The 100,790-nt window shown below is 49.0% G+C and carries 88 protein-coding genes, 1 pseudogene and 1 riboswitch; of the genes and pseudogenes, 64 read left to right on the forward strand and 25 right to left on the reverse strand.

Going from position 1 to position 100,790, the window contains the following annotated elements; genetic code table 11:
• Positions 1-402: 402 nt before the first annotated feature.
• The 3 genes from M988_RS06585 to yfcG form a co-directional block, all read right to left on the reverse strand.
• Complete coding sequence (locus tag M988_RS06585) at positions 403-1,308, reverse strand: TIGR01777 family oxidoreductase (protein WP_008814036.1); 906 nt, start codon at positions 1,306-1,308, stop codon at positions 403-405.
• A 98-nt stretch (positions 1,309-1,406) separates the two neighbouring features.
• Positions 1,407-1,784, reverse strand: a complete 378-nt coding sequence (gene folX, locus M988_RS06590) for a dihydroneopterin triphosphate 2'-epimerase (RefSeq protein ID WP_004092674.1) — start codon at positions 1,782-1,784, stop codon at positions 1,407-1,409.
• A 107-nt stretch (positions 1,785-1,891) separates the two neighbouring features.
• Entirely contained in the window at positions 1,892-2,518 is a 627-nt protein-coding gene (gene yfcG / locus M988_RS06595; RefSeq protein WP_008814035.1) for a GSH-dependent disulfide bond oxidoreductase, read from the reverse strand.
• A 211-nt stretch (positions 2,519-2,729) separates the two neighbouring features.
• On the opposite strand from yfcG, the gene yfcF reads away from it, so the two are divergent.
• From yfcF to yfcD, 3 genes are all read left to right on the forward strand, one after another.
• Positions 2,730-3,374, forward strand: a complete 645-nt coding sequence (gene yfcF, locus M988_RS06600) for a glutathione transferase (RefSeq protein WP_008814034.1) — start codon at positions 2,730-2,732, stop codon at positions 3,372-3,374.
• A gap of 137 nt (positions 3,375-3,511) precedes the next feature.
• Entirely contained in the window at positions 3,512-4,060 is a 549-nt protein-coding gene (gene yfcE / locus M988_RS06605; protein WP_020303664.1) for a phosphodiesterase, read from the forward strand.
• A 112-nt stretch (positions 4,061-4,172) separates the two neighbouring features.
• Entirely contained in the window at positions 4,173-4,787 is a 615-nt protein-coding gene (gene yfcD, locus M988_RS06610) for an NUDIX hydrolase YfcD (protein WP_008814032.1), read from the forward strand.
• Between the two features lie 20 nt (positions 4,788-4,807).
• Here the strand turns inward: yfcD and M988_RS06615 are convergent, their stop codons facing one another.
• On the reverse strand, positions 4,808-5,827 hold the full coding sequence (locus M988_RS06615; RefSeq protein WP_008814031.1) for a LacI family DNA-binding transcriptional regulator: 1,020 nt from the start codon (positions 5,825-5,827) through the stop codon (positions 4,808-4,810).
• Positions 5,828-6,136: 309 nt separating this feature from the next.
• Here M988_RS06615 and M988_RS06620 point away from each other — a divergent pair, with 309 nt between their 5' ends.
• The 5 genes from M988_RS06620 (at position 6,137) to M988_RS06640 (ending at position 10,165) form a co-directional block, all read left to right on the forward strand.
• Positions 6,137-6,580, forward strand: coding sequence for a PTS sugar transporter subunit IIA (locus tag M988_RS06620; protein WP_008814030.1), 444 nt, complete (start codon positions 6,137-6,139; stop codon positions 6,578-6,580).
• An 89-nt stretch (positions 6,581-6,669) separates the two neighbouring features.
• Positions 6,670-6,939, forward strand: coding sequence for a PTS sugar transporter subunit IIB (locus M988_RS06625; protein WP_008814029.1), 270 nt, complete (start codon positions 6,670-6,672; stop codon positions 6,937-6,939).
• 38 nt (positions 6,940-6,977) lie between these two features.
• A complete protein-coding gene (locus tag M988_RS06630; protein WP_008814028.1) occupies positions 6,978-8,363 on the forward strand; it encodes a PTS ascorbate transporter subunit IIC in 1,386 nt (461 codons plus the stop codon).
• Between the two features lie 9 nt (positions 8,364-8,372).
• On the forward strand, positions 8,373-9,203 hold the full coding sequence (locus tag M988_RS06635) for a transketolase (RefSeq protein ID WP_008814027.1): 831 nt from the start codon (positions 8,373-8,375) through the stop codon (positions 9,201-9,203).
• Positions 9,200-10,165 carry a transketolase family protein gene (locus M988_RS06640; RefSeq protein ID WP_008814026.1) on the forward strand — a complete coding sequence of 322 codons (966 nt, stop codon included), beginning with the start codon at positions 9,200-9,202 and terminating at the stop codon, positions 10,163-10,165. The genes M988_RS06635 and M988_RS06640 overlap by 4 nt, the downstream gene beginning before the upstream one ends.
• Before the next feature lie 81 nt (positions 10,166-10,246).
• Here M988_RS06640 and pta read toward each other — a convergent pair whose 3' ends face one another.
• Together pta and ackA are read right to left on the reverse strand one after the other, a co-directional pair.
• The gene (gene pta, locus M988_RS06645) at positions 10,247-12,403 is read right to left on the reverse strand and encodes a phosphate acetyltransferase (RefSeq protein WP_020303665.1); all 2,157 of its coding nucleotides are present in this window, start codon (positions 12,401-12,403) and stop codon (positions 10,247-10,249) included.
• Positions 12,404-12,557: 154 nt separating this feature from the next.
• Positions 12,558-13,757 (reverse strand): acetate kinase, encoded by a 1,200-nt coding sequence (ackA, locus tag M988_RS06650; RefSeq protein WP_004092645.1) that lies wholly within the window; start codon positions 13,755-13,757, stop codon positions 12,558-12,560.
• 405 nt (positions 13,758-14,162) lie between these two features.
• On the opposite strand from ackA, the gene yfbV reads away from it, so the two are divergent.
• The 4 genes from yfbV to M988_RS06670 all read left to right on the forward strand — a co-directional run bounded on the left by yfbV (position 14,163) and on the right by M988_RS06670 (position 18,028).
• The gene (gene yfbV / locus M988_RS06655) at positions 14,163-14,618 is read left to right on the forward strand and encodes a terminus macrodomain insulation protein YfbV (RefSeq protein ID WP_004092641.1); all 456 of its coding nucleotides are present in this window, start codon (positions 14,163-14,165) and stop codon (positions 14,616-14,618) included.
• Between the two features lie 256 nt (positions 14,619-14,874).
• A complete protein-coding gene (locus tag M988_RS06660) occupies positions 14,875-15,369 on the forward strand; it encodes a YfbU family protein (RefSeq protein WP_008814025.1) in 495 nt (164 codons plus the stop codon).
• A 15-nt stretch (positions 15,370-15,384) separates the two neighbouring features.
• The gene (locus M988_RS06665; protein WP_008814024.1) at positions 15,385-16,038 is read left to right on the forward strand and encodes a sugar phosphatase; all 654 of its coding nucleotides are present in this window, start codon (positions 15,385-15,387) and stop codon (positions 16,036-16,038) included.
• 157 nt (positions 16,039-16,195) lie between these two features.
• A complete protein-coding gene (locus M988_RS06670) occupies positions 16,196-18,028 on the forward strand; it encodes an SLC13 family permease (RefSeq protein ID WP_064573432.1) in 1,833 nt (610 codons plus the stop codon).
• Between the two features lie 225 nt (positions 18,029-18,253).
• Here the strand turns inward: M988_RS06670 and yfbR are convergent, their stop codons facing one another.
• Positions 18,254-18,859: a 5'-deoxynucleotidase gene (yfbR, locus tag M988_RS06675; RefSeq protein WP_035503353.1), complete on the reverse strand. Its 606-nt coding sequence runs from the start codon at positions 18,857-18,859 to the stop codon at positions 18,254-18,256.
• A gap of 116 nt (positions 18,860-18,975) precedes the next feature.
• Entirely contained in the window at positions 18,976-20,196 is a 1,221-nt protein-coding gene (locus M988_RS06680; protein ID WP_004092623.1) for a pyridoxal phosphate-dependent aminotransferase, read from the reverse strand.
• A gap of 299 nt (positions 20,197-20,495) precedes the next feature.
• On the opposite strand from M988_RS06680, the gene M988_RS06685 reads away from it, so the two are divergent.
• Entirely contained in the window at positions 20,496-21,086 is a 591-nt protein-coding gene (locus tag M988_RS06685; RefSeq protein WP_064573370.1) for a carboxymuconolactone decarboxylase family protein, read from the forward strand.
• Positions 21,079-21,708 carry a CDP-alcohol phosphatidyltransferase family protein gene (locus M988_RS06690; protein WP_061059796.1) on the forward strand — a complete coding sequence of 210 codons (630 nt, stop codon included), beginning with the start codon at positions 21,079-21,081 and terminating at the stop codon, positions 21,706-21,708. Before M988_RS06685 ends, M988_RS06690 begins: the two co-directional genes overlap by 8 nt.
• Before the next feature lie 336 nt (positions 21,709-22,044).
• On the opposite strand, the gene M988_RS06695 is transcribed toward M988_RS06690, so the two are convergent.
• Complete coding sequence (locus M988_RS06695) at positions 22,045-23,358, reverse strand: rhodanese-like domain-containing protein (RefSeq protein ID WP_064573371.1); 1,314 nt, start codon at positions 23,356-23,358, stop codon at positions 22,045-22,047.
• Positions 23,359-23,517: 159 nt separating this feature from the next.
• Here M988_RS06695 and M988_RS06700 point away from each other — a divergent pair, with 159 nt between their 5' ends.
• The 16 genes from M988_RS06700 (at position 23,518) to M988_RS06775 (ending at position 42,047) form a co-directional block, all read left to right on the forward strand.
• The gene (locus M988_RS06700; protein ID WP_008814018.1) at positions 23,518-24,201 is read left to right on the forward strand and encodes a TVP38/TMEM64 family protein; all 684 of its coding nucleotides are present in this window, start codon (positions 23,518-23,520) and stop codon (positions 24,199-24,201) included.
• 361 nt (positions 24,202-24,562) lie between these two features.
• Positions 24,563-25,522 (forward strand): LysR family transcriptional regulator, encoded by a 960-nt coding sequence (locus tag M988_RS06705; protein WP_008814017.1) that lies wholly within the window; start codon positions 24,563-24,565, stop codon positions 25,520-25,522.
• Positions 25,523-26,204: 682 nt separating this feature from the next.
• Positions 26,205-26,645 carry an NADH-quinone oxidoreductase subunit A gene (locus M988_RS06710; RefSeq protein WP_008814016.1) on the forward strand — a complete coding sequence of 147 codons (441 nt, stop codon included), beginning with the start codon at positions 26,205-26,207 and terminating at the stop codon, positions 26,643-26,645.
• A 48-nt stretch (positions 26,646-26,693) separates the two neighbouring features.
• Positions 26,694-27,368, forward strand: a complete 675-nt coding sequence (locus tag M988_RS06715; protein ID WP_004092613.1) for a NuoB/complex I 20 kDa subunit family protein — start codon at positions 26,694-26,696, stop codon at positions 27,366-27,368.
• 97 nt (positions 27,369-27,465) lie between these two features.
• Positions 27,466-29,289 carry an NADH-quinone oxidoreductase subunit C/D gene (gene nuoC / locus M988_RS06720; RefSeq protein ID WP_371272857.1) on the forward strand — a complete coding sequence of 608 codons (1,824 nt, stop codon included), beginning with the start codon at positions 27,466-27,468 and terminating at the stop codon, positions 29,287-29,289.
• Between the two features lie 2 nt (positions 29,290-29,291).
• Entirely contained in the window at positions 29,292-29,792 is a 501-nt protein-coding gene (gene nuoE, locus M988_RS06725) for an NADH-quinone oxidoreductase subunit NuoE (RefSeq protein WP_004092610.1), read from the forward strand.
• Complete coding sequence (gene nuoF / locus M988_RS06730) at positions 29,789-31,150, forward strand: NADH-quinone oxidoreductase subunit NuoF (RefSeq protein ID WP_004092607.1); 1,362 nt, start codon at positions 29,789-29,791, stop codon at positions 31,148-31,150. Before nuoE ends, nuoF begins: the two co-directional genes overlap by 4 nt.
• Before the next feature lie 33 nt (positions 31,151-31,183).
• The gene (gene nuoG, locus M988_RS06735) at positions 31,184-33,934 is read left to right on the forward strand and encodes an NADH-quinone oxidoreductase subunit NuoG (protein ID WP_008814015.1); all 2,751 of its coding nucleotides are present in this window, start codon (positions 31,184-31,186) and stop codon (positions 33,932-33,934) included.
• Complete coding sequence (gene nuoH / locus M988_RS06740; RefSeq protein WP_004092604.1) at positions 33,931-34,908, forward strand: NADH-quinone oxidoreductase subunit NuoH; 978 nt, start codon at positions 33,931-33,933, stop codon at positions 34,906-34,908. Before nuoG ends, nuoH begins: the two co-directional genes overlap by 4 nt.
• Before the next feature lie 14 nt (positions 34,909-34,922).
• Positions 34,923-35,465 carry an NADH-quinone oxidoreductase subunit NuoI gene (gene nuoI / locus M988_RS06745; protein WP_004092603.1) on the forward strand — a complete coding sequence of 181 codons (543 nt, stop codon included), beginning with the start codon at positions 34,923-34,925 and terminating at the stop codon, positions 35,463-35,465.
• A 10-nt stretch (positions 35,466-35,475) separates the two neighbouring features.
• Positions 35,476-36,054: an NADH-quinone oxidoreductase subunit J gene (gene nuoJ / locus M988_RS06750; protein ID WP_004092602.1), complete on the forward strand. Its 579-nt coding sequence runs from the start codon at positions 35,476-35,478 to the stop codon at positions 36,052-36,054.
• Positions 36,051-36,353 (forward strand): NADH-quinone oxidoreductase subunit NuoK, encoded by a 303-nt coding sequence (nuoK, locus tag M988_RS06755; RefSeq protein ID WP_004092601.1) that lies wholly within the window; start codon positions 36,051-36,053, stop codon positions 36,351-36,353. The genes nuoJ and nuoK overlap by 4 nt, the downstream gene beginning before the upstream one ends.
• Positions 36,350-38,197, forward strand: a complete 1,848-nt coding sequence (gene nuoL / locus M988_RS06760) for an NADH-quinone oxidoreductase subunit L (RefSeq protein WP_008814014.1) — start codon at positions 36,350-36,352, stop codon at positions 38,195-38,197. Before nuoK ends, nuoL begins: the two co-directional genes overlap by 4 nt.
• A gap of 88 nt (positions 38,198-38,285) precedes the next feature.
• Positions 38,286-39,824 carry an NADH-quinone oxidoreductase subunit M gene (gene nuoM / locus M988_RS06765; RefSeq protein WP_064573373.1) on the forward strand — a complete coding sequence of 513 codons (1,539 nt, stop codon included), beginning with the start codon at positions 38,286-38,288 and terminating at the stop codon, positions 39,822-39,824.
• A gap of 6 nt (positions 39,825-39,830) precedes the next feature.
• Positions 39,831-41,303 (forward strand): NADH-quinone oxidoreductase subunit NuoN, encoded by a 1,473-nt coding sequence (gene nuoN, locus M988_RS06770; protein ID WP_008814013.1) that lies wholly within the window; start codon positions 39,831-39,833, stop codon positions 41,301-41,303.
• Between the two features lie 189 nt (positions 41,304-41,492).
• Positions 41,493-42,047: a sugar O-acetyltransferase gene (locus M988_RS06775; protein WP_064573375.1), complete on the forward strand. Its 555-nt coding sequence runs from the start codon at positions 41,493-41,495 to the stop codon at positions 42,045-42,047.
• Positions 42,048-42,123: 76 nt separating this feature from the next.
• Here M988_RS06775 and M988_RS06780 read toward each other — a convergent pair whose 3' ends face one another.
• Genes M988_RS06780 through M988_RS06790 form a run of 3 tightly spaced genes read right to left on the reverse strand, consistent with a single transcriptional unit; the run spans position 42,124 to position 43,834 of the window.
• On the reverse strand, positions 42,124-42,780 hold the full coding sequence (locus tag M988_RS06780; protein WP_008814011.1) for a DUF799 domain-containing protein: 657 nt from the start codon (positions 42,778-42,780) through the stop codon (positions 42,124-42,126).
• Positions 42,777-43,136 carry a DUF4810 domain-containing protein gene (locus M988_RS06785; RefSeq protein ID WP_064573378.1) on the reverse strand — a complete coding sequence of 120 codons (360 nt, stop codon included), beginning with the start codon at positions 43,134-43,136 and terminating at the stop codon, positions 42,777-42,779. Before M988_RS06785 ends, M988_RS06780 begins: the two co-directional genes overlap by 4 nt.
• Before the next feature lie 26 nt (positions 43,137-43,162).
• Complete coding sequence (locus tag M988_RS06790; RefSeq protein ID WP_008814009.1) at positions 43,163-43,834, reverse strand: CsgG/HfaB family protein; 672 nt, start codon at positions 43,832-43,834, stop codon at positions 43,163-43,165.
• 398 nt (positions 43,835-44,232) lie between these two features.
• Here M988_RS06790 and M988_RS06795 point away from each other — a divergent pair, with 398 nt between their 5' ends.
• The 4 genes from M988_RS06795 to M988_RS06810 all read left to right on the forward strand — a co-directional run bounded on the left by M988_RS06795 (position 44,233) and on the right by M988_RS06810 (position 48,772).
• The gene (locus tag M988_RS06795; protein WP_004092586.1) at positions 44,233-44,652 is read left to right on the forward strand and encodes a MarR family winged helix-turn-helix transcriptional regulator; all 420 of its coding nucleotides are present in this window, start codon (positions 44,233-44,235) and stop codon (positions 44,650-44,652) included.
• Positions 44,653-44,694: 42 nt separating this feature from the next.
• A complete protein-coding gene (locus M988_RS06800; RefSeq protein ID WP_064573381.1) occupies positions 44,695-46,044 on the forward strand; it encodes an MATE family efflux transporter in 1,350 nt (449 codons plus the stop codon).
• Positions 46,045-46,204: 160 nt separating this feature from the next.
• On the forward strand, positions 46,205-47,812 hold the full coding sequence (locus M988_RS06805) for an ABC transporter substrate-binding protein (RefSeq protein ID WP_064573386.1): 1,608 nt from the start codon (positions 46,205-46,207) through the stop codon (positions 47,810-47,812).
• A 102-nt stretch (positions 47,813-47,914) separates the two neighbouring features.
• On the forward strand, positions 47,915-48,772 hold the full coding sequence (locus M988_RS06810; RefSeq protein WP_064573388.1) for a hypothetical protein: 858 nt from the start codon (positions 47,915-47,917) through the stop codon (positions 48,770-48,772).
• A gap of 349 nt (positions 48,773-49,121) precedes the next feature.
• On the opposite strand, the gene bglX is transcribed toward M988_RS06810, so the two are convergent.
• Both bglX and M988_RS06820 read right to left on the reverse strand, forming a co-directional pair.
• Positions 49,122-51,440 (reverse strand): beta-glucosidase BglX, encoded by a 2,319-nt coding sequence (gene bglX / locus M988_RS06815; protein WP_040012454.1) that lies wholly within the window; start codon positions 51,438-51,440, stop codon positions 49,122-49,124.
• Between the two features lie 106 nt (positions 51,441-51,546).
• A complete protein-coding gene (locus tag M988_RS06820; RefSeq protein WP_064573433.1) occupies positions 51,547-52,617 on the reverse strand; it encodes a LacI family DNA-binding transcriptional regulator in 1,071 nt (356 codons plus the stop codon).
• A gap of 330 nt (positions 52,618-52,947) precedes the next feature.
• Between M988_RS06820 and M988_RS06825 the strand changes: the two genes are divergently transcribed.
• The 8 genes and pseudogenes from M988_RS06825 (at position 52,948) to hybE (ending at position 63,876) form a co-directional block, all read left to right on the forward strand.
• Positions 52,948-54,255: an MFS transporter gene (locus M988_RS06825; RefSeq protein WP_039185461.1), complete on the forward strand. Its 1,308-nt coding sequence runs from the start codon at positions 52,948-52,950 to the stop codon at positions 54,253-54,255.
• Positions 54,256-54,287: 32 nt separating this feature from the next.
• Entirely contained in the window at positions 54,288-56,657 is a 2,370-nt protein-coding gene (locus tag M988_RS06830) for a glycoside hydrolase family 31 protein (RefSeq protein WP_064573389.1), read from the forward strand.
• 1,214 nt (positions 56,658-57,871) lie between these two features.
• The gene (gene hybO / locus M988_RS06835) at positions 57,872-59,026 is read left to right on the forward strand and encodes a hydrogenase 2 small subunit (protein ID WP_064573391.1); all 1,155 of its coding nucleotides are present in this window, start codon (positions 57,872-57,874) and stop codon (positions 59,024-59,026) included.
• A gap of 2 nt (positions 59,027-59,028) precedes the next feature.
• Positions 59,029-60,009, forward strand: a complete 981-nt coding sequence (gene hybA / locus M988_RS06840; RefSeq protein ID WP_064573394.1) for a hydrogenase 2 operon protein HybA — start codon at positions 59,029-59,031, stop codon at positions 60,007-60,009.
• Positions 60,002-61,244 (forward strand): annotated as a pseudogene (gene hybB, locus M988_RS06845) (Ni/Fe-hydrogenase cytochrome b subunit). Before hybA ends, hybB begins: the two are co-directional and overlap by 8 nt.
• Entirely contained in the window at positions 61,186-62,889 is a 1,704-nt protein-coding gene (hybC, locus tag M988_RS06850; protein WP_008813998.1) for a hydrogenase 2 large subunit, read from the forward strand. The pseudogene hybB and the gene hybC overlap by 59 nt, the downstream one beginning before the upstream one ends.
• Positions 62,889-63,383, forward strand: a complete 495-nt coding sequence (locus M988_RS06855) for a HyaD/HybD family hydrogenase maturation endopeptidase (RefSeq protein ID WP_064573395.1) — start codon at positions 62,889-62,891, stop codon at positions 63,381-63,383. Before hybC ends, M988_RS06855 begins: the two co-directional genes overlap by 1 nt.
• Positions 63,373-63,876: a hydrogenase-2 assembly chaperone gene (gene hybE, locus M988_RS06860; RefSeq protein WP_008813996.1), complete on the forward strand. Its 504-nt coding sequence runs from the start codon at positions 63,373-63,375 to the stop codon at positions 63,874-63,876. The genes M988_RS06855 and hybE overlap by 11 nt, the downstream gene beginning before the upstream one ends.
• Positions 63,877-63,936: 60 nt before the next feature.
• Here hybE and M988_RS06865 read toward each other — a convergent pair whose 3' ends face one another.
• Genes M988_RS06865 through M988_RS06875 form a run of 3 tightly spaced genes read right to left on the reverse strand, consistent with a single transcriptional unit; the run spans position 63,937 to position 66,786 of the window.
• A complete protein-coding gene (locus tag M988_RS06865; RefSeq protein ID WP_064573396.1) occupies positions 63,937-64,653 on the reverse strand; it encodes a DUF554 domain-containing protein in 717 nt (238 codons plus the stop codon).
• A gap of 36 nt (positions 64,654-64,689) precedes the next feature.
• Positions 64,690-65,277, reverse strand: coding sequence for a UbiX family flavin prenyltransferase (locus M988_RS06870; protein ID WP_064573401.1), 588 nt, complete (start codon positions 65,275-65,277; stop codon positions 64,690-64,692).
• A 9-nt stretch (positions 65,278-65,286) separates the two neighbouring features.
• Positions 65,287-66,786, reverse strand: coding sequence for a UbiD family decarboxylase (locus M988_RS06875; RefSeq protein WP_008813985.1), 1,500 nt, complete (start codon positions 66,784-66,786; stop codon positions 65,287-65,289).
• Between the two features lie 222 nt (positions 66,787-67,008).
• Between M988_RS06875 and M988_RS06880 the strand changes: the two genes are divergently transcribed.
• Entirely contained in the window at positions 67,009-67,914 is a 906-nt protein-coding gene (locus M988_RS06880; protein WP_008813984.1) for a LysR family transcriptional regulator, read from the forward strand.
• A 90-nt stretch (positions 67,915-68,004) separates the two neighbouring features.
• On the opposite strand, the gene M988_RS06885 is transcribed toward M988_RS06880, so the two are convergent.
• Positions 68,005-69,471: a C69 family dipeptidase gene (locus M988_RS06885; protein WP_064573404.1), complete on the reverse strand. Its 1,467-nt coding sequence runs from the start codon at positions 69,469-69,471 to the stop codon at positions 68,005-68,007.
• Positions 69,472-69,783: 312 nt separating this feature from the next.
• On the opposite strand from M988_RS06885, the gene M988_RS06890 reads away from it, so the two are divergent.
• The 12 genes from M988_RS06890 to M988_RS06945 all read left to right on the forward strand — a co-directional run bounded on the left by M988_RS06890 (position 69,784) and on the right by M988_RS06945 (position 83,957).
• On the forward strand, positions 69,784-70,287 hold the full coding sequence (locus M988_RS06890; protein WP_064573406.1) for a DUF1097 domain-containing protein: 504 nt from the start codon (positions 69,784-69,786) through the stop codon (positions 70,285-70,287).
• A gap of 141 nt (positions 70,288-70,428) precedes the next feature.
• Positions 70,429-70,767 (forward strand): hypothetical protein, encoded by a 339-nt coding sequence (locus M988_RS06895; RefSeq protein ID WP_064573408.1) that lies wholly within the window; start codon positions 70,429-70,431, stop codon positions 70,765-70,767.
• Positions 70,768-71,153: 386 nt separating this feature from the next.
• Positions 71,154-72,476: an isochorismate synthase MenF gene (menF, locus tag M988_RS06900; protein ID WP_064573410.1), complete on the forward strand. Its 1,323-nt coding sequence runs from the start codon at positions 71,154-71,156 to the stop codon at positions 72,474-72,476.
• 259 nt (positions 72,477-72,735) lie between these two features.
• Positions 72,736-74,415: a 2-succinyl-5-enolpyruvyl-6-hydroxy-3-cyclohexene-1-carboxylic-acid synthase gene (menD, locus tag M988_RS06905; protein WP_064573414.1), complete on the forward strand. Its 1,680-nt coding sequence runs from the start codon at positions 72,736-72,738 to the stop codon at positions 74,413-74,415.
• Complete coding sequence (menH, locus tag M988_RS06910) at positions 74,412-75,185, forward strand: 2-succinyl-6-hydroxy-2,4-cyclohexadiene-1-carboxylate synthase (protein WP_064573415.1); 774 nt, start codon at positions 74,412-74,414, stop codon at positions 75,183-75,185. Before menD ends, menH begins: the two co-directional genes overlap by 4 nt.
• Before the next feature lie 13 nt (positions 75,186-75,198).
• Complete coding sequence (gene menB / locus M988_RS06915) at positions 75,199-76,056, forward strand: 1,4-dihydroxy-2-naphthoyl-CoA synthase (RefSeq protein WP_008813977.1); 858 nt, start codon at positions 75,199-75,201, stop codon at positions 76,054-76,056.
• Positions 76,056-77,027, forward strand: coding sequence for an o-succinylbenzoate synthase (gene menC / locus M988_RS06920; RefSeq protein ID WP_008813976.1), 972 nt, complete (start codon positions 76,056-76,058; stop codon positions 77,025-77,027). Before menB ends, menC begins: the two co-directional genes overlap by 1 nt.
• A complete protein-coding gene (menE, locus tag M988_RS06925) occupies positions 77,008-78,426 on the forward strand; it encodes an o-succinylbenzoate--CoA ligase (protein WP_064573417.1) in 1,419 nt (472 codons plus the stop codon). Before menC ends, menE begins: the two co-directional genes overlap by 20 nt.
• A 474-nt stretch (positions 78,427-78,900) precedes the next feature.
• Positions 78,901-79,443, forward strand: a complete 543-nt coding sequence (locus M988_RS06930; protein ID WP_008813974.1) for a fimbrial protein — start codon at positions 78,901-78,903, stop codon at positions 79,441-79,443.
• An 83-nt stretch (positions 79,444-79,526) separates the two neighbouring features.
• The gene (locus tag M988_RS06935) at positions 79,527-82,028 is read left to right on the forward strand and encodes a fimbria/pilus outer membrane usher protein (protein WP_064573419.1); all 2,502 of its coding nucleotides are present in this window, start codon (positions 79,527-79,529) and stop codon (positions 82,026-82,028) included.
• A gap of 11 nt (positions 82,029-82,039) precedes the next feature.
• On the forward strand, positions 82,040-82,765 hold the full coding sequence (locus M988_RS06940; RefSeq protein WP_008813972.1) for a fimbrial biogenesis chaperone: 726 nt from the start codon (positions 82,040-82,042) through the stop codon (positions 82,763-82,765).
• Positions 82,766-82,790: 25 nt separating this feature from the next.
• Entirely contained in the window at positions 82,791-83,957 is a 1,167-nt protein-coding gene (locus tag M988_RS06945; protein ID WP_064573421.1) for a fimbrial protein, read from the forward strand.
• 72 nt (positions 83,958-84,029) lie between these two features.
• Here M988_RS06945 and M988_RS06950 read toward each other — a convergent pair whose 3' ends face one another.
• Complete coding sequence (locus tag M988_RS06950; protein ID WP_004092263.1) at positions 84,030-85,463, reverse strand: catalase; 1,434 nt, start codon at positions 85,461-85,463, stop codon at positions 84,030-84,032.
• Between the two features lie 397 nt (positions 85,464-85,860).
• Here M988_RS06950 and M988_RS06955 point away from each other — a divergent pair, with 397 nt between their 5' ends.
• Positions 85,861-86,406, forward strand: coding sequence for a YfaZ family outer membrane protein (locus M988_RS06955; protein ID WP_008813970.1), 546 nt, complete (start codon positions 85,861-85,863; stop codon positions 86,404-86,406).
• 58 nt (positions 86,407-86,464) lie between these two features.
• Here M988_RS06955 and trpS read toward each other — a convergent pair whose 3' ends face one another.
• The gene (gene trpS / locus M988_RS06960; RefSeq protein ID WP_008813969.1) at positions 86,465-87,481 is read right to left on the reverse strand and encodes a tryptophan--tRNA ligase; all 1,017 of its coding nucleotides are present in this window, start codon (positions 87,479-87,481) and stop codon (positions 86,465-86,467) included.
• Positions 87,482-87,661: 180 nt separating this feature from the next.
• On the reverse strand, positions 87,662-88,873 hold the full coding sequence (gene tyrP, locus M988_RS06965) for a tyrosine transporter TyrP (protein ID WP_008813968.1): 1,212 nt from the start codon (positions 88,871-88,873) through the stop codon (positions 87,662-87,664).
• A 210-nt stretch (positions 88,874-89,083) separates the two neighbouring features.
• Here tyrP and M988_RS06970 point away from each other — a divergent pair, with 210 nt between their 5' ends.
• On the forward strand, positions 89,084-90,277 hold the full coding sequence (locus M988_RS06970; protein ID WP_039187534.1) for a nicotinamide mononucleotide deamidase-related protein YfaY: 1,194 nt from the start codon (positions 89,084-89,086) through the stop codon (positions 90,275-90,277).
• Positions 90,278-90,343: 66 nt separating this feature from the next.
• Here M988_RS06970 and yvcK read toward each other — a convergent pair whose 3' ends face one another.
• Positions 90,344-91,252, reverse strand: a complete 909-nt coding sequence (yvcK, locus tag M988_RS06975; RefSeq protein ID WP_064573423.1) for a uridine diphosphate-N-acetylglucosamine-binding protein YvcK — start codon at positions 91,250-91,252, stop codon at positions 90,344-90,346.
• Positions 91,253-91,513: 261 nt separating this feature from the next.
• Positions 91,514-91,667: riboswitch (molybdenum cofactor riboswitch) on the forward strand.
• Between yvcK and moaA the strand changes: the two genes are divergently transcribed.
• From moaA to M988_RS07005, 7 genes are all read left to right on the forward strand, one after another.
• Positions 91,658-92,644: a GTP 3',8-cyclase MoaA gene (gene moaA, locus M988_RS06980; RefSeq protein ID WP_064573425.1), complete on the forward strand. Its 987-nt coding sequence runs from the start codon at positions 91,658-91,660 to the stop codon at positions 92,642-92,644. (Overlaps the previous riboswitch by 10 nt.)
• 43 nt (positions 92,645-92,687) lie before the next feature.
• The gene (gene moaC, locus M988_RS06985; protein ID WP_004092279.1) at positions 92,688-93,170 is read left to right on the forward strand and encodes a cyclic pyranopterin monophosphate synthase MoaC; all 483 of its coding nucleotides are present in this window, start codon (positions 92,688-92,690) and stop codon (positions 93,168-93,170) included.
• On the forward strand, positions 93,167-93,409 hold the full coding sequence (gene moaD, locus M988_RS06990) for a molybdopterin synthase sulfur carrier subunit (protein WP_008813962.1): 243 nt from the start codon (positions 93,167-93,169) through the stop codon (positions 93,407-93,409). Before moaC ends, moaD begins: the two co-directional genes overlap by 4 nt.
• A gap of 2 nt (positions 93,410-93,411) precedes the next feature.
• The gene (gene moaE / locus M988_RS06995) at positions 93,412-93,864 is read left to right on the forward strand and encodes a molybdopterin synthase catalytic subunit MoaE (protein ID WP_061059815.1); all 453 of its coding nucleotides are present in this window, start codon (positions 93,412-93,414) and stop codon (positions 93,862-93,864) included.
• Between the two features lie 248 nt (positions 93,865-94,112).
• Positions 94,113-94,370: a hypothetical protein gene (locus M988_RS23115; protein WP_071603095.1), complete on the forward strand. Its 258-nt coding sequence runs from the start codon at positions 94,113-94,115 to the stop codon at positions 94,368-94,370.
• 129 nt (positions 94,371-94,499) lie between these two features.
• The gene (locus M988_RS07000) at positions 94,500-95,078 is read left to right on the forward strand and encodes a flavodoxin family protein (RefSeq protein ID WP_061059816.1); all 579 of its coding nucleotides are present in this window, start codon (positions 94,500-94,502) and stop codon (positions 95,076-95,078) included.
• 209 nt (positions 95,079-95,287) lie between these two features.
• Positions 95,288-95,998: a Bax inhibitor-1/YccA family protein gene (locus M988_RS07005; protein WP_064573427.1), complete on the forward strand. Its 711-nt coding sequence runs from the start codon at positions 95,288-95,290 to the stop codon at positions 95,996-95,998.
• A 209-nt stretch (positions 95,999-96,207) separates the two neighbouring features.
• Here the strand turns inward: M988_RS07005 and yfaE are convergent, their stop codons facing one another.
• From yfaE to nrdA, 3 genes are all read right to left on the reverse strand, one after another.
• Positions 96,208-96,522: a class I ribonucleotide reductase maintenance protein YfaE gene (yfaE, locus tag M988_RS07010; protein WP_064573431.1), complete on the reverse strand. Its 315-nt coding sequence runs from the start codon at positions 96,520-96,522 to the stop codon at positions 96,208-96,210.
• A gap of 32 nt (positions 96,523-96,554) precedes the next feature.
• On the reverse strand, positions 96,555-97,685 hold the full coding sequence (gene nrdB / locus M988_RS07015) for a class Ia ribonucleoside-diphosphate reductase subunit beta (protein WP_008813957.1): 1,131 nt from the start codon (positions 97,683-97,685) through the stop codon (positions 96,555-96,557).
• 124 nt (positions 97,686-97,809) lie between these two features.
• Positions 97,810-100,095: a class 1a ribonucleoside-diphosphate reductase subunit alpha gene (nrdA, locus tag M988_RS07020; RefSeq protein ID WP_008813956.1), complete on the reverse strand. Its 2,286-nt coding sequence runs from the start codon at positions 100,093-100,095 to the stop codon at positions 97,810-97,812.
• Between the last annotated feature and the right edge of the window lie 695 nt (positions 100,096-100,790).

Below are 100,790 nucleotides of genomic sequence, written 5' to 3' on the forward strand. Positions count from 1 at the left end.
ACGATATCAATCGGCGAATCCTAACCTTCATGATTCACTCGGCTGTCCGGTAATGTGCCGGAAAAGGTCAACGTCAAAACCAAAAGATAAAATCAAAACCTTCTTTGGGTTTTAGTTTAAGTCTTGGTAGGTAGAGCCGGCACGACAGGGATGTCGTGACGGAGTTTGGGGCGCCCTGGATGGGCGATACCAAACCGGAGCGGAGATGGCGTCTCGGATAAAAGCGCGCGAGTGCAGAGACCACGCGCTGGTGGTCTCTGCCCGTACGCCTTCACCTAGGTAACAATGGAGCTCGGTATGGACAGGCGGGCGGAATCTTACACAGTAGCTCCATAAACAACCGGCGGGTGGCGTTTGACACAACAGTGGTCTCAACAACCGGTGAACTAAACCTCTGCCTACTTAAAATTCCTTCCCCAATACATTCCTCAATGCATCTTCCAACTCAAAATACCTAAACCCAAACCCCGCTTCTTCTAAGCGTTTTGGCACGGCGCGCTGTCCTGTAAGTACCAGTACGCTGGCTTCGCCCATCAGGGTTTTGATTGCAAATGCTGGAGTACGTACTACCGTTGGGCGTCCTAAGATTTCACCTAACGTTGCGATAAACTGTTCGTTATGAACCGGATAGGGCGCGGTCATGTTGAACGGGCCATTTAATGTTGGGCATTCCAGCAGATAGAGAATGGCGTTGACCATATCATCGATATGGATCCACGGCATGTACTGCCTGCCGCTACCCATTTCGCCCCCTAAGCCTAAACGGAACAGTGGCAGCATTTTGCTTAATGCGCCGCCGTTGGGTGAAAGCACGATCCCTGTTCGCATTAAACAAACACGCGTTTTATCACTGGCAGCTTGCAGAGCAAGCCCTTCCCAGCGAGCGCAAAGATCGTGGGTAAATTCGTGATGCGGCGGATCTTCTTCTGTGACGAGCGCTTCATCCTGATCGCCGTAATAACCGACCGCAGAACCCGAAAGTAGCACAGAGGGCGGTTTGGCACTGTTGTGGATCAGTTCGACGATGCGCTGGGTAATATCCCAGCGGCTGTGACACAAGCGCTGCTTTTGCTCTTCGCTCCAGCGCTTATCGGCAATAGGCTCGCCCGCTAAATTGATAACGGCATCATAGCCATCAAGGTTTGACAGCGCATCTAACGAGGTGACGTAGCTAACGTTATCCCCTAGTCTTTCTCGTCCTTTTTGCGGATCTCGGGTTAAAACCGTTAGCTCGTGGTGTAGCGTCTGAAGACGTTGGCAAAGAGGTTTGCCGATAAGCCCCGTTCCGCCGGTAATAAAAATACGCATAAGCCTTCTCCAAGATCAGGGATATGTATACCCGATATACCTTAGGCTGCATTAGCCATTGTTGCTGGCCGCATCTCCAGTTGTTCGGGTATATGTCGTTATTTATCAGCCTTACGGTAGCGCATAGTCATCGAGACGGAATCCGCGTAGCGTAGCGCGTAAAGCTTATCGACCTCTACTTCAGCATAGGTGACCCAGTGGTGTTCACAAGCGATGTCGAGAACATCTTGGGTTAATTTTTCCAGCAGCGCGAAACGATGTTCCTCTACGTGAGCAATGATGCGTTTCGTGATGGTACGGTAGTTAAGCGCATCGGCGATATTTTCGCTTCTCCGTGCTTGTTCTGCTGGGTAGTGGATCACAACGTTGATAACAACGTCTTGTTTATTATTGATTTCTTCTTCTTTTATCCCGATGAAAGTACGCAGCCGCAGGTTTTTAATCCGAATGATGGCATCAGGCTGTAAAAAGCTCATAGGGTATCCTTATCAAATGCGATGTCGCATTCAGCATACAGGGAAAATTGGCGATTGATAATAGAAGGGGGATTGCGACCAGCACCGTGAGTGCTGGCCTGAAACCATTATTCTTGTGGCAGGTTGTACGCTTTTTTAGTGGCGGGGCGCGCAGAGATACGTTCAAACCAGTTACGTACCGCAGGGAAGTCTTCTAAATCGATGCGCTGGCGCGCATGCGGCACCACCCAAGGATAAATCGCCATATCGGCAATGCTGTATTCATCGCCAGAAACATAGGCATGTTTCTGGAGCTGTTTGTCTAAAACGGTATACAGGCGTTTGGTTTCAACCTGATAGCGTTCGATAGCATAGGGAACAGGCTGGGGAGCATAGTGATTGAAGTGGTGGTTTTGTCCCAACATTGGACCAAAGCCGCCTACCTGCCAAAAGAGCCACTGGAGGGTGGAAGCGCGTGAACGCAGCTCCTGACTGATGAAACGTCCGGTTTTTTCTGCCAGATATAGCAGTATTTCGCCTGACTCGAACAGGCTTAATGGTGCGCCGCCGTCAACAGGCTGACGATCGACGATGGCTGGAATTTTGTTATTCGGCGAGATGGCTAAAAATTCGGGTTTGAACTGTTCACCAGCGCCGATATCGACGTGATGGATGCGGTATGACAGGCCAGATTCTTCGAGAAAAAGCGTTATTTTATGGCCGTTTGGCGTCGGGGCGTAATACAGGTCGATCATGATGTCTCCCAGAAAAATCAAGCGGTAAGAGGAAGCGTATCCTTCTGACTATAGTCCAAAAGCCACAGCGGTGAAAGCGATGGTGTTGCAAAAATGTATAATTAAGATTGAATGAAATATCTACTCTGTTACATGATTTCATCGCTGCAAAAGTACGTAGGCATGTAATACTGACACTCCTAATGTTTTGTCCTATTCCTCAGGAGGCACCATGAGTCATCCGGATATTACGCTGTATTCTGACAGTCATTTTTTTAGTCCTTATGTGATGTCGGTCTACGTGGCTCTGAAAGAAAAAGGGCTGAGATTCGAACTGGAACCCGTTGACTTGGCAGAGCATGAAAATCAGCAGGAGGCGTACGCCGAGCTATCCCTGACGCGTAGGGTACCAACGTTGTTGCATGAAAACTTTTCTCTCTCTGAATCTTCGGCGATTACGGAATATCTGGATGAGGTGTTTACCGCACCGGATTTTGCGTCGCTCTACCCACATGACAAACAAAAGAGAGCCAAGGCTCGCGAGATTCAGGCATGGTTGCGCAGCGATCTCATGCCGATTCGCCAAGAGCGCTCTACGGAGGTTGTCTTTGCTGGACTAAAGCCACCTGCGCTAAGTGAAGAGGGGGTGTATGCCGCGGCTAAGCTTATCGCCGGAGTTGAACGTCTGTTGTTGGAAGGACACCAAAACTTATTTGGCGAATGGTGTATCGCAGATACTGATTTAGCGCTCATGCTCAATCGATTGATTATGGCGGGAGATGCTGTGCCTGAACGGTTGGTCGAGTATGCACATTTCCAATGGCAACGCGCGTCCGTGTGCCAGTGGCTGGCTTTATCGGCCGCTAAACGACGCTAAAGCGATTAAGTGTTGTTAAAACAAGCAACTGATGAATCAATCTGGTTAAAAGTGGGCAAACAAGGCTTTGTAGGCTGGCGGGCAATGATAGCCATCGTTACACTATGGGCATTACTCCTATTCAACGAGAACCGCATATGAAGCTGATGTTTGCCTCGGATATTCATGGCTCTCTCAGCGCGACGCAGCGCGTGCTTGAGTTGTTTGAACAAAATGAAAGCCAATGGCTGATTATTCTGGGAGATGTGCTCAATCACGGGCCGCGCAATCCACTGCCCGAAGGCTATAATCCGCCTCAGGTCGCAGAGCTATTAAATAAGTTTGCTGACAAGATCATCGCTGTTCGTGGCAATTGCGATAGTGAAGTCGATCAGATGCTGTTGAAATTCCCGATGATGGCGCCTTGGCAACAAATCTTGCTCAACAATCAAAGATTGTTTTTAACCCACGGTCACCTTTATCATCCCGCTGAGCTACCGCCATTGAGCCAAAAAGATGTGCTGGTCTACGGACACACACACTTGCCGGTAGCAGAGCAACGTGGTGATATTTATTGTTTCAATCCTGGCTCGGTTAGCTTACCTAAAGGTGGAAATGTCCCTAGCTTTGGGATGCTTGAACACGGAGTCTTAAAAGTCTGCGCCCTGAACGGTACAGAGATACTGGCAGAAGTCGCAATCGACTGATTTTTTATTTTATGGCATTTTCGGTAGGATCTGCGTGCGCTGATGTTGCACATAAAGCAGATGCGATGAACAAACTGCGTGCGTCAGTACGCTAAGAAAAAGGTTTCAGAGGATGGTGGAACAAACGCTCAACACCGGGTTGGAGTGGGTCGATATCGTTGACGAAAACAATGATGTCATTGCTCAATCGACTCGTGCGCAAATGCGCGCTCAATGTCTGCGTCACCGTGCAACCTATATCGTGGTTCACAATGGAATGGGGCAGATCCTGGTTCAAAAACGTACCGATAACAAAGATTTTTACCCCGGTTGGCTAGATGCAACCGCAGGGGGCGTTGTTCAAAGCGGTGAGAACATGTTGGATTCAGCACGCCGTGAAGCGGAAGAGGAACTGGGTATTGCCGGTGTTCCCTTTGCCGATCACGGTATGTTCTATTTTGAACAAGACAATTGCCGTGTTTGGGGCGCTCTTTTCAGCTGTGTGTCTCACGGGCCTTTCGCTTTGCAGGAGGAAGAGGTTGAATCTGTTCGCTGGATGACACCAGAAGAGATTACGGCTGAATGCGACAGCTTTACGCCGGATTCTCTCAAAGCCCTCTCGTTGTGGATGACGCGCAATAGCGACAAACACTATCAGCCGATGTGTATTCAAAAAAGTACTCCATCGGCAAAAGTCTCTAGCGAAACCGAAGCGGAAGACGTACCGCAGAACGAAAGCGAAGAGTAGCGATTCCACTTTTTGTCGGCTTAGCAACTGCTCCGTTTGCATAATACTGAGCTGACAGGAATAGTGGCTTGGGTTGCTTGCTGATTCAGGCGCGCCAGCAGTGCGTTGGCAGCCTGAATTCCTATCTCTTTAAACGGTACCGCGGTGGTTGTTAGCGGTGGCTGACATACCTGACTGACATCACGATTGCCGAATCCCGCCACCGCCAACTGGCTTGGTACGCGAATATGCCGTCGTTGACACTCATATAAGACGCCGCAGGCAAGTTCGTCAGAGGCACAAATCAACGCATCTATTTCAGGCCAAGCCAGAATAAATTCCGGTAGTAGATTCGCGCCGGTAGAAAAATTAGCCGGCTCGGCGGCGTTAATTACGCGGTGTGGCGAGAAATGGCTGCGTAACAACGCTTGATGCCAACCGTGCAGATGCTGTTGAAATACCCACGGCTCTTGGTTAGCGCACAGCAAACCAATGTTTTCATACCCGCGCTCGATAACGTGACGGGTGAGATTGAACATGGCATCGGCATAATCTATCCCGATGTTGATATCGATAGGATCCTCACGGATTGCACCAATTTCAACCACGGGGATCTCTGCATTCTTCAGCCACTGCCGCGTATTATCGCTTTGTTCAGTACTCAACAAAACAACCGCGGCCAGACTGGCCGACAGAAGATTTTCCAACATGTTTGTTTCACGTTCTTCATCACGTTGAGACTCAGATAGCGTGAGTTGAAACCCTGCAGGTTGCAGCACGCTTTGTAGGCCGGCAAGCATCTGGGCACAGCCAGCCTCAGTAAATGAGGGAACGACCACAGAAATGGTGCGACCGGCTCCTGACGCCAACGCGCTTGCGGCAAGGTTTGGCACATAGCCCAGTTCGCTAACGGCAGACTCGATTTTTTCTCTTAGCTTATCCGAAACCTGATCGGGCGTGCGAAGCGCGCGTGACACGGTCATAGAACCCACACCGGCGAGTCTGGCTACATCGGCCAATGTCACTCTGCCGGTACTACGTCGTTTTTTAATGATAGGCATGCTTGTTCCTAACGGAGCCTAGGCTGCAGTGACGCTATTTTAGCTAAAAAAATAGATTAATCATCAAACTACTTACTGACCTAGCGTGAGATATTGTCATATCGGCTGCTTTAAAGTTATGCATCCTCGTTGTTCATAGAATAAACATCTATTTTTGATAGCGCTATCACAAATCCAATAGATAGCGTTTTTGGTAGCGCTATCTTTAAAGGTATCGTCTTCTTACACCACTCAATCATGTGATGACCGCGGGTTTAAATGACCCACAGTTAAAGGTTATCGACTGAGGTCATCCGCTTAGGAGAGACAATGCTAAACACTTGGTTAACTGATGACACGATACAAATTCGTGAGCGTGTGGATTCTTGGCAGGAGGCGGTAAAACTCAGCGCTCAGCCGTTGTTGCAAAAAGGCATTATTACTCCTGACTATCTTGCTGCGATTTATCAGCAACATGAAAAACTGGGTCCCTACTATGTTTTGGCTCCGGGAATAGCGATGCCACACGCTAGACCAGAAGAGGGGGCTAAATCTCTGGGGCTTTCACTGCTAAGCGTCAAGCAAGACGTTTTGTTTTATTCTGCCGACAACGATCCTGTTAATTTAATCGTTATGCTCTCGGCACCGGATAGTCACAGCCACATTGAATTAATCTCTCATCTGGCTGAATTTTTCTCAGATGATGATGCGGTAAAAAAAATTCATCAGGCTACTACCATAGAGGAAATTAAAACCATCATCGAAAAATATTAATTTCTACTTAATTTAATAACCCAATGATCAAAACATCAGGATTACCTGCGGGATTCCTGCATTCAAAATAAATCACCGAGGAACAAATAATGAAAATTATGGCGATATGTGGTTCAGGGTTAGGCAGTAGCTTTATGGTTGAAATGAATATCAAGAAAGTACTCAAAAAAATGGGCGTTGACGCCGAGGTAGAGCATTCCGATCTCTCCTCGGCTATTCCCGGTGAAGCAGACCTGTTTGTTATGGCAAAGGATATTGCTGCGAGTGCTAGTATTCCCGATAACCAATTGATTGTGATTACTAATATTATCGATATAAATGAGTTAGAAACTAAACTACGCGCTTATTTCAATAAATAAAATAATCGACAGACTCCCAGATAATTAGCGAGGTGGATATGTTTATCCAAGAAACGCTTAAGTTCATCGTTGATATATTAAAGGTTCCCGCCGTATTGGTCGGTTTGATTGCGTTGATTGGTTTGCTCGCGCAAAAAAAATCGTTCAGTGATGTGGTAAAAGGTACGGTAAAAACTATTTTAGGTTTTATCGTATTAGGCGGCGGTGCGGGTGTATTAGTGGGTTCTCTGAATCCATTAGGTGGAATGTTTGAACATGCATTCAATATTCAAGGCATTATCCCTAACAACGAGGCCATTGTATCTATAGCACTCGAAAAATACGGTGCAGCAACTGCGCTAATCATGGCATTCGGCATGGTGGCTAATATCGTCGTTGCTCGTTTTACCAAGTTGAAATACATCTTCCTGACGGGTCATCATACGTTTTATATGGCGTGTATGATCGGGATTATTTTAACCGTAGCGGGTTTTGAGGGCGTGCAATTAGTCTTTACGGGAGCGTTGACGTTGGGCTTAGTCATGGCTTTTTTCCCTGCACTGGCGCAACGCTATATGCGGAAAATTACCGGCAATGACGATATTGCTTTCGGTCACTTTGGTACGCTTGGCTACATTCTTTCTGGCTGGATTGGTGGACGCGTAGGTAAAGGTTCTCGTTCGACCGAAGAGATGAATCTGCCTAAAAATCTGAGTTTCTTGCGCGATAGTTCAATTTCAATCTCTCTGACCATGATGGTGATTTACCTGATTATGGCGGTGAGTGCGGGTTCCACCTTCGTTGAGGCAACCTATAGCGCCGGTCAAAACTATCTGGTTTACGCCATTATTATGGCGATCACTTTTGCCGCCGGTGTATTCATCATCTTGCAGGGCGTGCGCCTGATTCTGGCAGAAATTGTGCCTGCATTTACCGGTTTCTCAGAGCGCTTAGTGCCGAATGCACGTCCGGCACTCGACTGCCCAGTGGTTTATCCCTATGCACCAAACGCGGTGTTGGTCGGTTTTCTGTTTAGTTTTCTCGGCGGACTGGTGGGATTATTCTTACTGGGCCAATTCAATCTGGTGCTGATTTTGCCAGGTGTTGTGCCGCACTTCTTTACTGGTGCTACCGCCGGCGTGTTTGGTAATGCAACCGGCGGGCGTCGTGGTGCGATGCTTGGCGCTTTTGCCAACGGTTTGTTGATTACGTTCTTACCCGTTCTATTACTCCCTGTTCTTGGCGCTTTGGGTTTTGCTAACACGACCTTCTCGGACGCTGATTTTGGCGCCATCGGTATTGTGTTGGGCAACATGGCGCGCTTCATGAACAAGGACATGATTATGGTAGTTATTATTGCGATCTTTGCGGCACTTGTGGCGCATAACTACTTCTTCTCTCGTAAGAGCTCACCCTCCACGTCCTCCGACGGTGTGAATAAATAAGGGGTCATTATGCTTAACCTAAATGAGGTTCAACGCTACGCGACAGAAATTCGCGTGGAAACGTTGAAAGCGCTAACCAACCTAGGATTTGGCCATTATGGCGGTTCGATGTCGGTAGTCGAAACGCTGGCCGTGCTGTATGGCGCGGTGATGAATATTGACCCGTCGGATCCTGAGTGGGAGGCGCGCGACAATTTCGTCTTATCCAAAGGCCATGCGGGACCAGCGCTCTACAGTGCGTTAGCACTCAAAGGCTATTTTCCGCGTGAGGACCTAGCGACGCTAAACCAAAATGGCACCCATTTTCCGAGTCATCCCGATCGCTTACTAACCCGTGGCGTGGATGCCACAACGGGGTCGTTAGGGCAAGGGGTATCCATAGCGACAGGAATGGCATTGGCACATCGCTTGGCCGGGCGTAAAAACCGTGTGTTCTGCATTTTGGGGGACGGTGAGCTCAACGAAGGGCAGTGTTGGGAGGCATTCCAATTTATTGCCCATCATAATCTGAATAACTTGACGTTGTTTATTGATTATAACAAGCAGCAGTTGGATGGAACCTTGGATGAAGTGATTAAACCGTTTGATCTTAAGGCGAAATTCAGTGCATTTGGTTTCGATGTTGTCAGCGTGAAAGGTGACGATATTGCTGCAATCTATGATGTTGTTGCCCCAGTTCGCACCAGTGAGCAGCGGCCTCGCGTCGTGATACTCGACAGCATAAAAGGCCAAGGGGTTCCTTACATCGAGCAGCTGTCTAATTCGCATCATCTGCGTTTAACTGCCGAAATAAAAGCTGAAATGCTGAAGTCAATTGAGACACTGGAGGCTTCGCTATGAGCCATGAATTCTTGCCGTTACAGAAAGATAAAATTGAAATGCGTAAGGTCTATGCTCAGGCGATGCGCGAGCAGTTCATGGAAAATACGCCGGTTATTGCCTTAGAAGCTGATTTGATGAGTTCAATGGCGATGGATGCCGTTCATCGCGATTTTCCACAGCAGGTGATTAACTGCGGAATTATGGAAGCAAACGTGATTGGTACTGCCGCGGGGCTTTCATTGGCTGGCCGAATTCCTTTTGTGCATACCTTTACTGCTTTTGCTAGTCGCCGTTGTTTTGATCAGCTTTTCATGTCTGTTGATTATCAGAAAAACAACGTCAAGGTGATTGCGTCAGACGCGGGCGTGAGTGCCTGTCACAATGGCGGAACCCATATGTCATTTGAAGATATGGGGATCGTGCGTGGTTTGGCGCATTCGGTGGTCATGGAAATGACGGATGCCGCGATGTTCCGTGACATTCTGCGCCAACTCGTCGATTTGAAAGGCTTCCATTGGGTAAGGACTATCCGCAAGCAGGCCTATACCATTTATCCTGAAGGCACTGAATTTACCATCGGTAAGGGAAAGGTTTTACAGGATGGTAAAGATATTACGCTGATCGCCAATGGCATCATGGTGGCAGAGGCTTTACAAGCCGCAGAGATACTGAAACAGCAGGGATACAGCGTGGCGGTTATTGATATGTTCACTTTGAAGCCTATCGATAAAGACCTGATTATTGAATACGCAACAAAAACAGGGCGAATCGTCACCTGTGAAAACCATAGTATCCATAATGGGCTAGGTTCAGCAGTGGCAGAAGTGCTGGTTGAAAATTATCCGGTACTAATGCGACGCGTTGGAATTAAAGAGCGCTACGGGCAGGTGGGAACGCAGGATTTCTTGATGAAGGAGTATGAACTGACGGCGGAAGATATTGTGAAACAGGCGGAAACGTTGTTAAACGATAACATGTAATCCCCATGGGCGCTGTAGTCTATTGATACCTATGAAAAAGGCTCCCATTGGGAGCCTTTAAAGCACATAGGTAATCAGAGATTACTTAGCAGCTGCCGCCGCAGCCTGTGCAGCCTGAATCGCAGTCAGAGCAACGGTGTAGACGATATCGTCAACCAGTGCGCCACGAGACAAGTCATTTACCGGCTTACGCATGCCTTGCAGCATTGGCCCGATAGAAACCAGGTCAGCAGAACGCTGTACCGCTTTGTAAGTGGTGTTACCGGTGTTCAGGTCTGGGAAGATGAACACGGTTGCTTTACCCGCCACTGGAGAGTTAGGCGCTTTAGACTTCGCAACGTCAGCCATGATTGCCGCATCATATTGCAGAGGGCCATCGATGATCAGATCAGGACGTTTTTCCTGAGCCAGACGAGTTGCTTCGCGTACTTTCTCAACGTCGCTGCCTGCACCAGAGTTGCCGGTAGAGTAGGAGATCATGGCAACGCGTGGTTCGATACCGAATGCAGCCGCAGAATCAGCAGACTGAATCGCGATTTCAGACAGCTGTTCAGCCGTTGGATCTGGGTTGATCGCGCAGTCACCATAAACCAGAACCTGATCAGGCAGCAGCATGAAGAACACAGAAGAAACCAAAGAGCTACCTGGCGCTGTTTTAATCAACTGCAACGGTGGGCGAATAGTGTTTGCTGTGGTGTGGACTGCGCCAGATACCAAACCGTCGACTTGGTTTTGTTCCAACATCAGCGTACCCAGAACCACGTTGTCTTCCAGTTGTTCGCGGGCAACAACTTCGGTCATGCCTTTGTTCTTACGCAGCTCAACCAGACGTGGAACGTACTGTTCACGAACGACATTTGGATCGACGATTTCGATGCCTTTACCCAGAACAACGCCCTGAGCCGCTGCTACGCGCTGGATTTCTTCTGGGTTACCCAGAAGAACACATTCAGCGATACCGCGTTCAGCACAGATAGCGGCTGCTTTAACGGTACGTGGTTCGTCGCCTTCTGGCAGAACAACGCGTTTGCAAGCTTTACGCGCCAGTTCGGTCAGTTCATAACGGAATGCCGGAGGAGACAGACGACGTGAACGCTCAGAGGCGGCAGTCAGAGAGTCGATCCACTTGCTATCGATATGGCTAGCGACGTAGTTTTGCAGTTTCTCTACACGCTGATGATCGTCAGCAGGAACTTCGAGGTTGAAGCTCTGCAGGCTCAGAGATGTCTGCCAAGTGTTAGTGTCCACCATGAATACTGGCAGACCCGTCTGGAATGCACGTTCGCACAGCTTAGCAATGCGCTCGTCCATATCGTAACCACCGGTCAGCAGGATCGCACCGATTTCCACGCCGTTCATCGCAGCCAGACATGCGGCAACCAGTACGTCTGGACGGTCGGCAGAAGTGACCAGCAGAGAGCCTGGACGGAAGTGCTCCAGCATGTGAGGAATGCTGCGAGCACAGAAAGTCACAGACTTGATACGACGAGTTTTGATGTCGCCTTCGTTCACGATGCGTGCTTTCAGGTGATTCGCCATGTCGATAGCGCGAGTCGCGATCAGCTCAAAGCTCCAAGGCACACAGCCCAGAACTGGCAGCGGGCTATTTGCCACGAGCTGTGCAGTGTCTAGGTTTGCAACGCTGGCTTTGTTAGAGTCATCAAAGATTTCAGACAGATCTGGGCGAGTACGACCCTGATCGTCAACCGGTGCATTCAGCTTGTTGATGATCACGCCGGTGATGTTTTTGTTTTTGCTGCCGCCGAAGCTAGAACGAGCCAGTTCGATACGCTCTTTAACCTGAGACGCAGTGTCATTACCCAGCGCCATAACGAAGACGATTTCAGCATTCAGGGTTTTGGCGATTTCATAGTTCAGCGCGTTAGCAAACTGGTGCTTACGTGTTGGAACCAAGCCTTCAACCAGAACAACTTCTGCGTCTTTGGTATTTTCGTGGTAACGAGCAACGATTTCTTCCATCAACACGTCCTGCTGGTTAGAGCTCAGCAGCGTTTCAACGTGAGACATGCGCAGTGGTTCTGCAGCAGGGATTGAAGAGTTAGCGCGGATGATAGTGGTAGTTTGATCAAGAGAATCGCCGCCGGTGCGTGGCTGGGCGATGGGCTTGAACACGCTAAGGCGAACACCTTTTTGCTCCATGGAGCGGATGACACCCAAGCTAACGCTGGTCAGGCCAACGCTGGTGCTGGTGGGGATCAGCATAATTGTACGTGACACGATAAAACCTCTTTACGGTTGTTCAACTGGCTGAACGGATGTTGGTGTGCTCAGTGCGTTGAACTTGGTCGGATAGGTTAGAATTTCTACGCTTGATTTAAACTTTGGAGCTTAAATACCCCGCAGGCCTTGGCCTGCGGGGTTGAGATGCGTCTTATGCAGTCAGACGAGAGGCGTCTTGTGCAATCACCAACTCTTCGTTGGTTGGGATAACGACGGCCAGACGGCTGCCATCTTTAGTGATGGTGCCTGATTTGCCGAAGCGTGCAGCCAGGTTGCGTTCGTGATCGATTTCGAAGCCCAGCAGACCCAGTTTGTCCAGAGTCAGTTCACGTACCATTGCTGCGTTTTCGCCGATACCGCCGGTGAATACAACGGCGTCTAGACGACCATCCATCAGCGCAGTGTAAGCGCCGATGTATTTAGCCAGACGGTGGCAGAATACGTCCATAGCGCGCTTAGCGTCAGCTTTGGTTTCGTAGTTGTCTTCAACATAACGGCAGTCGCTGGTGACTTCGGTCAGACCCAGCAGACCAGATTCTTTGGTCAGCAGTTTGTTGATCTGTTCAACGCTCATGCCCAGTGAATCATGCAGGTGGAAGATGATAGCAGGGTCGATGTCGCCAGAGCGAGTCCCCATAACCAGACCTTCCAGCGGGGTCAGACCCATAGAGGTATCAACACATTTACCGTTGCGAACTGCGGTTACAGAACCACCATTGCCCAGATGGCAAGTGATTACGTTCAGCTCGTCAATCGGCTTGTTCAGCATTTTTGCAGCTTCTTGGCTTACGAAGAAGTGGCTGGTGCCGTGTGCGCCGTAACGACGAACGCCGTGGTCTTTGTACAGGCTGTATGGCAGGGCATACAGATAAGACTCTTCTGGCATGGTGGTGTGGAACGCGGTGTCAAATACGGCAACGTTTTTATCTTTCAGGCTAGGGAAAGATTTGAACGCTTCAGCGATACCGATCAGGTGCGCAGGGTTGTGCAGAGGCGCAAACGGGATCGCATCTTTAATACCTTGCAGAACATCATCAGTGATCAACGCTGATTCAGTGAACTTCTCGCCGCCGTGAACGATACGGTGACCGATAGCGGTCAGTGATGCGGAGAGTTCAGGCTTCTGAGCCAGGATAGTATTAACGATGAAGTTCAGCGCTTCGCTATGAGCCGCGCCAGCACCTAACGCTTCTTCGTGTTTAGCGCCGTCCATTTTCCATTTAATACGGGCTTCAGGCAGGCTGAAACATTCAGCTAAACCAGACAGGTGTTCTTCACCGTTGGCTGCGTTGATGATAGCGAATTTCAGTGATGAACTGCCGCAGTTAAGAACCAGTACCAGCTTCGACATGGAAGTACCTACTTGTTATGCGTGGTTAGAAATTGAGTCAATCAGACATTAAGCGTAGCGTAATATGTCGTCGACATTTATGATTAACATCATGCGTAATGTGATTTCGTCATGATGAAGAACATCGCATTGAAAAACTGCGGTGCCCAAAAATGCATTGCTTTGCCGGCAAGGATTCAGCTGAACACTGACAGAGTGTACAGAGCTCAATCGTTGAAAACTTAGCTTTAAGAAGCAGTCGTTAATGAAACACTTTATTAACGCTGTTTTTTGCTTCTACCGGCCCCAAGGCCGCGCTAGGATACCGATTGCGGATGCCAAAAACAAAATAAATTTAAGGCCGCTAAGTATCCGTTGTGATTTTACACTATTTTTTGAATTTTTATAAATGAAGTTGAGGTTCCTATGACATCTAAGCCAACTGGCCACGTAGGGTGGTTTCAGATTTTTCAGCGCGGACAGACATATATGAAGACCTGGCCGAGTGATAAACGCTTGGCCCCGGTGTTTCCAGAAAATCGTATTGCTAAAGTGACGCGCTTTGCCGTGCGCTTTATGCCACCAATCGCTATTTTTACATTGACGTGGCAGATTGCACTGGGAGGCCAGTTAGGGCCTGCGATTGCCACGGCGTTGTTTGCCTGTAGTCTGCCAATGCAAGGGCTATGGTGGTTGGGTAAACGCTCAGTCACCCCGTTGCCGCCAACATTATTACAGTGGTTTCACGAGCTCCGCGCGAAGTTAGTCGAGGCCGGTAAAGCACAGGCGCCTGTTGAGGGGACGCCAACCTATCAAGCCTTAGCAGATGTTTTGCAGCGCGCATTTAAGCAGTTGGATAAGACCTTTTTGGATGATATTTAATCGATTTGGCGTGTGTTTTTTGTCCGTCAATGTTGCGGGTTTGTTGTGTAAATACACACCTATTGATAAAAAAATGCTCAGAGTGGAATTTAACGCAGTTTCTCTTTCTCGAAACCCCGTTCCAAATCAAAAAAGTGATGTTAAGCACTATTTAGAATGACAGGCTTATGCCATGCTCCGGACATAGAGTTCACATTTTTACATGACTTGACCCCGGCCTAGCATCGACTTTGGCCGCTCGATGAGGAAATCAAAGATGGAAATGACCAACGCACAACGCCTGATTCTTTCTAACCAATACAAGATGATGACCATGATGGATCCGGATAACGCCGAGCGTTACCGTCGTTTGCAAACCATCATTGAGCGTGGCTTTGGCCTGCAAATGCGCGAACTCGATCGCGACTTTGGCGAGCTGAGCGAAGATACCTGTCGCACTATTATCAATATTATGGAAATGCACCATGCGTTGCAGGTGTCTTACAATAATCTCAAAGAAAAACAAGATATTGATCCTCGCCGATTAGAGTTTTTAGGCTTTGATGCGGCAACAGAAGCTCGCTATTTAAGTTATGTGCGCTTTATGGTTGGTACTGAAGGGCGTTACACTCACTTCGATTCAGGTACGCATGGTTTCAATGCCCAGACTAAAATGTGGGAAAAATACCAGCGTATGCTGTCAATCTGGCAGTCATGCCCGCGTCAGTATCATTTGAGCGCGGTGGAGATTGCACAAATTATTAACGCGTAAAACAGAGGAATGCCTGTGAAGTGCAAAGGTTTTTTGTTTGATCTGGATGGAACATTGGTAGATTCACTGCCGGTAGTAGAACGCTCATGGATCAACTGGGCGAAACGTCAGGGAGTGAATCCACAGGAGGTTCTGGATTTTATCCACGGCAAACAGGCCATCACCTCGCTGCGGCATTTTATGTCTGGTGAGAGCGAAGAGCGTATTCAACAAGAATATGACTGGTTGGAAGAGATTGAATCAAGAGATACCGAGGGTGTAACGGCGTTACCAGGGGCGGTTGCTCTGCTGGAGCGTCTGAATGAGTTAGACATTCCATGGGCGATTGTCACTTCAGGTTCTATTCCGGTGGCTTACGCGCGTCGAGCGGCGGGGCAATTACCAAAGCCTGATGTATTCATCACCGCGGAACAGGTGTCTCGTGGCAAGCCAGAGCCTGACGCTTACCTGTTGGGTGCGCAGAAGCTGGGGCTGGCCGTCAGTGACTGTGTGGTGGTGGAGGACGCCGCGGCGGGTATTCTTTCTGGATTGTCGGCAGGCTGTCAGGTGATCGCAGTGAATGCCCCTCAAGATGCGCCAAAGCTGGAGTTGGTCGATCTCAACTTGACTTCGCTAGTGCAGATGCGCGTAGATAAAGAAGGCGAGTACGCGGTTATTCACGCCCTGTAAGTAGTAATTGAGTGAAATATGATTAAGCCCCGTCATCACGGGGCTTTTTTTATGGCATTCTTATAACGATTTTTTTGGAATAGTCACGATGCTGGCTGAAAATCCAGCTAATTTAGATATAGGTTTCTATCGGAGTAAATTCACAAAGGGAGATGTCGTGAACGGCGAATTATTGTGGGTTTTAACGTTATTACTGATTGCTATTGTCCTTTTTGCTACCAACAAGCTACGCATGGATGTCGTAGCGCTGCTTATCATCATTGCATTTGTTCTGAGTGGCACGCTTTCACTCAGCGAAGCAACCGCGGGGTTTAGTGACCCTAACGTTATTTTAATTGCGGCTTTGTTTGTTATCGGTGACGGATTGGTACGCACTGGTGTTGCTTATCAGGTTGGCGATTGGTTAGTCAAAGTGGCCGGGGATAGCGAGGCCAAAATGTTGGTTTTGCTCATGATTACGGTTGCTTCACTGGGCGCCGTCATGAGTTCAACGGGCGTAGTAGCGATTTTTATCCCCGTCGTACTCAGCGTTGCTGCGCGGATGAAAATATCACCTGCACGTCTGTTGATGCCGCTGAGTTTTGCTGGGCTGATAAGCGGTATGATGACGCTGGTTGCAACGCCGCCCAATATGATTGTGAGCAGTGAGTTAGTGCGTGAGGGATTTCGCGGCCTCAGCTTTTTCAGCGTGACACCAGTCGGTATCATCGTATTGCTGATGGGGGTCGGCTATATGCTGGTGGCGCGTAACTGGCTCGCAAGCAGTAAAGAAGATAGTAACAAGGACGGCTGGACACGCCGGACTTTCCGCGATTTGATCCGCGATTACAAGTTGACCGGAAGAGCGCGTCGATTGGCACTTCGCTCCGGTTCTCCCTTGATCGGCCATACCTTGGATGAACTTCATCTCCGTGCTCGCTATGGCGCTAACGTGGTGGGGATTGAACGCTGGCGCAAGTTTCGCCGAGTCATGGTTAACGCTGTCGGAAACACTGAACTTAAAGAGCGCGATGTATTGTTGATCGACATGTCGGATTCTGAAGTCGATCTGCGTGAGTTTTGTGTCGAACAGATGCTTGAGCCGATGGTACTGCGTGGTGAGTATTTTTCTGAACAGGCTCGCGATGTGGGGATGGCTGAGGTCACTATCGTTCCTGATTCCGACCTGATTGGCAAAACACTGCGTGAAATGACTTTCCGTACTCGCTATGGGCTAAACGTTGTGGGTATTCGCCGTGATGGTGCGCCGATAGAAGGTAAGCTGGTGAATGAACCGCTTCATCTAGGTGACATTCTGTTGGTCATCGGCAACTGGAAGCAGATCCGCCAGCTTCAGTTACAACCACGTGATTTTATTGTGTTACACCTCCCCTCTGAAGTGGACGATGTCGCTCCGGCTATCAGCCAAGCACCACACGCGCTGTTCTGTTTGGCATTGATGATTGCCATGATGCTGACAGATGAAGTCCCCAACGCCATTGCGGCGCTGATCGCCTGTATGCTGATGGGGAAATTCCGCTGTATTGATATGGAGAGTGCCTATAAATCGATTCACTGGCCGAGCCTAATTTTAATCGTGGGAATGCTACCGTTTGCCCTGGCGTTGCAAAAGAGTGGCGGTATTACGCTGGCGGTGGATGTGCTGATGAATTTGGTGGGTGGAATGGGGCCAAGAGTTGTCTTGCTCAGCTTATTTGTATTCTGCGCAGTAACGGGGCTCTTTATTTCTAATACGGCTACGGCGGTTCTGATGGCACCAATTGCGATTGCGACGGCTCACGCGATGCAGCTTTCACCGTATCCGTTCGCGATGATTATTGCGATCTCGGCGTCAGCGGCGTTTATGACGCCGGTATCGTCACCGGTCAATACGCTGGTGATGGGGCCGGGCAACTACAGCTTTGGCGATTTCGTTAAGATCGGCGTGCCGTTTACTCTCTTGGTGATGATTGCCAGCGTGATTGTGGTGCCGTGGTTGTTTCCATTTTGATGGGGATGATTTTATCTAAGCTTTGTATGCTTAAGGGCTTGAACAAGGCAACTCAAGCGCTCATACATGCGCTTATATAGATACGGCCCAATTACGTACGCCTTCCCGACATATCTACCGTGCAGGCGGCCGACTCAACTCGGACGCCTGTATGTGAATACCACGCGGAGAGGCGATCAAAACCTTGCACGAGCGCGGTATAACGAGAATTAAAATGCCCAAAACCTACATCACTTCATCCTGACTGATCTCATCTAGTGACAGGCTAAAACTTGGAATAAAGACTTTCATGAAGTATTCCATCTCAGGGCTTGAACGCATATCTAATGTTTTTTCTAAACGCGCTTTGGCTAGCTTAAATTCGTTGTTACCGGCCGAGAGTTCTTCCAGACACTTCAGATAGGCACACAGCGCGTCAGCTTGCTTAACAACCAATTTCTCATCTTCAGTGTAGTAGTGTTCATCCAGCAGTGGACGGAAGTCGTTTTGCAACTCTGGGGGCAGCATTTCAATCAGCTTTTGCTGCGCGACTTTTTCAATCTTCTTATACTCATGCGCAATTTGCGGATTGTAATACTTGATCGGCGTAGGCATATCGCCGGTTAATACCTCACTAGCGTCATGATACATCGCCAGTAATGCCACGCGTTCGGGGTTCACATTACCGTTGAATTTACGATTTTTAATGATGGCTAATGCATGAGCGACAAATGCGACCTGAAGGCTATGTTCGGAGACGTTCTCGGTGCGCACGTTGCGCATCAGTGGCCAGCGGCTAATCAGTTTTAAACGGGATAGATGGGCGAAAAAGTGACTTTGGTTCTGGCTCATAACGCTCTCTCAATAATACAGGTAGTGGAAAGACATGTTCTATTGTGGGCGGAGGAAAGTGAGGATGCAAATAAGAAACGGCACCAAGGAGGTGCCGTTGTAATTAGAAGCGAAAATTAATATTTCTGGTGATAGCCAGAGAAGAAACGACCAAGTTTATGGATGGCCATATCGAGATCATCTACGCGCGGCAGCGTAACGATTCGGAAGTGATCGGGTTCCGGCCAGTTAAACGCGGTGCCTTGAACAAGCAGCACTTTTTCTTGTAGCAAGAGATCCAGAACCATTTTCTGATCGTCATGAACGTTGAAGCGTTTGGCATCAATTTTCGGGAACATATAGAGCGCGCCGCGCGGTTTGACGCAGGATACACCAGGGATCTCATTGATCAGTTCCCAAGCACGGTTGCGTTGTTCATACAGGCGGCCACCGGGTTGGATAAATTCGTTAATACTCTGGTAACCACCGATGGCGGTTTGAATAGCGTGTTGCATCGGTACGTTGGCGCACAGACGCATAGACGCCAACATCTCCAATCCTTCAATATAGCCTTTAGCGTGTTTTTTAGGGCCGCTAAGCACCATCCACCCTTGGCGGAAACCGGCGACGCGATAGGTTTTAGATAAACCGTTAAAGGTGACAACGAGCAAATCCGGTGCGAGAGAGGCGATCGAAATATGTTCAGCATCGTCATACAGGATCTTGTCGTAAATCTCATCAGCGAAGATGATCAGATTATTTTCCCGCGCAATGGTGACGATCTCCTCCAACAGTTCTTTGCTGTAGACTGCGCCAGTTGGGTTATTCGGGTTAATGATCACGATACCACGGGTGCGTGGAGTGATTTTGCTACGAATATCATTCAAGTCTGGGAACCAATCGGCTTCTTCATCGCAGCGGTAGTGAACGGCGTTACCGCCTGATAATGCGACCGCTGCAGTCCATAGCGGATAATCTGGCGCAGGCACCAACATCTCATCATCCGTGTTCAGCAGTGCTTGCATAGACTGCACAATTAGCTCAGATACACCGTTACCAATATAGATGTCTTCTACGGTAACATCATGGATATCACGTGCTTGATAGTGCTGCATGATGGCTTTGCGCGCAGAATATAGCCCCTTGGAGTCACAGTAGCCCTGAGCCGTTGGCAGATTGCGAATGACGTCCACTAGAATTTCATCGGGTGCTTCAAAGCCGAACGGTGCCGGATTGCCGATGTTTAACTTCAGGACCTTATTGCCTTCTTCTTCGAGTCGTTTTGCTTCTTTCAGAACCGGACCACGGATGTCATAGCACACGTGATCCAGCTTGCGGGATTTTTCTATAGGGGACATATAACAGCAGCCTTTATAATACGTAGCCAGAATAAAATTCGGCGTTGCGCGTGAAAATGCGTGTCCATACGAACAGAACACTGCGACGTAAAATAATGTACTCCCCAGAGCAGGGGTTTTGAAGGGCACAGATAGTTTTTGGTGAAAAACGTTAGCTTATTCGCCGCCGATAACCGATCGCGCGTAATACTTAGTCATTTATTAGTGTATAAATCTTTGGTTTGTTTTTTATGAAGTTAAAAACTCCAAATAAAATCACTGGCGTCGTCAATTTAACGTCACAAAATAGGAGGTGATGGGTGAAAAATAGTGGGCAACAGCCTTGGGTCTCACCGCTGAAGAAAATTCCGTCAGTGTTGGTTCCGATCGTGAGAGCACAAGAGAAACATTACGGGCAGATTCTTAATCCTACGCGTTGGTGGGGGCGCTTCCCTTTTTTATTTTGGCTAATCGCTTTTTTTGTTGGTTTTCTGGAGAGAAAAAAATCGGCAATTTCACCCACGATGCGTGCGTTGGTGATGACCCGAGTGTCCCAGCAATGCGAATGTGATTTTTGTATCGATGCAAATAGTCTACGTCTTGCTCAGCGTAGTGGTTCGTTGGATAAAGTGATGTCAGTTTATCATTGGCAGGAGGCAGATTGCTTTGATGATCAGGAGCGAGCTGCGCTGGCTTATGCCGACGGGATGACTGCGACGCCACCGAGCATTGACGAGGCATTAAAATCTGAGCTTAAGCGCTATTTTAGCGAAAAGGCCATTACAGAACTTACCGCGCTGGTGGCATTTCAAAATTTGTCTGCGAGATTTAATTCTGCTTTAGATATCCCATCACAGGGTCTCTGTGTACCGGAACGTGATGTGCAGAGTCGAGGTAAACCGCGTGTTTGATCGCTATTTACATCCCAGAGTAAAACCACTGTTAAACCGAATAGCGGCTACGATTGATCGTCCAGAAGTCACTCCTGACCGTATTAGTCTTGTGGGGTTTCTTATCGGTGCATTGGCTTTGCCGTTTCTTGCCATGCAGTGGTACTTCGCAGCCTTGCTGATGATTGTTATCAACCGATTGTTTGACGGACTCGATGGTGCGTTAGCACGCAGGCGCGATCTTTCGGATGCGGGCGGATTTTTAGATATTGCTTTGGACTTCTTATTTTATGCGCTGGTGCCATTTGGTTTTGTCTTAGCCTCTCCTACATTGAATGCGGTGGCCGGAGCATGGTTGCTGTTTGCTTTTATCGGCACAGGGAGCAGTTTCTTAGCCTTTGCTGCGGTAGCTGATAAATACAAATTAGAGAATTTAGACTACCCACATAAGTCATTTTATTACCTTGGAGGATTAACCGAGGGGGCAGAAACGATATTGGTGTTCGTGCTCTTCTGCTTATTCCCCGCCTATTTCCCTCTACTTGCGTGGCTTTTTGGTGCTCTATGCTGGTTTACCACGCTGACGCGCGTCTGGGGGGGATATCACACGTTGAGAAGGGTGGCGCAGGATCGCGGGGAGTAAGGGGACTCCATTGTGTTGAAGGTTTTCGCCCGACAGGGATGTCATGCTGGCGTTTGGGGCGCCCGAGATGGGCGATACCAAACCGCAGCGAAGATGGCGTCTCGGATAAAAGCGCGCGAGTGCAGAGACCACGCGCTGGTGGTCTCTGCCCGTACGCCTTCATCAGTGTATCAATGAAGCTCGGTATGAACAGGCGGGCGGAATATTACACTGAACTTGCATCGCCAATATCAAACTGCAGCAGAAATGACATCCCAGATGACCGCTCTTGAGTGCAGAATCTGCCCGATGACTTTATCATCCCAACATCACGTGCTCAGAAAATAAGCGTGAGCATCACTCCCAGCTACTCTCTGGCCCGCGTTCTCCTGCAACAACTGGGTTCTTTGGATTAGCGCTCCATTCATACCAGCCACCATCGTATACGCTGACAGATGGCCAACCCATAGCGCGGGCATACATGAAGGTCTCAGAGGCTCGCCAACCAGTACCGCAATAGAAGGAAACCTGTTGATCAGGGGTGATATGCCACTCTTTCCACATGGCCGCGATATCATCAGCTGAGCGCATGGTTCCGTCTGGATTATGGAAATCTTCCATATGCGTGGAGTCACTGCCTGCATGGCCCCAGCGAGCGCCCGCGATCTCACCTTTTGGTTTTATATAGCTGTAACCGCTGGTTTCACCGATAAACTCTGGCCATGAACGGATACTCACCAGCGAGGCATCTTTACGATGTAATAACCCACGAGCCTGTTCTTCATTGAGCATCAGCTGCGGCTGTCCCGGAATTTCTGCTCCGAAATCAGGCGCGGGTTTCACATTTGACGGGAGTCCGCGCTCAACGGGGAGTCCCGCATCAGACCAAGTTTGCCAGCCCCCATCTAGCAGTCGAACATCTTTAACACCTGCGTATAACATGATCTGAGCAACGCGAGCGGCTGCATACACGTCGCGACCGTAGAGGATGACGGTGGTATCGTGTTTAATGCCTTGCTTAGCCAGCAATGCTTTCAGCTTGTCGTCGGAAACCTTGTTCCAAAGCGGCTCGCTTTCTATGTCATTAGTATCGATATAGCCTGCATCGGGAATATGGCTGAGCAAATATTTCTTAGGTGCTCCCCAAGCGGCTTCAATGACTTTCCATTCACCCGCGGGCTTCGCTACGACATTTTTTCCTTGCTGTAAATCGTGGATCCACTGTGGGTAAACGAGTTGCTCATAGTGAGCCATACGTTGTAAACGGTCGGGTTGGGACAACGCGTCACTGAGCGTGGCAATATTGATGTAGCCCAGCTTCATTAATCGTTTACTAACCTCTGAGGTCTGTTCAGTCGTACCATAAAGTGCAATTTTACGGTCTGGCGTGATCTGATGCTGGCTAGCCCACTGTTGTAGCTGCTCATCGCTCATGAGGCTTAACCAGTTTACAGAAAGATTGAACGCTTGAGGTTCATGACCTGATGGGCCGTTAAGCCCCTGGGGCCATCCGTTGTAAAATGCACTAGGGCGGGTATCGACAATTGCACCATTGCCAGACTGAAGATCATCAAGCTTAATGTGTTTTAGAGACGTGACGTCAGCGGCATGAGCCATTTGTAACCACCCAAGTAATAGCGCTGAGGTGACTATCTGAGAAGTGACTTTCATCAGGGATCCTAACAAGGAAAAACAGAAAGGGATGTATTTTGTCGCAACATTTTTCAGTGTTCTTTGTGCAAGCGCACAATGTTTTAAGTTAGCGCACACAAGTTGGTGATAAATCGTTATCCTATGTTAGGTAGTAATTACTGAGGAAACCAACGAGTTATGTTTAAGCATCGTCAGGCTTGTATTTTATTTCTTCTGTGCCTGATGGTCGCTGGCATGCTGTGGTTCGATTCCCCCCGTCAGCTGTTATGGCATTGGTGGGCGCTGTTCTCCTCGTTGGATGTTAGTGCGATGATGGAGTATTTACGCAGTTTTGGGCCTTGGGCAATGGTTGTCTCATTTTTGCTCATGATCTTTCAGGCTCTTGCTGCTCCCTTGCCCGCGTTTTTAATTACATTCGCCAACGCGGCGCTATTTGGCTGGTGGCAAGGGGCTCTCTTATCCTGGTTCAGTGCTATGGTAGCAGCTTGGATATGTTTCATTTTGGCTCGTTGGGTAGGTAGAGAAACGCTTGAAAAGTTTGTTTCCTCCGAAGCCTTAACGCGTAGCGATCTTTTTTTTGCTCGCTACGGAAAACATACCATCCTGATTTGCCGGCTATTACCCTTTGTATCATTTGACATTATTAGCTATGCAGCAGGATTAACCTCTATTAAAGTAAGGGGATTCCTAATTGCGACAGGAATAGGGCAACTGCCCGCAACGCTTGTTTACTCGTATGTGGGGGGAATGCTTACGGGGGGAGCGCAGTTGTTAGTAACAGGTTTATTAATTACGTTTTCAATAAGCGTGGTTTTTTTTGCGCTAAAAAAGAAAAAACTTTTCCAAGGAAACAACAGCTAAGCTTAATGAAACCGGTCTCGGTTATTAAGCTAACATAAGAATTATTAATTTATTTATTGTGTTGCTGCTATAAAAGTACGTATAAAAAGATAGAATTATTTAAAAAGTTATTATATTACAGTTAATTATAAGCGATGTGGTTAATTGCATATCTTAACTAATAAGCAGGATTCAATAGTGTAAATATTTTTGCGTGTTTTATGCTTAAAATTTGTTTTTAAGCCATAATTAAACATGTATATCAAATGGATTAAGTATTAAGTAGTGGATGTATCAGTGATAGGAGGAGTCTGATTATCTAAGTATCACAAGTCTTAAATACCAGGGTTTTATAATCGCAGTCTTATAATGAGAAATAGATATGATAAATACACATCGTCCTACCATTAACCTTGATTTAGATTTGCTACGAACGTTCGTAGCTGTCGCCGATGTGAAAACTTTTGCGGCAGCGGCTATTGTGGTGCAGAGAACACAATCGGCCGTCAGCCAGCAGATGCAACGTTTGGAACAGTTGGTTGGCAAGGAGTTATTTGCTCGCCATGGACGTAACAAACAACTCACGGAGCACGGCGTGCAGTTGTTGGGGTATGCACGTAAAATCTTGCGCTTTAACGATGAAGCCTGTAGTTCACTGATCTACAATCATCTTCATGGCTCACTCATTATTGGCGCTACTGACGATACCGCGGATACTATTTTGCCTTTTCTGCTGAGCCGATTTACCAGCCTTTATCCGAAGCTGGAAATCGATGTCAGAGTAAAGCGCAGTCCTGACATGAGACAGTTGCTGAAAGATCGAGAAATTGATCTCGCCATTACTACTATGGGCTTTGATGAGTTCTCTTATGAAACGCTAAGACGTTCTCCAACTGTGTGGTTTTGCGCAACCGATTACGATTACCAAGCCGGTGAGCCTGTGCCATTAGTGGTACTGGATGAGCCGAGTCCATTCCGCGCACTGGCGATCAAGCATCTGAATGAAGCCGGTATTCCATGGCGTATTGCGTATGTAGCATCTACGCTGTCAGCAGTACGAGCCGCGGTGAAAGCGGGGTTGGGGGTTACAGCTCGGCCAATTGAAATGATGAGCCCAGAGCTGCGCGTTCTTGGTGTTTCTGAGCGTCTACCTAAGCTACCTGAAACTGAATATTCTCTTTGCTTAGCCCCAAACTGCACTAATGAATTAGCGACGATATTGTTTAGTTCATTAAAAGCAGGTTCTGAACCTTATATTGAAAATGCTCCAAATATCGATCTGGCTGTTGAGCAGGGGAGTGCTTATTCTACTGGCCCAACCGATCCTGCTGACGTGGCTTGAGATCGTTCATTAATGCACATTTTCAACAGGAAAAATTGATTCCACATACCGGCATTGAGTGCATAAACATGCCGGTATGTGATTATTTTATAGTATGAAATAAATTTTTAACATTTCGTTGTTTGACTACCGTAAGCTTCCCACCTGAACCGATTCCGCTTTACCATCAAAAACTTAAATGAAAAGCATTCTCATGAATAATGTGACTGTATGAAATACATACAGCAAATGTTAAACAATCTCAAGATTCTGCTGTCTTGAATGAATATTCATTTGCGTGCTTATCATTGTAAGTGTGATCTCCATCATAAAAACACCCGAGATACCCACGATGGTGAACGGGTAATTCTTTAGAAAATGGTATAGTGCTTACCAAACATTCACTTTCGTTTACATAATCGACACGTTACTGATGCAACTCTAAAACGTCATTAAGGATGCTAATACGTCGTGCAGACGCATCAAATGTTAAGTAAAATGTAGTGTTGTAAATTAATGTGTTGTTACTTTTGTCAAAGTTGACAAAAGGTTATAGAAAGGAGTAAAAAGCCCACAGTAAAACTCTGTTTAATCATAGGAAACAGCAGTTTTCTTGTGGTCATTTTCCTTCCCTTAGTCGTTGTGGTGCTCCTGCATTTTTACGCAGTGAACCGCATCACGTTTGATGAGTAAGCATAAGAGTATGTCAACAACCACTGAAGTAATCGCTCATCACTGGGCATTCGCCGTATTTATCATCGTCGCACTCGGGCTATGTGGGGTTATGCTTCTTGGAGCATATGCACTCGGTGGGAGAGCACGCGCGCGCGCGAAAAATACGCCTTATGAATCCGGTATCGACTCAGTAGGCTCAGCGCGTCTGCGTCTGTCTGCTAAGTTTTATCTGGTCGCCATGTTCTTCGTCATCTTCGATGTGGAAGCCTTGTATCTATATGCTTGGTCTGTCTCCATCCGGGAGAGTGGATGGGTTGGCTTTATCGAAGCGGCAATTTTCATTTTGGTGCTGTTAGCAGGCTTGTTCTATCTCGTGCGTATCGGCGCGCTTGATTGGACTCCCGCACGTTCCAAGCGCCGTGTAGAGCACGAAAGTACCGTCACGAATACAGATAGCCGCCCGCAGTAAGTCTGGCCTATTAGTCACCATTTATAGAGAAAGAATTGAGGCATAAAGATGGATTATACGCTCACCCGCATCGATCCGGACGGTGAGAACGACCGTTACCCCCTTCAAAAACAGGAGATCGTGACCGATCCTCTGGAACAGCATGTTCACCGCAGTGTGTATATGGGCAAACTCGAAAACGCTCTGCACGATATGGTGAACTGGGGGCGTAAAAACTCTCTTTGGCCGTATAACTTCGGCCTTTCTTGTTGTTATGTGGAGATGGTGACGTCATTCACTGCGGTGCATGACGTTGCGCGTTTTGGGGCGGAAGTGCTTCGTGCCTCTCCACGTCAGGCTGACTTTATGGTGGTTGCGGGAACCTGTTTCACCAAAATGGCTCCGGTTATTCAGCGTCTATATGACCAGATGCTGGAACCAAAATGGGTGATTTCTATGGGGTCTTGTGCCAACTCTGGCGGCATGTATGACATTTATTCTGTCGTGCAAGGCGTAGACAAGTTTATTCCGGTTGATGTGTATATCCCGGGCTGTCCGCCGCGTCCAGAAGCCTATATGCAGGCGCTGATGCTGTTGCAGGAATCGATTGGTAAAGAACGCCGCCCATTATCTTGGGTTGTGGGCGATCAAGGTGTTTATCGAGCCAACATGCCATCAGAAAAAGAGCGCAAGCGAGCTGAGCGTATTGCAGTGACTAATCTGCGCTCACCAGACGAAATTTAACGCACGCATGATGCAGCCCATTAAGGGTTAGCATTGTCAGCGGCGAATGATTTAGCCCGTTAGTTTGCTGGTTTCCGGCAAGTAAAGTAAAAGCGTGGTGATAAAAATTATGACAGATTCGACGACGCAAGATCTGAATTTGCCTCTTTCCGAAGGTAAAGAGTGGCAAACCCGCGATCATCTGGATGATCCGGTTATCGGTGAATTGCGCAACCGTTTTGGGCCCGATGCCTTTACCGTTCAGCCCACACGCACTGGAATGCCTGTTGTTTGGGTGAAGCGTGAGCAATTACTGGAAGTGATGTCCTTCCTGAAAAAACTGCCAAAACCATACGTTATGCTGTTTGACCTGCATGGTATGGATGAGCGTCTGCGTACCCATCGTCAAGGGTTGCCGGAAGCCGATTTTTCAGTCTTCTATCACATCATCTCTATTGAACGAAATCGCGACATCATGCTCAAGGTTGCATTGTCTGAAAAAGACATGCATCTGCCGACCGTGACCAAGATTTTCCCTAACGCTAACTGGTATGAGCGTGAAACGTGGGAAATGTTCGGTATGACCTTCGATGGCCACCCACATCTGACGCGCATTATGATGCCTCAGTCATGGGAAGGGCACCCGCTGCGTAAAGATTATCCGGCGCGTGCGACTGAGTTCGATCCGTTTGAGCTGACCAAGCAAAAACAAGATCTGGAAATGGAATCACTGACCTTCAAACCTGAAGACTGGGGAATGAAGCGCAGTACTGAAAATGAAGATTTCATGTTCCTCAACCTCGGCCCTAACCACCCCTCTTCCCATGGTGCATTCCGCATCGTGTTGCAGTTGGACGGTGAAGAGATCGTCGACTGTGTGCCAGACGTGGGTTATCACCACCGTGGTGCAGAGAAGATGGGTGAGCGCCAATCATGGCACAGCTATATTCCGTATACCGACCGTATCGAGTACCTCGGCGGCTGCGTGAATGAAATGCCTTACGTACTGGCCGTTGAAAAACTGGCAGGTATTGAAGTGCCAGAGCGTGTGAAGGTTATTCGCGTCATGCTTTCTGAGCTGTTCCGCATTAATAGCCATCTGCTGTATATCTCTACGTTTATTCAGGACGTAGGTGCGATGACCCCCGTATTCTTCGCCTTTACCGATCGCCAGAAAGTTTATGACGTGGTTGAAGCGATTACCGGTTTCCGTATGCATCCAGCCTGGTTCCGTATCGGCGGCGTGGCACACGATTTGCCTCGCGGTTGGGAACGTTTGCTACGTGACTTCCTTGACTGGATGCCAAAGCGTTTGGACTCCTATGTTAAAGCCGCGCTGAAAAACACTATTCTGAAAGGCCGTTCGGTTGGCGTTGCTGCCTACAATGCAAAAGAAGCCTTGGACTGGGGCGTAACGGGGGCGGGTCTGCGTGCCACGGGTATCGAGTTTGACGTGCGTAAATGGCGTCCCTACTCCGGTTACGAAAACTTTGATTTCGAAGTTCCGGTGGGTCACAACGGTGACTGCTACGACCGTGTAATGCTGAAAGTCGAAGAGCTTCGTCAAAGCCTAAGAATTCTGGAGCAATGTTACAAAAATATGCCGGAAGGTCCGTTTAAAGCTGACCATCCACTGACCACGCCGCCGCCGAAAGAGCGCACGTTGCAGCACATCGAAACCCTAATCACGCACTTCCTGCAAGTGTCGTGGGGGCCGGTCATGCCTGCCAACGAATCGTTCCAAATGGTTGAAGCGACTAAAGGGATCAACAGTTATTACCTGACCAGTGACGGCAGCACGATGAGCTACCGTACGCGCATTCGCACGCCAAGCTATGCGCACCTGCAACAGATCCCAGCGGTAATTCGTGGCAGCCTGGTATCCGACCTGATCGTATACCTCGGCAGTATTGATTTTGTTATGTCAGATGTGGACCGCTAATCATGTCAGATCAATCTTTAGCTAAAGAAGAGGTTTTCGTGCTCAGCGATAGCGCCCGTGAGGCCATCGAGCATGAAAAACATCACTATGAAGATCCGCGCGCCGCGTCGATTGAAGCACTGAAAATTGTGCAAAAAGAGCACGGCTGGGTCCCTGATGGTGCCATTTATGCCATTGCCGAGGTGTTAGATATTCCTGCCGCAGACGTCGAAGGGGTGGCCACGTTTTATAGCCAGATCTTCCGTCAGCCGGTTGGCCGCCACATTATTCGCTATTGCGACAGTGTGGTTTGCCATATCAACGGCTACCAAGGCATTCAGGCTGCGCTGGAACGTAAACTGAATATCAAGCCGGGTCAAACCACGTTTGATGGTCGCTTTACGCTGCTGCCAACGTGCTGTCTGGGTAACTGCGACAAGGGGCCGAATATGATGATCGATGAAGATACTCATGCTCACCTGACGCCGGAAAACGTCGTCGAATTGTTGGAGCAGTATAAATGACGATTCCTTCAGCTTTATTCCCAACCCGTTCAGCGGAAAGCCATCCGCTAACGTGGCGTTTACGCGATGACAAACAGCCGGTTTGGCTGGATGAGTATCGCAGTAAAAGTGGCTATCAGGGCGCTGAAAAAGCGCTCAAAGGCATGGCTCAGGATGAAGTCGTCAATCTGGTTAAAGACGCTGGCCTGAAAGGGCGCGGTGGTGCAGGCTTCTCAACAGGCTTGAAGTGGAGTCTGATGCCGAAAGACGAATCCATGAACATTCGTTACCTGCTGTGTAACGCCGATGAAATGGAGCCGGGCACCTACAAAGACCGTTTGCTGATGGAGCAGATGCCACACCTATTGGTGGAAGGTATGCTGATTGCGGCGTTCGCGTTGAAATCCTACCGTGGCTATATTTTCCTGCGTGGCGAATACGTAGAAGCTGCGGTTAACCTGCGTAAAGCGATCGAAGAAGCTAAAGCGGCAGGCCTGCTGGGTAAAAACATTTTAGGCTCGGGCTTTGATTTTGAGCTGTTTGTGCATACCGGCGCAGGGCGTTATATCTGCGGTGAAGAAACTGCGCTGATTAACTCACTGGAAGGGCGTCGTGCCAATCCTCGCTCCAAGCCACCATTCCCAGCCAGTTCTGGCGTATGGGGCAAGCCTACCTGTGTTAACAACGTTGAAACTTTGTGCAACGTACCCGCGATTATTGAGCACGGCGTCGACTGGTATAAAGGTCTCTCTGCCGGTAAGAGTGAAGATGCGGGCACCAAGCTGATGGGCTTCTCGGGGCGGGTGAAAAATCCAGGTCTATGGGAACTGCCATTCGGCACCACGGCGCGTGAAATTCTTGAGGATTACGCCGGTGGTATGCGCGATGGTTTAACGCTCAAAGCGTGGCAGCCAGGTGGCGCAGGAACTGACTTCCTGACCGGCGATCATCTCGATCTGCCGATGGACTTCGCCAGCATTGGCAAAGCAGGTAGCCGTTTGGGTACCGCGCTGGCAATGGCCGTTGATAATGAGATCGGCATGGTGCCGCTTGTGCGCAACTTAGAAGAATTCTTCGCTCGCGAGTCCTGTGGCTGGTGTACACCATGCCGTGATGGTTTGCCGTGGAGTGTAAAAATCCTGCGTGCACTTGAGCGTGGCGAAGGCCAGCCGGGAGATATCGAAACGTTAGAACAGCTGTGCCGCCATTTAGGCCCAGGCAAAACGTTCTGCGCACATGCGCCGGGGGCTGTTGAACCATTACAGAGCGCGATTAAATATTTCCGTGAAGAGTTCGAAGCAGGCATTGCCGCCAAAGACTACGGCAACTTGAATGCCATTAAGGGTATTCAGCCGAACTTGCTGAAATCGCGCTGGTAATTTAAAGGTTTTTCTTATTTTGGAAGCATGCTAATGGCTACAATTCATGTAGACGGCAAAGAGTATGAAGTTAACGGAGCGGATAACCTGTTACAGGCATGTCTTTCTCTGGGACTTGATATTCCTTACTTTTGCTGGCACCCGGCGCTGGGAAGCGTCGGTGCTTGCCGCCAGTGCGCGGTTAAGCAATACCAGAACGCGGAAGACACTCGCGGTCGTCTGGTAATGTCATGTATGACACCAGCGCAGGATGGAACTTTTATTTCTATCGATGATGCTGAAGCAAAAACGTTCCGTGAGAGCGTCGTTGAGTGGTTGATGACCAATCATCCACACGATTGCCCGGTATGTGAAGAAGGCGGCAACTGCCACCTGCAAGATATGACGGTAATGACGGGCCACAGTTTCCGCCGTTACCGCTTCACGAAGCGTACCCACAATAATCAGGAGTTAGGGCCGTTTATTTCTCACGAAATGAACCGCTGTATCGCCTGTTACCGCTGCGTGCGTTACTACAAAGATTACGCTGACGGCACCGATTTCGGCGTTTATGGTGCGCACGACAACGTCTACTTTGGCCGCCCAGAAAGCGGAACGCTGGAAAGTGAGTTTTCCGGTAACTTGGTAGAAGTGTGTCCAACGGGCGTATTTACTGACAAAACACACTCCGAGCGTTACAACCGTAAATGGGACATGCAGTTTGCTCCTAGCGTCTGCCAGCAGTGCAGCGTGGGATGTAACACCAGCCCAGGTGAACGCTACGGTGAAATTCGCCGTATTGAAAACCGCTATAACGGTACTGTAAACCATTATTTCCTCTGCGACCGTGGGCGTTTCGGCTATGGCTACGTCAACCTGAAAGATCGTCCTCGCCAGCCGCAACAGCGCCGTGGCAATGACTGGATCCACCTGAATGCCGAACAGGCGATGCAGGGAGCTGCAGATTTGCTGCGTCAGGCGAAGAAAACCATCGGTATCGGCTCTCCACGCGCAAGTCTCGAAAGCAACTATGCGCTACGCGAACTCGTTGGTGCGGAAAACTTCTACAGCGGTATTGAGGCGGGTGAATTAAGCCGTTTGAATCTGATGCAGAAAATTCTGCGCGAAGGCGGCGTTTACACGCCAGCTCTGCGTGAAATGGAAAGCTATGATGCGGTACTAATTCTGGGGGAAGACGTAACCCAGACAGCGGCACGTATCGCGCTGGCACTACGTCAGGCGGTGAAAGGCAAAGCGCGCGCGATGGCTGCGGCCCAGCGCGTAGCAGATTGGCAGATTGCTGCGATTCAAAACATTGGTCAGCGCGCGAAGTATCCACTGTTCATGACCAGCATTGATGACACTCGGTTGGATGACGTTGCTGCTCTGAACTATCGCGCACCGGTTGCCGATCAGGCTCGTCTAGGATTTGCGGTTGCACATGCGTTGGATAACTCGGCTCCTGCGGTTGATGGACTATCGGACGACGTGCGCAAGCAGGTTGACGTGATTGTTCAGGCTCTGGCCGGAGCGAAGAAGCCACTGATCGTAACAGGCAGCAACGCCGGTTATACCCCGTTGATTGAAGCCGCTGCGAACATTGCCAAGGCATTGAAAACACGCGATCTGGACGTTGGTATTACCTTTATTGCCTCCGAAGCGAACAGCATGGGCTTGGCGATGATGAATGCACCATCTATCGATGATGCATTGGCTGAGCTGGAGCAGGGGAGTGCGGATGCCGTCGTGGTATTGGAGAACGATCTCTACCGCCATGCGCCAGCTGCACGTGTCGATGCTGCGTTGGCCAAAGCACAAAGCGTGATCGTCGTCGATCATCAGCGCACTGCCATTATGGACAAAGCCGATCTGGTGTTGTCTGCAGCAAGTTTTGCTGAGAGCGACGGTACGCTGGTCAATCAGGAAGGCCGCGCTCAGCGCTTCTTCCAAGTTTATGATCCTGCCTACTACGACGATCCGAAGAAAAACACGCCGTCCATTATGCTGGAAAGCTGGCGCTGGTTGCATTCGCTGCATACCACCGTTGAAAGCCGTCAGATCGACTGGACGTTGCTGGATCATGTGATCGCGTCGTGTGTGAAAGCTTACCCACAGCTGCAAGGTATTGTGGATGCGGCACCGGATGCAACATTCCGAATTAAAGGTCAGAAACTGGCGCGTGAACCGCATCGCTACAGCGGTCGTACCGCTATGCGTGCCAACATCAGCGTGCATGAACCTCGCCAGCCACAGGACAAAGACACCGCGTTTGCGTTCTCGATGGAAGGCTACAGTGGTCCGTTAGAAGATCGCCAGCAGATCCCATTCGCATGGGCTCCAGGCTGGAACTCCCCTCAGGCATGGAACAAATTCCAAGCCGAAGTGGGTGGTCATTTGCGCCACGGCGATCCGGGTGTGCGTCTGATTGCTGCTGGTGAGGGTTCACTGGCGTACTTCGACGCGGTACCTGCCGCCTATCACAATGCGGGTTGGGTTGTTGCGCCTTATTATCATCTGTTTGGTAGTGACGAAATGACTCAGCGTTCTCCGGTCATTCAGACTCGTATGCCAGAGGCTTACGTGATGGTGAATCCAGCGGATGCCGCGCAGCTGGGCGTTAACAACGGCACGCTTCTGGAACTGACTTTTGCAGACCAGAAACTGACGTTACCAGCACGCTTAAGCGAAAACCTACAATCGGGTCAAATCGGTCTGCCTCTTGGGTTACCAGGGATCTCTCCGGTACTGAACGGAACCAAAGTTGACGCTATTCAGGAAACGAAAGTGCGGGAGGCAGCATTATGAGTTGGCTAACGCCAGAGGTGATCGACATCCTTCTCACAGTGTTAAAAGCCATTGTGATTTTGCTGGTGGTGGTTACCTGCGGGGCATTCATGAGCTTCGGCGAACGTCGTCTGCTCGGCCTGTTCCAGAATCGTTATGGACCAAACCGTGTTGGCTGGGGCGGTTCGCTCCAACTGGTTGCGGATATGGTCAAAATGTTCTTCAAAGAAGACTGGGTTCCGCGCTTCTCTGACCGCTTAATCTTTACCTTGGCACCGATGATTGCGTTTTCATCTCTGTTGCTGGCATTTGCGATTGTGCCTGTCAGCCCAACGTGGATGGGAGCGGATCTGAATATCGGTATCCTGTTCTTCCTGATGATGGCGGGTCTTGCGGTTTATGCCGTGCTGTTCGCCGGTTGGTCAAGTAACAACAAATACTCTTTGCTTGGGGCGATGCGTGCATCGGCACAAACCCTGAGCTACGAAGTGTTCCTTGGTCTTTCGGTGATGGGCGTTGTTGCACAGGCTGACTCCTTCAACATGCAGACGATTGTTGAATCACAGTCTCATTTGTGGAATGTCATCCCGCAGTTCTTTGGGTTCCTGACCTTCATCATCGCGGGTGTTGCGGTGTGTCACCGTCATCCTTTTGACCAACCAGAAGCCGAGCAGGAACTGGCTGATGGTTACCACATTGAATACTCCGGTATGAAATTCGGTCTGTTCTTTGTGGGGGAATATATCGGGATCGTCACCGTGTCAGCGCTGATTGTTACGCTGTTCTTCGGTGGTTGGCAGGGGCCATTCCTGCCGCCGGTTATCTGGTTTGCTATCAAGACGGCCTTCTTCATGGTGATGTTTATTCTGGTGCGTGCGTCATTGCCGCGTCCTCGCTATGACCAGGTGATGTCATTTGGCTGGAAAATTTGCCTGCCGCTGACGTTGTTGAACCTGTTGGCGACCGCCGCCGTGATTTTGTATAACGCTCAATAAGGGGTGAATGAACCATGACATTGAAAGAGTTAGTGGTTGGTTTCGGCACCCAAGTGCGCAGCCTGTGGATGATTGGCTTGCATGCGTTTGCTAAGCGCGAAACCCAAATGTATCCGGAAGAACCGGTTTATCTGCCACCTCGTTACCGTGGTCGTATCGTGTTAACGCGCGATCCAGACGGTGAAGAGCGTTGCGTTGCCTGTAACCTGTGTGCGGTAGCCTGTCCGGTTGGCTGTATTTCTTTGCAGAAAGCAGAAACTAAAGACGGTCGCTGGTATCCAGAGTTCTTCCGCATCAACTTCTCTCGTTGCATCTTCTGCGGTTTATGTGAAGAGGCCTGCCCAACGACGGCGATTCAGCTAACGCCGGATTTCGAACTGGGTGAGTTTAAGCGTCAGGATTTGGTGTATGAAAAAGAAGATCTGTTGATCTCGGGGCCGGGCAAATACCCAGAATATAACTTCTATCGTATGGCCGGTATGGCTATCGACGGCAAAGCCAAAGGCGAAGCCGAAAACGAAGCGAAGCCGATCGACGTCAAAGGTCTGCTACCTTAAGGAGCCAAGCATGGAATTTGCATTCTACATTGCAGCGCTGGTGGCCGTGGTGGCAACGATCCGAGTGATCTCGCACACCAATCCGGTTCACGCCTTGCTGTATCTCATCGTATCGCTGCTGGCTGTCGCTGCGGTGTTCTTCTCGCTGGGCGCTTATTTCGCCGGGGCGTTGGAGATCATCGTTTACGCCGGTGCGATTATGGTTCTGTTCGTGTTCGTTGTGATGATGCTCAACCTGGGAAATTCTGTGGTTGAGCAAGAGCGCGCATGGCTGAAACCTTCGCTGTGGATTGGGCCAAGCTTGCTGTCTCTCATCCTGCTAGCGGTGCTGGTCTACGCCATTATGAGCGTGAACGATCAGGGTATCAGCGGCGACATGATTGACGCGAAAGCGGTCGGTATCGCGCTGTTTGGTCCTTATGTTCTGGCTGTTGAACTGGTGTCTATGCTGCTGCTAGCCGGTCTGGTGGTGGCGTTCCACATCGGGCGTGAGCATAAGCAGGGCGAAGTCTTTAGCAAAACACCAGAGACAGAAGCCAATAAAGCCAAGGCAATGGCGGTTAAAAACAAGGCGGAGGAGCGAGCATGATCCCGTTACAACACGGTTTAATTCTGGCGGCCATCCTGTTTGTTCTCGGGCTGACCGGCCTATTAATCCGACGCAATTTGCTGTTTATGCTGATTAGCTTGGAAATCATGATCAACGCGGCTGCTTTGGCATTCGTGGTGGCGGGGAGCTATTGGGGACAGGCAGACGGTCAGGTGATGTATATTCTGGCTATCAGCTTAGCGGCTGCGGAAGCGAGCATCGGCTTGGCGCTGTTGCTGCAATTGCATCGCCGTCGCAACACCCTGAATATAGATACTGTCAGTGAGATGCGCGGATGAACCTACTCTACTTAACAATATTGCTGCCGTTAATCGGGTTCTTGCTGCTGGCATTTTCCCGTGGTCGCTGGTCAGAAAGTACGTCGGCTATCATCGGCGTTGGCTCTATCGGTCTGGCTGCTCTAGTAACGGCTTATGTTGGCTTTGATTTCTTAAGCCAAAAAGCGGATGGCGTGCAGGTGTTTAACCAGCACCTGTGGAACTGGATGGCCGTGGGTGATTTTGGTATTCCAATCACTCTTACGCTTGATGGCCTGTCGTTAACCATGCTCTCCGTGGTCACCGGCGTGGGCTTCTTCATTCATATGTTTGCCTCTTGGTATATGCGTGGTGAAGAGGGGTACTCCCGCTTCTTCGCGTACACCAACCTGTTTATCGCTAGCATGGTAGTTCTGGTACTGGCGGATAACCTGCTGCTGATGTATCTCGGCTGGGAAGGGGTAGGGCTGTGCAGTTATCTGTTGATCGGTTTCTACTACACCAATCCAGCTAACGGCGCTGCGGCGATGAAGGCGTTCATTGTGACCCGTGTGGGTGACGTGTTCTTAGCCATTGGCCTGTTCATTCTTTATAACGAACTGGGCACCCTGAACATCCGTGAACTGATGATTCTGGCACCGCAGAAATTGGAAGTCGGCTCCGCCGCCATTACTTGGGCAACGCTGATGCTGCTGGGTGGTGCTGTGGGTAAATCTGCACAGCTGCCGCTGCAAACGTGGTTGGCAGATGCGATGGCGGGTCCAACTCCGGTATCTGCACTGATCCACGCCGCGACCATGGTTACCGCGGGTGTTTACCTGATTGCACGTACTCATGGCTTGTTCCTGATGGCGCCAGAAATACTGCATCTGGTGGGCATTGTTGGTGCTGTTACGCTGGTGCTGGCTGGCTTTGCTGCGCTGGTGCAAACCGACATCAAACGTGTGCTGGCTTATTCAACGATGAGTCAGATTGGCTACATGTTCTTGGCGCTTGGCGTTCAGGCATGGGACGCGGCAATTTTCCATTTGATGACGCATGCGTTCTTCAAAGCGCTGCTGTTCCTCTCTTCTGGCTCGGTCATTTTGGCCTGCCATCACGAGCAGAACATCTTCAAAATGGGTGGGTTGCGTAAATCGCTGCCGCTGGTTTACATCTGCTTCTTGGTGGGTGGCGCTGCGCTGTCAGCGTTGCCAATCGTCACCGCAGGTTTCTACAGTAAAGATGAGATCCTGTGGGGCGCATTGGCTTCTGGTCACATCAACCTGATGACTGCGGGTCTGGTTGGGGCGTTCCTGACGTCGCTGTATACCTTCCGTATGATTTTCATTGTGTTCCATGGCGAAGCACACACCAAAGCCCATGCCGGTAAAGGCATTGCGCACAGCCTACCGCTGATCGTGCTGCTGGTTCTGTCTACGTTCATCGGTGCGTTGATTACACCACCGTTGGCGGGCGTGCTGCCAGAAAGCCATAGCGGTGAAGCAGGTAAGATGACCTTGGAAATTATCTCCGGCGTTGTCGCGATCGTTGGCATCTTGTTGGCTGCTGTCTTGTACCTGGGTAAACGCCAGTTTGTGAACAGCGTGGCGCAAAGTGCGCCAGGTCGCTTCTTCTCAACGTGGTGGTTCCATGCGTGGGGCTTCGATTGGCTATACAACATGATCTTTGTTAAGCCGTTTAAAGCCGTTGCTTACCTGTTACAGCGTGATCCGCTAAACAGCCTGATGAACCTGTTCGCTGTCTTTGCGCGTTGGGGGAATCGTGGTCTGGCGGTGAGCGAGAACGGTCAGTTGCGCTGGTATATGGCATCTATGGGTGTGGGCGCAGTGGTCGTATTGGCTCTGTTGTTATTGGTCAAATGAATAGAGTTTAAAACCTGAAGAGTAGGGGCAGTTGGCCCCTACTAATAACAAGTTTTACATTATTCAATTTTAAGGGACACAAAGCGCCATGTTATTACCTTGGCTAATTCTTATCCCGTTTATCGGTGGCTTCTTAAGCTGGCAGAGCGAGCGCTTCGGCACCAAAGCTCCACGCTGGATTGCACTGATAGCAATGGGTCTGACGTTAGTGTTGTCTCTGCAACTCTGGTTGCAGGGCGGCTATTCTCTGACTCAGGCAGCGGGTATTCCGCAGTGGCAGTCGGAGTTCTCCATACCGTGGATCCCTCGTTTCGGTATTGAATTCCATCTTGCATTAGACGGCTTATCACTGCTGATGGTCGTGTTGACCGGCTTGCTGGGTGTGCTAGCGATTCTCTGTTCTTGGAACGAGATCCAGAAGTATCAGGGCTTTTTCCACCTGAATCTGCTGTGGATTCTGGGCGGCGTTATCGGTGTGTTCTTGGCCATCGACCTGTTCCTGTTCTTCTTCTTCTGGGAAATGATGCTGGTGCCGATGTACTTCTTGATCGCTCTTTGGGGTCATAAAGCATCAGACGGCAAAACTCGTATCAGTGCGGCAACCAAGTTCTTCATCTATACCCAGTCCAGCGGTCTGATCATGCTGATCGCGATTTTGGGTCTGGTGTTCGTTCACTACAACGCAACCGGCGTGTGGACATTCAACTATGAAGACCTGCTGAATACGCCGATGAGCCATAACGTTCAGTATCTGCTGATGTTGGGCTTCTTCATTGCTTTTGCAGTGAAAATGCCGGTAGTTCCATTACACGGCTGGTTACCCGATGCACATAGTCAGGCACCAACCGCAGGTTCTGTTGACCTAGCGGGTATCTTGCTGAAAACCGCAGCCTATGGTCTGCTACGTTTCAGTTTGCCTCTGTTCCCTGAAGCTTCTCATGAGTTTGCACCGATCGCCATGTGGCTGGGTGTGATTGGTATCTTCTACGGCGCATGGATGGCATTTGCTCAGACCGATATTAAGCGTCTGATCGCATATACCTCTGTTTCTCATATGGGCTTTGTGCTGATCGCGATTTATTCTGGTAACCAACTGGCTTATCAGGGGGCAGTGATTCAGATGATTGCACACGGCTTGTCCGCTGCCGGTATGTTCATCATCTGCGGTCAGCTGTATGAGCGTCTGCACACGCGTGATATGCGTCTGATGGGCGGCCTGTGGGGGCGGATTAAATATCTGCCAGCGCTGTCGTTGTTCTTCGCCGTAGCGACGTTGGGTATGCCAGGTACTGGTAACTTTGTCGGTGAGTTCATGATCTTGTTCGGCAGCTTCCAAGTGGTGCCGGTTATCACGATTATCTCAACCTTCGGTCTGGTGTTTGCCTCTGTTTATTCGTTAATCATGATGCAGCGCGCCTACTACGGTGCTCCAAAATCTGACAAACCATTGCCGGGCATGAGTGCGCGTGAGCTGTCAATTATTCTGCTGCTGGTGGTTCTGCTGGTTGCGCTGGGTCTTTATCCTCAGCCTATTCTGGATACGTCCAGCGCAGCAATGACGAACGTGCAGCACTGGTTTAGCTCTGCTTCAACTTTGCAGTCATTATCTACAACAACAAGGCCGTAATTCGCCATGACAATAACTCCTCAACATCTGATCGCACTGTTACCGCTGTTGATCGTCGGATTGACGGTGGTGGTTGTGATGCTGTGCATTGCGTGGCGACGCAACCACTTCGTCAACGCAACGGTGACAGTGATCGGTTTGAACCTAGCGCTGCTTTCGCTCTATTTTGTGGGGCAGCTTCTTTCTGCAACGGACGGCTCGTTAAGCGTAACTCCGCTATTCCGCATTGATAGCTTCTCCATGCTTTATATTGGGCTGGTGTTGCTGTCGAGCCTTGCGACTAGCACCTTTGCTTATCCGTGGCTGCAAGGCTATCCCGATAACCGCGATGAGTTCTACCTGCTGGTTCTGATCGCGACGCTGGGTGGCATTGTGCTGGCCTGTGCAAACCATTTGGCTGCGCTTTTCATTGGTATTGAGCTTATCTCTCTGCCACTGTTTGGCCTGATCGGTTATGCCTACCGCCAGAAACGCTCGCTGGAAGCAGCTATCAAGTACACCATTCTGTCAGCAGCGGCTTCGTCCTTCCTGCTGTTTGGTATGGCGCTGCTCTACGCTGAGTCTGGTGACCTGTCGTTTGTTGGTTTAGGTAAGAGCATGAGCGATAGCATGCTGCATGAGCCGCTACTGCTGGCGGGCTTGGGCTTAATGCTGGTTGGCTTCGGTTTCAAACTGTCTCTGGTTCCGTTCCAGTTGTGGACGCCTGACGTCTATCAGGGTGCGCCTGCGCCGGTTTCAACCTTCCTCGCTACGGCCAGCAAGATTGCGATCTTTGCGGTTCTGATGCGTCTGTTTATGTATGCTCCTGTCACCAACAGCGAAACCGTTCGTTTGGTTCTGGGTATTATTGCGTTCTGCTCAATCCTGTTTGGTAACCTGATGGCGATCACTCAGAGCAACATCAAGCGTTTGCTGGGTTACTCTTCGGTGTCACATTTGGGTTATCTGCTGGTCGCGCTGATTGCGGTGCAAAGCCAACAGATCTCCGCGGAAGCGGTAGGTGTTTATCTGGCAGGTTATCTGTTCGCCAGTTTGGCCTCCTTTGGCGTAGTGAGCCTGATGTCTAGCCCTTACAGCGGCCCTGATGCAGAGTCACTGTTCTCATACCGTGGTCTGTTCTGGCACAAGCCGATTCTTTCTGCCGTCATGACGGTTTCTATGTTGTCACTGGCAGGTATTCCAATGACGCTAGGCTTTATCGGTAAGTTCTACATCATCTCCGTGGGTGTGAGTGCGCACCTGTGGTGGTTGACCGGTGCCGTTGTCGTGGGGAGTGCGATTGGTTTGTACTACTACCTACGCGTGGCTGTCAGTATGTATCTGCATGCACCTGAGACATTGGTACGTGATACGCCAAATAACTGGGCACTGACTGCCGGTGGCGTTGTCGTTCTGATTTCTGGGATCTTAGTGGTTCTGCTGGGTATCTTCCCGCAGCCATTGATTTCTCTGGTGCAGATGGCACAGCCGATTTTGTAATAGTCTTTCCTGAGTGTTAATCTCAGGTAAATGAAGCCCCTGTTCGCGTAAGCAGCAGGGGCTTTTTGTCTTTTTGATATCCATCATCTAACCGTATCTGTTAGCTAAATAGTGCATATTTGCGTCAGATGCGTCCCTGTTATAAACCCTGCGGCATGCTAGTTTGACGTTTTCTACAGAGAGACTGATATGCGCGCGTTTGATCTAATGACTTCGGGGAAAGAGTATTTTATTAACGATGATGAACTGCGTGAAATTCGCTACGTGACGCGTGACCGCGTGGACGCTTTCAATGCACTCAGCGCCCGGAATGTTATGGAGAAAAATCGTCTCATTACAGACATTTTTGCTCAGGTGGGAGAGAACGTTCACATCGAAAAGGGGCTGCGGGTTGATTATGGTTGTAACACTTATTTTGGCTCCAATGTCTTTATCAACTTCAACTTTGTCATCCTTGACTGTGCGAGGGTGACTATTGGCGACAATGTTTTTATTGGTCCTGATGTTCAACTTTATACCGCTCAACATCCGCTGGCGATAGATTCGCGTAATGCGCATATCGGCAGTGCACAGCCGGTGACTATTGGCAGTAATGTGTGGATTGGCGGCGGTTGTATTATTTTACCAGGAGTGACTATCGGTGACGGCGTTACCGTGGGTGCTGGGAGCGTGATAACGCGTTCGATTGAGGCTAATGTGGTGGCGTGCGGTAACCCTTGTAGCGTACATAAAGTACTGAGCTAACGCTTTGTGCTTAAAGAGATATTGACACAAAAAAGCCCCGCAGTGCGAGGCTTGATAGGATTATGGTGTAGAAACGTTACTGTGCGTCTTTGCCATATTGAGGCGAACGTGGCCCATAGAGAATGCCATTAGGCGTTCCCGCAGATAGCAAACGGACGCTGGTGATACCGGCAATATCGTGGCTCTTATCGTTCAGCGTATTGCTAACCTGATTGATCATGGCTGTGACAACCATGCCGAGCAGTCCGCCGGAGTTATCGTCATTCTCGGTGCTAGATGCCGTAGCAGAGCCGCTCCACAGTGTTTTCCCATCGCGTAGATCCACCAGTTTCGCCGTGGCTGAGACGCGGGTATCACTGGAAATCACTTGGTAAGACGTGCCATATTGAGTCACCGTCAGATACAAAACAGCATCCGCACCAAAGATTTGGCGCAGCTTGGCAGGACTTGCCGCGTTGATATCTCCAGCATTGGTCATGCCATTTTGCTTGAAGGTTTCCTCCACCACGGCAACAGGGAAGACGTAGTATCCAGCCTCAGCCAAAGGGAAAGTGACCTGAGACAGAAGACCGTGGCTAGCCGTTATATCAGGAGACTGATTTTGTGGCAGCAACACCAAAATGCTTTTCGGTTTGCTTTGCTTAAATGCCGAATAGTCATGTTTAACAGGGGATACACAGCCGGTCAGGAGCAACGCGCTAATCAAACCGCATAGAGCGAGAAGATATTTCATTTCATCGCTCCTTTATTCTTGCGGGTCAGAAAGTCCATAAACGTCGCTGATTCTGGGTACTGCGCTTTCTCTGCTTCAAACTCGGCCATCGCCAAATCCATCTGTCCGGTATTGCTATAAAGCATGCCTAAGTGAGCATGTAATCCGGGAGGAACCGACAAACCTTTCGAGCGAGATTTTTCGATGCTTGCCTTTAGCGTCGCAATCTGTTGTTCAGGGCCGGTTTCTCCCAACTGGTAATATTGATAAATCGTGGACTGATAATTATCCCAGTTATAGAGTGGCTTTGGTGCCGTGGCACAGCCTGCCAAAAGGGCTACGGCTAGCAGTAACCCCGAATGTCTAACAAACTTCATAAAATAGTTATCCGTATATTTTATAATTATTGAGCTGGCTGCCATGCCCCGTTTTGGATACCTGTAACCAGATTGTTGACGGCTTCACGGATAGCCAGATCTAATACTTTACCATTCAGCGTTGAGTCGTAACTTGCGGTGCCGCCAAAGCCAATAATTTCACGATTAGATAACTCATATTCACCAGCACCTTGAGATGAGAAGACCACTTCAGAGGTTTGAACATTGACCACGTTCAAGTTAACTTTTGCATAAGCTACCTGAGATTTTCCGCGACCCAGAATACCGAAAAGCTGGTGGTCACCTGTCTCTTTACGGCCAAATTCGGTAACGTCACCGGTAATGACGTAGGTCGCACCTTTTAACGTTTGGGTTTGGCCTTTAATACCGGCTTCTTCTTTCAGTTCAGCCATATTGGTGCGGTCTAAAACGTTAAAACGACCTGTTTGCTGCAGATGAGTGACAAGAATAGTTTTAGACTGGTTACCTAGGCGATCAACGCCATCCGAGAAAATTCCGTTCATATAGCTAGAACGGTTATCGAATTTTCCGACAGAAATAGGGCTGCGAGGACCGTTATATTGGGTTCCATAAGAAGCTACTTTGGCCACTTCTAAAGAACGAGAAGACTCTGAAGCACAGCCACTAAGAAAAGTTGCCAGAGACAGCGTTGTTGCAATAAGAATTTTCTTCATCATAAGTCTATTTTTCACCAGAGTTGAGTTTTGTGTCATGTAATAACGGCAAAGAAAGAAATATTTGCTTGCAAGCGCAAACTGATAAGCCTGCAAATGATATTTTTATATTTAATTCTTTAAAAATTAGCCGCTAAAGATAACAGCTTTTATTTATGATTAAAAATTAGGATGGGTAACTATTAGTCACTTGAAGGAAAATAAAACGTTTATTTTAAATATTCCGATATGTTATCTGAATTACAGAATATGTGATTGTTATAAAGAAAATCTCAGAACATTAATGGGAGTAGTTCTCAACAACTGGACGGTAAGGTTGACTCTGATTGTCGATTTGCATTTAGTATGTTAGCCTAACTAAATAGAAGCTAGTGTGGCAACCCTCTCTGCGGATTCCCCAAATGATTAACGATCTAAAGAAACTTCAGTGGCACCTCTGGTTTTGCTGGCGTGAGGTTTCACGTCAAAGCGGCAGTATGGAGCTCACCAACAGTGAATTTGATTATCTTTATGCTTTGTTGGAGCACCCGCAGGGTGTGCGGCTAACCGAGCTAGCTGAGTGCATGAAAGTGAGTAAGGCATCAGCTAGCGCAATGGTGAGTAAGCTAGAAAGCCGAGGATATATCCAACGCGTGCCTTGCTCAGACGACGGAAGAGCGACGTTATTGCAGGTGACGAAGAAAGGGACTGCGTTAGAAAAAGAAGAGATGGATATCTATGCAGAAACAGCTCAGAAAATGGCGAGCGCACTGACGCCTGAAGAGCGGCAACAATTTGAGTTATTACTGCATAAAGCCTGTCACGGCTTGAATACCGATTAAGTTTTCATTGAACAGTGTAAAAAGAGCTATTTAGGACGCGTTATGTTGCACCAAAGTATTACCCGAACATTCTGGCATTATAGTATTCCGGCCATCGCCGCACTGTTAATCAGTGGGCTGTACCAGATTGTCGATGGTGCATTTATCGGTCACGCGATGGGTGCCGAAGGTTTATCGGCGATCAATATGGCATGGCCGCTGTCTGGTGTATTACTTGCGGTTGGGATGATGATCGGAATGGGCAGCGGCGCATGCTGTTCGCTCGCGCAGGGTGAAGAGAAAATAGATAAAGCTCGCCGCATCTTAATGCAGGTTTTTTGGTTGCTCATTGCTCTCGGTATTGGTGTGGGGAGCTGTGTTGCTTATATGGCTCCGCTCTTTATGCGGATGCAGGATGCCTCGGGCATTATTGAAAATTACGGTATCGATTATCTCACGATTGTCGGAATATCGGGACCGATAGTGCTCGGTAGTATTGCGATGCCGCTGCTAGTGCGTAATTTAGGCGCACCTCGTTTGGCAACTTTTGCCATGCTAGTTGGGGCATTAATGAATGTCTTATTGGACTATATTTTCATTATTCGCCTCGGGTGGGGATTAAAAGGCGCAGCATTGGCGACGATCACCAGCGAAAGTTTGGCTGTACTGATCTGTATTGGTTTTATCTTCAGTCGATATAATAAATTGCGGCCTCAACGCTCGCATATTGCTTTTAATTTACGCCTAAGCTTAGCGTCTTTGACCACCGGTTTTTCCAGCATGCTGATGTATCTCTACCTCAGCGTCGTTGTGATGTTACACAATCTGCTCTTCATGAAATATGGCGGGCCGGTTGAAGTGGCAGCTTATGGTATTGCCAGTTATTTGATTGGTTTCTATTATCTCTTGGCTGAAGGCGTATGTGGTGGAATGCAACCACTCGTCAGCTATTATCATGGCGCGAGACAGCCAGAAAAAGTACGTAAAGTGCTCAGTTTAGGGCTAATGACCGCGGTAGGTGGGGGGATCATACTCGCACTGGCCATTTTTATTCTGCCATCGTTATTTGCCAGCATATTTATTTCTGGCGACAACGTATTACGGTCGGCGACGATTCATGGTCTGCGTCTTCACCTATTTGTGATGTTTCTTGATGGCTTTATTGTGTTGGCGGCGACATTCTTTCAGGCATTGGGACACGCTCGTTACGCTACCTTTATTACGCTCAGCAATATGCTGATCTTATTTCCGTTCTTGGCTTTATTTCCGTGGATATTCGGCCTTAACGGTGTGTGGTTGGCCATGCCGTTGTCAAATATTTGCTTATCGGTTGTGGTGATTTTAATGCTTAAGCGTCAGCTACGCCGTTTAGGTATTAACCTTTCCTCGAAACAGAAACCTTTAGCCAGCTAAATGAATGAGATATTGAAATCCAGCCTAATGATATGGCTGGATTTTTTTTAATCATATCGTTAAGCACAACGCCGTAAAAAGATAATTCGCGAGATCCAACACAACAATCTCATGGTATGAAGCGTAACGTATCCGCACTGACGACTGATAAGGGAATACCATGAAAATATTAACGCCATTGTGGCTGGTCAGCCTGATAAGCGTGGCACCATTATATGCAGCACAAATTCCAGCAGGTACAACGCTCGCTCCTCAGCAGGTTTTCCGTTACAACAACCACAGCGAACCCAGCACGCTCGATCCGCAGAAAATCGAAGAGAACACCGCAGCACAGGTTGCGTTCGATCTGTTCGAAGGATTGGTATGGCTGGATGGCAATGGAAACGTTCAACCGGCTCAGGCTAAAAGCTGGAAAATAAGCGACGATGGTAAACAGATTATCTTCACCTTACGCGAAAATTTGCGTTGGTCAGATGGCTCGCCGCTCACCGCAGAGGATTTTGTGTTTGCTTGGCAACGTGCGGTTGACCCAGCAACAGGGAGTCCTTTCGCCGACTATCTGGCTGCAGGGCACGTTGTGAATGCTGCACACATTGTCAGCGGTAAAATATCGCCACAGCAATTAGGCATCAAAGCGGTTGATGCGCGTACTTTACAGGTTGATTTAGAGCAGCCAACGCCTTGGTTTATTTCAATGCTGGCATGGCCTACCACTTTCCCTGTTCCACACACCGTAGTGCAGAAATATGGCGAAGACTGGACTCGACCAGAACACCTCATTTCTAACGGGGCGTTTGTGCTGGCAAACCGGGTCGTGAATGAAAAGATTGTCGCGAAACCTAATCCGCAATATTGGAATCGCGCAGAAACTGTTCTTACACAGGTTGAGTATTTAGTGGTTGATAACGCGGTTTCTGGCTACAACCGCTATCGTGCAGGTGATTTAGATTTAACGTGGGTGCCAGCCGATCAAGTTAAAGATATTCAGCAGAAAATGCCTGATGAATTACACATTATTCCGCGTTTAAATACCGAATATTATAATTTTAACACCTCGATGCCGCCGTTTAATGATGTGCGGGTGCGTCGTGCGCTTTATTTGACGGTTGACCGCGATCTTATCGCCCATAAAGTGCTTGGCTTACGTGAACCCGCAACTACGCTGACTCCGCCTCAGGTTACCGGCTTTAAGCCTCCTGTACTGGATGAATTAGATGAGCCGCTAGCACAGCGAGTGATTCTAGCCAAAGGGCTACTGCATCAAGCGGGCTATGATGAGCAACGCCCACTGAAATTCGAGCTGTTTTACAATAAATATGATCTGCATGAGAAAACGGCTATTGCGCTTTCGTCTGAGTGGAAGAAGTTGCTGGGCGTTCAGGTCACGCTGCGTAATATGGAGTGGAAAACATACTTGGATGCACGTCGGGCCGGAGATTTTATGTTGTCGCGCCAGTCTTGGGATGCCACCTATGATGAGCCATCGACGTTTTTAAACACGCTGCAATCAACCAGTGTCGAAAATGTGGGACACTGGTCAGATGCAGAATATGATAGGTTATTAAAGCAGGCCGAGAGCGTTGCCGACCCTGTGACTCGTAATGTTTTATACTCGCAGGCAGAGTTACGAATTAATCAGCAGGCACCGATTATCCCTATCTATTATCAACCGTTAATCAAATTGTTAAAGCCTTATGTGGGTGGTTTTCCGGTCCATAACCCGCAGGATTATATCTATAGCAAAGAGTTGTATATTGTTGCACATTAGGTTTAGTTTGGCTTAATTCAATATATCACCATGGGGGGGAGTCAGTTGCCCGGTGGTGATATATTATGAAGTTATGGTTTTTATCAATGGAATTGATTATATATGAATAGTGAAAACACGGATGTGATTGATGATGTAAATGATTCTTCTAAAGGAGTATCTGGCGCAGAAACTAACATCATACCGAAGAAAATTAATCGCGCGATAAAAAATGGCTGGCAAGCGGGAATTGTTTTGTTTGTGTTGACACTGTGTCTTTTTGTTTATCAATGGATAGTATTTAAAACGCCATTGTGGGATTTAATTGATGTGGTGATTTATTTACTGTTGTCTTATGGGATTTATCGACGCAGCCGCACATGCGCTATATTGATATTGTTGTTATATATTCTTTCTCAGGCGATAGCACCAAAATTATATTATATTGGCAATGTGAAAACGGAGTATCATTTTAATATATTGTTGATTGTTTTAATCGTGTGTTTCTCATATGGTGTCGTAGGAACGATAGAGTTTCATCGTTGGCGTAAAGGGAAAAAATTCAACGATAAAAAAATAACTAAATATATGTTTGCTTGCGCAGTTGCCTCATTTCTTCTTTTGTTTGGGATAATGAAAGGCACTGAGTGGATAATGCAAAGAATTACACCGGCTCAGTGGGCCGCGGTTGACGAAGATATTTCGAAGACCAAAAGTTCGTATCCATTAAAGCTAAATAATGAAATAACAATAAAAGACGTTTATCGTAATAATAATGTATTAACCTATGAATATACATTAACGGATGTGAAAAAAGAAGATTTCACTAGGTTGAATATATATCGACTTAGTTTGCCAGCATTTAAAAATATGTGTAATCAGCCAATTATCCAGTTATACAATATGAAAGTCGAGTATCTCTTTATGCGTGGTCTTGACCAAATTAGTCTGACGTTTGATAAGGGGGATTGTCCACATTAGCTCAAATGACGAGCTTGCTATTTTCACGGTCATAGCGTCATCATATCCTTACTCTATGACCGTAAGAATTATGTCACAAATAAAATATGTTACAGTAAAGATACTTATGATAGCCCATATGTTGCTCTCTCCCAGCATGCTGGCGAGCATCGCCAACGATAGACTAAACGCAAACATGATGAGCCAAGAGGCTATCTTATCAGGCATAATATCTCCTGAAACTCTGTACGACTAACGGTAAATATAATTATGGGCTGGAATAAAGCTATTTCAAGTTATGTGTCAGAGGTATTTTTATCGGTAAGCGGGTGGAAGCTTGTGCAAGCATTCCACCGCTATTTTCTCTATTTTACAGCAGCTCAAATTCTCCCTGATTAACTCGCTGCGAATCTAACCCAATAAATACGTTAAACTTGCCTGGCTCTGACACATATTTCATTGAAGCATTCCAGAACTTGAGTTGGTTCTCATCAATCTTAAAGTGAATGGTTTTTTGCTCGCCAGATTTCAGCATCACTTTCTCAAAGCCTTTCAGCTCTTTAACGGGGCGACTCATGGTGGCGGTTTTATCCTGAATATAGAGCTGAACTACCGTCGCACCGTCACGTTTACCGGTGTTTTTCACCGTCACGCTTGCGGTCACCGAACCATCGCGTTTCATTATTGGGCTAGACATCTTCACGTCAGAAACGCTGAAAGTGGTGTAGCTCAATCCATAGCCAAACGGATAGAGTGGGCCATTTGCGGCATCGTAATAATGCGAGGTGTATTTCTCTGGTTTTTCCGGGTTGTAAGGGCGACCGGTGTTCAGATGGCTGTAATAAATAGGGATTTGTCCAACTGAACGAGGGAAGGACATCGGTAGTTTGCCGGATGGGTTGTAGTCACCAAACAGAACATCGGCAATCGCATTGCCCCCTTCGGTGCCTGAGAACCAGCTTTCTAAGATCGCATCGGCCTGCTGGTCTTCTTTTTCAAGCGCCAGTGGACGGCCGTTCATCAGTACTAGAACCAAAGGCTTACCCGTTTGCTTCAATGCAGCAATCAGATCACGCTGGCTTTGCGGAATAGTAATATCGCTGCGGCTCGAGGCTTCATGTGCCATGCCTTGTGCTTCACCGACAACGGCCACGATGACGTCAGATTTTTTCGCTGTGGCAACCGCTTCGTCAATCATCGCCTGTGGCGAGCGCGGATCGACGGTTACGGCTTTCTCATACAGATTCAGGAAATCAGTGATCCCCGGATCGTTAGAGACATTGGCACCTTTGGCATAGACGATTTGCGCTTTGTCACCCACGGCGTTGCGTAGACCTTGGAGCACGGTGACCGATTGATCAACGACGCCGGCAGCAGACCAACTGCCCATAACATCACGTTTGCTGTCGGCCAATGGGCCGATCAGGGCAATAGTGCCGGATTTAGCTAGCGGCAGGGTGTTTAAGCGGTTTTTCAGTAGCACCATGCTTTCACGGGCGACGCTACGTGCCTCAGGGCGATGCAGGCGACTTTCCGCATTAGTATCAACCGGATCTGAACCGACAGGCCCCAAATGACTATAGGCATCGGTAAACAACCCCATGTCATACTTCACGTTTAAGACATGACGCGCCGCATCATCAACCTCTTTTTCGCTGACTCGACCGCTTTTTACTAAGCTAGGCAGGTATTTGCTGTAATACTCATCGCTCATGCTCATGTCGATGCCAGATTTTACCGCCACGCGCACGGCATCCTCCGGATCGCTAGCCACACCATGCTTAATCAATTCTTTGATTGCACCGTGATCGCTAATCGTGATGCCCTTGAAATTCCACTCATCGCGTAGGACATCTTTTAACAACCAACTGTTGGACGTGGCAGGCGTGCCGTTAATGGAGTTTAATGAAACCATCACACCGCCGCTGCCAGCATCTAAGGCTGCTTTATAAGGTGGCATATAGTCTTGGAACAGGCGCTGTGGGCTCATGTCCACCGTATTGTAATCGCGTCCTCCCTCTACCGCGCCGTAGGCGGCAAAGTGCTTCACGCTGGTCATGACAGAGTTACGATCCGCCGGATTGTTGCCCTGCATCGCTTCTACCATTAGGCGGCCCATCTCCGACGTCAAGTAGGTATCCTCGCCAAAGCCTTCAGACGTTCGCCCCCAACGCGGATCGCGGGTGACATCCACCATGGGCGCCCACGTCATATTTAAACCATCTTCGCTAGCTTCATAGGCAGAAATACGCCCTACGGTAGTCACTGCGTCACGGTTCCAACTGGATGCTAATCCTAGGCTAATCGGAAAAACGGTACGCTGGCCATGAACCACGTCATAGGCAAAAAACAGAGGGATTTTCAGGCGACTGAGCTGCATTGCCTGATCCTGCATCTTGCGAATATCTTGGCGGGTCACCGTATTAAAAATCGCCCCGACCTGACCCTGTTTAATCATTTCGCGAATGGCTTCTTTAGGATTATCTGGCCCTACGCTGATAAGACGCATCTGACCAATTTTTTCATCGAGCGTCATTTTGCTCAGCAGATCGGTGACAAAAGCATCACGCTGCTGGGTGGATTGTGGTTTCACCAAGGGGTGAGCCGGTTGTGTTGCGTCTGCATAGACTGGAGACAGCGTAGTAGCAATCAGTCCTGCGACCAGACTGAGCGAGCAAAGCCATTTCATCGCGGAGTTTTCTCTTTTGTAAGCTGCTTTTGCAGCGTAGGGAAGTGGTGGCAGTTTGCCATAAGCGGTATTCGTTAATACATGAATTTTACTGTGTTTTGTTGGGTTAATCATAAAGGCTGTCTTTCTGTACCAGTGCCTGATTTTGGCTGGTACGGATGCGGCGCACAGAGTCACGTATGACCAGTGTTCCGTTGAGCAGTAGGTTACCTACCGGCGTATTAGGCTGCATCAGGCGGCGTTGCAGCATGCGTACGGCTTCTTCACCCAATTCATCGCGGGGCACATGTACTGACGTAAGTGGAATATCGTGGATAGCGGCCAGGTTAAACCCATCCATACTCATGACTGAAATGTCCTGAGGCACGCGTAATCCCGCGTTCAGCAAGGCATTGACTGCACCGACAGCCATATAGTCGCCGCCGGCCAGAATCGCCGTGGGGCGATGCTCGGCAGGACTGTGCTCTAAAAACTGTTTCACGGCAAGTTCGGCGTCCGTAGCGCCAAAACTCGGGGTAGAGAGCAGGGCGGTTTCCTCATTAAATGGCAGGTTATTCGTTTGATAGGCTTCACGGATCCCCGCCAAACGCAGCTCCATAGTGTAGCGACGTAAACACAGCAGACTCAGAATATGGCGATGTCCTTGCTCAAAGAGATAGTTAGCTGAGAATGCGCCGATCATTTGATGATCGGGGGCAATGCCCGGTAAACGCATTTTGCGATCGCGACAGTTGACCAGAATACAGGGTTTACCTAAATCAGCTGCGAGGGAATGAATGTATGGATCGTCGATCCCAATCAATATGGCAGCCTCGGTTGCCGGCTCGTTCATCTTTTGCAGGAACAGAGAAACGTCATTGTCATTTTCTTCTAGGGAACAGTAACGCAACCGCACCTCATGAGGTTCTAGTGCTTGAGCAATACCCTGTATCACCTTGTAGTAGAAGATGTCAGACCGCACATCAAAAGCCCGTTGAGGAGCAAAAACGACTAAGCCGTTAAGCAGCATTCTGCCTGTCGATATATCATCAAGCACCCCATGCTGACGAGCCGCGGCTAAAATCTGCTGTTTGGCAGACTCACTGGTGTTTGACTTTCCCGATAACACGCGTGAAACCGTGCTGATAGATAATCCTGTTTGGGCAGCTATTTCCCTTATTTTTAGCTTTCCGTTCATTTTGTGATCTCGTTCAAATTCGAAAATGACAAAATTTTCATAAGCCAATAATCGCCATTTAACGGGGTTTTTGACTGAAAATAATCGTTTTTAAGATTCTCATGAAAATCTTTGCAAAAAAGTGCGTATCCCCACGTTTTTAACTTCTTTACTCTCAATTGGTCGACCAATTTCATGCTGTGTTTTGGCCGATAAATTAAAACAATCAAATTAAAATCAATCGGATAGTCAAAGTTAGCAATAAAATCATTGGTTGGACACGTTATAAAACCTGATATACCAATAATGTGTCAGACGAGTGTTTGTTGCTACCGCGATCAGGGGATCACGATGAGTCTTGATATGAATCAACCCGCTGTAGCTGTAAAGGGAAAGCGTAAGATCAAGAATTTGCGCTGGTGGATGTTGGCGCTGTTTCTACTCGGTGTGACGGTGAACTACATCACACGTAACTCGTTGGGGATTTTAGCGCCAGAGCTCAAAACCAGTTTGGGAATGACCACCGAACAATATTCGTGGATTGTGGGGGCTTTTCAGATTGCTTATACCGTATTTCAGCCGTTATGCGGTTGGCTGATTGACGTCATTGGTCTGAAGCTCGGCTTCCTGATATGCGCAGGTATTTGGGCATTAATGTGCATGTTGCATGCAGGTGCGGGCAGTTGGATGCAATTAGCCATTTTGCGTTTCTTCATGGGGGGCGCTGAGGCTGCTGCGACGCCGGCTAATGCGAAAACCATCGGCGAGTGGTTTCCGAAAAAGGAACGTCCGATTGCTGCTGGCTGGGCCGGTGTCGGTTTTTCTATTGGTGCAATGCTGGCACCGCCGATTATCGTTATTGCTCATGCTTCATTTGGCTGGCAGGGGGCATTCATGTTCTCGGGCGTACTGGCCATGTTGTGGGTGATCCTATGGTGGTTGTTTTACCATAACCCAGATAAACATCCGAATCTAAGCTCATCCGAACTGCAATATATCAAGCAGGATAATGAACCGGCGCCGGTGAAGCTGCCTTTCTTCAAGGCGTTAGCAACGGTTTCTAAAAACAAGCGTTTCTATGGTATTGCGCTCCCAGCCTTTATGGCCGAGCCTGCGTGGGCAGTGCTCAGTTTCTGGGTACCGCTTTATTTAGCTAATGAGCGCGGCATGGATCTAAAGCAGATTGCTATGTTTGCTTGGTTGCCGTTCTTGGCTGCTGACTTGGGCAGCGTGGCCAGTGGGTATTTAACCCGAATCTACGCCAAACTATTTGGTACCTCACGCGTTAATTCTATTGTTGCAAGCTCGGTCACCGGTGCATTTTTGATGCTCTCTTTGGCACTGGTCGCCATCACTCAAGACCCCTACATCACCATTGCACTGATTTCAGTAGGTGGCTTTGGCCATCAGGTGATCTCCTGCATGTTGAGCGCACTCGTGGTTGAGTCCTTCGATAAAGGTCAAATGGCAACGGTTAACGGAATGCGCGGCTCCTTTGCGTGGATCGCCAGTTTCTTGTTCTCTCTGTTGATCGGTGTGACCGCCGACAAAATTGGCTACAACCCGCTGTTTATCGCGATGGGCTTTTTTGACCTGATTGGCGCGGTATTCCTGATCGCATTTATTGCCGAGCGTCGTCAGAAGACGCATCAGGCATGATTATTTTTTATCTATTTTAGACGAGTACTATCATGAAAACGTTGAAAAACTGGGTTCTGAATCATCAAGCTGCCGATCACGTTGAGCTTAAAGTTGACGATCAGCATCTGTTCCGTATTTACGTTCTGGAGTCTGGGCTATTCCGTGTGTTGATCAAACAGCGCGGTGAGCTAGCGCTGAACCGTACTTGGAGTATTGCGCCGCAGGCTGATGTACCTTGGGAAGGGCGCGATCGTGAAAGCACCGAAGGATTTACGTTACCGGCGTTTGAGCTGGAGCAAACTGATAACGGTCTGCGTATTAGCACTGACCGCATGCGAGTTAGCGTCAATCAGCCTCTATGGCTGCAATGGGAATACCGCAATGAGGCGGGAGAATGGCAGCTACTCGCTGCCGATCGTCCAACCAGCGCCTATTTGCTGAATGCGCACGGCGATGGCGTAGCCCATTATCAACGTCGATTTCCGACGGAGAGCTATTATGGCCTAGGTGAAAAAGCAGGCGATCTTAATCGTACCGGCGGTCGTTATGAAATGCGTAATTTGGACGCGATGGGCTATAACGCGGCTTCAACCGATCCACTCTACAAGCATATTCCGTTTACGATTACTCACAGAGATGATGTCAGTTTTGGCCTGTTTTATGACAACCTCAGCAGCACCATGCTGGATTTGGGGAATGAGCTCGATAACTACCATCTGGCCTACCGTCGCTATCAGGCCGAAGCCGGTGATTTGGATTACTACATCTTCGTTGGGCCGAAAGTACTGGATGTCACCAAAGCTTTTGTTCGCTTGACCGGTAAGACGCTGTTTGGGCCAAAATGGAGTCTCGGCTATAGCGGTTCAACCATGCATTATACCGATGCGCCGGACGCACAAAATCAGCTGATGAAATTCATCGAGCTGTGCCGTGAGCACGATATTCCGTGTGACTCATTCCAGTTATCCTCCGGTTACACGTCGATTAACCATAAGCGATATGTCTTTAATTGGAACTACGACAAAGTTCCGCAGCCAAAAGTGATGTCGCAGGCATTCCACGACGCAGGGCTAAAACTGGCGGCGAACATCAAACCTTGCTTGTTACAGGATCATCCTAAGTATCAGGAAGTGGCACAGCAGGGGCTGTTTATCCGTGATTCCGAATCCGATAACGCAGAACGCTCAGTGTTTTGGGATGATGAAGGTTCGCACCTTGATTTCACCAATCCAGCAACGGTGAAGTGGTGGCAGGAGAATGTCACCCAGCAGTTGTTAGAGATGGGCATTGATTCTACGTGGAACGACAACAACGAATATGAAGTCTGGGACGGTGAGGCACGCTGCCATGGTTTTGGTGAGGAAATTGCCATCAAGCAGATCCGCCCAGTAATGCCGTTGCTGATGATGCGTGCTTCCTTAGAAGCTCAGCAACGTTTTGCACCGCAGCAACGCCCATATCTTATCTCTCGTTCTGGTTGTGCCGGTATGCAGCGCTATGTGCAAACCTGGAGCGGCGATAATCGGACCAGTTGGCAGACTTTGCGCTACAACACTCGGATGGGTGTAGGGATGAGTTTGTCAGGTCTATATAATGTGGGGCATGACGTCGGCGGGTTCTCTGGCGACAAACCAGATGCCGAGCTATTTGTGCGCTGGGTTCAGAATGGCGTGATGCACCCACGCTTTACCATCCATTCGTGGAATGATGATCACACCGTCAACGAACCTTGGATGTACCCAGCGGTAACCCCTGCGATCCGTGATGCCATTGTATTGCGCTATCGTCTATTACCTTATTTCTACAATCTGCTGTGGCAGGCCTGTGAGAACGATGAGCCAATGCTGCGTCCAACGTTCCTCGACCATGAAAATGATGCCGCAACCTTTGCAGAAACCGATGATTTTATGCTGGGTAAAGACCTATTGGTCGCCAGCGTAGTAGAGCAGGGGCAGCGTCTGCGTGATGTTTACCTACCAGCCAATGAAAGCGGTTGGTATGATTTCTACACTGGCCAGTGGTTCAGCGGCGGGCAGACGATTACCGTCGACGCTCCGTTAGAACGTCTTCCGCTGATGGTTCGTGCGGGGGCAATGTTACCAATATCAGGACGCACCGCATTTGTTGACTCTTCCGCTGATGATTCACGCGAACTGTTGCTGTTTCCACCGATGGGCAAAGGCAAAGACAAAGGACTACTGTTTGAAGATGACGGTGAAACCCATGCTTGGCGAGAAGGTCATGCACTGTGGCTAAATTGGGAAATCACGGCGGATAATCAGCGAATTGACGTTAACTTCACGCGTAAAGGAGATTTCCGACCTGCGTGGAAGGAAATCACCCTTCGTCTGCCGGCAGGGGAAACACGTCAGTTGTATGTAGATGGGGTGGAGGCGGATTGTTATCAGGTGGGGGTATAGAGGCTAACTTTTCGTACGCCTGGTGTTGATGTTGTTGTTGATGTTTGGCGTTAGGTTTCGTACGCCTAATACACCGAAATATACATGCACTTCGTGCAGGCGTCCGAGTCGGGGGGCCAATCGCTGCCCCCTGACACCCCAGCTTAGCACCGTCCTTCAGCCTGCTTCGTAGGTACCCGAATCTCGTCATTCCGGCTTTAACGGAACGAAGGAAAATAGCGTGGCGTTAGGTTTCGTACGCCTAATACACCGAAATATACATGCACTTCGTGCAGGCGTCCGAGTCGGGGGGCCAATCGCTGCCCCCCGACACCCCAGCTTGGCACCCCCTCCCAGCCCGCTACGCGGGTTCCCTCGTCTCATCATTCCGGTCTTAACGGAACGAACGACAATCGGCATCCATGCCTCCGTCGTTCTTTCGCCGATATCAATCGGCGAATCCTAACCTGCATGATTCACTCGGCTGTCCGGTAATGTGCCGGAAAAGGTCAACGTCAAAATCAAAAGAAAAAGACCACCCTGCTTTTGTCTTTTTAATTGTTTAAGTCTTGGTAGATAGAGCCGCCGATACAGGGATGTATCGGCGGAGTTTGGGGCGCCCTGGATGGGCGATACCAAACCGGAGCGGAGATGGCGTCTCGGATAAAAGCGCGCGAGTGCAGAGACCACGCGCTAGTGGTCTCTGCCCGTACGCCTTCACTAGGGTATCAATGAAGCTCGATATTGACTGGCGGGCGGAACCTTACACAACGGTGACATAGATGATAGGCGAACGAAATATTACACAACAGTTCCATCAACGATAGGCAGGCTGAGCCCTACACTAAATCCCACAACCCACCCCTAATATTGATAACCTCTCTATATCTTCAATAACCTTTAATATTTAACTAAAAATTTAAATGAATTTAATTTATTTAATTCTATTTTTTATTTTTAATAAAAACCACTCTCATTTAGAACGCATCTATCCAATAAGAAAAATCATATAACAGTAATCAATATAATTATTTCAACACTCGGGATAATAAAAATTGCGGAATATTTATGCTATTTAATTTCCGCTGAATCGGTTTTATTCACATAATTCGTGTTGACGTTAAGCTAATCCTTCTCAACTTGATAAAGATCAACCACAACTAGTAGGGTTAATCCTTAGCATTTGCCCACCTAAGCATTCCGCCAGACGAATGCGCATCTAAGGAATACTACGAATGGCTGAGGATAACTTTCTATCCGCACACGGTGTGAACCGTCGTGACTTCATGAAGTTGTGCGCGGGTATGGCCGCCACACTAGGGCTAAGTTCCAATGCGGCGGCTGAAATGGCTGCGGCAATTACCGACCCACAGAGACCACCTGTCATCTGGATAGGTGCTCAAGAATGCACTGGCTGTACCGAATCGTTGTTGCGGGCAACGCATCCAACGATTGAAAATCTGATCCTAAATACCATTTCGCTCGAATATCACGAGGTATTATCCGCAGCGTTTGGTCATCAAGCCGAAGAAAATAAGCATAACGCGATGAAGCGTTACAAAGGCAAATATGTGCTGGTCGTCGATGGGTCTATCCCATTAAAAGACGGCGGCGTGTATTGCATGGTCGCGGGCGAACCTATTGTCGATCATATTCGCCGAGCGGCGGCTGATGCGGCGGCAGTCATTGCTATTGGATCTTGCGCTGCATGGGGCGGTGTTCCTGCCATTGGCGGTAACCCAACCGGTGCGGTGAGTCTTGAAGAGGCCATCGGCAAACCGGTGATCAATATCCCAGGTTGTCCTCCTAACCCACATAACTTCCTAACTACCGTGGTGTATTACATCACCTACGGCAAACTGCCCGCTCTGGATAGCAAACATCGTCCCCTGTTTGCCTATGAACGTTTGATTCACGAGAACTGCGAACGTCGTCCGCACTTTGACGCGGGTCGTTTTGCCAAAGAGTTTGGCGATTACGGCCACCGTCAAGGCTGGTGTTTGTATCACCTTGGCTGTAAAGGGCCAGAAACTTACGGTAACTGCTCAACGTTGGAGTTCTGCGATATTGGCGGCGGGATCTGGCCAGTGGGTATCGGTCATCCTTGCTACGGCTGTAATGAGCAGGGGGTGGGTTTTACCAAAGGCATTTTCCAGCTAGCGAATGTAGAGAATCCGACGCCGCGCGTGGATAAACCTGCTGTAGATAACCGTGAAGGTGGGCATATTTCTCCAACGGCTACTGGCCTCATCGGCGGTGCCTTAGGGATATTGATTGGGGTGAGCTTGATGACGGTGCGTGAGCTTGGCCGCCAGCAAAAGCGCCACGAGTCCGAGCGCAAAAACGCAGAGAAAAGTCACTCTGAGCACCATGATTCACGGGGGGAATAACCGTGGACAGAAGAAATTTTATTAAGTTTGCCTCTGCCGGAGCGCTGGCTGCAGGTACGGTGACATCAGGCACTGCGCATGCGGTGGAGAACAAACCGCCCATCCCAGGTGCAGTTGGCATGCTGTATGACTCAACGCTATGCGTAGGCTGTCAGGCCTGCGTGGCGGAATGTCAGCGCTTGAATAAAAACCAGATCAACCCAAACGGCCCACAAACGTGGTCTGACAACGACAAACTAACACCCTATACCAATAACATTATTCAGGTATGGAGTGATGGTTCTGGCGTGAATAAAGACCAGATCGAAAACGGCTATGCCTACATTAAAAAACAGTGCATGCATTGCGTTGATGCTAACTGCGTGTCGGTGTGTCCGGTGCAGGCGTTAAGAAAAGATCCCAAAACGGGCATTGTGCACTACGACCCAGATGTCTGTACGGGCTGCCGTTACTGCATGGTTGGCTGTCCATTTGACGTACCAAAATATGATTATCACAACCCGTTTGGTGAGATTCATAAGTGTCAGCTGTGCGATCAAAAAGGGCTAGAACGCATTACCAAAGGCCAACTGCCGGGCTGTGTTGAAGTCTGTCCAACCGGAGCAGTGATTTTCGGTACCCGTGAGGATTTATTAGCCGAAGCTAAAAAACGTTTAGCGGCAAAACCCGGTATGGAATATGCCTATCCGCGTCAGACATTGACCGGTGGTGATAACTATTTGCACCCGCTTGCCAACTATCAGCCTTATGTTTATGGCGAAAAAGAGGGCGGTGGGACGCAGGTATTAGTGTTGGCCGGTGTGCCATACGAAAATCTGGGCATGCCAAAACTGGCTGAACTCTCTACCGGTGCGCGCTCCGAGCACATTCAGCATACCGTATACAAAGGCATGATCTTGCCGCTGGTGGTTCTGACGGGTCTGTCAGTATTGATTCGTCGTAACACCAAAAATCACCATGACGGAGATGATGACAATGAGTGAACATAAGGCCAGTCCGTTAGGCGGCCGTTTAGTGAGTTGGCCGGTAATGGTGATGGCACCCTTCGTGGTGCTGTGCGGTATTTTCATCCTTAAACGATTGATCTTCGGGATCGGCTCCGTTGCCGATCTGAACGGAGGCTATCCATGGGGCTTGTGGATCTCGTTTGACCTGTTAATCGGTACCGGTTTTGCCTGTGGTGGTTGGGCACTGGCGTGGGCGGTATATGTCTTTAACCGTGGTGAATATCACCCGCTAGTACGTCCTGCATTGTTGGCGAGTTTGTTCGGTTATTCGCTGGGTGGCTTATCCATCACCATCGACGTCGGACGTTATTGGAACCTGCCATATTTTTATTTGCCGGGTCATTTCAATACGTCCTCAGTGCTGTTTGAAACCGCGGTATGTATGACGGTGTATATCGGTGTAATGGCGCTGGAATTTGCCCCCGTTGTGTTGGAGAAATTTGGCTGGAAAGTGCCAATGAAGTGGCTGAATAAAATCATGTTCTTCATTCTGGCTTTAGGCGCACTGTTGCCAACCATGCACCAATCCTCGATGGGATCGCTGATGATTGCGGCGGGGAATAAAATCCACCCGCTGTGGCAAAGCTATGAGCTGCTGCCGGTCTTCTCACTGCTAACGGCCTTTATTATGGGCTTTTCGATTGTGGTGTTTGAAGGCTCACTGGTACAGGCGGGGCTGGCGGGAAAAGGGCCTAACGAAAAACCTCTGTTTTATCGCTTAACACAGGTTATCGATATCTTCCTGATCCTGTTTGTAGCGCTACGCTTTGCTGAAATCGTGCTGCGTGACAAATCAGAATACCTCTCACAGTGGAATCGTTACTCTATTTCTTTCTGGTGTGAAATTGGTCTGATGTTGTTCCCACTGCTGGTGTTCCATTGGGATAGATTCCGTCGTGATTCGCGTATGTTATTCCTTGGCGCATTAAGCATGCTGCTGGGAGCTGCGCTGTGGCGCATGAACTATTCGTTACTGGCATTCAATCCGGGTAATGGTTATCACTATTTCCCAACGTCAGAAGAAATTCTGATTTCGGTCGGCTTTGTGGCGATTGAAGTCTGTGCCTATTTGTTGCTAATCCGGGTTTTACCGGTATTGCCATCGCTTGAACGTGTACATAAAGATTATCAGGCCCGAGGGAAAGCTAAAGTATGAGCCAACGTATCACTATCGACCCGATCACCCGTATCGAGGGCCATCTGCGCATTGACTGCGAAATTGAAAACGGCAAGGTAACCAAGGCTTGGTCGTCTGGCACCATGTGGCGCGGGATGGAAGAGATTGTAAAAGGTAACGATCCGCGCGATGCGTGGATGATTGTCCAGCGCATTTGCGGCGTATGTACCACGATTCATGCCATTGCATCGGTACGTGCGGTAGAAAATGCGATTGGTGCCGAGGTACCGGTCAACGCACAATATATTCGTAACCTGATCGTGGCGGCACATAGCATCCACGACCACATCGTGCATTTCTATCAACTTTCTGCGCTGGATTGGGTAGATATCACCGCCGCGCTAAATGCCGATCCGAAAAAATGCGAAGCGATGCTGAAAGGCGTTTCTAGCTGGTCGCTTAACAGCTCGGAAGAGTTTGCCAAGGTGCAGCAGAAAATTCGCGATCTGGTTGCTAGCGGCCAGTTAGGGATTTTTGCGAACGGCTATTGGGGTCACAAAGCGATGAAGCTATCGCCAGAGGTGAACCTGATTGCGGTTGCCCACTATCTGCAAGCGCTGGAGTGTCAGCGTGATGCTAACCGTGTGGTCGCGATTTTAGGCGGCAAATCTCCGCACATTCAGAATCTGGCTGTGGGCGGCGTCGCTAACCCAATCAATTTGGATGCGCCGAGCGTGCTGAACCTTGAGCGCTTGATGTACGTGAAAATGTTCATTGAGCGTTTGGGTGAGTTCATCGAGCAGGTTTACAAAGTTGATGCGGCCATCATCGCAGCTAACTATCCTGAGTGGCTCTCGTTGGGCGAGGGAGCAAAGCATTATCTAAGCGTGCCTGAACTGCCCACCGATGCCAAAGGGGGTAGCTTCCTGCTTCCGGGGGGCTATATCGAAAATGGTGATATGGGCAACTACCGTCCGATCACGAGCCACAAAGATGAATGGCTGATCGACGGAATTGCCGAAAGCTGCAAACATTCATGGTACAAAGATGATGCCATCTTAAAACCGTGGGAAGGCAAAACTGAACCGAACTACACTGGCTGGCAGGATGAAGGTAAGTACTCGTGGGTTAAATCCCCCACCTTCTACGGTAAAGTAGTTGAGGTTGGACCGTTGGCCGATCTGCTGGTTAAACTGGCGGCGAAGCACCCAGATACCGTTAAACACTTCAATGAGGTTAACGGACTTTACACAACGCTGAACGGTAAAGCCCTGCAAACTGAACAACTGCATTCCACCATGGGACGCATTATTGGCCGTGCGGTACGCTGCTGTGTGCTGAAAGATACTCTGTTACAACAGTGGCAGGCGCTGATCGATAACATTGGTAAAGGCGATCACGTGGCCTTTATCAAACCAGAAATTTTGGCCGATAAAGAGTATCGCGGCGTAGGCTTTGAAGAGGCTCCACGCGGTATGCTTTCGCATTGGATCGTTATCAAAGGCGGCAAAATCGAGAACTATCAGGCGGTGGTACCGTCAACATGGAACTCCGGCCCGCGTAATACCAACGATGAACCGGGACCTTATGAACAGGCCTTGATCGGCACTCCTATTGCTGATATTGAAAAACCGCTGGAAGTTGTGCGTACCGTTCACTCCTTTGACCCTTGTATGTCCTGTGCGGTTCATGTGGTTGATACGCGCGGTGGCGAAGTCACCAAGGTTAAGGTGTTGTAATGAATACGCTGGTCTTAGGCATCGGTAACCTGTTGCTCAGCGACGAAGCGGTGGGTGTACGCATCGTTGAACGTTTAGAGCAGGATTACCGTTTTCCAGAAGGCGTTGAGTTGATGGATGGCGGCACGGCTGGCATGGAGCTGATGGAGTACATGGCGAGCCGCGATCATTTGATCGTGGCCGATGCGGTGCTGAGCGATGCCGCCCCCGGCAGCGTGATTACGCTACATGACGATGAAGTTCCCGCTTTTTTCAGCCGGAAAATTTCGCCGCATCAGTTGGGATTATGCGATGTGCTTTCGGCACTGCATCTGACCGATGAGTTTCCAAAGCGTCTCACACTGGTGGGTGTCGTACCACAGTCGCTTGAGCCGTACATCGGCATGACTCCGACGATTGACGCCGCGGTGCCGATTGCGATGGATCGTATTATTCAGATCCTGCGCGAAGATGGCTGCACGTTAGAGCACAGAGGAGTGTCGCATGACTGCTAATCCTATGACTGATGCGATTGGTGCAGATGAGTTTTGGGGATTTGAACACAATCCCACAAAACTGCTGATTGAACAGTATCAGCACATAGCACAGCAAGAGATGGCGAATCTACCGTTTTATCGCGCTGAAATGCCGATTAAGGTAGAGATGCAAGAGTATGAAGGCCAGTGGCTGGGAACGGTATTAACGCCGTGGATGCTTAGCGTGGTGATTTTACCTGGACCCGATCAGGTTTGGCCACGGCGTGCATTAGGCGAGCGTATCGCGCTTTCACTACCGCGTGGTGATATGACGTTTATGGTGGGAGAACTGCCACAAACTGGACAATTACTCTCCTGTTCCTTGATGTCGCCGATAGAGTCACATATCAGTGCCGCAGAAGGCGAAGCATTAGCCAGTGATACGCTGAAGATGCTGCTATCGTTGCCGGTGCAGGATCAGGCAACGCCTGTCAGCGTATCTCGCCGAGAACTGTTCATGCGTAAAAGGTAGTCGTTAAAGCCGCTATGCATCGTAATAACGAAGGCCGGTATTTACCGGCCTTTTTTTAATTTAAACCACTAACGTCATCCAAAGCCAAGAAAAAGGCATCACTAAGATCAAGCCCGGCAGCATATTGGCGACAGGGAACGGTTTTATATTGCAGATGCGTAGCCCTGTTGCAATCATGATAAGTCCGCCAGCGCAGGAGAAATCAGCCATCATTTCTGGTGTCACCATGGGCAGGATAAACACCGCTAACATAGCGAGTGCCACTTGAATGATGATGAGCGGGATCCCGATGGTCATCACGGCATAGCCCAACATGGTGGCAAAAATACCGGCGGTAAACAGATCCAATACGGTTTTGATATACAGAATCGAAGGATCGCCGGTCATTCCCTCATGCATTGCGCCGAAGATACCGGTTCCGCTGGCACAAAAAGGCACCAAGATGGCAACAAACTTCTCGGTGAACTCTTCATGCGATAAGCCATGAACGCGAGGGAGATATTTATTGACGATCCCTCGGGTAGAGCCTGCCGCTTTACCAATCCCTTTTTCGAGAAAAATGAGCTCGCCGATTACGGCGCCCAATACCATTGCCAAAACAACGGCTGGCATGTACTTCACCTTAATAACTAAATTAATCCCCAAACCTACAGAACAAAGTCCAAAGGTGAGGGGAAGCGCGGTTTTAACCCGTAGTGGAATTTTATGACCTGCCAAAGCGCCAATGAGTCCGCCTACGATCACCGCAGCTCCGTTTACATAAGGTCCAATCAACATCGAGTTTTCCTTTCTTAAATCAATTCCTTAACCCAATCATGCTAAATGTTGGAGTTTGCCTTCGCCCCAGCGCGGGATTTTATTCAGTTCAATGCCAAATAGGTCGAGCGCCCGTGCAACGCTGTGGCTGATAATTTCATCCACGTCGTGAGGCCGCTGATACAACGCGGGTACTGGCGGGAAGATGATTCCTCCCATTTCAGTCACTAGCTGCATATTACGTAAGTGGCCAAGATTGAGCGGTGTTTCTCTCGCCAGCAATACCAACCGACGCCGTTCTTTAAGCACAACGTCGGCGGCGCGGGTCAGCAGATTATCCGTCATACAGTGAGCGATCGACGCGAGGCTACGCATGGAGCAGGGAGCGACCAACATACCGAGTGTGCGAAAGGAACCGCTGGAAATCGACGCGCCCAGATGCGTGACTGGGTGCACAACATCAGCCAATGCCATCACTTCATCCAAAACGTAATCGGTTTCTAGCTCACAGGTTTTCTCTGCGCCTTTGGATATCACCAGATGTACCTCCAAATCCTCTCGATCTTTCAGTAGCTCTAGGGCTTTAACGCCATATTGAAAACCGGAGGCTCCACTTATGCCGATGATAATACGTTGGGTCGCCATCACGGCTCCTTATTCGAAATCGGGTAGAAAACGTTTCACATCCAGCTCTTTGAAACGAGAACGTTCAAAGTGCGCTTTCAGATGGAAAGGTACCGTACAGTCGAAAATAGTTTTACAGGACATACCTTCCTGCAAAATTGAAGGGCTATAGTCTGGCATTTGGGAAGGATCTAAAGGATGGCAACGCACTCCAGGGATAAAGACCGTATCGACGTCGCCCTGATAGCGGGTTTGCATGGCCCACATCACGTCGTCGCTGTCGAAAATATCAACATCTTCATCGACCAGAATCACGTGTTTCAGCTCAGAGAAGGCTGAGAAAGCCAGCAACGCGGCTTGGCGTTGACGTCCTTCGTCGACCGGCGCTGATTTTTTAAACTGCATTACCGCTAATAATTTCCCACCACCGGCTGAGTGAGCAAAGACGTTGAGAAGCTTTCCTGGCATCGCTCGTTCAACCATATCCAGAATACTGGCTTCGGTTGGGATACCGGCCATATTGACATGTTCCTCACCCGGTCCGATAGTCGTACGCCAGATGGGATGGTATCGATGTGTCACGGCCTTGACTTTAATCACGGGCAGCGCATCTTTGGCCGCGCCGGTATACCCCGGAAATTCAGGCATGGCTTTACCGGTATTGGTATTTTGATCTTCGCGAACGCGTAGGTTTGGCAAGAGTTCGCCTTCAATCACGATTTCGGCGTGAGCAATCGCTTTTTCATTAATGGTTTTACATTGCACCATTTCAACGGCATGACCGCGCAGTGCCCCTGCAATGCTTAATTCATCAAAACCGAGCGGCGTTGTAGGCGGCTCAAAACAGGCAGCAATTTCGATAGCGGGGTCTACGCCGATACTGATAGAGATGGGCAATGCTTTACCTTGAGCCTCAGCTTTCATACGGAACGCATCGATATGGCGACCCGGCGTTAGCCACATAGAAAGCTCGTCGCGGCTCTGTACGCACAGGCGGTGAATAGTGATGTCGGATTCATGAGTATCGGGATCGGAGGCGTAGCAAAGGCCCATGGTGATATAAGGCCCTGCATCTTCTTCGGTATTGGTTGGCGCTGGAAGAAGTTTGCGTAGGTCGAAATCGGCATCTTCAGCAAAGTGAGTGACTTGCTGACATACGGCTTTATCAGCGCTGACCAGTACCGGTTGAATCGCATTTTTGACTGAGTCTTTCAGCAAGTGTCCCAGCTTTTCTGGGGCACAATTCAAAAAGTGACCGACGCGTTTACGGGAGCCGTTCAGACCAATTACAACACTGATGTCATCAAAGCCTTTAATTTTGTTAAACACCATGGCTGGGCCATTCTTTCGTGTTGGTCGTTGGCAAGTACCACCTGCGCCAACATAGCGGTAAACGCCAGAGAGCTCCGCGCACGGATCCACTTCCACATTCGTAGAGACAAGCTCACCCGGCTGATTTTTTAAAAACTCAAGCGCTGATCGTAAATCATGAATTGGATTTTTAATTTTATTATCCGCATTATTAGCCATAATATTTTCACCTTAAACTGGAATATATGTCCCCTATAGATATATTCCCCGTATCATCGTGTGACAAATACCGTTTAGGTGATAGACACTAGATCAGAAGGGTATTAGTCATAAATACGTTAAAAGTGTTGCATTAATGTTTTGTGTTGAATTTTAGTCTATGCGAGGTCAAAGTATCAGAATCTTCTAGTCTTGGATGGTATAAGCATCGGGAAGGACAGTATGGATCTCAAAAGGCTAAAGTACTTTTGTAAAGTCGTAGAGCAAGGCTCGATTAGTCAAGCTGCACGTGTGCTGAATATGGCTCAACCTCCTTTGAGTAAACGGATACAGGAGCTTGAAGAAGAGCTTAATGCACCGCTGTTTGTCCGCAATGGAAACCGGCTTGAGACGACTGATGCGGGTTATTATCTTTATCGCAAAGTCTGTGAAATATTACGCCAGGTGGAAGATACCGCGCGTGAAACAACAAAAATATCGAATCGCGAAACGCAAATATTACGCATTGGGCTAACGCATTTATTTCAAAACTACTTTAAGCCACTGCTGTTGGAATTACATCGCCGCTACCCAGAGGTGGAATTAAATATATCTGTTCTTGACTCGAGCCATCTGGAATCCCATTTAAATGATAGCCTGATCGATATTGCTCTTATCCAGAAACCACGAAAAACCGAGGGCTATGATTGTCTCGTTTTTTCACCTGTGCCAATCGTGGCGGTCATTGCTAAAAAGTTGCTGCCTGAAGTTCCACAAAGCCCTTTTCCCTATTTGGAACTGAGTCAATTTCCGCTCGTTTTACTGCACCGAGCTCGTGATGCTGGAACTTATGAAATTCTGCTGGATCACTTCCGCAAGGGAGGGAAAGAGCAACGCGTGATTATGCAGGTCACCCAACCGGGAGTGATCCTTGACTGGTTGGAGTCGGGTCTAGAGGCTGCCACTTTGTTGCCTGCTTCAGAAGTCGATGCCAGAAAGCTTTCCCATTGCCATGTGGTCGACGTTTTTCCATCGCCGATGGTATTTTTTCCTGCGTTGGTGAAAACGTCGATGGCGCCTTATACTCAAGAAGTCATGGACATTATTAAAGAAGGCTTTCCCTTTAAGTTATCTAAAGAGATTAAGTGATAATTCCATGATGTGATAATGCGGACGGCGAGCGTTTAGCTGGGAGCGAGATTTCCCCCAGCCAAACGTATTGAGGTTTCTCAGTGGCAATTAAGCCCCTTCGAAGTGATATTTCATATCGGTATCGTGTGTCATCTGGGTAATAACCTGCTGTGTTAATTTATTGGTTAACGCTAAGGCATCGGCCATGACTTTATCTTCAAAGTTCTGCAACACTTTTTGAGCCTGCTGCGGATGGGCTTGATAAAGTTTCAAATACTCTTTTTCCATGGATGCCTGCTGAGTGGCAGTATTCTTCTCAAATTCGGCGTAGGCTTTTTCTACCTCTGGCGCATAGGCGTTGTAGTTTTGCATCACCAGCGTTTGCAGCGTGCGATATTTCCAACTGACCGAGTCTTGGCTAGCGTTATCGGTACCCTTGTCGTAGCCCGGTAGGTAATGTTCGAGTCCTTGATAATAGGGAATATATACGCTGAGTGATGGCATACCGATAGCGACATACTCGATTTCACCAATGGCTTTTGGCAGGTTAGGACGTACCTGAAGGACGTGAGATTCCTGTGTGCGGAATACTGAAATTGGGCGGTAGGGTTCCTTTGGATTGGCGTTAGCATACGGATCGTGCGAGGTGCCCTGATAGTGGTTGCGCAGTGCGGCCTGCACGTCAGCAACTGATATTTTATGCGCTGGCTGTAAGAATACGGGGAACGCGGTACCGTCTTTTATATCCGTTTTCAGGCTAGGATTGAACAGATGTTGCACTGTCCATACGCGTGGATAGTTGTAAGTGACATCATTTTCGACATCCTGTGAATAGGCTTTATGGAAATCAAAGGCACCGTCTTTAGGATTATATAGACCGTGTTTTTCGGCAAAGCTAATCAGGGTTTTTGAGCCCAGATAATTCGCGGTATCATCAGGAACATAGGTTCTTAAACGCCCTTGATTGGCCGAGACGAAATATTTATCGCTCGGTACTTTTGTTGCCATCCACTGATGACCGCTACCCGTTTCCAAATACCAGATCTCATGCTGATCGACAAAGGCAACGCCAAAGCCTTCACCAGCCCCTTTTTCTTCGATAATTTTGCCTAGCAGTTCCACCCCTTCGCGAGCGCTGTGGATCCTTGGCAGGATCACGTTTTCAATTGCGTCTTCGGTAATGCCAGTTTTCTCGACGTAGGGATCGAATTTTAGAACCTGCTGACCATTGTAAATCGTTTCTGTTGCCGTCATCCCCACGCCAGCCTCGTTAAACCCCACTTCACCCATTGACAGGTCGTTGGTGTCAAAATCAGAAATAGCGCTGTATCGCAGAGAGGTTTCCGGTAGTGGGTAGGTAAAATCGTTAGCGTGTGACTTAAATTCGCCTTTCTGGTGTTCAACGCGCGGATGGACTAGAAAATGCTTAGGATTATTGGCGGAATAATCTTCATTACGAGCGACTAAAAATGAGCCGTCAATCGATGCTTTATCACCGACTAAAATTGTGGTGCATGCCATTGCTGAAGGGATAATGAGCGCAGGCAGCAGGGCTGCAATGATGTGTTTTTTCATTAAAATAGCCTTGAGGTTACGATTAAAAATTTTGTCATAGCCGTAACCTAGACCTGTGTTTTTGAGAAGACAACGAACCCTGAGTGATTATTTCTTGTTGAAGTGTCCGCATTTGTAGCCATATTCGTCAAAAAGAGGGGATTCTAAATTTTGTTAGCAAAAATGAGTGCTTAAAAAACCAGCTTTATTTGTGATAAAAATCACAATAAAATGTAATCATGCAAACACTTCACTTATAATTTGTGAACCCAGTCAACGAATAATCTGTTCCCATCGTTAAACTACTTTTTTTGAATACGTGAGATTTCCATCATGAATGTTTTGGTTGCTATCGCCATTACCACCGGCATCCTTTCTGGCATTTGGGGCTGGGTAGCGGTTAGCCTCGGTCTACTAAGCTGGGCGGGTTTTCTCGGTTGTACAGCCTATTTTGCTTGTCCACAGGGCGGGCTGAAGGGGTTTGGCATCAGCTTTTGTACACTGCTGAGCGGTGTGTTCTGGGCTGAAGTCATTATTTATGGTGGAGCGCTACGCCCAGAGTGGACGATCCTCGGTTATATCTTAACGGGCATTGTCGCTTTCCTTATGTGCATTCAGGCGCAGCAGCGTTGGCTGGCTTTTGTGCCCGGTACTTTTATCGGCGCCTGCGCCACCTTTGCGGGTAATGGTGATTGGAAGATGGTTGTTCCTTCACTGATAGTCGGTCTGGTGTTTGGTTACGCCATGAAAAATAGTGGTTTGTGGCTGGCTGCTCGTAAGCAAAATCGCGTAACACAGCCAACCGTTGAAACAGATAACAAGTCGGTTAGCTCATAATCACTTTTCGCTCCAATCTGTTGCAGATAACGACGCCATTACCGTGTGAATTCACAACTCCTTTCAGGTGATTTAATTTGCTTCTTGAGGGGCTTTGAGGCTATTTAACGGTAATGGAAAAAACTGCCGGGGCAATTAGCATTGGATGGATTGGGAGTTGCTCTTTTTATATGGTCGTTTTATCTGTCTGTCATTTATCTGATCATTCTATCAACGGTATGTCTAGGTGCTCTCGGTGGTAGCCTGAAATGTCTCCATATTTTGCTGTGGATTGAAGCTCCGCAAATCGCGTCTGTGGTTTCATTCTCTGCCGTGATGCATTGGGGATATTTATACGATGGTGTGGTGAGTGTCATTGTGTTTTCAGCCGCGGCTATGCTTTTTTCACTCATCGTTGCACTCTTGATGAGTCGCTGGCTGGGCCATCCTTTTCACCTGTGGATCGTATGCCACATCATTTTTATCACCATGCTAGGGTAATGCTGGTCACTTAAGCGTGATTTTAGGGGAAGTACACCGATGGGGTCGTAGCAGCTTTAGCTGCCGGAGCGCCCCGCGGTGTGCTAACCCCGTGTATCTCGATCTCTTAAACGATCAGCATTAACCATGCTAGGCTCTGCTATTACTAGCGTGATCTGAACGTAGCAAGCGCAGACTTTAATTACAGCGTGATACGTGGTGACTCCCGCCGGCCAAACGTTGATACAGAGGCGAAATTGGTCAGCTGATAAGACGTAAAATGTTAACAGGTGGTGGGTTTTTCACCGATTACTCGCTGGCTGTGCTGATAACTCTTCTGGTTGCTTTCCTTCTTATTAATCCACCGTATAATTCCACACTTCTTCTTTTAGCCGCCCGAGGTTGTCGTGGTTCATCTTTCCGCTCTGGTAGAACGCATTATTCCTTTGTTACGCCAAGCCGCTGCCGAGCAATCGGGGTTGGTCCGCGTTGCGCTGCCTTGTAGTTTGAAAGATGGCACTCAGATGCTTGAGTGGTTGGCCTCTCAGCCGCTATTTCCACAATTCTATTGGCGCCACCGAGATGGCGCTGAAGAGGCGGCCGTATGCGGTGCCGTATGTACCTTTACGGATGCTGAGCAGGCGCAAGAATTTATTCGGAAAAATGATTGCCCAGAATTACGCATTTGGGGCCTGAACGCGTTTGGTCAGGTTGAACTGGATGGCTATGGCACAATCAACAGCCTGCTGTTTTTACCGCGCATTGCGCTAATGCGCCATGCGGGTAAGGCTGAACTGGTGGTGTATCTCTATGGGGAAACGTCACTACAGCAGGATCTGGATATTGCGCTGCATGATTTAGCAGTCCTATGTCAGATCCAGCCTCTGCCTCCGTTGCAGACTGTCGTGCTTGCGGCTCATCATCAACCTGAGCACGATGCTTGGTGTAACCTGCTTAATCATGCGCTGGTCGAAATAGAGCATAAGGCATTTGAAAAAGTCGTGCTGGCTCGCCGCACCACGCTGAAACTGTCTCAACCGCTGCGGGCTGCCCAGTTTTTATCTGCCAGTCGCGCAGTGAACCATCGCTGCTATCACTTTATGCTGGCTCTTGCACCGGAACGTGCGTTTTTAGGTTCATCACCAGAACGGCTCTATCGCCGCCAGCAATTGTCGTTAGAAACTGAGGCTCTGGCTGGCACCGTCGCGAGCGGAAGCAGCGATGCACAGGCGCAGGAAAATGCGCAATGGCTGATGTCCGATCGTAAGAATCAGCATGAAAATTTACTGGTAGTAGATGATATTTGCCAGCGTTTGCAGGGCGGAGCTCAGGCGCTAGACGTTATGCCAGCAGAGGTGATCCGGCTGCGAAAAGTGCAGCATCTACGTCGCCCGATCCATGCCACGCTGATTCATGACAACGATGCGGACTGCCTGCGTCGTTTACAGCCAACCGCCGCAGTGGCGGGATTACCTCGTGAGCCAGCGCGCCAATTCATAATGCGCGATGAACCTTTCGATCGCGGATGGTATGCAGGTTCTGCGGGCTATCTGGCACTGGAACAGGCAGAGTTTGCCGTTGCGCTGCGCTCGGCGTTAATCCAAGGCGATCATATCCATCTGTACGCCGGAGCCGGTATCGTTGCAGGATCTGATCCTGAACAAGAATGGCTGGAGATTGAGAATAAGGCGGCAGGGTTGAGAACGTTGTTGGAAACAGAATTTTCATAGGCTGAATTATCGCTGCTCGGCCATGCTGGACAGACATACTCCCCTTAGCTGATTGTGGTCTTTGGAATGCTGGTGTAACATATTGCACCAATTATCCTGTTCGATTTTCTTTCAAAAACATAAGGTTACTTTACGTTATGATTTTGCAAGACCGTCGGGCAGCGAATAAATCATCAGTTTTCCCTTCCCTGGCTCAGATGAGTTCCTATGAGTGGGCTAAGCTGAGACAATCCTTAATCAACCAGACTGCTGAGCTGCCATGTCGACAAGTGTATTTAACCGCCACTGGGCCGCGTTGTTACTAGAGGCGTTAACCCGCCACGGTGTTCGCCATATCTGTATTGCTCCGGGCTCCCGCTCTACGCCGCTCACGCTAGCAGCAGCGGCGAATGCGCAGCTCATCTGCCATACCCATTTTGACGAGCGTGGCCTGGGTCATTTGGCGCTCGGGCTCGCGAAAGCGTCAGGTGAGCCAGTGGCTGTTATCGTGACGTCTGGTACTGCAGTAGCGAATCTCTATCCTGCACTCATTGAAGCGGGTCTAACGGGAGAGCGGTTGGTGATGTTAACCGCCGATCGCCCACCGGAACTCATCGACTGTGGTGCTAATCAAGCAATCCGTCAAAACGGCATCTTTGCTTCTCATCCCAACCAAACGCTGAATTTACCACGCCCCACACCGGATATTCCTGCGCGTTGGCTCGCTTCTGCCGTCGATAGTGCGATGGCACAGCTCAGCCACGGCGCGCTGCATGTGAACTGCCCGTTTGCTGAACCCTTGTACGGCGACGATGATGGCTCCGCCGATGCGTGGTCTAACGGTTTAGGAGAATGGTGGCAGGATTCTCGTCCGTGGCTGCGTGAAACGAACGTGCATGCGCGGACGACGGTTAAGCAGTTAGACTGGTTCTATTGGCGACAAAAACGCGGCGTGATTCTGGCTGGACGAATGAGCGCAGAAGAGGGGGAGCGCGTTGCCGAGTGGGCCGATTTATTAGGCTGGCCGCTGATTGGCGATGTGCTTTCGCAAAGTGGTCAGCCGTTGCCCTGTGCCGATCTGTGGTTGGCGAACCCCAAAGCGCAGGCGTTGTTGGATCAGGCCCAAGTCGTGGTGCAGTTTGGTAGCAGTCTGACCGGAAAACGTCTGTTACAGTGGCAGGCAAGCTGTGAGCCGCAAGAATATTGGCTGATCGATCCCTTGGAAGGGCGTTTAGATCCGGCTCATCACTTCGGGCGCCGTGTTATCTCCTCGATTTCTGATTGGTTGGTTCTGCACCCCGCTCAGCCACGTACACCGTGGGCACCTGAGCTGGAAATCTTAGCGGATATGGCGCAGCAGTGCGTCACTGAATATCTGGATGAACATTTTGGCGAGGCGCAGGTTGCTCAGCGCATTCCCGAACTATTGCCTGAAAATGGTCAACTGTTCGTAGGCAATAGCCTGATTGTTCGCCTGATCGACGCTTTTGCTCAGCTTCCCGTAGGGTATCCGGTTTATAGTAATCGCGGCGCGAGCGGCATCGATGGTTTGATTTCTACCACCGCCGGTGTGCAACGCGCAACGGCTAAGCCGACGCTGGCTATTGTTGGCGATCTTTCTGCACTTTACGATCTCAATGCGTTGGCCTTATTGCGCCATAGCTCAGCGCCAACGGTGCTGATCGTGGTGAATAATAACGGCGGGCAAATTTTCTCGATGCTGCCCACGCCGGAGGCGGAACGCGAACGTTTTTACCTGATGCCACAGGATGTTGATTTTCAGCATGCGGCGGCGATGTTCAAGCTAGCATATGCTCAGCCGCAAAGCTGGGATGCATTGACCGACGCGGTACAGCAGGGGTGGTGCCGCGCTGGGACGACCCTGATTGAATTGCAGGTATCACCAAGCGAAGGCGCAGAAACGCTCCGCGATCTGCTGGCTCAGGTTACCGCGCTGTGATTCTGGCCGCCCACTACCTGCCTGTAAAAATAGAAACGGCCGAACATCCGACAGTAGTTTGGCTGCATGGTTTTTTGGGCAGCGCCGAAGAGTGGTTGGAACTTGCCGTGCAGTTGCCCAATTTTGCTCACTTGCTGGTTGATTTACCTGGGCACGGTGGTTCGGCGGAGCAGTCGGTTGCGGATTTCGCCGTCGTGGATGCCTCGCTACGAGACACCTTGAAACACTACGCTATCTCCTCCTATGCGCTCATCGGTTACTCATTGGGCGGACGTGTAGCGATGTATCATGCTGTACAGGACCCCGCAGGGCTGAGGGCGTTGCTGGTTGAAGGCGGAAATCCAGGGTTAAAAACGCAGGATGAGCGCACGGCTAGAATTGAACATGATACACGCTGGGCAGAACGTTTTCGGTCACAGCCCTTGCGCGAGGTTTTATCTGACTGGTATCGCCAGCCGGTTTTTGCCGAACTGAATGAGGCAGAACGCGAATGCCTTGTTGAGCTACGCTCTGCTCAGATGGGCGAGCCACTGGCCGCGATGCTGGAGGCGACTTCTCTCGGCAAACAACCTTTGCTCACGCCATCGCTGAAAACGCTGGCTATCCCCTTTGTTTATTTGTGCGGCGAGCGAGATGCGAAGTTTCAACAGCTTGCCGTGGAGTCTGATTTGCCGGCGCGTATTATTGCTGACGCTGGCCACAATGCACATCGCGCCAATTCGAATGAATTTGTGACGCAGGTGCGTGATTTTCTTACCAAACATCTTTAACAGGAATCTGACTATGCTGTATCCAAGCGAACAAGAGCTGTATGCACCGATTGAGTGGCAGGACTGCTCTGCTGATTTTGAAGATATTCTCTACCATAAATCGGCAGACGGTATCGCTAAAATCACCATCAACCGTCCGCAGGTGCGCAACGCTTTCCGCCCTCAGACGGTTAAAGAGATGATTCAGGCAATGTCTGACGCGCGCTATGACGATCACATCGGTACTATCATTCTGACCGGTGCGGGCGAGAAAGCTTTCTGCTCCGGCGGCGATCAGAAGGTTCGTGGGGACTACGGTGGCTATAAAGATGCAAGCGGTACTCATCACCTGAACGTGCTGGATTTTCAGCGCCAAATCCGTACCTGTCCGAAGCCCGTTGTCGCGGCAGTGGCTGGTTATTCCATCGGTGGTGGCCATGTGTTGCATATGATGTGTGACCTGACTATCGCAGCAGATAACGCGATCTTCGGTCAAACCGGGCCAAAAGTCGGTTCTTTCGATGGCGGCTGGGGCGCATCTTATATGGCGCGCATCGTCGGTCAGAAGAAAGCGCGTGAAATCTGGTTCTTGTGCCGCCAGTACAATGCGCAGGAAGCATTGGATATGGGGTTAGTTAACACCGTGGTGCCATTGGCCGATTTAGAAAAAGAAACCGTGCGCTGGTGCCGTGAAATGCTGCGCAACAGCCCAATGGCGCTGCGCTGTCTGAAAGCGGCATTGAATGCCGACTGCGATGGTCAAGCAGGTCTGCAAGAGCTCGCCGGTAACGCCACCATGCTGTTCTATATGACTGATGAAGGTCAGGAAGGACGCAATGCGTTTAACGAAAAACGTGAACCTGATTTCTCTAAATTTAAGCGTAACCCATAATGCGACAGGTCACACTTTACCGTTACAGCCTGCCCATGGATGCAGGCGTCATTCTGCGCAACCAGCGGCTAAAAACTCGTGACGGGTTGATAGTGTGCCTGCGCGAGGGTGAACATGAAGGTTGGGGGGAAATCGCCCCTTTGCCTGAATTTAGTCACGAAACCTTAGAGCAGGCTCAGGAAGCTGCTTTGACGGATTTGCAACAATGGCTAGCAGGCCAATCGCTCAGTGAAAATGCGCTGCCTTCGGTGGCTTTCGGCCTGAGCTGCGCGCTGGCCGAGCTCTCGGGCGAACTGCCGATACAGGCGGACTATCGCAAGGCACCGTTGTGCTCCGGTGATCCTGATGAGTTGTTTGCCGTATTGCAGGCGATACCCGGCGAAAAAGTCGCTAAGGTGAAAGTTGGGTTATACGAGGCGGTACGGGATGGCATGGTGGTTAACGTGCTGCTTGAGGCTTTGCCCGATCTCAAGCTGCGTTTAGATGCTAACCGCAGTTGGACGCGCGCCAAGGCGGATGGCTTTGCTAAATACGTCAATCCTGAGTGGCGTAATCGTATCGCGTTTCTCGAAGAACCGTGTAAAACCCGCGATGAGTCACGAGATTTTGCGCGTACAACGGGTATTGCTATCGCGTGGGATGAGAGTGTACGTGAGCCGGATTTCCGTGTTGAAGCGGAAGAGGGCGTTGCAGCCATTGTTATCAAGCCGACGTTAACCGGCAGCTTGCAGCGTTGTCAGCAGCTGATTACTGAAGCGCATCAGATTGGATTAGAGGCGGTGATTAGCTCCAGTATTGAATCTAGCCTAGGTTTGACTCAGCTCGCACGAGTCGCCGCGTGGCTGACTCCGGATACCGTTCCGGGCTTAGATACGCTCGATTTGATGCAGGCGCAGCTCATCCGTCCATGGCCAGAAAATAACCTGCCATTACAGGACGTAGCTTCGTTAGATGTGGTATGGCGTTCCTAGTATGACTGCACCGATTTATCCTGTGTTTAGCGACTGGCCTTGGCAGCATTGGGCCAGTCAGCTTCCTGATAGCACCGCCTTATTATTAAATGAAACGCCGATGAGTTGGCTGGCATTGAATGAAAAAATCAGCCAGTTGGCGGCTTCGTTTATCCAGCAAGGCGTTATACCTGATGCGATAGTGGCGGTACGGGGAAAAAATAGCGCTGAACTGCTATTAGCCTATTTAGCCGTTTTGCAATGCGGCGCGCGTGTCTTACCACTCAATCCGCAGTTGCCTGATACGCTGCTCGCCGAATTATTACCGAGCCTCAATGTGGGTTACGGTTATAGCTCTGAGGCTGATTTTTGTTGGCCTTCACCGATCAAAACGCTAGCGACGGCGCCGAGTGATGTCGTGTCGCCAACACGTACTGTGCCGCAATGGCATTCGCAGCGCTTGGCGACGCTGACGCTAACTTCCGGTTCAACAGGAATGCCTAAAGCGGCTGCGCATAGCTTCAACGCACATCTCTCTAGCGCAAAGGGCGTGTTATCACTGATGCCGCTGGGGCCGCAAGATAGCTGGCTGCTCTCCCTGCCGCTGTTTCATGTCTCAGGGCAGGGCATTGTTTGGCGTTGGCTGTTGGCGGGTGCCTGCTTAGTGGTGCGCAACATGCGTGTGCTGGACGATGCTCTGCGCGGCTGCACACATGCCTCGTTGGTACCCACGCAGCTTTGGCGCTTGCTCAATCAGCCAGAAACCCCCTTAACGCTCAAAGAGGTGCTTTTAGGTGGCGCAATGATCCCCGTTGATTTAACCGAACAGGCAGAACAACGTGGTATTCGTTGTTGGTGCGGCTATGGTCTGACCGAAATGGCATCGACAGTGTGTGCCAAACGTGCAGATGCGTTGCCCGGCGTAGGGTTGCCGTTGCCAGGGCGTGAGATGAAATTGCAAGACGAGGAGATCCTGCTGCGTGGTGACAATATGGCCTCAGGCTATTGGCGTGATGGGCAACTGTTTCCGCTGGCTGATCCCGACGGTTGGTTTCATACCCGCGACAGAGGGGAGATGCAAAACGATGAGCTCAGGATCATTGGCCGATTGGATAATCTGTTTTTCAGCGGTGGGGAAGGTATTCAGCCTGAGGACGTTGAGCGAGTATTGCTAGCTCATCCACAAATTCAGCAAGTTTTTGTGGTGCCAGTTGATGATCGAGAATTTGGGCAGCGTCCGGTGGCCGTTATTGAGCCACTCGCGGAGTTAGATTTCGCAGTGTTGAGCACATGGGTTCAGGGAAAACTAGCTCGCTTTCAGCAGCCTGTACGCTACTTACGTTTGCCTGAAAGCCTAAAAAACGGTGGGATAAAAATTTCACGTCAAGCTGTCCTCAATTGGGTTGTTTCTCAAAACTAATGTTTTACTCGGCTAATGCTGGCCACTTAAGCATAATTTTAGGACCCCATCGCGTGGAACACATGGATGTGTTCCATAACCACCCCGCGGTGTACTCGCCCCGTGTATCTCGATCTCTTAAACGATCAACATTAGGCATTTCAGCCGTTTTTTTTAAGTAAGGCGGTTGAGCGTAAAAAAGGGATATTTTTTTCGAAAAATATTTGGGTGGTTTATTTTTAAATTTTTACTTATATGTTTTATAAGTAGTATCAGCCTCTTTATTTTTAACTTTGTATGGGCGTTTTTCACAACATTGATTTTCATAGGATTTTTCTTATCCACTTCCTATTTGTTAGAGATACTTAAACATGAAATAAAATACCTCGCATTCACTTCTTGTATTTAATGCATTAAAGTAATCATCAAGAGGTTATCAATTAAGAAACCTCTATTTTATTTCTTGGCTAAGTTTAATACTTGAAAGGATATTTTATGAAAATTAATTTACTAACGCTCGTTGCTTTAAGCGTTATCCCTTTGTCTTCTTTTGCTGCTGACGGGGATATTACGTTTACGGGAACAGTTAAAGCTTCAGCTTGTTCACTACAAGGTTTTAATGGTGGTGAAGGCAAAAGTGCTTTGATGCAATTGTCGAGTGTCACTCCATCATCATTTTCTTCGGCCGGTGGTTATGCTGGTATGAAAGACTTTACGATTGACCTAAAAGAGTGTGATACCACTACGATGAAGAATGCTAGAGTTTCATTTAGTGGTACTCCCGATCTTGTGGATAATTCAATTTTGAAAAACATTCAAGAGAACAATGCTGCACAAGGTGTGGGTATTGCTATTTTAGAAAATGATGGCTCAACGGTGATTGATATCAATGGTGGTGTACCGTCAAAATCACAGGCATTAACTCAGGGGAATACTGAGCTTAAATTTAAAGTCGCATATAAAGCGAATACTTCGACCCCAGCTGTCTCTTCGGGTGATGTAAAAGCCAAAACCTTTATTGATATTGCGTATAACTGATTTTTGGATGTATTAGCTTAATAGTCGAATATTGTTTTTTAACAAGCAGGCTTCCTTTGATTAGATATCATTTATCATTATTAATGAGAATTCTCATCCTTGTGTCTGCTTTTTTTCCTTTTACATTGCATGCGGGAAATAATGAGAGCGCTGCATTTGATGCTGATTTTTTACGCCAAAGCTCTCAAGAAATACCTCAACAATTTTATAATCCAGACCACGTTGATGCCGGTACAAAATCAGTTGATGTTGTTTTAAACGATCGCATATTATTTAAAACGAATATTGAATTTATTTTGCTAAAGGGTAGCGATAATGCTACGCCATGCTTGACTCAAGGATTATTACACCAGATAGGTCTCGATCATCATTTAAATGAGCTGGCTAAAAGTGGCAATGAAGTTTGCTACGATTTTTTGGTCAAATGGCCAGACGCTAAAATAAAGTATGACGAAGCAATGCAGCAGTTAATTATTATTGCGCCACAAGCCGCGATGAACGTGAGTAGCCAAAGCGAAATGATTGACCCTTCTTTGTGGGACAGCGGTGTAAATGCGCTACGCATGAGCTATTCAGGCTATGTTTATCATACGGAAAACCATGGCTCAGACGCGGATTCAGGTAGCGACAATACGGCCTATTTGAGTCTGAATTCTGGATTGAATCTGGGCAGTTGGCGTTTTTATAGTTTTGACACGTTCAACAAATCTCAAATGGGGTGGGAGCAGAATCACGACCGTGCTTATGCGGAGCGAGATATTGCGCCGCTAGTATCCCGCTTTACCGTGGGGGATGTATATGCCAATACTTCCAGCGATGTATTAGGTATCTTGCCTGTTCGCGGAATGACATTAGAAACCAACGACCAGATGTTGCCATCAGGTACGTTCAGCTACGCTCCTATTATTCGTGGCGTGGCGCATTCCAACGCGCGCGTGGTTATTCGCCAGCGTGGAAATATCATCTATAGCAAAACAGTCTCTCCGGGCAGTTTTGCCATCACTGATTTAACCAATGGTCAAATCGGTGCTGATTTAAATGTTACGGTTGAAGAGAGCGACGGTAGTAAACAGGCGTTTACCGTGCCCTACACGTCGTTGCCGAATATGCTGCGCCCAGGTTCTTGGCGCTATAGCCTGAGTGCTGGGCGCTATCGTGACAACGGGCTCTCATACGATCCTTTAGTGACGCAGGGAAGTCTGCAATATGGCTGGGATAGATTAACCCTGAGCGATCTTGTCGTGATTGGCGAAGGATATCAATCGATGGCGTTGGGCGGTGCCTTTAATCTTGGCGCTTTGGGTAGCGTCTCTCTGGATTGGGCATTTGAGAAGCATCAATCGAGAACTGAAAATAATGTTAACGACGATAATGCACGGCTGGAAAAAGACGTAAACGATAGTGGTCGTGCTCTACGAGTGTTGTATGCCCGTCGTTTTGATGACACTGATACCTCATTGCAACTGATGGCGTATCGCTATCAGACGCCAGACTTTGTTGATTTTCCTGAGTATGCCGACTGGCGATGGGGGGATGATGATTCGCAATACCATCGCAAAAATGAAATACAAGCAACGATTAATCAAGGCTTAGGCGATTTTGGCAGCGGATATTTGACGTTGCAGCGTGATAGTTATTACGACTCAAGTGCAAAGGACACCTCCATAACAATGGGGTATAGCTTCAACATTCATTCAGTTAGCGTGAATGTGGATTACACCTATCAGGCTAATTCGGGCAATGGCGCTGAAAGCCCTGATCGTCAACTGTCGCTTAATTTCTCTGTACCTCTGGATATGGGAGAGAAACGAAGCCGTGATATCTCTTTTAGTACCAATAACAGTAATCATTCGGGCAACTCACAGATGGCTACGGTCTCTGGTTCTGAGCTTGATAGTGCTCTGAATTATTCGCTATCCGCTCAGCGTAGCAGTGATGGTTATTCGCCGTCGGCATCGGTTTCTTATCGCAACAGCATGGCAAATATGAATGCCAGTGCGAGCGCAAGTCAAGATAGTCGGCAGTACTCAGCCGGTATTTCTGGTGGCGTTGTGGCTTATCGTCATGGCGTGGTGCTTTCGCAGCAACTGGGTGACACCATTGCCATTATTGAAACACCTGGCGCAAAAAATATCAGCGTGGAAGGGCAGCCAGGGGTGTCTACCGATCGTTGGGGACATGCCGTTGTGCCGTCGATTTCGCCTTATCGCGACAACAATTTGTCACTGGATACGCGCCATACTGAGGATAACGTTGAGTTGATTGACGGTGGGGGGAACGTAATCCCTACTCATGGAGCGATTGTCGTACGCCGTTTCCAAACAAAAATAGGACGCCGCGCTATAGTTATGTTGTCTTTATCCGATGGCAAACTGGCTCCTTTCGGAGCAACTGCGTGGCAAGGTAAGGAGCAGGTCGGCATGGTTGCTGATAATGGACTGCTGTATCTCAATGGCATATTGGCCGATGGGGATACCACTCTGCATGTGACTCTGCCAAATGATGGTCAGTGTCAGTTTGTTTTACCTGTCGCCAAAGATGCATCTGCTCCTTGGTATCAACAAATTAATGCGGTTTGTCACTAATTGAGATTGCTATGAAGAAATTGACCCAAATTGCAGTACCCGCTCTGATGAGCATGTTGCTCTTGTCGAATGTTGCCTTTGCGGCTGTTCGTCCAGCGCTTACACGTGTTGTTGCTTTAGAAAGTGACAAAGAAACGTCTATCAAAATTTTGAATGATGATAAGACCCAAGATTATCTCGTTCAGTCTTGGCTCGAAGATCAAAAGGGTAATGATAAAGGTCTGCCGCTTATTTTGACTCCGCCGCTATTTAAAATTGGCGCGGGACGTGAAGGTAAGCTGCGTATGGTTGTCGTACCGGGAAGAATTCCTCAGGATCGTGAGTCGGTTTATTGGCTATGGATCCAAGAAGTACCTCCTGTGAGTAAAGTGCAGGGCAGCCAGTTACAGGTTGCCGTGCGTACTCGGCTGAAGGTGTTTATCCGCCCAACGACGCTAACAGAAAAATCAGCGGATACTGCGAGTAAACTGCAATGGCAAGTACGTCGTGAAGGGGGGAAAGAGTGGATAGTGGCGAATAATCCAACTGAATATTACGCCAGTTTGTCAGAGCTTTCAGTTACCACCGGTGGCAAATCTATTCCTGTCGTAGATAAAAATGCCATGGTTCCCGCGAAAGGTGAGATGCGTTACGCCGCACCCGCCGGCGTTTCCGGTAAATCGGGTGTGCTGAACTATTCTACCATTAACGATTTTGGCGGTGAGACTCCGGTATTGCATCAATCTTTATCATTTTAACGCGTCATCTAACGGACATTACTTCATGAGTAGATGGTTGACCGCTTCTCGAGTTACAGCCGTGATGGCAACGTTATTACTTTTTTGCCTCTCTTCTGGCAACAGTTGGGCTGGCTTACATTGTGATATTAATTCAGGGGGAGCGGCACCATTTTCTCCATTCACCCGAGAAAACCCCATTGCGGTAGACGAAAACACGCCCGATTACACCGTGGTTCTTTCGTTAGACTATGCTCAGTTTTTGCCAAATATGCGTTTGAGCTGCTCCTCAGATGGTCAAGAGTTTACGGCGCCAGCCAACTTTGATGGCAACATTACTCTCAGCCTCAGTGCTATAAACGATAAGGCACTTGATTGGACGGGAGAAGCTCAGACGACCAATAATGGCATCAAGTTAAAAATGTATATTAAGGCGGTGTCTTACAACACAGACTCACTGGCAAATAGCTATTCACCGGCGTCGATGTCACCAGGAAAGCGCTTGGGAGTGGAATATCCAGTGATTAACGGCAAAGAAGACACCACGCTATTTCAATTTGGTGCGCAATATAATGCGGACAAAACGCAGTATAAATATGATGGTAATTATAATTTTGCTATCGAATCGATGCGGGCTGAACTAATTAAATTTGGTTGGATACAATATCAGTCACAGGCAGTTATCCCCCCAGGGGCTCATTTAACCTTTACGATAGATGGTTTGTCCGGTGTGAATACGGTCGATGTTCCCTTGGGTTCAGGGGTATTTATGGCGTCACCATCGTGCAGTTTAGATTCTAAGCATCAAACCGTATCTTTAGGCAATATCAATAAAACGAGCGGCGGTACTTATCCGCAGCAAGGGCCATTGACCAGTTTCGGCATGGACTTCACCTGCAGCTCTTATACCAATAACGTGGAGTTCACTTTCGAAGATGCACATGCGATTTTGCAAGGACGAGACACGCTTACCGTAAAAAGCGAAGCCGATGGGAAAACCTTAGATGGCATTGCTGTTGGACTGTTCGACAGCGCAGGAAAAGCGGTGAGAACGGGGACAAAACAGAATATTGGCGCTGCTCTAAAAGGAAAAAACACGACGCATTTTCAAGCTGCCATTATCCAAACTGCGCCGGAAATAACAGATTCAAACAACAACAATTTTACAGGCGATATTACAGCAAAAGCTAACGTGACGATCACTTACTATTAAAGCGTCTGCTTGAGATATCACAAAAAACAGGAGCCTTTGGGCTCCTGTTTTACATTCTCTATTTAGGAATGATTATTGACCTAATGCTTTCATGATTCCGGCGGCATAATCAGGGTGGATCTGCGCAAAGTGGCACAGAGCGCGTTTCTGAATGGCTTCAGGGACCTGAGAAAGTTCACCGGCGATGCGGGTGTACATGCGCTGATGTTCTTCTTCACTCAGCAGATTAAATAACGCTCGCGGCTGAGAGTAGTAGTCGGTGTCTTCGCGATGATTCCAGTGATCGGCAGCACCTTCAAGAGTTAATGGCGGTTCACTGAAATCAGGCTGCTCTTGGAATACGCCAAAGCTGTTTGGCTCGTAGGTTGCACCGTTACCGCTGTTACCATCGACGCGCATAGCGCCATCGCGATGATAGTTATGGAACGGACACTGCGGAGCGTTGACAGGGATCTGGTGGTGGTTCACACCCAGACGGTAGCGATGTGCATCACCGTAGGAGAACAGACGGCCTTGCAGCATTTTGTCTGGAGAGAAACCGATGCCAGGTACGACGTTGGCTGGGTTCATTGCCACTTGCTCAACTTCAGCAAAGTAGTTGTCTGGGTTACGGTTTAGCTCAAAGAAGCCGACATCGATTAGTGGGTAATCTTTGTGTGGCCAAACTTTGGTCAGGTCGAATGGATTGTATGGCGTTTGAGCCGCTTCTTTCTCTGGCATAATCTGCACCTGCAGATTCCAGCGAGGGAAATCCTTACGTTCGATGGCATCGTAGAGATCGCGCTGCGAGCTTTCACGATCTTTACCAACTAGCGCTTCGGCTTCATCGTCCATCAGGTTTTCAATGCCTTGCTGGCAACGGAAGTGGAATTTCACCCAGAAGCGCTCGTTATCGGCATTGATAAAACTGAAGGTGTGGCTACCAAAACCATGCATATGACGGTATGACTTAGGCAGACCGCGGTCGCTGAAATCAATGGTCAACTGGTGGAAGGCTTCTGGCAGTTGAGAGAAGAAGTCCCATTTGTATACAGGGTTACGCAAGTTAGTACGTGGGTCGCGTTTTACAACATGGTTCAAATCAGGGAACTTCAGCGGATCGCGCAGATAGAAAACCGGAGTATCGTTACCCACCAGATCCCAATTGCCTTCTTCAGTGTAAAACTTCATGGCGAAACCACGAATATCACGCTCTGCATCGGCTGCACCTCGCTCACCGGCGACGGTTGAGAAGCGAACCATCATGGGGGTTTGCTTACCGATCTCGGAGAAAATTTTAGCGCGGGTGTATTTGGTGATGTCGTGAGTAACGGTGAACGTACCGTGTGCGCCAGAGCCTTTCGCGTGCATGCGGCGTTCTGGGATCACTTCACGGTCAAAGTGGGCAAGTTTTTCAAGGAACCAGACGTCTTGTAACAGCATAGGGCCACGTGGGCCTGCTGTAATGACGTTGTTATTATCTACAACGGGTGCGCCTGCGGCGGTGGTCAGTCCTTTTTTGCTCATTACGTCTCTCCTTAATCAAGAGTCAGTGAATTGCTTCAACCGGGTGATACCTGTCGTTTTTTCGGGTTACCGCATCAATGCGTAACGCCAATCACTTGAGGTACTGCTCTTCAGCTAAATCCAAAATATGTAGCTGACATAAAAGATCGCTCTGTGAATACCGGCTTTCCATAATTGTTCCACAAACCAATCTAATGAATATTTGTAGACCTCTTACTGATCTCACGCAAATAGTTAGGGCTTATTAACCATATCGCTAAAAGTTATCAGACACATAATTGGTTAATTTTTTTACAAATAATAGTGGTTTTTTAGCTGGTTCTTGTTGATGTTTCGTTTAAACTCTCGCTCACCGGAACTGGCTATCCGGCCTACTATTTTTAAGGAAAATCATATAATGAAAAAGATCGTTTTGGGCTGCGCGTGTGCCGCTCTGTTTTCTGCTTCAGCAGCAAATGCTATTACTGTGCATGGGCAAGTAGGCGAACACTACACCAACGTTGAAGCGGGTTTTGGGACTGACTCTGCAGGTTTATATTCCACATTGGATTGGGCGCATAATGATAGTGATGGCGACGTGGCGGGGTTAGGTTTAGGTATTAATCTTCCTTTAGGCCCATTCTTAGCTTCTGCTGGCGGAAAAGCGCTGTATTTAAACCCACAAAAAGATGGTGGTGATGATTATGCTGTTGCGGCGGGTGGTGGAATTCAGTGGCCAATCACGCGTCATTTCACGCTGTATGGCGAAGGGTATTATTCTCCGGAATCGCTGTCTAGTGGCATTAATAACTACAAAGAGGCGAGCGCCGGCATGCGTTGGAACGTCATTCGTCCAGTAACCATTGATGTCGGTTATCGCTATATTGAAATCAGTGGTAAAGACGGTAACCGCGATAACGTCGTGGCCGACGGTGCGTATGTGGGCGCCGGTATCGGTTTCTAAACCACACGAAACGAGAATCTTTAAAAGCGCCGCGTATTTTCGGCGCTTTTATTTTATCTCAAAACATGACGGGCAATCCCAAACCACGTTTTACTTCGCTCAGCGTTTGCTGGGTCACTTCATGTGCTTTTTCCGTTCCTGCCTGCAAGATGTCCATGAGTGCCGCTTTATCCGCGCTGAACTGCTGACGCCGTTCACGGATAGGGGAGAGTAATGCTTGCAAACACGCTTCCAGTTCCTGTTTGCACTGGCGATCGCCCAAACCGCCGCGTTGGTAATGCTCTTTCAATGCAGCTACCTGTGCTTGATCTGGGTGGAATGCGTCTAGATAGGTAAATACGACATTCCCTTCAACCTGACCAGGATCGCTAACGCGCAGATGATTAGGGTCGGTATACATGGCATGAACGGCTTTGCTGATGTCGTCTTCACTGGCGGAAAGCGTCAGTGTGTTACCTAAGGATTTAGACATTTTGGCGTTACCATCAATTCCCGGCAGACGACTGACGCTGCTGAGCATGGCTTGGCAAGGAACCAACACGGGATTAGGCAACAGGCTGTTCATTTTATGTACAATTTCATTGGTTTGCTCAAGCATGGGTAATTGGTCGTCACCCACTGGTACTCTGTCGGCTTTAAACGCGGTGATATCAGCGGCCTGACTGATAGGGTAGACCAAAAAACCGGTTGGAAGGCTACGGGAGAAGCCTTTCTGTGCGATTTCGGCTTTCACCGTAGGGTTGCGCTCTACGCGAGCTACGGTGACGATATTCATATACAGCATAGTGAGTTCGGCCAATGCGGGAAGGGCAGACTGCAAACAAATCGTGGTTTTTGCAGGGTCGATCCCCACCGCCAGATAATCAGCCATGACTTCGAAAATATTTTGGGAAATTTTCTGTGGGTTACTGCCGTTATCGGTAAGACCTTGCAGGTCGGCAATGAGCACATACTGCGGGTAACGATCTTGCAGCGTAACTCGCTGGCGTAGGGAGCCGACATAATGGCCGAGGTGCAATGGGCCTGTAGGACGATCGCCTGTGAGGATAGTGTGTGAATTGGTGGAATTGATCATGCAATGCTCCTAAAAAAAATTTGCCGGAGCACGCCTTCAAATGCAAACAAGCCGCCCTCCGGCGGCTTGTATAAGATATGTTTGAACCAACAAAATCCTGTGCCGCCGCTAGATGCAGCGCCACCAACGGGCAACGTGAGACGTTCGGATTGTGCTATTCATGTTTGTAACCTATCAAATTTAACCTACAGCTGGCAAGAGCCCTGAGGCAATTGACAGTTGGACTGCAATCACCGCGACGCCACAAGCAAATACCAGTACCAGCAATGGCTTGCCACCCACCACTCGATATCCTTCTTGTGGATGATGTTTACGTGTTTGCCACACTAGCATTGATGGGATTAACAGTGCTAGAACGGCCAATGCAACGGCCGCATAGCCGAGTGCCATGACAAAGCCCTGCGGATAAAACAGCGCAAAAGCCAGCGGTGGGAGGAAGGTCATTAAGCCCGTCTGCGCACGTCCAGACGCCTTATTACTGCGTTGGAACAGGTCTGCTAAATAGTCAAATAACCCCAGTGCGACGCCAAGGAAAGAGGTGGCTAACGCTAAATCGGCAAACAGATGAACGGCGAGTTCCACGTGTGGCGTAGCGACAACTTCGCGCACAGCCTGTAGCAGGCCATTTAGACCTGATTGAGCGGCAAGGATACCAACAAAGCTGGATGAGCTAATAGACCCCAGCGTGGCTAATTGCCAGAAAATATAGGCAATTAGCGGGATGGCGCTGCCGATGATAAATACCCAGCGCAGTTTACGCAGATTGCCATTCATGTAGCTAACAATGCTCGGCACGCTGCCGTGGAAACCAAAAGAGGTGAAAATCACAGGAATAGCTGACAGCGCTAGTCCTTTTTCCAGTGGCATCGTCAGCAGGTTGGCTTGATGAACATGCGGCATCATCAGAGTAAGCATGATGATCAGCAAGATGATTTTGGCGCTAAACAACACACGGTTAAACATATCTACCGAGTGGGTGCCGATGCACACAATGCCGCCCGCAATCAGAGTAAATAGGAGTACCCCAGCGCTTGGCTTAATTTCGAATGATAGCCATTGGCTCAGGCTGGAGGCGAGCAGTTCACCGGCCCCGCTAATATAGGCGGCGGTGAGTGCATACATCAAAAATAGCATGCTAGCGCCGGTCAGCCATTGCCCAGATCGCCCAAGATAATGCTTAGCTAAAGTGCCCAGCCCGGTATCTGCGGACTGGTGTTGATAAACTTCAACCAAAAGCAGCGCCGTGTAGCACATCAGCGCCCATAGGGTCACTAACATGATAAAAGTGGTACCAAAGCCTACGCCAGCGGCGGCGAGCGGCATTGCCAGCATTCCCGCTCCAATCGTGGTGCCTGCGACGATGAAAATACTGCCAAGAGTGCGATTCTTCACGCTTTCCTCTGCATTAAAACGATCCAATACTATTTATGCCCTGCAGGGTAAGTGAAAAGTTTATTCTCGTCAAACTGGCGTTACATTGAGTGTAAACAATAAATTACATTCAACGAGATATTAAATTATCGTCATTAAGCATTGTGTTGTTAGAACGCTGTTTCTAAAGTGGTGTTGTGTCTTATTGACGAAATTATTTAGGAGAGGCGGATGTTACGTCTAGAAATGCTCTGTACGGGTGACGAAGTTCTGCATGGTCAGATCGTGGATACCAATTCCGCATGGCTGGCGGATTATCTTTTTCAGCAAGGCATCCCGATGCGTTCACGTAGCACCGTGGGTGATTCACTGGAAGATTTAGTGTCCACGCTACAGCTACGAAGCCAGTATGCGGATGTTTTGATCGTTAACGGCGGGCTGGGGCCAACCAGCGACGATCTCAGCGCTCAGGCCGCGGCTGAGGCACTTGGTGAGTCGTTGGTGGTGCACCCAGAATGGATTGCGCGCATGGAGGCGTATTTCGCTTCACGCGGTCGGCCTATGTCGGAGAGTAATCGGAAACAGGCAATGATCCCCGCCAGCGCCGAGATGATTGATAACCCAGTGGGTACCGCCTGTGGTTTCAGTATTCAACTCAATGATTGCTGGATTTTCTTTACGCCGGGCGTTCCGTCTGAATTTAAGGTCATGGTTGAACAGCAAATCGTGCCACGCTTACGCCAGCGTTTCCCGCAGACGGAATCACCGTTGTGTTTACGCCTCACCACGTTTGGTCGTTCAGAAAGTGGTTTGGCGCAGCAATTGGACTCCTTGCCTCTGCCGCCCGATACCACGCTGGGTTATCGTTCCTCTATGCCAATTATTGAGCTGAAACTCACTGGGCCATCTTCCCAGCGCGAAGAGATGCTGAACGTCTGGCAACACGTTCGCGCCGTAGCAGGGGAGAACTGCATATTTGAAGGCACCGCAGGGCTACCCCATGATGTCGCCTTAGGTCTGCGGGAAAAGGGCCTACGTTTGGCGCTGAGCGAGCAGTTTACCGCGGGTTTATTAAGCTGGCAGTTGCGTTCCGTTGATGCTCCACTCGCAAACAGCGAACTGCCAGAACATATGGGCAATAGCACTTTGAAAGAGGTGGCTGCTCGCGCCCGTATTTTAGCCACGCATAGCGGAGCTGACTTGACGATTGCCATCGGTGAGTTACAAGACGACCGCATCAGCGTGGTTCTGCATTCACAGCAGGAAACTTTCGGACAAACGATGGCCTACAGTTCACAACGCCACAGCCAGAAGATCCGTCAAGAAATGACCGCCATGTTGGCGTTGGACATGCTGCGCCGTTGGCTGAATGATGAGTCACCTTATGGCAACTACGAGTGGTTAAAGCCTGAAGCGTTGCTGTGAGTCGCCGCTAGATGGCGTCGGCGATAAAGCCCTGATAGCTTTTTAGCTTAGGGCTTTATCGGTGTTTTAGCCTAACTGCTGTAACGCTTTCTCAATCGCCATGCGCAAGAGATCGCGATCGTGGCGATAGGGGATATCGCTAGCTTCCAGCGTTTCCTGTACGACGATGCGATTTTCTATTCCGCTGACGTTGACCTTCGGGCCGACGACGACGGCATCGATGGCGTGCCCGCCAATGGCATCTTCCATAATTTTTAACTTATCTGGCAGGGTTAACGCTGCCGCCGCGACGCTGAGCTCTTTGCCCAGATTGCCGATATAAATCATATGTGCTCGGGTACGGCGTAGGGCTTGAGTTAAATCGTCCAGTAACAGTAATGGCATCAGGCTCGTTAAGAAACTGCCGGGGCCAATGAGGATGAGATCGGCTTTTTCTATCGCTTCAACGGCCTCTCGCGTTGCTTGCACTTGGGGTTCGAGCATCAACTGCGCGGGCATCTCTTTGAGCTGATCGATATTCACTTCGCCATAAATAATATGACCGTCGTTGTCGATAGCGTTGAGATCGACCGGTTGTTCAGACATGGGAATGAGCGAGGCATCGACTTTCAGTAAGCTGCGGATCAGGTTTATCGCCTCCAGCGGACGCACGCTCAGATGGTCTAACGCCTTTAACATCAAATTTCCGAGGTTATGCCCAGCTAATTCACCGTTGCCGTTAAAACGATATTCAAACATGGCCGAAGCCACGCTAGGCTCGGTAATCAGCTGATTTAAACAGTTACGCATGTCTCCCCATGCGATGCCGCCTTCAGAGCGCCGAATGCGCCCCGTTGAACCGCCGTTATCCGTGGTGGTGACTATCCCTGTTAAACGTGAACCCAGCGGAGACAGAGCCGACATCACGCGGCCCAGTCCGTGTCCGCCTCCTAACGCGACGACCTTATCAAGATCGGCTAAAGCGCGGTTTCGCATAAAAATCCTACAAAATGAAAATAAACTGGGGATAAAGTACCGGATCACGCTTAAAAAGGCGAAACCCTGACTTATTTGCGTGATTTATATCAAGTATAGTAGGGCGTTAACTAGTGTATTCTTCACGTAAGTTACTGACATAAAAGCGTTATATATAAAATTATACAGCGTGATGTGTTTGGTAAGCGTGAGGATTAACGCTAGAATTGCCTAAGATTACATAGCTATTTCAGAGATGTGGTGTGAGTACGATCTGCTCTCATGGCATCTGAACTCCTAGCCCTGTTGCCTAAGTTTTCCGAAAACCGGATGTTTTCAAAAATATGGCGTCAGGGCCGTGGCTATAAGCCACCAGGGTACAAGGTAGAAATGCCTGTGCCTCCCGATATTGGAAAGGTGTTAACAATGCTCCAACTGACTGACGCATTTGAGCGTAAGTTTTATTACTTGCGCCTTTCAATTACAGACGTGTGCAATTTTCGTTGTACATACTGTCTGCCAGACGGCTACAAGCCGAATGGTCATGCCAATAAAAGCTTCTTATCTCTTGATGAGATCCGCCGCGTCAGCCGCGCGTTCGCCGAGCTGGGCACTGAGAAAGTGCGCCTAACCGGTGGCGAACCCTCTTTACGTCGTGATTTTGTCGATATCATTTCTGCGGTACGTGAAAATCAGTCCATCAGAACATTGGCGGTGACCACCAACGGCTACCGTATGGCGCGGGATATTGCAAGCTGGCGAGAGGCTGGCCTAACGGCGGTTAACGTTAGCGTGGATAGTCTCGATGCTCGCCAATTTCACGCGATCACCGGTGAAGATAAACTGAAACAGGTGATGCAGGGAATTGACGCCGCGTTTGACGCCGGTTTTGAGAAAGTGAAAGTGAATACGGTGCTGATGCGTGATGTTAACGATCGCAGCCTAAATGGTTTTCTCAACTGGATTAAAACACGCCCCATTCAAATGCGCTTCATTGAGCTAATGGAAACCGGTGATGGCGGAGATTTATTCCGTAAGCATCATGTTTCAGGTGAAGTGATCCGCGATCAGCTACTTGCGCTTGGCTGGCAACGCCAAGAACGCGCACGCAGTGACGGACCCGCCCAGGTTTTTCGCCACCCTGACTATCTGGGCGAAGTCGGTCTTATCATGCCTTATGAAAAAGACTTCTGCGCCAGTTGCAATCGTCTACGTGTCTCTGCCATTGGCAATTTGCATCTGTGCCTATTCGGTGAATCGGGTATCCCGCTGCGTGATTTACTGGCTGGCGATGAGCATCTGGATGCGTTAAAGCTGCGTATCCAAGGTGGTTTGCGACACAAAAAGCAAACGCACTTCTTGCATGACGGCAACATCGGGCATACGCAAAATCTCTCTTTCATCGGCGGCTAACTACGCTTTACACCACGTTAACAATATAAATTACAAGAAAACTATGAGCCAACTTACCCATATCAATGCGGCCGGTGAAGCCCACATGGTCGATGTTTCTGCTAAGGCAGAAACGGTGCGTGAAGCACGCGCAGAAGCTTATGTAGAAATGAAGCCTGAAACGCTGGCGATGATTGTGGAAGGTAAACACCATAAGGGCGACGTTTTCGCCACCGCGCGTATTGCAGGGATCCAAGCGGCAAAGCGCACGTGGGAGCTGATCCCGCTGTGTCACCCGCTATTGCTGACCAAAGTTGAAGTGCAACTGTTTGCAGAAGTCGATACCCACCGTGTGCGTATCGAGTCCTGCTGCCGCTTAACCGGTAAAACGGGCGTTGAGATGGAAGCTCTCACCGCGGCTTCAGTGGCGGCGCTCACTATCTATGACATGTGTAAAGCGGTGCAAAAAGATATGGTCATCGGCCCTGTTCGCCTGTTAGCAAAAAGCGGCGGTAAATCAGGTGATTTTAAGGCGGACGCATCATGATTAAAGTGCTGTTTTTTGCTCAGGTACGCGAACTCACGGGAAGTGACGAGTTGAGCTGTGAAGTTTATCCAACCGTAGAAGCGCTGCGTACGGCGTTGGCAGAGCGCGGTGACAAATGGGCACTGGCGCTGGAGTCGGGCAAATTGCTGGCGGCGGTAAATCAAACGCTGGTGGAATTTTCACATCCTTTATCCTCTGGGGATGAGGTTGCCTTTTTCCCACCGGTAACCGGAGGTTGATCGTGGAAAACACCCGTATCCGCGTTGGCCAAGAAAACTTCAGCGTTGGTGACGAATACCAATGGCTATCGCAGTGTGAAGACGATGGTGCGGTGGTCACCTTCACTGGCAAAGTGCGTAATCATAATCTGGGCGATAATGTGAGTGCGCTGACGCTGGAGCATTATCCTGGGATGACTGAAAAAGCCCTCAGCGAAATCGTGTCTGAAGCACGTGAACGCTGGCCACTACAGCGTATCTCGCTGATCCACCGCGTTGGCGCGATGTATCCTGGAGATGAAATCGTATTTGTTGGCGTGACCAGCGCACACCGTAGTATGGCGTTTGAAGCCGCTGAGTTTATTATGGACTACCTCAAAACTCGCGCGCCATTCTGGAAACGCGAAGCCACCGAGCAGGGCGATCGTTGGGTTGATGCTCGCGACAGCGACCATCAGGCGGCAAAACGCTGGTAAATCTGCGAAACCCTTTTTTCGGCTTTTAAGCTCTGGTGTTGATGGTTAAATTTACCCGTGAGCTGGCAGAGAAAAGGGTTAATTCTTCGTAATGCATTCATCAATAATCACTTTCTACTCCCCGCCAGTCTTTCACCGTTGCATCTGACATCTTAAAAATCCTACCGAGCCAGTTTTCACTATACTGAATCCAGTGCGATATTTTTTTCGCAAACATTCATTAATTCTCTCAGAGATAAGGAGTGACTTTGATTTGGTTTGAGCAAGGACTTTATCTACGGGTGGAAGAGCTTGATAACGGGCCACGGCCTTTACCGCTCTGTAGCGGCTTCAGTGAAGGGGTATCCTACCGTGCATTAGGCGTATTTAATCCCTCGGAATCATCAGATGCCTATTATATTTTGTCCAACGACCGAGATGAAATATGGTTTATCTGCAATAGACATCTACGAACGGTTGCGTTATTGCCTGATTCTACGGATTTTCGGCGTCCCCTCAGCCTGTAACTCGATATCTCAAGGACACGTTTGCGCTAGATTCGACAAACCACCATTGTGCTAGACGCAGCGTTTTTCTGAACGTATAACTACTTCAGGCATATAACTAATTAACCAACGTGTGAGGAGTTATTTCGAATGACAGCATTAGCCGTGGTTTTTCATAGTGGATATGGTCATACCGCCAAAGCTGCCGAGGCCGTAGCGGCGGGAGTAAAGAATGTTGAAGGTGTTACCGTCGACGTGTTACCGATTGATAGTGAAGGTAATCTACCTGAAGGTGGCTGGCATTTGTTGGCGAAAGCGGACGGAATAATTTTTGGTAGCCCAACCTATATGGGCGGACCATCTTGGCAGTTTAAGAAATTTGCCGATGCTTCTTCGAAACCTTGGTTTAGTCAGGAGTGGAAGGACAAAGTTTTTGCGGGTTTCACCAACTCAGCCAGTATGAACGGCGATAAGCTAGGAACGTTGGACTACATGTTTCATCTTTCCCAGCAGCATGGTGGTGTGTGGGTGGGGATGGGTATGCTGCCTGCCAATACCAAAACCGCTAACCGCAACGATGTGAACTACATTGCTGGTTTCTCAGGGTTGATGACCGTTTCGCCTTCTGACGCTTCTCCAGATGAAGCTCCGCTACCGGGGGATTTGGAAACGGCACGCAAATTTGGTGAGCGAGTTGCGAGCGTTGCTAAGCGCTGGGCTATGGCCTAAGCACTCAAATTGAACGGTTAACTCTCCGCCGTACGCATTGTGTACGGCGGAGGCTAGGTTCTGGCAAGTCAATATTACCTAAACTTGAAATATATCCGCACACTACATAGGCAGCAAAAAACCGGTTCTGTGGTAGGCTTATTAGGAGAACGGTCTGGTTGCTTTATCAATCCAGACAATATTGTTATTCCTAGATAAAGGTGATCTTCATGGATCGATATCCTCGTGGTAATGGCTCGATTGTTGAGCGCGCAAATACCGGCCTTCAGACATATATGGCGCAAGTATATGGCTGGATGACCTGCGGTTTATTGTTAACATCTATCGTGGCATGGTATGCCGCACACACCCCAGTCGTGCTGAATTTCATTTTTTCCAGCAAAATTACCTTTTTCGGTTTGGTCATCGTCCAGTTGGGGCTTGTGTTTGTGCTGTCTGGTATGGTGCATAAGCTGAGCGCCGCCGCCGCGACATCATTGTTTATGCTGTACTCTGCGCTAACGGGATTAACGCTGGCGAGTATTTTTATCGTGTATACATATTCGTCTATCGCGAGCACTTTCGTGGTGACGGCAGGTATGTTCGGTGCGATGAGTCTTTACGGTTACACCACCAAACGTGACCTTAGCGGTATTGGTTCCATGATGTTTATGGGACTGATCGGTATTATTCTGGCGTCGCTGGTGAATATTTGGCTGAAAAGCCCTGCATTGATGTGGGTTATTACCTACGCAGGCGTGATTATCTTCGTTGGCTTAACCGCCTATGACACCCAGAAGCTGAAGGCGATGGGAGAGCAGCTATCTCCAGATGATAAAGATAACTTCCGCAAATATTCTATTTTAGGTGCGTTGACCCTGTATCTGGACTTCATCAACCTGTTCCTGATGCTGTTGCGTATCTTCGGTAACCGTCGCTGATAGCGATTTTCAACGTTCAGACTGTCGATGAACGGTTATAGATAGACGAAACTCTAGCCCCCGATCTTTCATAAGCTCGGGGGCTTTTTTGTGTCACCCGCAGTTTCATATCAGGCTCTTGGTGGAGCTGCAACGACTCAGTCGGTGAGCGGAAGGTTCGATGCTGTGGAGTAGCGATGCATAGGGATCTTGAAAAGCGGTGGAGGCGATTAAAGCTCCACCTCGATATCATCGATGGGATGGCAGCAACAGGGCAAAATCTCACCTTCGTTGATAAATGCCAACGGCTTTTGGCGATAAACCACCTGACCTTTGGTGAGCTTACAGCGGCAGGAGCCGCAATAGCCTGAACGGCACTGGTACTCAACCTGAACTTTATGGTGCTCAAGCGCCTCAAGCAGCGAGCCTTTGGTATGAATATAATCTAGACGCGCGCCGGAAAGCGTGAGGGTAATCGTGGGTGTCGCGGGGAGTATCGCGCTGCTTTCTGGCTGGATGCTGGCGGCATCGTCCACCGCCAGCATGTGATCCTGAGATGTAAAAGTCATCGCGGGATTTACAGCTCGAAGTCGCTCAGGTCATCAGCGTTGACTTCAGAGTCAATCTGGCCGACCAGATAAGAGCTGACCTCAACTTCCTGTGGTGCCACCTGAACATTATCAGACACCAGCCATGCGTTGATCCAGGGGATCGGGTTGGAGCGTGTCTGGAAAGGCAGTTTTAAACCAACCGCTTGCATACGGATGTTGGTGATATATTCAACATATTGGCACAGGATATCTTTATTCAAACCAATCATGGAGCCGTCGCGGAATAGATAATCAGCCCATTCTTTCTCCTGCTCTGCTGCCAATACAAACAGGTCATAGCACTGCTGCTCGCATTCAACTGCCACTTCAGCCATTTCAGGATCGTCTTGTCCTGAGCGCATCAGATTCAGAATATGCTGTGTACCCGTCAGGTGCAGAGCTTCATCACGTGCAATGAGTCTGATGATTTTGGCGTTGCCTTCCATAAGTTCGCGTTCAGCAAACGCAAAGGAACAGGCAAAGCTAACGTAGAAGCGAATGGCTTCCAGTGCGTTGACGCTCATCAGGCACAGATACAGCTGTTTCTTCAAGGCACGCAGGTTAACGGTTACAGTCTTACCATTAACGTTGTGAGTACCTTCGCCTAATAGATGCCAATAACTGCTCATCTCAATCAGGTCATCGTAGTAGCCAGAGATATCTTTCGCGCGCTTAAGGATCTCTTCATTGGTCACGATATCGTCAAACACCGTCGCCGGATCGTTCACGATATTACGAATAATATGCGTGTAGGAACGTGAGTGAATGGTTTCGGAGAATGACCAAGTTTCAACCCAAGTTTCCAGTTCAGGGATGGATATCAGCGGCAGTAACGCCACGTTTGGACTGCGCCCCTGAATTGAATCCAGCAAGGTCTGATATTTTAGGTTACTGATAAAAATGTGCTTTTCATGCTCTGGCAGAGCTTGATAGTCAATACGGTCGCGAGACACGTCAACTTCTTCAGGGCGCCAGAAGAAAGAAAGCTGCTTTTCAATCAGTTTTTCAAAGATTTCATGCTTTTGCTGGTCGTAACGTGCAACGTTAACTGACTGGCCAAAGAACATAGGTTCGAGCAACTGATCGTTTTGGTTTTGTGAGAATGTGGTGTAAGCCATAAAACGCTAATCCCGTTTTCCCTTTATCTTTCAAGTTACAGGCGTGTTTGCCGTTGACCTGTAACTCGAAATTTATCGGGTCAATTGATGTCTGCTGTCGCAGAGTGAGTCGTATTGATCTTGATTAAATTTTGCAAGCACCGCTTTCGCAGCCGTCGTCTTCAGGCGTTGCCTGCAAGTCGTCTTGCACGTCCTCTGCTCCATCGCGGGTGTTTTGATAATACAGGGTTTTAGCCCCAAATTTGTACGCCGTCAGCAAGTCTTTTAACAGCTGCTTCATTGGCACTTTCCCTGATGGGAAGCGTGACGGATCGTAGTTGGTATTGGCGGAAATCGACTGATCGATAAACTTCTGCATCAGGCCGACCAACTGCAAGTAACCATCGTTGTTTGGCATTTCCCACAGCAGTTCATAGGCGTTTTTCAGGCGATCATACTCAGGCACAACCTGACGTAAAATACCGTCTTTTGATGCTTTGATACTGATGTGACCACGCGGTGGTTCGATACCGTTAGTCGCGTTAGAAATCTGCGACGACGTTTCAGACGGCATTAGGGCTGACAACGTTGAGTTGCGCAGGCCGTACTGCTTGATATCGTTACGCAGCGCTTCCCAGTCGTAATGCAGTGGTTCGTTACAAATGGTATCCAAATCTTTTTTGTAGGTGTCGATTGGCAGTATGCCTTGCGCATAGGTGGTTTCGTTGAACCACGGGCAAGCACCTTGTTCTTTCGCCAGCTCATTAGAGGCTTTCAGCAGGTAATACTGAATAGCTTCAAATGTTTTGTGGGTCAGGTTATTTGCGCTGCCATCGGAGTAGCGCACGCCGTTTTTCGCCAGATAGTAAGCGTAGTTAATGACACCAATACCCAGAGTACGACGACCCATCGCACCGCGCTTAGCCGCCAGAATTGGGTAGTCCTGATAGTCGAGCAGGGCGTCAAGCGCACGAACAGCCAGAACAGCGAGCTCTTCTAAATCGTCCAGCGAGTTGATCACGCCGAGGTTAAATGCAGACAGCGTACACAGCGCAATTTCGCCATTTTCATCGTTAACGTCGTTCAGCGGCTTGGTTGGCAACGCAATTTCCAAACACAGGTTTGACTGACGTACCGGTGCGATAGCCGGATCAAACGGGCTATGGGTATTGCAGTGATCCACATGCTGGATGTAGATACGGCCGGTGGAAGCACGTTCCTGCATCATCAGAGAGAACAGCTCGACCGCTTTCACTTTCTGCTTACGAATGCTGTCGTCAGCCTCGTATTGCATATATAGGCGCTCGAACTCGTCCTGATCGGCGAAGAAAGCATCGTACAGGCCGGGAACATCGGATGGGCTAAACAGCGTGATATCGCCGCCCTTGATCAGACGCTGATACATCAGGCGATTAAGCTGAACGCCGTAGTCCATATGACGTACGCGGTTGCCTTCAACCCCGCGGTTGTTTTTCAACACCAGCAGGCTTTCAACTTCCAGATGCCACAAAGGATAGAATAACGTTGCTGCACCGCCGCGTACGCCGCCCTGAGAGCAAGACTTCACCGCAGTCTGAAAATGTTTGTAGAAAGGAATACAGCCGGTGTGGAATGCTTCACCGCCGCGAATTGGGCTACCCAACGCACGGATACGACCTGCATTGATACCGATGCCAGCACGTTGAGAAACGTATTTCACAATGGCGCTAGAGGTTGCATTGATAGAGTCTAAGCTGTCGCCACACTCAATCAGCACGCAAGAGCTGAATTGGCGGGTAGGGGTACGCACGCCAGACATAATTGGCGTAGGCAGTGAAATCTTGAACGTCGATACCGCGTCATAGAAACGTTTTACGTAGCTCAGACGAGTGTCACGTGGATAGTTAGAGAACAGACAGGCTGCAACCAAAATATATAAGAACTGCGCGCTCTCATAGATTTCGCCAGAGACACGGTTCTGAACCAGATATTTACCTTCCAACTGCTTCACTGCGGCATAAGAGAAATTCATGTCACGCCAGTGATCGATAAACTCATCCATCTGAGCAAACTCTTCTGGGGTGTAATCTTCCAGCAGATGTTTGTCATATTTGCCCATTTCGACCAATTTAACGACGTGATCGTACAATTTAGGCGGTTCAAACTGACCGTAGGCTTTTTTACGCAGATGGAAAATTGCCAGACGCGCGGCCAGATATTGATAGTCTGGAGCATCACGGGATATCAGGTCTGCAGCGGCCTTGATGATGGTTTCGTGAATGTCCGCGGTGCGGATCCCATCATAAAACTGGATGTGAGAACGCAGTTCCACCTGAGAGACCGAAACATTGCTCAGTCCTTCCGCTGCCCAATCAAGCACGCGGTGGATTTTATCAAGATTGATACGTTCTTTGCTTCCGTCACGTTTGGTGACCAGCAGACTTTGATTCATAGGGCTATACCTGTCCGTGTGCGATCTCATGCTTCGAGCCATCGCATTATTTGCTAAAGGCAAGTTTGCGAAAAACACACGCGTTAAATTAGTGCAAAAACATTGTTGCAGTATCTTAACGAGTAGTGTCGATTTTATGCTGTGAACACAAGATGTGGTGTGTTAATCAAGGTGTGATAACAAGATAGTGTTCTTAGCGTGACTTTGCAAGTGAACAAAACGGCCCATAATTGTGGATAACTTGGGGGTGAAATGTTAAGTCAGGCGCTAACGTACCGTCATTACTGGCGGCAGCGGTGGAGAGGCTAGGGGGATAAGATTGCGCTTAAAAATAAAATAAATTGATCGACTGCTGGTTTCTTATTCGGTGGCGAAAAGTCAAATATTGATCACGGAAATATTGCGCTTATGTACTACAGGTGCAAGGTTTCGTACGCTGGTTGCTTACTAGGCTGCTGTGTAAGTTTTGTTGATGCTATGGCTATGTAAGGTTCCGTGCGCTGGTTGTTTATGTTGTGACTGTGTAAGGTTCCGCCCGCCAGTCAATATCGAGCGTCATTGATACCCTAGTGAAGGCGTACGGGCAGAGACCACCAGCGCGTGGTCTCTGCACTCGCGCGCTTTTATCCGAGACGCCATCTCCGCTCCGGTTTGGTATCGCCCATCCAGGGCGCCCCAAACTCCGTCACGACATC

It is taken from the genome of Hafnia paralvei ATCC 29927, assembly GCF_001655005.1.
GTDB lineage: Bacteria > Pseudomonadota > Gammaproteobacteria > Enterobacterales > Enterobacteriaceae > Hafnia > Hafnia paralvei.

What these genes read in the sequence shown, in the direction of transcription:
- M988_RS06585 (WP_008814036.1), bottom strand. Translation starts at nt 1,308, where the DNA reads ATGCGTATTTTTATTACCGGCGGAACGGGGCTTATCGGCAAACCTCTT.
- folX (WP_004092674.1), bottom strand. Translation starts at nt 1,784, where the DNA reads ATGAGCTTTTTACAGCCTGATGCCATCATTCGGATTAAAAACCTGCGG.
- yfcG (WP_008814035.1), bottom strand. Translation starts at nt 2,518, where the DNA reads ATGATCGACCTGTATTACGCCCCGACGCCAAACGGCCATAAAATAACG.
- yfcF (WP_008814034.1), top strand. Translation starts at nt 2,730, where the DNA reads ATGAGTCATCCGGATATTACGCTGTATTCTGACAGTCATTTTTTTAGT.
- yfcE (WP_020303664.1), top strand. Translation starts at nt 3,512, where the DNA reads ATGAAGCTGATGTTTGCCTCGGATATTCATGGCTCTCTCAGCGCGACG.
- yfcD (WP_008814032.1), top strand. Translation starts at nt 4,173, where the DNA reads ATGGTGGAACAAACGCTCAACACCGGGTTGGAGTGGGTCGATATCGTT.
- M988_RS06615 (WP_008814031.1), bottom strand. Translation starts at nt 5,827, where the DNA reads ATGCCTATCATTAAAAAACGACGTAGTACCGGCAGAGTGACATTGGCC.
- M988_RS06620 (WP_008814030.1), top strand. Translation starts at nt 6,137, where the DNA reads ATGCTAAACACTTGGTTAACTGATGACACGATACAAATTCGTGAGCGT.
- M988_RS06625 (WP_008814029.1), top strand. Translation starts at nt 6,670, where the DNA reads ATGAAAATTATGGCGATATGTGGTTCAGGGTTAGGCAGTAGCTTTATG.
- M988_RS06630 (WP_008814028.1), top strand. Translation starts at nt 6,978, where the DNA reads ATGTTTATCCAAGAAACGCTTAAGTTCATCGTTGATATATTAAAGGTT.
- M988_RS06635 (WP_008814027.1), top strand. Translation starts at nt 8,373, where the DNA reads ATGCTTAACCTAAATGAGGTTCAACGCTACGCGACAGAAATTCGCGTG.
- M988_RS06640 (WP_008814026.1), top strand. Translation starts at nt 9,200, where the DNA reads ATGAGCCATGAATTCTTGCCGTTACAGAAAGATAAAATTGAAATGCGT.
- ackA (WP_004092645.1), bottom strand. Translation starts at nt 13,757, where the DNA reads ATGTCGAAGCTGGTACTGGTTCTTAACTGCGGCAGTTCATCACTGAAA.
- yfbV (WP_004092641.1), top strand. Translation starts at nt 14,163, where the DNA reads ATGACATCTAAGCCAACTGGCCACGTAGGGTGGTTTCAGATTTTTCAG.
- M988_RS06660 (WP_008814025.1), top strand. Translation starts at nt 14,875, where the DNA reads ATGGAAATGACCAACGCACAACGCCTGATTCTTTCTAACCAATACAAG.
- yfbR (WP_035503353.1), bottom strand. Translation starts at nt 18,859, where the DNA reads ATGAGCCAGAACCAAAGTCACTTTTTCGCCCATCTATCCCGTTTAAAA.
- M988_RS06680 (WP_004092623.1), bottom strand. Translation starts at nt 20,196, where the DNA reads ATGTCCCCTATAGAAAAATCCCGCAAGCTGGATCACGTGTGCTATGAC.
- M988_RS06695 (WP_064573371.1), bottom strand. Translation starts at nt 23,358, where the DNA reads ATGAAAGTCACTTCTCAGATAGTCACCTCAGCGCTATTACTTGGGTGG.
- M988_RS06700 (WP_008814018.1), top strand. Translation starts at nt 23,518, where the DNA reads ATGTTTAAGCATCGTCAGGCTTGTATTTTATTTCTTCTGTGCCTGATG.
- M988_RS06705 (WP_008814017.1), top strand. Translation starts at nt 24,563, where the DNA reads ATGATAAATACACATCGTCCTACCATTAACCTTGATTTAGATTTGCTA.
- M988_RS06710 (WP_008814016.1), top strand. Translation starts at nt 26,205, where the DNA reads ATGTCAACAACCACTGAAGTAATCGCTCATCACTGGGCATTCGCCGTA.
- M988_RS06715 (WP_004092613.1), top strand. Translation starts at nt 26,694, where the DNA reads ATGGATTATACGCTCACCCGCATCGATCCGGACGGTGAGAACGACCGT.
- nuoE (WP_004092610.1), top strand. Translation starts at nt 29,292, where the DNA reads ATGTCAGATCAATCTTTAGCTAAAGAAGAGGTTTTCGTGCTCAGCGAT.
- nuoF (WP_004092607.1), top strand. Translation starts at nt 29,789, where the DNA reads ATGACGATTCCTTCAGCTTTATTCCCAACCCGTTCAGCGGAAAGCCAT.
- nuoG (WP_008814015.1), top strand. Translation starts at nt 31,184, where the DNA reads ATGGCTACAATTCATGTAGACGGCAAAGAGTATGAAGTTAACGGAGCG.
- nuoH (WP_004092604.1), top strand. Translation starts at nt 33,931, where the DNA reads ATGAGTTGGCTAACGCCAGAGGTGATCGACATCCTTCTCACAGTGTTA.
- nuoI (WP_004092603.1), top strand. Translation starts at nt 34,923, where the DNA reads ATGACATTGAAAGAGTTAGTGGTTGGTTTCGGCACCCAAGTGCGCAGC.
- nuoJ (WP_004092602.1), top strand. Translation starts at nt 35,476, where the DNA reads ATGGAATTTGCATTCTACATTGCAGCGCTGGTGGCCGTGGTGGCAACG.
- nuoK (WP_004092601.1), top strand. Translation starts at nt 36,051, where the DNA reads ATGATCCCGTTACAACACGGTTTAATTCTGGCGGCCATCCTGTTTGTT.
- nuoL (WP_008814014.1), top strand. Translation starts at nt 36,350, where the DNA reads ATGAACCTACTCTACTTAACAATATTGCTGCCGTTAATCGGGTTCTTG.
- nuoM (WP_064573373.1), top strand. Translation starts at nt 38,286, where the DNA reads ATGTTATTACCTTGGCTAATTCTTATCCCGTTTATCGGTGGCTTCTTA.
- nuoN (WP_008814013.1), top strand. Translation starts at nt 39,831, where the DNA reads ATGACAATAACTCCTCAACATCTGATCGCACTGTTACCGCTGTTGATC.
- M988_RS06775 (WP_064573375.1), top strand. Translation starts at nt 41,493, where the DNA reads ATGCGCGCGTTTGATCTAATGACTTCGGGGAAAGAGTATTTTATTAAC.
- M988_RS06780 (WP_008814011.1), bottom strand. Translation starts at nt 42,780, where the DNA reads ATGAAATATCTTCTCGCTCTATGCGGTTTGATTAGCGCGTTGCTCCTG.
- M988_RS06785 (WP_064573378.1), bottom strand. Translation starts at nt 43,136, where the DNA reads ATGAAGTTTGTTAGACATTCGGGGTTACTGCTAGCCGTAGCCCTTTTG.
- M988_RS06790 (WP_008814009.1), bottom strand. Translation starts at nt 43,834, where the DNA reads ATGATGAAGAAAATTCTTATTGCAACAACGCTGTCTCTGGCAACTTTT.
- M988_RS06795 (WP_004092586.1), top strand. Translation starts at nt 44,233, where the DNA reads ATGATTAACGATCTAAAGAAACTTCAGTGGCACCTCTGGTTTTGCTGG.
- M988_RS06800 (WP_064573381.1), top strand. Translation starts at nt 44,695, where the DNA reads ATGTTGCACCAAAGTATTACCCGAACATTCTGGCATTATAGTATTCCG.
- M988_RS06805 (WP_064573386.1), top strand. Translation starts at nt 46,205, where the DNA reads ATGAAAATATTAACGCCATTGTGGCTGGTCAGCCTGATAAGCGTGGCA.
- M988_RS06810 (WP_064573388.1), top strand. Translation starts at nt 47,915, where the DNA reads ATGAATAGTGAAAACACGGATGTGATTGATGATGTAAATGATTCTTCT.
- bglX (WP_040012454.1), bottom strand. Translation starts at nt 51,440, where the DNA reads ATGAAATGGCTTTGCTCGCTCAGTCTGGTCGCAGGACTGATTGCTACT.
- M988_RS06820 (WP_064573433.1), bottom strand. Translation starts at nt 52,617, where the DNA reads ATGAACGGAAAGCTAAAAATAAGGGAAATAGCTGCCCAAACAGGATTA.
- M988_RS06825 (WP_039185461.1), top strand. Translation starts at nt 52,948, where the DNA reads ATGAGTCTTGATATGAATCAACCCGCTGTAGCTGTAAAGGGAAAGCGT.
- M988_RS06830 (WP_064573389.1), top strand. Translation starts at nt 54,288, where the DNA reads ATGAAAACGTTGAAAAACTGGGTTCTGAATCATCAAGCTGCCGATCAC.
- hybO (WP_064573391.1), top strand. Translation starts at nt 57,872, where the DNA reads ATGGCTGAGGATAACTTTCTATCCGCACACGGTGTGAACCGTCGTGAC.
- hybC (WP_008813998.1), top strand. Translation starts at nt 61,186, where the DNA reads ATGAGCCAACGTATCACTATCGACCCGATCACCCGTATCGAGGGCCAT.
- M988_RS06855 (WP_064573395.1), top strand. Translation starts at nt 62,889, where the DNA reads ATGAATACGCTGGTCTTAGGCATCGGTAACCTGTTGCTCAGCGACGAA.
- hybE (WP_008813996.1), top strand. Translation starts at nt 63,373, where the DNA reads ATGACTGCTAATCCTATGACTGATGCGATTGGTGCAGATGAGTTTTGG.
- M988_RS06865 (WP_064573396.1), bottom strand. Translation starts at nt 64,653, where the DNA reads ATGTTGATTGGACCTTATGTAAACGGAGCTGCGGTGATCGTAGGCGGA.
- M988_RS06870 (WP_064573401.1), bottom strand. Translation starts at nt 65,277, where the DNA reads ATGGCGACCCAACGTATTATCATCGGCATAAGTGGAGCCTCCGGTTTT.
- M988_RS06875 (WP_008813985.1), bottom strand. Translation starts at nt 66,786, where the DNA reads ATGGCTAATAATGCGGATAATAAAATTAAAAATCCAATTCATGATTTA.
- M988_RS06880 (WP_008813984.1), top strand. Translation starts at nt 67,009, where the DNA reads ATGGATCTCAAAAGGCTAAAGTACTTTTGTAAAGTCGTAGAGCAAGGC.
- M988_RS06885 (WP_064573404.1), bottom strand. Translation starts at nt 69,471, where the DNA reads ATGAAAAAACACATCATTGCAGCCCTGCTGCCTGCGCTCATTATCCCT.
- M988_RS06890 (WP_064573406.1), top strand. Translation starts at nt 69,784, where the DNA reads ATGAATGTTTTGGTTGCTATCGCCATTACCACCGGCATCCTTTCTGGC.
- menD (WP_064573414.1), top strand. Translation starts at nt 72,736, where the DNA reads ATGTCGACAAGTGTATTTAACCGCCACTGGGCCGCGTTGTTACTAGAG.
- menB (WP_008813977.1), top strand. Translation starts at nt 75,199, where the DNA reads ATGCTGTATCCAAGCGAACAAGAGCTGTATGCACCGATTGAGTGGCAG.
- menC (WP_008813976.1), top strand. Translation starts at nt 76,056, where the DNA reads ATGCGACAGGTCACACTTTACCGTTACAGCCTGCCCATGGATGCAGGC.
- menE (WP_064573417.1), top strand. Translation starts at nt 77,008, where the DNA reads ATGTGGTATGGCGTTCCTAGTATGACTGCACCGATTTATCCTGTGTTT.
- M988_RS06930 (WP_008813974.1), top strand. Translation starts at nt 78,901, where the DNA reads ATGAAAATTAATTTACTAACGCTCGTTGCTTTAAGCGTTATCCCTTTG.
- M988_RS06935 (WP_064573419.1), top strand. Translation starts at nt 79,527, where the DNA reads ATGAGAATTCTCATCCTTGTGTCTGCTTTTTTTCCTTTTACATTGCAT.
- M988_RS06940 (WP_008813972.1), top strand. Translation starts at nt 82,040, where the DNA reads ATGAAGAAATTGACCCAAATTGCAGTACCCGCTCTGATGAGCATGTTG.
- M988_RS06945 (WP_064573421.1), top strand. Translation starts at nt 82,791, where the DNA reads ATGAGTAGATGGTTGACCGCTTCTCGAGTTACAGCCGTGATGGCAACG.
- M988_RS06950 (WP_004092263.1), bottom strand. Translation starts at nt 85,463, where the DNA reads ATGAGCAAAAAAGGACTGACCACCGCCGCAGGCGCACCCGTTGTAGAT.
- M988_RS06955 (WP_008813970.1), top strand. Translation starts at nt 85,861, where the DNA reads ATGAAAAAGATCGTTTTGGGCTGCGCGTGTGCCGCTCTGTTTTCTGCT.
- trpS (WP_008813969.1), bottom strand. Translation starts at nt 87,481, where the DNA reads ATGATCAATTCCACCAATTCACACACTATCCTCACAGGCGATCGTCCT.
- M988_RS06970 (WP_039187534.1), top strand. Translation starts at nt 89,084, where the DNA reads ATGTTACGTCTAGAAATGCTCTGTACGGGTGACGAAGTTCTGCATGGT.
- yvcK (WP_064573423.1), bottom strand. Translation starts at nt 91,252, where the DNA reads ATGCGAAACCGCGCTTTAGCCGATCTTGATAAGGTCGTCGCGTTAGGA.
- moaA (WP_064573425.1), top strand. Translation starts at nt 91,658, where the DNA reads ATGCTCCAACTGACTGACGCATTTGAGCGTAAGTTTTATTACTTGCGC.
- moaC (WP_004092279.1), top strand. Translation starts at nt 92,688, where the DNA reads ATGAGCCAACTTACCCATATCAATGCGGCCGGTGAAGCCCACATGGTC.
- moaD (WP_008813962.1), top strand. Translation starts at nt 93,167, where the DNA reads ATGATTAAAGTGCTGTTTTTTGCTCAGGTACGCGAACTCACGGGAAGT.
- M988_RS07000 (WP_061059816.1), top strand. Translation starts at nt 94,500, where the DNA reads ATGACAGCATTAGCCGTGGTTTTTCATAGTGGATATGGTCATACCGCC.
- M988_RS07005 (WP_064573427.1), top strand. Translation starts at nt 95,288, where the DNA reads ATGGATCGATATCCTCGTGGTAATGGCTCGATTGTTGAGCGCGCAAAT.
- yfaE (WP_064573431.1), bottom strand. Translation starts at nt 96,522, where the DNA reads ATGCTGGCGGTGGACGATGCCGCCAGCATCCAGCCAGAAAGCAGCGCG.
- nrdB (WP_008813957.1), bottom strand. Translation starts at nt 97,685, where the DNA reads ATGGCTTACACCACATTCTCACAAAACCAAAACGATCAGTTGCTCGAA.
- nrdA (WP_008813956.1), bottom strand. Translation starts at nt 100,095, where the DNA reads ATGAATCAAAGTCTGCTGGTCACCAAACGTGACGGAAGCAAAGAACGT.